At 69.5% G+C, this 111,425-nt stretch carries 112 protein-coding genes and 1 riboswitch (1 of these 113 running past the window's edge); of the genes, 64 read left to right on the top strand and 48 right to left on the bottom strand.

The window, feature by feature from the left end; all coding sequences use genetic code 11:
- A partial coding sequence (locus tag HPY32_RS00005) for a tRNA (cytidine(34)-2'-O)-methyltransferase (protein WP_171982673.1) occupies positions 1-385 on the bottom strand: 385 nt, incomplete at its 3' end.
- A 114-nt stretch (positions 386-499) separates the two neighbouring features.
- Here HPY32_RS00005 and HPY32_RS00010 point away from each other — a divergent pair.
- Positions 500-745, top strand: a complete 246-nt coding sequence (locus HPY32_RS00010; protein ID WP_082871155.1) for a DUF3017 domain-containing protein — start codon at positions 500-502, stop codon at positions 743-745.
- Positions 746-759: 14 nt separating this feature from the next.
- Here the strand turns inward: HPY32_RS00010 and metX are convergent, their stop codons facing one another.
- Together metX and HPY32_RS00020 are read right to left on the bottom strand one after the other, a co-directional pair.
- Positions 760-1,923 (bottom strand): homoserine O-acetyltransferase MetX, encoded by a 1,164-nt coding sequence (gene metX, locus HPY32_RS00015; RefSeq protein WP_082870869.1) that lies wholly within the window; start codon positions 1,921-1,923, stop codon positions 760-762.
- On the bottom strand, positions 1,920-3,254 hold the full coding sequence (locus tag HPY32_RS00020; protein WP_067581708.1) for a bifunctional o-acetylhomoserine/o-acetylserine sulfhydrylase: 1,335 nt from the start codon (positions 3,252-3,254) through the stop codon (positions 1,920-1,922). The genes metX and HPY32_RS00020 overlap by 4 nt, the downstream gene beginning before the upstream one ends.
- Before the next feature lie 94 nt (positions 3,255-3,348).
- Positions 3,349-3,459: riboswitch (SAM riboswitch) on the bottom strand.
- A gap of 723 nt (positions 3,460-4,182) precedes the next feature.
- Here HPY32_RS00020 and HPY32_RS00025 point away from each other — a divergent pair.
- From HPY32_RS00025 to HPY32_RS00035, 3 genes are all read left to right on the top strand, one after another.
- A complete protein-coding gene (locus tag HPY32_RS00025; RefSeq protein ID WP_067581712.1) occupies positions 4,183-5,400 on the top strand; it encodes an NADP-dependent isocitrate dehydrogenase in 1,218 nt (405 codons plus the stop codon).
- A 525-nt stretch (positions 5,401-5,925) separates the two neighbouring features.
- Positions 5,926-7,113 (top strand): MFS transporter, encoded by a 1,188-nt coding sequence (locus HPY32_RS00030; RefSeq protein WP_067585385.1) that lies wholly within the window; start codon positions 5,926-5,928, stop codon positions 7,111-7,113.
- A 59-nt stretch (positions 7,114-7,172) separates the two neighbouring features.
- Complete coding sequence (locus HPY32_RS00035) at positions 7,173-7,817, top strand: TetR/AcrR family transcriptional regulator (RefSeq protein ID WP_067581715.1); 645 nt, start codon at positions 7,173-7,175, stop codon at positions 7,815-7,817.
- A 216-nt stretch (positions 7,818-8,033) separates the two neighbouring features.
- Here HPY32_RS00035 and HPY32_RS45530 read toward each other — a convergent pair whose 3' ends face one another.
- On the bottom strand, positions 8,034-8,159 hold the full coding sequence (locus HPY32_RS45530; protein ID WP_269456477.1) for a hypothetical protein: 126 nt from the start codon (positions 8,157-8,159) through the stop codon (positions 8,034-8,036).
- A gap of 182 nt (positions 8,160-8,341) precedes the next feature.
- On the opposite strand from HPY32_RS45530, the gene HPY32_RS00040 reads away from it, so the two are divergent.
- The 5 genes from HPY32_RS00040 to HPY32_RS00060 all read left to right on the top strand — a co-directional run bounded on the left by HPY32_RS00040 (position 8,342) and on the right by HPY32_RS00060 (position 13,145).
- Positions 8,342-9,547 carry a lipid-transfer protein gene (locus tag HPY32_RS00040; RefSeq protein ID WP_067581718.1) on the top strand — a complete coding sequence of 402 codons (1,206 nt, stop codon included), beginning with the start codon at positions 8,342-8,344 and terminating at the stop codon, positions 9,545-9,547.
- A 101-nt stretch (positions 9,548-9,648) separates the two neighbouring features.
- Positions 9,649-10,083: a type II toxin-antitoxin system Rv0910 family toxin gene (locus tag HPY32_RS00045; protein ID WP_067581721.1), complete on the top strand. Its 435-nt coding sequence runs from the start codon at positions 9,649-9,651 to the stop codon at positions 10,081-10,083.
- Positions 10,080-10,958 carry a MaoC/PaaZ C-terminal domain-containing protein gene (locus HPY32_RS00050; protein ID WP_067581725.1) on the top strand — a complete coding sequence of 293 codons (879 nt, stop codon included), beginning with the start codon at positions 10,080-10,082 and terminating at the stop codon, positions 10,956-10,958. The genes HPY32_RS00045 and HPY32_RS00050 overlap by 4 nt, the downstream gene beginning before the upstream one ends.
- Positions 10,959-10,978: 20 nt before the next feature.
- Positions 10,979-11,848: an SDR family oxidoreductase gene (locus tag HPY32_RS00055; RefSeq protein WP_067581728.1), complete on the top strand. Its 870-nt coding sequence runs from the start codon at positions 10,979-10,981 to the stop codon at positions 11,846-11,848.
- A 16-nt stretch (positions 11,849-11,864) separates the two neighbouring features.
- Positions 11,865-13,145, top strand: a complete 1,281-nt coding sequence (locus HPY32_RS00060) for an acyl-CoA dehydrogenase family protein (protein WP_067581731.1) — start codon at positions 11,865-11,867, stop codon at positions 13,143-13,145.
- 128 nt (positions 13,146-13,273) lie between these two features.
- Here the strand turns inward: HPY32_RS00060 and ephH are convergent, their stop codons facing one another.
- Positions 13,274-14,119 carry an epoxide hydrolase EphH gene (ephH, locus tag HPY32_RS00065; protein WP_067585389.1) on the bottom strand — a complete coding sequence of 282 codons (846 nt, stop codon included), beginning with the start codon at positions 14,117-14,119 and terminating at the stop codon, positions 13,274-13,276.
- Between the two features lie 69 nt (positions 14,120-14,188).
- Between ephH and HPY32_RS00070 the strand changes: the two genes are divergently transcribed.
- The 6 genes from HPY32_RS00070 (at position 14,189) to yhjD (ending at position 19,120) form a co-directional block, all read left to right on the top strand.
- Positions 14,189-14,977, top strand: a complete 789-nt coding sequence (locus HPY32_RS00070; protein ID WP_067581734.1) for an exodeoxyribonuclease III — start codon at positions 14,189-14,191, stop codon at positions 14,975-14,977.
- Positions 14,974-15,444: a guanyl-specific ribonuclease gene (locus HPY32_RS00075; RefSeq protein WP_171982674.1), complete on the top strand. Its 471-nt coding sequence runs from the start codon at positions 14,974-14,976 to the stop codon at positions 15,442-15,444. Before HPY32_RS00070 ends, HPY32_RS00075 begins: the two co-directional genes overlap by 4 nt.
- 675 nt (positions 15,445-16,119) lie before the next feature.
- Complete coding sequence (locus HPY32_RS45535; RefSeq protein ID WP_309247498.1) at positions 16,120-16,509, top strand: barstar family protein; 390 nt, start codon at positions 16,120-16,122, stop codon at positions 16,507-16,509.
- A gap of 62 nt (positions 16,510-16,571) precedes the next feature.
- Positions 16,572-16,889: a ribbon-helix-helix domain-containing protein gene (locus HPY32_RS45540; RefSeq protein WP_156674135.1), complete on the top strand. Its 318-nt coding sequence runs from the start codon at positions 16,572-16,574 to the stop codon at positions 16,887-16,889.
- A 24-nt stretch (positions 16,890-16,913) separates the two neighbouring features.
- Positions 16,914-17,939 carry a tryptophan--tRNA ligase gene (gene trpS, locus HPY32_RS00090; RefSeq protein WP_067581740.1) on the top strand — a complete coding sequence of 342 codons (1,026 nt, stop codon included), beginning with the start codon at positions 16,914-16,916 and terminating at the stop codon, positions 17,937-17,939.
- 170 nt (positions 17,940-18,109) lie between these two features.
- Positions 18,110-19,120, top strand: coding sequence for an inner membrane protein YhjD (yhjD, locus tag HPY32_RS00095; RefSeq protein WP_067581743.1), 1,011 nt, complete (start codon positions 18,110-18,112; stop codon positions 19,118-19,120).
- A 21-nt stretch (positions 19,121-19,141) separates the two neighbouring features.
- On the opposite strand, the gene HPY32_RS00100 is transcribed toward yhjD, so the two are convergent.
- Complete coding sequence (locus tag HPY32_RS00100) at positions 19,142-20,449, bottom strand: D-alanyl-D-alanine carboxypeptidase family protein (protein WP_067581746.1); 1,308 nt, start codon at positions 20,447-20,449, stop codon at positions 19,142-19,144.
- 330 nt (positions 20,450-20,779) lie between these two features.
- Here HPY32_RS00100 and HPY32_RS00105 point away from each other — a divergent pair, with 330 nt between their 5' ends.
- A complete protein-coding gene (locus tag HPY32_RS00105; protein ID WP_082871157.1) occupies positions 20,780-22,234 on the top strand; it encodes an MFS transporter in 1,455 nt (484 codons plus the stop codon).
- Between the two features lie 49 nt (positions 22,235-22,283).
- A complete protein-coding gene (locus tag HPY32_RS00110; protein ID WP_067581749.1) occupies positions 22,284-22,844 on the top strand; it encodes an acyl-CoA-like ligand-binding transcription factor in 561 nt (186 codons plus the stop codon).
- Position 22,845: 1 nt separating this feature from the next.
- On the opposite strand, the gene HPY32_RS00115 is transcribed toward HPY32_RS00110, so the two are convergent.
- From HPY32_RS00115 to sdhC, 5 genes are all read right to left on the bottom strand, one after another.
- Positions 22,846-23,739, bottom strand: a complete 894-nt coding sequence (locus HPY32_RS00115) for a phenylalanine 4-monooxygenase (protein WP_067581752.1) — start codon at positions 23,737-23,739, stop codon at positions 22,846-22,848.
- A gap of 161 nt (positions 23,740-23,900) precedes the next feature.
- Positions 23,901-24,674: a succinate dehydrogenase iron-sulfur subunit gene (locus tag HPY32_RS00120; protein ID WP_067581755.1), complete on the bottom strand. Its 774-nt coding sequence runs from the start codon at positions 24,672-24,674 to the stop codon at positions 23,901-23,903.
- Positions 24,674-26,458 carry a succinate dehydrogenase flavoprotein subunit gene (gene sdhA, locus HPY32_RS00125; RefSeq protein ID WP_067581758.1) on the bottom strand — a complete coding sequence of 595 codons (1,785 nt, stop codon included), beginning with the start codon at positions 26,456-26,458 and terminating at the stop codon, positions 24,674-24,676. The genes HPY32_RS00120 and sdhA overlap by 1 nt, the downstream gene beginning before the upstream one ends.
- A gap of 15 nt (positions 26,459-26,473) precedes the next feature.
- Entirely contained in the window at positions 26,474-26,905 is a 432-nt protein-coding gene (locus tag HPY32_RS00130; protein WP_067581761.1) for a succinate dehydrogenase hydrophobic membrane anchor subunit, read from the bottom strand.
- Position 26,906: 1 nt separating this feature from the next.
- Positions 26,907-27,308: a succinate dehydrogenase, cytochrome b556 subunit gene (gene sdhC, locus HPY32_RS00135; RefSeq protein ID WP_067581764.1), complete on the bottom strand. Its 402-nt coding sequence runs from the start codon at positions 27,306-27,308 to the stop codon at positions 26,907-26,909.
- Positions 27,309-27,609: 301 nt separating this feature from the next.
- Between sdhC and HPY32_RS00140 the strand changes: the two genes are divergently transcribed.
- The 3 genes from HPY32_RS00140 to HPY32_RS00150 all read left to right on the top strand — a co-directional run bounded on the left by HPY32_RS00140 (position 27,610) and on the right by HPY32_RS00150 (position 30,819).
- Positions 27,610-28,011, top strand: a complete 402-nt coding sequence (locus tag HPY32_RS00140) for a cytidine deaminase (RefSeq protein WP_082871158.1) — start codon at positions 27,610-27,612, stop codon at positions 28,009-28,011.
- 107 nt (positions 28,012-28,118) lie between these two features.
- A complete protein-coding gene (locus HPY32_RS00145; RefSeq protein ID WP_156674332.1) occupies positions 28,119-29,402 on the top strand; it encodes a thymidine phosphorylase in 1,284 nt (427 codons plus the stop codon).
- Positions 29,403-29,727: 325 nt separating this feature from the next.
- On the top strand, positions 29,728-30,819 hold the full coding sequence (locus HPY32_RS00150; protein WP_067581767.1) for an adenosine deaminase: 1,092 nt from the start codon (positions 29,728-29,730) through the stop codon (positions 30,817-30,819).
- Between the two features lie 202 nt (positions 30,820-31,021).
- Here HPY32_RS00150 and HPY32_RS00155 read toward each other — a convergent pair whose 3' ends face one another.
- The 5 genes from HPY32_RS00155 to HPY32_RS00175 are packed head-to-tail and all read right to left on the bottom strand — an operon-like array spanning position 31,022 to position 34,438.
- Positions 31,022-32,269, bottom strand: a complete 1,248-nt coding sequence (locus HPY32_RS00155) for a SatS C-terminal domain-containing protein (RefSeq protein ID WP_067581770.1) — start codon at positions 32,267-32,269, stop codon at positions 31,022-31,024.
- 33 nt (positions 32,270-32,302) lie between these two features.
- Positions 32,303-32,635, bottom strand: a complete 333-nt coding sequence (locus tag HPY32_RS00160) for a YbaB/EbfC family nucleoid-associated protein (RefSeq protein ID WP_067581773.1) — start codon at positions 32,633-32,635, stop codon at positions 32,303-32,305.
- Entirely contained in the window at positions 32,632-32,985 is a 354-nt protein-coding gene (locus HPY32_RS00165; protein ID WP_067581776.1) for a hypothetical protein, read from the bottom strand. Before HPY32_RS00165 ends, HPY32_RS00160 begins: the two co-directional genes overlap by 4 nt.
- Positions 32,982-34,121, bottom strand: a complete 1,140-nt coding sequence (locus HPY32_RS00170) for an NlpC/P60 family protein (protein ID WP_067581778.1) — start codon at positions 34,119-34,121, stop codon at positions 32,982-32,984. Before HPY32_RS00170 ends, HPY32_RS00165 begins: the two co-directional genes overlap by 4 nt.
- Positions 34,118-34,438 carry a DUF2563 family protein gene (locus tag HPY32_RS00175; protein ID WP_067581781.1) on the bottom strand — a complete coding sequence of 107 codons (321 nt, stop codon included), beginning with the start codon at positions 34,436-34,438 and terminating at the stop codon, positions 34,118-34,120. Before HPY32_RS00175 ends, HPY32_RS00170 begins: the two co-directional genes overlap by 4 nt.
- Before the next feature lie 144 nt (positions 34,439-34,582).
- Between HPY32_RS00175 and upp the strand changes: the two genes are divergently transcribed.
- Positions 34,583-35,206 (top strand): uracil phosphoribosyltransferase, encoded by a 624-nt coding sequence (gene upp / locus HPY32_RS00180; protein WP_067581784.1) that lies wholly within the window; start codon positions 34,583-34,585, stop codon positions 35,204-35,206.
- Between the two features lie 20 nt (positions 35,207-35,226).
- On the opposite strand, the gene HPY32_RS00185 is transcribed toward upp, so the two are convergent.
- Positions 35,227-36,792 (bottom strand): phospho-sugar mutase, encoded by a 1,566-nt coding sequence (locus HPY32_RS00185; protein WP_067581785.1) that lies wholly within the window; start codon positions 36,790-36,792, stop codon positions 35,227-35,229.
- A gap of 365 nt (positions 36,793-37,157) precedes the next feature.
- Positions 37,158-37,937 (bottom strand): purine-nucleoside phosphorylase, encoded by a 780-nt coding sequence (locus tag HPY32_RS00190; protein WP_067581788.1) that lies wholly within the window; start codon positions 37,935-37,937, stop codon positions 37,158-37,160.
- 63 nt (positions 37,938-38,000) lie between these two features.
- Between HPY32_RS00190 and HPY32_RS00195 the strand changes: the two genes are divergently transcribed.
- From HPY32_RS00195 to HPY32_RS00210, 4 genes are all read left to right on the top strand, one after another.
- On the top strand, positions 38,001-38,909 hold the full coding sequence (locus HPY32_RS00195) for a ribonuclease Z (protein WP_082870872.1): 909 nt from the start codon (positions 38,001-38,003) through the stop codon (positions 38,907-38,909).
- 21 nt (positions 38,910-38,930) lie between these two features.
- Complete coding sequence (locus HPY32_RS00200) at positions 38,931-39,632, top strand: enoyl-CoA hydratase-related protein (RefSeq protein WP_067581791.1); 702 nt, start codon at positions 38,931-38,933, stop codon at positions 39,630-39,632.
- 45 nt (positions 39,633-39,677) lie between these two features.
- Positions 39,678-40,922, top strand: coding sequence for a M20 family metallopeptidase (locus HPY32_RS00205; RefSeq protein WP_171982677.1), 1,245 nt, complete (start codon positions 39,678-39,680; stop codon positions 40,920-40,922).
- Positions 40,923-41,107: 185 nt separating this feature from the next.
- Positions 41,108-42,250, top strand: a complete 1,143-nt coding sequence (locus tag HPY32_RS00210; protein ID WP_067581794.1) for a M20 family metallopeptidase — start codon at positions 41,108-41,110, stop codon at positions 42,248-42,250.
- A gap of 52 nt (positions 42,251-42,302) precedes the next feature.
- Here the strand turns inward: HPY32_RS00210 and HPY32_RS00215 are convergent, their stop codons facing one another.
- Positions 42,303-42,785 (bottom strand): gamma-glutamylcyclotransferase family protein, encoded by a 483-nt coding sequence (locus HPY32_RS00215; protein WP_067581796.1) that lies wholly within the window; start codon positions 42,783-42,785, stop codon positions 42,303-42,305.
- 256 nt (positions 42,786-43,041) lie between these two features.
- Between HPY32_RS00215 and HPY32_RS00220 the strand changes: the two genes are divergently transcribed.
- The 4 genes from HPY32_RS00220 to HPY32_RS00235 all read left to right on the top strand — a co-directional run bounded on the left by HPY32_RS00220 (position 43,042) and on the right by HPY32_RS00235 (position 48,287).
- Positions 43,042-44,445, top strand: coding sequence for an NAD(P)H-quinone dehydrogenase (locus tag HPY32_RS00220; RefSeq protein ID WP_067581799.1), 1,404 nt, complete (start codon positions 43,042-43,044; stop codon positions 44,443-44,445).
- Positions 44,446-44,742: 297 nt separating this feature from the next.
- Positions 44,743-45,942, top strand: coding sequence for a hypothetical protein (locus HPY32_RS00225; RefSeq protein WP_231951451.1), 1,200 nt, complete (start codon positions 44,743-44,745; stop codon positions 45,940-45,942).
- Between the two features lie 69 nt (positions 45,943-46,011).
- Positions 46,012-47,040, top strand: a complete 1,029-nt coding sequence (locus HPY32_RS00230) for a DUF8176 domain-containing protein (RefSeq protein ID WP_216675857.1) — start codon at positions 46,012-46,014, stop codon at positions 47,038-47,040.
- Between the two features lie 68 nt (positions 47,041-47,108).
- Positions 47,109-48,287 carry an aminotransferase-like domain-containing protein gene (locus HPY32_RS00235; protein WP_067585404.1) on the top strand — a complete coding sequence of 393 codons (1,179 nt, stop codon included), beginning with the start codon at positions 47,109-47,111 and terminating at the stop codon, positions 48,285-48,287.
- Positions 48,288-48,308: 21 nt separating this feature from the next.
- On the opposite strand, the gene glpK is transcribed toward HPY32_RS00235, so the two are convergent.
- On the bottom strand, positions 48,309-49,808 hold the full coding sequence (glpK, locus tag HPY32_RS00240; protein WP_067581811.1) for a glycerol kinase GlpK: 1,500 nt from the start codon (positions 49,806-49,808) through the stop codon (positions 48,309-48,311).
- 152 nt (positions 49,809-49,960) lie between these two features.
- On the opposite strand from glpK, the gene glpD reads away from it, so the two are divergent.
- Entirely contained in the window at positions 49,961-51,712 is a 1,752-nt protein-coding gene (gene glpD, locus HPY32_RS00245; protein ID WP_067581814.1) for a glycerol-3-phosphate dehydrogenase, read from the top strand.
- Between the two features lie 381 nt (positions 51,713-52,093).
- Here glpD and HPY32_RS00250 read toward each other — a convergent pair whose 3' ends face one another.
- The 6 genes from HPY32_RS00250 to HPY32_RS00275 all read right to left on the bottom strand — a co-directional run bounded on the left by HPY32_RS00250 (position 52,094) and on the right by HPY32_RS00275 (position 60,246).
- Positions 52,094-52,321, bottom strand: coding sequence for a hypothetical protein (locus HPY32_RS00250; protein WP_067581817.1), 228 nt, complete (start codon positions 52,319-52,321; stop codon positions 52,094-52,096).
- 66 nt (positions 52,322-52,387) lie between these two features.
- On the bottom strand, positions 52,388-52,984 hold the full coding sequence (locus HPY32_RS00255) for a TetR/AcrR family transcriptional regulator (RefSeq protein ID WP_067585407.1): 597 nt from the start codon (positions 52,982-52,984) through the stop codon (positions 52,388-52,390).
- A gap of 26 nt (positions 52,985-53,010) precedes the next feature.
- A complete protein-coding gene (gene hpnE / locus HPY32_RS00260; RefSeq protein ID WP_067581820.1) occupies positions 53,011-54,375 on the bottom strand; it encodes a hydroxysqualene dehydroxylase HpnE in 1,365 nt (454 codons plus the stop codon).
- 85 nt (positions 54,376-54,460) lie between these two features.
- Entirely contained in the window at positions 54,461-54,637 is a 177-nt protein-coding gene (locus HPY32_RS00265) for a hypothetical protein (protein ID WP_156674136.1), read from the bottom strand.
- Positions 54,638-54,738: 101 nt separating this feature from the next.
- Entirely contained in the window at positions 54,739-55,503 is a 765-nt protein-coding gene (locus HPY32_RS00270) for an Fpg/Nei family DNA glycosylase (RefSeq protein WP_067581822.1), read from the bottom strand.
- 12 nt (positions 55,504-55,515) lie between these two features.
- Positions 55,516-60,246 carry an ATP-dependent helicase gene (locus tag HPY32_RS00275; protein WP_082870873.1) on the bottom strand — a complete coding sequence of 1,577 codons (4,731 nt, stop codon included), beginning with the start codon at positions 60,244-60,246 and terminating at the stop codon, positions 55,516-55,518.
- A 233-nt stretch (positions 60,247-60,479) separates the two neighbouring features.
- On the opposite strand from HPY32_RS00275, the gene HPY32_RS00280 reads away from it, so the two are divergent.
- Positions 60,480-60,986, top strand: a complete 507-nt coding sequence (locus HPY32_RS00280) for a histidine phosphatase family protein (RefSeq protein ID WP_156674137.1) — start codon at positions 60,480-60,482, stop codon at positions 60,984-60,986.
- Here the strand turns inward: HPY32_RS00280 and HPY32_RS00285 are convergent.
- The gene (locus HPY32_RS00285; RefSeq protein WP_067581825.1) at positions 60,937-61,602 is read right to left on the bottom strand and encodes a TetR/AcrR family transcriptional regulator; all 666 of its coding nucleotides are present in this window, start codon (positions 61,600-61,602) and stop codon (positions 60,937-60,939) included. The two genes, HPY32_RS00280 and HPY32_RS00285, sit on opposite strands and share 50 nt — an antisense overlap.
- Positions 61,603-61,669: 67 nt before the next feature.
- On the opposite strand from HPY32_RS00285, the gene HPY32_RS00290 reads away from it, so the two are divergent.
- Positions 61,670-62,617, top strand: a complete 948-nt coding sequence (locus tag HPY32_RS00290; RefSeq protein WP_067585416.1) for a patatin-like phospholipase family protein — start codon at positions 61,670-61,672, stop codon at positions 62,615-62,617.
- Positions 62,614-63,450 (top strand): SDR family oxidoreductase, encoded by an 837-nt coding sequence (locus HPY32_RS00295; protein ID WP_067581828.1) that lies wholly within the window; start codon positions 62,614-62,616, stop codon positions 63,448-63,450. The genes HPY32_RS00290 and HPY32_RS00295 overlap by 4 nt, the downstream gene beginning before the upstream one ends.
- An 8-nt stretch (positions 63,451-63,458) precedes the next feature.
- On the opposite strand, the gene amaB is transcribed toward HPY32_RS00295, so the two are convergent.
- Positions 63,459-64,988, bottom strand: a complete 1,530-nt coding sequence (amaB, locus tag HPY32_RS00300; protein ID WP_067581831.1) for an L-piperidine-6-carboxylate dehydrogenase — start codon at positions 64,986-64,988, stop codon at positions 63,459-63,461.
- Positions 64,989-65,048: 60 nt separating this feature from the next.
- On the opposite strand from amaB, the gene HPY32_RS00305 reads away from it, so the two are divergent.
- From HPY32_RS00305 to HPY32_RS00330, 6 genes are all read left to right on the top strand, one after another.
- Complete coding sequence (locus HPY32_RS00305) at positions 65,049-65,501, top strand: Lrp/AsnC family transcriptional regulator (RefSeq protein ID WP_067581834.1); 453 nt, start codon at positions 65,049-65,051, stop codon at positions 65,499-65,501.
- A 67-nt stretch (positions 65,502-65,568) separates the two neighbouring features.
- Positions 65,569-66,915 (top strand): L-lysine 6-transaminase, encoded by a 1,347-nt coding sequence (gene lat / locus HPY32_RS00310; RefSeq protein ID WP_082870874.1) that lies wholly within the window; start codon positions 65,569-65,571, stop codon positions 66,913-66,915.
- 312 nt (positions 66,916-67,227) lie between these two features.
- Positions 67,228-68,280: a YVTN family beta-propeller repeat protein gene (locus HPY32_RS00315; protein ID WP_231951452.1), complete on the top strand. Its 1,053-nt coding sequence runs from the start codon at positions 67,228-67,230 to the stop codon at positions 68,278-68,280.
- A gap of 121 nt (positions 68,281-68,401) precedes the next feature.
- Positions 68,402-70,042: an acyl-CoA carboxylase subunit beta gene (locus HPY32_RS00320; protein WP_067581838.1), complete on the top strand. Its 1,641-nt coding sequence runs from the start codon at positions 68,402-68,404 to the stop codon at positions 70,040-70,042.
- A 175-nt stretch (positions 70,043-70,217) separates the two neighbouring features.
- Positions 70,218-70,535 carry an acyl-CoA carboxylase epsilon subunit gene (locus tag HPY32_RS00325; RefSeq protein ID WP_067581842.1) on the top strand — a complete coding sequence of 106 codons (318 nt, stop codon included), beginning with the start codon at positions 70,218-70,220 and terminating at the stop codon, positions 70,533-70,535.
- Position 70,536: 1 nt separating this feature from the next.
- Entirely contained in the window at positions 70,537-71,202 is a 666-nt protein-coding gene (locus HPY32_RS00330; RefSeq protein WP_067581845.1) for a Maf family nucleotide pyrophosphatase, read from the top strand.
- Here the strand turns inward: HPY32_RS00330 and HPY32_RS00335 are convergent.
- Positions 71,116-71,910: a helix-turn-helix transcriptional regulator gene (locus HPY32_RS00335; protein ID WP_067581848.1), complete on the bottom strand. Its 795-nt coding sequence runs from the start codon at positions 71,908-71,910 to the stop codon at positions 71,116-71,118. The two genes, HPY32_RS00330 and HPY32_RS00335, sit on opposite strands and share 87 nt — an antisense overlap.
- Positions 71,911-72,068: 158 nt before the next feature.
- Here HPY32_RS00335 and HPY32_RS00340 point away from each other — a divergent pair, with 158 nt between their 5' ends.
- Both HPY32_RS00340 and HPY32_RS00345 read left to right on the top strand, forming a co-directional pair.
- Complete coding sequence (locus HPY32_RS00340; RefSeq protein WP_067581851.1) at positions 72,069-72,998, top strand: sulfurtransferase; 930 nt, start codon at positions 72,069-72,071, stop codon at positions 72,996-72,998.
- 120 nt (positions 72,999-73,118) lie between these two features.
- Complete coding sequence (locus HPY32_RS00345) at positions 73,119-74,921, top strand: acetyl/propionyl/methylcrotonyl-CoA carboxylase subunit alpha (RefSeq protein WP_067581854.1); 1,803 nt, start codon at positions 73,119-73,121, stop codon at positions 74,919-74,921.
- A 28-nt stretch (positions 74,922-74,949) separates the two neighbouring features.
- On the opposite strand, the gene HPY32_RS00350 is transcribed toward HPY32_RS00345, so the two are convergent.
- A complete protein-coding gene (locus tag HPY32_RS00350) occupies positions 74,950-76,599 on the bottom strand; it encodes a serine/threonine-protein kinase (RefSeq protein WP_067581856.1) in 1,650 nt (549 codons plus the stop codon).
- Between the two features lie 58 nt (positions 76,600-76,657).
- Between HPY32_RS00350 and HPY32_RS00355 the strand changes: the two genes are divergently transcribed.
- The 3 genes from HPY32_RS00355 to HPY32_RS00365 all read left to right on the top strand — a co-directional run bounded on the left by HPY32_RS00355 (position 76,658) and on the right by HPY32_RS00365 (position 78,638).
- The gene (locus HPY32_RS00355; protein WP_067581859.1) at positions 76,658-77,113 is read left to right on the top strand and encodes a DUF1707 SHOCT-like domain-containing protein; all 456 of its coding nucleotides are present in this window, start codon (positions 76,658-76,660) and stop codon (positions 77,111-77,113) included.
- The gene (locus HPY32_RS00360) at positions 77,113-77,451 is read left to right on the top strand and encodes a hypothetical protein (protein WP_067581862.1); all 339 of its coding nucleotides are present in this window, start codon (positions 77,113-77,115) and stop codon (positions 77,449-77,451) included. Before HPY32_RS00355 ends, HPY32_RS00360 begins: the two co-directional genes overlap by 1 nt.
- Before the next feature lie 389 nt (positions 77,452-77,840).
- Positions 77,841-78,638 carry a biotin--[acetyl-CoA-carboxylase] ligase gene (locus HPY32_RS00365; protein WP_067581865.1) on the top strand — a complete coding sequence of 266 codons (798 nt, stop codon included), beginning with the start codon at positions 77,841-77,843 and terminating at the stop codon, positions 78,636-78,638.
- A gap of 1 nt (position 78,639) precedes the next feature.
- Here HPY32_RS00365 and HPY32_RS00370 read toward each other — a convergent pair whose 3' ends face one another.
- Positions 78,640-79,590: an acyl-ACP desaturase gene (locus tag HPY32_RS00370; protein ID WP_067581868.1), complete on the bottom strand. Its 951-nt coding sequence runs from the start codon at positions 79,588-79,590 to the stop codon at positions 78,640-78,642.
- A 108-nt stretch (positions 79,591-79,698) separates the two neighbouring features.
- Here HPY32_RS00370 and HPY32_RS00375 point away from each other — a divergent pair, with 108 nt between their 5' ends.
- From HPY32_RS00375 to HPY32_RS00385, 3 genes are read left to right on the top strand one after another with little or no spacing between them, the layout of a single operon-like run.
- Positions 79,699-80,232, top strand: coding sequence for a PH domain-containing protein (locus tag HPY32_RS00375; protein ID WP_067581871.1), 534 nt, complete (start codon positions 79,699-79,701; stop codon positions 80,230-80,232).
- A gap of 40 nt (positions 80,233-80,272) precedes the next feature.
- Positions 80,273-80,950, top strand: a complete 678-nt coding sequence (locus HPY32_RS00380; protein WP_067581873.1) for a response regulator transcription factor — start codon at positions 80,273-80,275, stop codon at positions 80,948-80,950.
- A 5-nt stretch (positions 80,951-80,955) separates the two neighbouring features.
- Positions 80,956-82,266 (top strand): sensor histidine kinase, encoded by a 1,311-nt coding sequence (locus HPY32_RS00385; RefSeq protein WP_067581875.1) that lies wholly within the window; start codon positions 80,956-80,958, stop codon positions 82,264-82,266.
- A 130-nt stretch (positions 82,267-82,396) separates the two neighbouring features.
- On the opposite strand, the gene HPY32_RS00390 is transcribed toward HPY32_RS00385, so the two are convergent.
- The gene (locus HPY32_RS00390) at positions 82,397-82,945 is read right to left on the bottom strand and encodes a GtrA family protein (protein ID WP_067581878.1); all 549 of its coding nucleotides are present in this window, start codon (positions 82,943-82,945) and stop codon (positions 82,397-82,399) included.
- Positions 82,946-83,009: 64 nt separating this feature from the next.
- Here HPY32_RS00390 and HPY32_RS00395 point away from each other — a divergent pair, with 64 nt between their 5' ends.
- The 5 genes from HPY32_RS00395 (at position 83,010) to HPY32_RS00415 (ending at position 87,235) form a co-directional block, all read left to right on the top strand.
- Complete coding sequence (locus HPY32_RS00395; RefSeq protein WP_067585422.1) at positions 83,010-84,227, top strand: 5-(carboxyamino)imidazole ribonucleotide synthase; 1,218 nt, start codon at positions 83,010-83,012, stop codon at positions 84,225-84,227.
- A complete protein-coding gene (gene purE / locus HPY32_RS00400) occupies positions 84,220-84,720 on the top strand; it encodes a 5-(carboxyamino)imidazole ribonucleotide mutase (protein ID WP_082870875.1) in 501 nt (166 codons plus the stop codon). The genes HPY32_RS00395 and purE overlap by 8 nt, the downstream gene beginning before the upstream one ends.
- A complete protein-coding gene (locus tag HPY32_RS00405) occupies positions 84,720-85,367 on the top strand; it encodes a TetR family transcriptional regulator (RefSeq protein WP_067581883.1) in 648 nt (215 codons plus the stop codon). Before purE ends, HPY32_RS00405 begins: the two co-directional genes overlap by 1 nt.
- 260 nt (positions 85,368-85,627) lie before the next feature.
- Positions 85,628-86,785 (top strand): acyl-CoA dehydrogenase, encoded by a 1,158-nt coding sequence (locus HPY32_RS00410; RefSeq protein WP_067581886.1) that lies wholly within the window; start codon positions 85,628-85,630, stop codon positions 86,783-86,785.
- A 141-nt stretch (positions 86,786-86,926) separates the two neighbouring features.
- Positions 86,927-87,235, top strand: coding sequence for a hypothetical protein (locus HPY32_RS00415; RefSeq protein WP_067581889.1), 309 nt, complete (start codon positions 86,927-86,929; stop codon positions 87,233-87,235).
- On the opposite strand, the gene HPY32_RS00420 is transcribed toward HPY32_RS00415, so the two are convergent.
- Positions 87,232-87,522, bottom strand: coding sequence for a GNAT family N-acetyltransferase (locus HPY32_RS00420; RefSeq protein WP_067581891.1), 291 nt, complete (start codon positions 87,520-87,522; stop codon positions 87,232-87,234). The genes HPY32_RS00415 and HPY32_RS00420 overlap by 4 nt on opposite strands.
- A gap of 61 nt (positions 87,523-87,583) precedes the next feature.
- Positions 87,584-88,903, bottom strand: a complete 1,320-nt coding sequence (locus HPY32_RS00425) for an FAD-binding oxidoreductase (protein WP_067585425.1) — start codon at positions 88,901-88,903, stop codon at positions 87,584-87,586.
- Between the two features lie 152 nt (positions 88,904-89,055).
- On the opposite strand from HPY32_RS00425, the gene HPY32_RS00430 reads away from it, so the two are divergent.
- Positions 89,056-89,367 carry a hypothetical protein gene (locus tag HPY32_RS00430; protein ID WP_067581895.1) on the top strand — a complete coding sequence of 104 codons (312 nt, stop codon included), beginning with the start codon at positions 89,056-89,058 and terminating at the stop codon, positions 89,365-89,367.
- A 27-nt stretch (positions 89,368-89,394) separates the two neighbouring features.
- A complete protein-coding gene (locus HPY32_RS00435; protein ID WP_067581898.1) occupies positions 89,395-89,724 on the top strand; it encodes a GroES family chaperonin in 330 nt (109 codons plus the stop codon).
- Positions 89,725-89,799: 75 nt separating this feature from the next.
- Here the strand turns inward: HPY32_RS00435 and HPY32_RS00440 are convergent, their stop codons facing one another.
- A complete protein-coding gene (locus HPY32_RS00440; RefSeq protein WP_067585428.1) occupies positions 89,800-91,260 on the bottom strand; it encodes an MFS transporter in 1,461 nt (486 codons plus the stop codon).
- Between the two features lie 128 nt (positions 91,261-91,388).
- On the opposite strand from HPY32_RS00440, the gene HPY32_RS00445 reads away from it, so the two are divergent.
- Positions 91,389-92,015 carry a TetR/AcrR family transcriptional regulator gene (locus HPY32_RS00445; protein WP_067581902.1) on the top strand — a complete coding sequence of 209 codons (627 nt, stop codon included), beginning with the start codon at positions 91,389-91,391 and terminating at the stop codon, positions 92,013-92,015.
- 387 nt (positions 92,016-92,402) lie between these two features.
- Here HPY32_RS00445 and HPY32_RS00450 read toward each other — a convergent pair whose 3' ends face one another.
- From HPY32_RS00450 to HPY32_RS00460, 3 genes are read right to left on the bottom strand one after another with little or no spacing between them, the layout of a single operon-like run.
- Positions 92,403-93,044 carry a Type 1 glutamine amidotransferase-like domain-containing protein gene (locus HPY32_RS00450; RefSeq protein WP_067581914.1) on the bottom strand — a complete coding sequence of 214 codons (642 nt, stop codon included), beginning with the start codon at positions 93,042-93,044 and terminating at the stop codon, positions 92,403-92,405.
- A gap of 6 nt (positions 93,045-93,050) precedes the next feature.
- A complete protein-coding gene (locus HPY32_RS00455; RefSeq protein ID WP_067581916.1) occupies positions 93,051-93,875 on the bottom strand; it encodes a maleylpyruvate isomerase family mycothiol-dependent enzyme in 825 nt (274 codons plus the stop codon).
- Entirely contained in the window at positions 93,872-94,321 is a 450-nt protein-coding gene (locus HPY32_RS00460) for an HIT family protein (protein ID WP_067581920.1), read from the bottom strand. Before HPY32_RS00460 ends, HPY32_RS00455 begins: the two co-directional genes overlap by 4 nt.
- 235 nt (positions 94,322-94,556) lie before the next feature.
- Here HPY32_RS00460 and HPY32_RS00465 point away from each other — a divergent pair, with 235 nt between their 5' ends.
- Genes HPY32_RS00465 through HPY32_RS00475 form a run of 3 tightly spaced genes read left to right on the top strand, consistent with a single transcriptional unit; the run spans position 94,557 to position 97,396 of the window.
- Positions 94,557-95,651: a Re/Si-specific NAD(P)(+) transhydrogenase subunit alpha gene (locus HPY32_RS00465; protein WP_067581924.1), complete on the top strand. Its 1,095-nt coding sequence runs from the start codon at positions 94,557-94,559 to the stop codon at positions 95,649-95,651.
- Positions 95,651-95,983 (top strand): NAD(P) transhydrogenase subunit alpha part 2, encoded by a 333-nt coding sequence (locus HPY32_RS00470; RefSeq protein ID WP_067581926.1) that lies wholly within the window; start codon positions 95,651-95,653, stop codon positions 95,981-95,983. Before HPY32_RS00465 ends, HPY32_RS00470 begins: the two co-directional genes overlap by 1 nt.
- 3 nt (positions 95,984-95,986) lie before the next feature.
- The gene (locus tag HPY32_RS00475) at positions 95,987-97,396 is read left to right on the top strand and encodes an NAD(P)(+) transhydrogenase (Re/Si-specific) subunit beta (RefSeq protein ID WP_067581928.1); all 1,410 of its coding nucleotides are present in this window, start codon (positions 95,987-95,989) and stop codon (positions 97,394-97,396) included.
- Positions 97,397-97,406: 10 nt separating this feature from the next.
- Here HPY32_RS00475 and HPY32_RS00480 read toward each other — a convergent pair whose 3' ends face one another.
- Positions 97,407-98,552 carry a lactonase family protein gene (locus HPY32_RS00480; RefSeq protein WP_197696387.1) on the bottom strand — a complete coding sequence of 382 codons (1,146 nt, stop codon included), beginning with the start codon at positions 98,550-98,552 and terminating at the stop codon, positions 97,407-97,409.
- 153 nt (positions 98,553-98,705) lie between these two features.
- On the opposite strand from HPY32_RS00480, the gene HPY32_RS00485 reads away from it, so the two are divergent.
- Positions 98,706-99,011, top strand: a complete 306-nt coding sequence (locus HPY32_RS00485) for a hypothetical protein (protein WP_067581930.1) — start codon at positions 98,706-98,708, stop codon at positions 99,009-99,011.
- A gap of 9 nt (positions 99,012-99,020) precedes the next feature.
- On the opposite strand, the gene HPY32_RS00490 is transcribed toward HPY32_RS00485, so the two are convergent.
- The 4 genes from HPY32_RS00490 to HPY32_RS00505 all read right to left on the bottom strand — a co-directional run bounded on the left by HPY32_RS00490 (position 99,021) and on the right by HPY32_RS00505 (position 102,224).
- Positions 99,021-99,530 carry a MarR family winged helix-turn-helix transcriptional regulator gene (locus HPY32_RS00490; RefSeq protein ID WP_171982679.1) on the bottom strand — a complete coding sequence of 170 codons (510 nt, stop codon included), beginning with the start codon at positions 99,528-99,530 and terminating at the stop codon, positions 99,021-99,023.
- 124 nt (positions 99,531-99,654) lie between these two features.
- Positions 99,655-100,383, bottom strand: a complete 729-nt coding sequence (locus tag HPY32_RS00495) for an SDR family NAD(P)-dependent oxidoreductase (protein ID WP_067581933.1) — start codon at positions 100,381-100,383, stop codon at positions 99,655-99,657.
- 72 nt (positions 100,384-100,455) lie between these two features.
- Positions 100,456-101,031 carry a TetR/AcrR family transcriptional regulator gene (locus HPY32_RS00500; RefSeq protein ID WP_067581939.1) on the bottom strand — a complete coding sequence of 192 codons (576 nt, stop codon included), beginning with the start codon at positions 101,029-101,031 and terminating at the stop codon, positions 100,456-100,458.
- A 32-nt stretch (positions 101,032-101,063) separates the two neighbouring features.
- Entirely contained in the window at positions 101,064-102,224 is a 1,161-nt protein-coding gene (locus HPY32_RS00505; protein WP_067585437.1) for an MFS transporter, read from the bottom strand.
- 293 nt (positions 102,225-102,517) lie between these two features.
- On the opposite strand from HPY32_RS00505, the gene HPY32_RS00510 reads away from it, so the two are divergent.
- On the top strand, positions 102,518-102,928 hold the full coding sequence (locus tag HPY32_RS00510; RefSeq protein ID WP_067585440.1) for an acyl-CoA thioesterase: 411 nt from the start codon (positions 102,518-102,520) through the stop codon (positions 102,926-102,928).
- 55 nt (positions 102,929-102,983) lie between these two features.
- On the opposite strand, the gene HPY32_RS00515 is transcribed toward HPY32_RS00510, so the two are convergent.
- The 3 genes from HPY32_RS00515 to pdhA are packed head-to-tail and all read right to left on the bottom strand — an operon-like array spanning position 102,984 to position 106,487.
- A complete protein-coding gene (locus HPY32_RS00515; protein WP_067585442.1) occupies positions 102,984-104,405 on the bottom strand; it encodes a dihydrolipoamide acetyltransferase family protein in 1,422 nt (473 codons plus the stop codon).
- 25 nt (positions 104,406-104,430) lie between these two features.
- Positions 104,431-105,411: an alpha-ketoacid dehydrogenase subunit beta gene (locus tag HPY32_RS00520; protein ID WP_067581942.1), complete on the bottom strand. Its 981-nt coding sequence runs from the start codon at positions 105,409-105,411 to the stop codon at positions 104,431-104,433.
- On the bottom strand, positions 105,408-106,487 hold the full coding sequence (gene pdhA / locus HPY32_RS00525; protein ID WP_067585445.1) for a pyruvate dehydrogenase (acetyl-transferring) E1 component subunit alpha: 1,080 nt from the start codon (positions 106,485-106,487) through the stop codon (positions 105,408-105,410). Before pdhA ends, HPY32_RS00520 begins: the two co-directional genes overlap by 4 nt.
- Before the next feature lie 165 nt (positions 106,488-106,652).
- Between pdhA and HPY32_RS00530 the strand changes: the two genes are divergently transcribed.
- The 3 genes from HPY32_RS00530 (at position 106,653) to HPY32_RS00540 (ending at position 109,496) form a co-directional block, all read left to right on the top strand.
- Positions 106,653-107,210, top strand: a complete 558-nt coding sequence (locus tag HPY32_RS00530; protein WP_067581944.1) for an Lrp/AsnC family transcriptional regulator — start codon at positions 106,653-106,655, stop codon at positions 107,208-107,210.
- Positions 107,211-107,428: 218 nt separating this feature from the next.
- Positions 107,429-108,628, top strand: coding sequence for a benzoate/H(+) symporter BenE family transporter (locus tag HPY32_RS00535; protein WP_067581946.1), 1,200 nt, complete (start codon positions 107,429-107,431; stop codon positions 108,626-108,628).
- Positions 108,629-108,686: 58 nt separating this feature from the next.
- The gene (locus HPY32_RS00540; RefSeq protein WP_067585448.1) at positions 108,687-109,496 is read left to right on the top strand and encodes a sulfurtransferase; all 810 of its coding nucleotides are present in this window, start codon (positions 108,687-108,689) and stop codon (positions 109,494-109,496) included.
- An 8-nt stretch (positions 109,497-109,504) separates the two neighbouring features.
- Here HPY32_RS00540 and HPY32_RS00545 read toward each other — a convergent pair whose 3' ends face one another.
- Complete coding sequence (locus HPY32_RS00545; RefSeq protein WP_373686593.1) at positions 109,505-110,206, bottom strand: HNH endonuclease family protein; 702 nt, start codon at positions 110,204-110,206, stop codon at positions 109,505-109,507.
- A 45-nt stretch (positions 110,207-110,251) separates the two neighbouring features.
- Positions 110,252-110,614, bottom strand: a complete 363-nt coding sequence (locus HPY32_RS00550) for a hypothetical protein (RefSeq protein WP_067585455.1) — start codon at positions 110,612-110,614, stop codon at positions 110,252-110,254.
- Positions 110,615-110,865: 251 nt separating this feature from the next.
- Here HPY32_RS00550 and HPY32_RS00555 point away from each other — a divergent pair, with 251 nt between their 5' ends.
- Positions 110,866-111,425, top strand: the 5' portion of a protein-coding gene (locus HPY32_RS00555; protein ID WP_171982680.1) for a DEAD/DEAH box helicase. It continues 2,413 nt past the right edge of the window; 560 of the gene's 2,973 nt are visible here — the first part of the coding sequence; the start codon lies at positions 110,866-110,868; its stop codon lies beyond the right edge, outside the window.

The raw sequence follows: 111,425 nt of genomic DNA on the forward strand, positions 1-111,425 counted from the left end.
GCCGCCCGGGCAGCATCGGAATCCGCAACTGCTCGGTGACCTGCGCATCCGCCAGCACCTCATCGGGCAACCCCGTCGGCTCGGGCCCGAACAGCAGCACATCCCCCTCGCGATAGGCGATATCGGTATTACGCGTGGTCGCCTTCGCGGTGAACGCGAACACGCGCTCCGGCCGCAGCGTTTTCCAAGCGGCAGCAAGGCTTTCGTGCACCGTGACGGATGCCAGATCGTGGTAATCCAACCCCGCCCGCTTCAACTTGGGCTCCGACAGATCGAACCCCAGCGGCTCGATCAAATGCAGCTCACACCCGGTCCCGGCCGCCAGCCGGATGGCATTACCCGTATTGGGTGGGATACGAGGCTCGAAGAACACCAGATGAAGCACGGCCACAAGCATGGCATGGGGTGAGGATGCGAGAATTGGGGCGTGACCGAAGCCTCCGTGACACCCGCGTATCGCACCGGTCCGGTGGGCCGCTTTTTCCGGACGCATCTGCCCATGCTGTTGGTGGTGGCGGTGCTGGTGGTTGCCGTGGTGTTCGTGGCGCAGGACCGGTGGCGGCGCGGGGCGCTCTTTATCGGGGGTGGTGCGCTGCTGGCGTCGGCGCTGCGGCTGTGCTTGCCCACCGCGCGGGTCGGGCTGCTGGCGGTGCGCAGCAAGCCGTTCGATGTCGGCGCGTATGCCGTGCTCGGCGGGGGCATCATCGCGCTGGCGGCGACGATCACGCTCGTCGGCGTGAGCTGAGCCGCGTCGGTCGGTCAGGCGCGCAAGCGGCGCGCCGTTCGCGCCAGGTCCATCGTCTCGCCCAGCAGCTTGCCGACCGCCTCGGTTTCGGTGAGGAATCCGTCGTGCCCGTCGCGGGAGCGCACGACCTCGAGGCCCTTGCAGCCGGGCAGCAGATCGGCCAGCTCCTGCTGGGTACGCAGCGGATACAGCCGATCAGAGTCGACGCCGCCGACGATGCACGGCACCGGCGTCGCCGCCAGTGCCGCCGCCACGCCGCCGCGGCCGCGGCCGATGTCGTGCCGGTTCATGGCCTCGGTCAGCAGCACGTAGGTGGCCGGGTCGAAGCGCGCGACCAGCTTCTCGGCCTGGTACTCCAGGTAGCTCTGCACCGCGTAACGTCCACCGTTCCAAGGGTTCTCCGCGCCCTGGGCGTTGTTCTCGAAACGATGGTCGAGCTCGAACTCGGTGCGGTAGGTCAGGTGCGCGATGCGCCGGGCGATGCCCATGCCGGTCGCCGGGGTCCGGCCGGTGCCGTGATAGTCGCCGCCCTGCCAGTCCGGGTCGGCCTTGATCGCGGCGATCTGCGTGGTCTGGGTGCCGATCTGATCGGCGGTGGCCCGCGCGCCGACGGCCAGTACCAGCGCGGCGTCCATCCGGTCCGGATGGCCGACGATCCATTCCAGCACGCGCATGCCACCCATCGAGCCGCCCACCACGGCGGCCAGCCGGTCGATGCCCAGCAGGTCGAACAGCCGCACCTCGGCGTTCACCTGGTCGCGGATGGAGATCTCGGGAAACCGTGCGCCCCAAGGCTTTCCGTCCGGTGCGAGGGACGCCGGGCCGGTGCTGCCCTTGCAGCCGCCCAGCACGTTGGTGGCGATCACGCACCACTCGTCGGTGTCGAGCGGGGCGCCCGGCCCCACGATGCCGTCCCACCAGCCCGGCAGCGGGTGCAGTTCGTCGGGCGCGCCGACCACGTGCGAATCGCCGGTCAGTGCGTGCTCGACCAGCACGATGTTGTCCAGCTCGGGCGACAGCTCGCCCCAGCGCTGCATGGCCAGCGAGACGTCGGGCAGCACCGCGCCGTTCTCGAGCCGGAGGTCGCCGATGCCGATGGTGTCGAGCCGCCCGTTCGGCGGCGGCAGCAGCGTGGCCGCCGCCGAACGGGAGGTGCTCGATTCGATACTCACTGTCAACGTGCCGCCGCCGCCAGTCCGGCGCGCAGATCGGCCAGGAGGTCGTCGATGCCCTCGATGCCGACGGCCAGGCGGACCAGGCCGGGAGTCACGCCGGAGGCCAGCTGCTCCTCGGGGGTCAGCTGCGAATGCGTGGTCGAGGCCGGGTGGATGACGAGGGAACGCACATCCCCGATGTTAGCCACATGGCTGTGGAGCACTAACGCGTCCACGAACTTCTTGCCCGCGTCCACGCCGCCTGCCAGCTCGAACGACACGATCGCGCTCACGCCCCGGGGCGCCAGCCGCTTGCCGCGCTCGTACCACGGCGAGGTCGGCAGACCGGCGTAGTAGACGGTCTCGACGCCCGGCTGCTCGCTGAGGAACTCGGCGACCTGCTGTGCATTGGACACGTGCCGCTCGACCCGCAGGCTCAGCGTCTCCAGCCCCTGGCTGATCAGCCACGCGTTGAACGGCGAGACCGCCGCGCCCAGATCGCGCAGCAGCTGCACCCGCGCCTTGAGCGCATAGGCAGGTGCACCGAGCTCGGCGAACACCACGCCGTGGTAGCTCGGATCCGGCACGGTGAAGCCCGGATACCGCGACTGTCCGCTCGCATCCCGCACGGTCCAGTCGAAGGTGCCGCCGTCCACGATCACCCCGGCGATGGCCGACCCGTGCCCGCCGAGGTACTTGGTGGCCGAGTGCACCACGATGTCCGCGCCGTGGCGCAGCGGCTGGATGAGATATGGCGTGGCCGCGGTGTTGTCGACGATCAGCGGCAGCCCGGCCGAATGCCCGACCTCGGCGATGCCCGGAATGTCGAGGATGGAGCTGCTCGGGTTGGCGATGGTCTCGCCGTAGAGCGCCTTGGTGTTGGGCCGGATCGCGGCCTTCCACTGCTCCAGATCGTCGGGATCGTCGACGAAGCCGACCTCGATGCCCAGCTTGGGCAGCGTGTAGTGGAACAGGTTGTAGGTGCCGCCGTACAGGTGCGGGCTGGACACGATGTGATCGCCCGCTGCCGCCAGATTGAGGATGGCCAGCGTCTCCGCGGCCTGCCCGGACGCCAGCAGCAGCGCCGCGACGCCGCCCTCCAGCGCGGCGATGCGCTGCTCCACCACGTCCTGGGTGGGGTTCATGATGCGCGTGTAGATATTGCCCGGCTCGGCGAGGCCGAACAGTGCCGCGGCGTGATCGGTGTCGCGGAAGGCATAGGAGGTGGTCTGATAGATCGGCAGCGCCCGGGCGCTGGTGCTGCCGTCGGGGGTCTGGCCCGCGTGGATCTGCTTGGTGTCGAAGCTCCACTCCGCCGGATCGAGGGCGGGTGTGGACGCGGTCGAGTCAGTCATGGGGGTACTCCGGGAGCGTCGCCGAGACTCGGCGTGGGGATGTTATCGGGGTTCGAAAGATGAACAGCAACAACACATGTGGATGACCTCCTGAAAGTCGCGCTTGCCCTCGGCTTTCGAGAGCCCGGTCATCACCCGGAGCACCCCACCGCAACAGGAGGGTTGCCGGCCAGCAAGCCGGGGCTTAGCGCTGGCACTCATGACCTGACGAACATGGTAACGGATGCCCCACGCACAGAGCGAGCGGTTCCCGAGCCAGCCCCCCACCCCACCCACCCGAACGCCGAAAACCGCACGGCCACACAGGAATTAGCCGCAGCCGCCCGGAAGCCCGGTGCAACCTCCCACCCCGATCCGCATTGCACTCCCGCTCAGCTGGCCCAAACGACATCGGGTTCCACTAGGGTCGCCAAGCGATATCCCACCCCTGCCCTGGTACCCAGCGGTATCGCGCTCCCTACTAGGTGGCGAGTGCGTTGCCGACCGCAGCTCGGTCGGTCCGCCGTCGGCCCCTGCGCAATCGGTCCGGCTTGCGGGCGGACAGCTGGGCAGCCGATGCGTTGCCGAATGCCCTTCGGTGGGTCGGCGATCAAGGTCTGCGTGAGCCCGTCGACTATGTCGAGCACCTGGTCGTGGCTGTCTGGTTGCTCACACCCCGATCGCGGTCATATGCGGAGGCGGAGGTCAGGGGCTCGGGCGGTCCGGGCGGGCTGCTATCGGCCCCCGCGCAATCGGTTCGGCCACCCCTGAACAGGACGGTGCCTGGAAGCGGGGAGAGGCGAACCAGTACGCTTGTCTTGTTTAGCACCTCGAGTCTCGCGGACAATGCGGGGCGTATACGTTGTCTGTTGAACAGCTGGGGTCCGCTCACAAGCGTGTTCGCCTGGTTGTGCAATGGGAGCACCTTCCTAGGAGGACACGAAGATCCATGTCCAAGATCAAGGTTGAAGGGACCGTCGTCGAACTCGACGGCGACGAGATGACTCGGATCATCTGGCAGTTCATCAAGGACAAGCTGATCCACCCGTACCTCGACATCGACCTCGAGTACTACGACCTGGGTATCGAATACCGGGACAAGACCGACGACCAGGTGACCGTCGACGCCGCCAACGCCATCAAGAAGCACGGCGTGGGCGTCAAATGCGCCACCATCACCCCCGACGAGGCGCGTGTCGAGGAGTTCGGCCTCAAGAAGATGTGGCGGTCGCCCAACGGCACCATCCGCAACATCCTCGGCGGCACCATCTTCCGCGCCCCGATCATCATCTCCAACGTGCCGCGCCTGGTGCCGGGCTGGACCAAGCCGATCATCATCGGCCGTCACGCCTTCGGTGACCAGTACCGCGCCACCGATTTCAAGGTGCACCAGGCGGGCACCGTCACCCTCACCTTCACCCCCGAGGACGGCAGCGAGCCGATCGTCCACGAGGTCGTGAAGGTTCCCGAGGACGGCGGCGTCGTCATGGGCATGTACAACTTCAAGAAGTCCATCGAGGACTTCGCGCGGGCGTCGATGAACTACGGCCTGCAGCAGAACTACCCGGTCTACCTCTCCACCAAGAACACGATCCTGAAGGCCTACGACGGCATGTTCAAGGACACGTTCCAGGAGATCTACGAGACCGAGTTCAAGGACCAGTTCGACGCCGCGGGCCTCACCTACGAGCACCGCCTCATCGACGACATGGTCGCCTCCGCCCTGAAGTGGGAGGGCGGCTATGTGTGGGCCTGTAAGAACTACGACGGCGACGTGCAGTCCGACACCGTGGCGCAGGGCTTCGGCTCGCTGGGCCTGATGACCTCGGTGCTGCTCACCCCGGACGGCCGGACCTGCGAGGCCGAGGCCGCGCACGGCACCGTGACCCGTCACTTCCGCCAGCACCAGGCGGGCAAGCCGACCTCCACCAACCCGATCGCCTCGATCTTCGCGTGGACCCGCGGCATCGCTCATCGCGGCAAGCTGGACAACACCCCCGAGGTCATCGGCTTCGCGCAGACCCTCGAGGACGTCGTCATCAAGACCGTCGAGAACGGCCAGATGACCAAGGACCTGGCGCTGCTGGTCGGCGGCGATCAGGGTTATCTGACCACCGAGGAATTCCTCGGTGCTCTCGACGCCAACCTGGCGCGCGAGCTGCGCTAGCGCGGCACCCCACATCGTTCCGGGTGTGCAAAGGTCGGAACGACGTGAGAGACGTCCGGGCACCCGCCCCCACCGCTCGAGGTGGTCGCGGGTGCCCGAATTGTTTTACGGATCAGTAGGATTCATCGGCCGGTCGATTCCGGCAAAAAGCGCGCCGGAATGACGGAGAAGCGCGCCGGATGACGGAGAGGCGCGCGCCGGAATGGCGGACGGTGCGCGAAGCGCCCGTGATCTCCGCGACAGCGGCCGATTTTCCGGCGCTCGTGCAGCAACTCGATTCCGGGTGAAAGTAGTTCTCCGCCAACAGTGTTCGGGTATGTGCGGGAGTGGTCCGCAGGCGGGCATCCGACCGGTGAGTGAGATCACGTTTGGTGGGGGTATCGAGGTCCCTACCTGCCGTGTTGCGCTTTAATCGTGGCCTCACCGAATGTGCCCGAAGTGGCCTACCCAGACACCGCGCCCTCCGCCGTGCTCCCGCACGGCCACCCCGACGCGCCCGCGCGAACCAACTGGCACATCCCGGCAATGCTGGCGTTGGCGCTGGGCGGTTTCGGCATCGGCACCACAGAATTCGTCACCATGGGTTTGCTGCCGGATATTGCGCGCGCCCTCCACGTCTCCGAACCCACTGCCGGGCATGCCGTTTCGGCCTATGCCCTTGGCGTGGTCGTCGGCGCCCCGCTGCTCGCCGCGCTGTGTGCGCGCATGCCGCGCAAGCGCCTGCTCATGGCGCTCATGATCGCGTTCACCCTGGGCAATGTGGCCTCGGTGATCGCGCCCAGCTTCGATACCCTGATGCTCGCCCGCTTCGTCTCGGGCCTGCCGCACGGCGCCTACTTCGGCGTCGCCTCGCTGGCCGCCGCGACACTCGCCCCGGTGGGGCAGCGGGCCAAAGCGGTTGCCGCAGTTATGCTGGGCTTGAGCGCCGCCAATGTTGTCGGCGTTCCCGCGGCCACCTGGCTGGGCCAGCATCTCGGCTGGCGGGATGCCTATATCGTGGTCGCCGTCATCGGCCTGGCGACCGTGCTGGCCATCGGCCGCTTCGTGCCGGAACTCACCGGCGTGCGAGTCACCGATCCGCGGACCGAGCTCGGTGCGCTGCGCCGCCCGCAGGTTCTGCTCACGTTGCTGGTGGGCGCGGTCGGCTTCGGCGGCATGTTCGCGGTGTACACCTTCATCGCGACCACCCTCACCGATGTGTCGCACATGTCGATCGGATTGGTGCCGGTGGTGCTGATGCTGTTCGGCCTCGGCATGATCGCCGGGAACATCCTGGGTGGCGTGCTCGCCGACCGCGGCGTCGACCGCGCGATCTACGTCTCGATGATCTCGACGGTGGTCATCCTCGGCGGTTTCGTTGCCGCCGCGCACAACCCGATCACCGCCGCGCTGGGCGCGTTCTTCGTCGGCGCCTGCGGCGCCTCGCTGGGCCCCGGCCTGCAGACCCGCCTGATGGACGTGGCCCACGATGCCCAGAGCCTGGCCGCCGCCCTCAACCACGCCGCGCTGAACATGGCCAACGCCTCGGGCGCGTGGCTGGGCGGCGTGGTGATCGCCGCCGGGCTGGGGTACACCGCTCCGGCTGCCGTGGGCGCGATGCTCGCTGTCGCGGGGGTGGTGTTGTTCACCGTGACGGTGTGGTTCGCCAAGCGCGGCTCGGTATCGACCGAATGCACTCCATTGGAGACCGTTGCCGAAGGGGAGTGCTTCTAGACCTCCGATCGCCCTCGCCATTTCCGTTCAGACCTGCATGAAAGTGTAGAATTCGCGAAATGACCAGGTCCGTCGCACCCAAGCCGCAGCGTCGCACGCAGGAGCAGCGGAGTAGTGAGATGCGGGTGCGGTTGCTGGACGCGACCATCGACTGCCTGGTCGAGTACGGATATGCGGGGACCACGACGCCGCGGGTGGCCGAGCGGGCCGGGGTGACGCGGGGGGCGCAGGTGCATCATTTCGGGTCCAAGACGGATCTGGTGGTGGCGGCGATCAGTCACCTCGCGCAGCGGCGCACCGAGGCGGCCATGCAGGAGCTCGGCCGGGTGCGGGTGGGCGACGACCCGATCGGGCAGGTGCTCGACTCGCTGTGGGCGCTGCATCAGGGCCCGCTGTTCGTCGCCGCGATGGAGCTGTGGGTGGCGGGCCGCACCGATCCCGTGCTCGCCGCGGAGGTGGAGAAGGTCGAGCCGTTCGTCAACAATGCCGTCCTGATGGCCGTGGCCCGATTCGTCCCGGACGAGTTGCGCCGCAAGGAGGCTCGCGACTTCGTCTACACCGCCATGGACGCCCTGCGCGGCATCCTGGTCTCCACCTTCATCTCCTCCGACTCCGACCGCGCCCACCGCCGCTGGGAACGCGCCTCCGCCCACCTCCGCCGCGCCGCCGAGTCGACCCTGCCGGGCCTCGGCATGACGGATTAGCGCGACATCCGGGTCTGACTTACCCGTCCGGCGGGCGCGGGTCGCCCGCCATTCGATACGGCCAGCCCGTCGTTCCGGCGTGGCCTGCACTTTCGCTCCGGAGTGGCCTGTTTCGTTCCGGCGTGGCCTGCACCTTCGTTCCGGCGTGGCTCACTCGTCGTTCCGGCGTGGCTCACTCGTCGTTCCGGCGTGGCTCACTCGTCGTTCCGGCGTGGCTCACTCGTCGCTCCAGCGTGACTCACCCGTCTTTCCGGCGTAGCTCACCGTCGTTCCGGCATGCTTTTGGCCGGAATCGGGAGAGATTCCGGCCAAAAGCATGCCGGAATCTTGGGTGGGAAGCATGCCGGAATCTTGGGTGGGGTCTGGCGTTTTGTGGCCGCCGACCGGGCGGGCGGGCAGGTGCGACAACTCTTCGGAAAACTTCTCTTGCCATGTTACATACAGCTCTGTATGTTTGTTTCTAGTCCGGTTCGGATGGATCGTCCATGTCGTCGCGCGGTCGGCGGCCAGATGTGAGGAGTTCGATGGCGAACAAGGTCTACGTCGTCGGGGTCGGTATGACGAAGTTCGAGAAGCCGGGGCGACGCAAGAACGAGGACGGCAGCGACTGGGACTACCCGAACATGGCGCGGGAGTCGGGGACCAAGGCGCTCGCGGACGCCGGGATCTCCTACGACCGGGTGCAGCAGGCATACGTCGGCTACGTGTACGGCGAGTCCACCTCGGGCCAGCGCGCGGTCTACGAGCTGGGCATGACCGGCATTCCGGTCGTCAACGTCAACAACAACTGTTCCACCGGGTCGACCGCGCTCTACCTTGCGGCGCAGGCGATTCGGGGCGGGCTGGCCGACTGCACGCTGGCGCTGGGCTTCGAGAAGATGCAGCCCGGCTCGCTCGGCACCATGTACGACGACCGCGAGCAGCCGATGGCCAAGCACATGATGGCCCTGGCCGAGATCTCCGAGGTGCTGTTCCCGCCGGCGCCGTGGATGTTCGGCGCGGCCGGCCGCGAGCACATGAAGAAGTACGGCAGCACCGCCGAGCACTTCGCCAAGATCGGCTACAAGAACCACAGGCATTCGGTGAACAACCCGTATTCGCAGTTCCAGGACGAGTATTCGCTGGAGGACATCCTGGCCTCGCGGATGATCTACGACCCGCTCACCAAGCTGCAGTGCTCGCCGACCTCCGACGGCTCCGGCGCGGTGATCCTGGCCTCGGAGGCGTTCGTCGACGAGCACGGCCTGGCGTCGCAGGCGGTCGAGATCGTCGGTCAGGCCATGACCACCGACTTCGCCTCCACCTTCGACGGCACGGCCAAGGGCATCATCGGCTACGACATGAATGTCCAAGCGGCGCGGCAGGTTTACGAGCAGTCCGGCCTGGGCCCGCAGGACTTCCAGGTGATCGAGCTGCACGACTGCTTCTCCGCCAACGAACTGCTGCTCTACGAGGCCCTGGGGCTGTGTGGCGAGGGCGAGGCCCCCGCGCTGATCGACGGGAACCAGACCACCTACGGGGGGAAGTGGGTGGTGAATCCGTCCGGCGGGCTCATCTCCAAGGGGCATCCGCTGGGGGCGACGGGGTTGGCGCAGTGTTCGGAACTTACCTGGCAGTTGCGTGGGAAGGCGGACAAGCGCCAGGTCGACAACGTGAATGCGGCGCTTCAGCACAATATTGGGCTGGGTGGTGCGGCGGTTGTGACGGCTTATCAGCGTGCCGAGCGGTGATCCCGGCCAAAAGCATGCCGGGATCAGGAGATTGGGCTATGCCGGGAACAAGGGGGGACAACCATGTCGGGAACAGGGGATAAGAGAAGAAAGCGGGATTCATGGGTCACATCGAGTACACCAAGAAGATGACTGCCGGTCCGGAGGCGTTGTGGGCGGTGGTGGGGAATCCGCATAGCTGGGGTGACTGGTTCTCTATTCACGAGCGGTGGATGGAGGAGCCGCCTGCCGCGTTGGCCGTGGGTAATAAGCTGGTGGCCAAGGTCGTCATGCTCGGGATGGCCAATAAGTTCGAGTGGAATGTGGCGGCGGTCGAGGCTCCGAATACGCTCACCCTCACCGCCAGCGGAATGGCGGGGGTGAAGGTCGAATTCAGTTTCGATATCGCGGCCGCGGGGGACGGCAGCGAACTGTCGATCAAGGGCGATTTCGAGGGCGCGCTGATCAAGGGCGCGCTGGGCAAGGCCGTGGAGAAGGACGGCCTGAAGCAGCTGGAGAAATCGCTCGAGGCCCTCGACGCGCTGGCGGCGAAATGACCGAGACCACCGGCCGGGTGGTCGAATTCGACGACTCCGGGCTCGGCCAGTGGTCCGACGAGGAGCACTTCGAGGTCACCCGGGCCCGGATCGCCGAATACGCCGCGGCCACCAACGATCCCATCGAGGCACACCGCGACGGCGACGTGGCCTCGCCGATCTTCGCGATCGTCCCGGTGTTCGAGGCCATGCTCGTGCCCGTCATCGATGTCGCGCCGACCGACATCTTCGGCCGAGTGGTGCACGGAGAGCACGACATTCACTTCCACCGCCCGATCCGCCCCGGCGATCGGCTGACCGCGCGGGCACGGGCGATCGGTTACGCGGGCCGACCGAACGGCAGCACCGTCACCATCCACATCGAAACCCGTTCCGACACCGGCGAACTGGTCAACGAGCAGTACCTGACCGCCTTCTTCCGTAAGATCGACGCGGGCCGGACGGTCGGAGAAGCCGCGCCGGAGCACCGATTCGACGAGACCCTGCGCGAGCGCAACCCGGTCGCGATCGTGCCGCAGCACATCGACGACGATCAGACCTACCGCTACGCACCGGCTTCCGGCGATCCGGTCCCGCTGCACCTGGACGAGCAGGTCGCCAGGGATGCCGGGCTGCCCGGCATCATCGCGCACGGCCTGTGCACCATGGCCTTCGCCTCGTGGGCGGTGCTCACCGAGGTCGGCGGCTCGGATGTGGCCCGCCTGAAGCGATTCGCGGTCCGCTTCGCCGACCTGGTCTTCCCCGGCGACGACCTGGAGACCCGGATCTGGAAGGCGAAATCGGAGAACGGCGTCACCGCCTACGCATTCGAGACCGCCCGTGGCGGCGACGTCGTCCTGCGCGACGGCCTCGCCGAGCTCGCAGACCGACCGTAATCTGTTAGGAGACAACGAATATGGGCGCACTGGAAGGTAAGGTCGCCGTCGTTACCGGCGCGGGCCGCGGCATCGGGCGCGAGCACGCGCTGCTGTTCGCGCGCGAGGGCGCGGCGGTCGTGGTCAACGATCTCGGCGGCGACAATGCCGGGGAGGGCGCCGACCGGGGCCCGGCGCAGGAGGTCGTGGACGAGATCGTCGCGGCCGGTGGGCGCGCGGTCGCCAACGGTGACAGCGTCGCCCTGTGGGACGGCGCGAAAAACCTTGTGGAGCAGGCTATTTCGGAGTTCGGCAAGCTCGACGTCGTCGTCAACAATGCGGGCATCCTGCGGGACGGCTTCATTGCCGGGCTGGAGGAGTCGCAGTGGGACGCGGTGCTCGCCGTGCACCTGAAGGGGCATTTCAATCTGCTCCGGCACGCCGCCTCGTACTGGAAAGATCAGGCCAAGGCCGGTAATCGGCCGAGCGCGGCGGTGGTGAATACGGCCTCGGCGTCGGGGACCACGATCCCGAATGCCGGGCAGGCCAATTACGGTGCGGCCAAGGCGGGTATCGCCGCGCTCACCCTGGTCGCGGCCGACGAGCTGGAGCGCTACGGGGTGCGGGTCAATGCGATCGCGCCGATGGCGCGCACCCGGCTCACCCTCGCCACTCCCGGCATGGGCGCGATCTTCGCCGCCGAGGTGCCCGAGGGCGAGTTCGACGCGTTCAGCCCGGCCAATATCTCGCCGCTGGTGGCGTATCTCGCCTCCGACAAGTGCCCGATCACCGGCAAGGTGTTCGCGGTCCAGGGCGGGGCGATCTCCGAGCTCGCCGGTTGGCACGATGTGAAGACGATCGAGACCGAGGGACCCTGGCTGATCGACGATATCGCCGCTCGGCTGCCGTAGGGAAAGGCGGACAACGATGTTCGAATGGTCCGAGACCGATGTGCTGATCCGGGACGCGGTGCGGGGCTTCATCGATAAGGAGGTGCGGCCGCGGCTCGATGCGCTGGAGAGCGGTGAGACGACGCCGTATCCGATCATTCGGAAGCTGTTCGCCGAGTTCGGGATCGATGCGCTCGGCGCGGAAGCGGTCGAGAAGATGTTGGCCAAGCGGCGGGCGCGAGAAGCGGGCGAGACCACCGACAAGTCGGGGCGAAAGTCCGGCGACGGCGGCCCGTTCGGTGGTCAGGAATCGCTGATGGCCGTGCTGATCGGCGAATTGTCCGGCGTCTGCATGGGTTTGGTCACCGCGATGGGTGTCAGCATCGGCCTCGGGGCCACCACCATCATGTCGCGGGGCACGCTGGCGCAGCAGGAGCGTTGGCTCGCCGACATCGTGACCATGAAAAAGATTGCGGCCTGGGCGATTACCGAACCGGATTCGGGATCGGACGCCTTCGGCGGCATGAAGACCTACGTCAGGCGCGACGGTGAGGACTACATTCTCAACGGGCAGAAGACGTTCATCACCAATGGCCCGTATGCGGATACGGCGATCGTGTATGCTAAGTTGGACCCCGGCCAAAAGCATGCCGGGGCAGGTTCGGGTGACGTCGGTGTGGACAGGCGCGACCGAAAAGTACTCACCTTCGTGCTGGACAAGGGCATGGAGGGTTTCACCCAGGGCAAGCCGTTCCGGAAGATGGGCCTGCACGCCTCGCCCACCGGCGAACTGTTCTTCGACAATGTCCGCCTCGGCCGGGACCGGCTGCTCGGCGAGACCGAGGAGCACGGCGGCGGCGACGGACGCGAGAGCGCCCGTTCGAGTTTCACCGCCGAGCGCATCGGTGTGGCCTTCATGGCGCTGGGCATCATCAACGAATGTCACCGGCTCTGTGTGGATTACGCGAAGAGCCGCACGTTGTGGGGTCAGGAGATCGGCCGGTTCCAGCTGGTGCAGCTGAAGCTGGCGAAGATGGAGATCGCCCGGATCAATGTGCAGAACATGGTGTTCAGCGCCATCGAACGCGCCCGCGCGGGCAAGCCGCCGACGCTGGCCGAGGCATCGGCGATGAAGCTGTACTCCTCCGAGGCCGCCACCGATGTGGCCATGGACGCCGTCCAATTGTTCGGCGGCAACGGCTATATGACCGAATACCGGGTGGAACAACTGGCCCGCGACGCGAAATCACTGATGATCTATGCCGGGAGCAATGAGATTCAGGTGACCCACGTGGCCAAGGGGCTGCTGGGGAACTGACGTCCACGTCGTCCTAGCTTCCGTGTTCCCGGCATGCTGGCTTTCGTGTTCCCGGCGTGCTGGCTTTCGTGTTCCGGGCGTGCTGGCTTTCGTGTTCCCGGCATGCTTTTGGCCGGGAACTCGCCGCTTCATACCGCCCGTAAGCGCGTCCGGCTCGCATACACATGCTCGGCAATAAGCGTCGCGATGCGGTCGGGTGCCTCCAGCATCGGGACGTGGCCGACGCCGTGCACCAGGATGCGATCCGCCGAGTCGGGCAGCTCGTCGAGGAAACGCCTGGCGTACAGCCGATTCGGGATCACCCGGTCGTATTCGCACAGCAGCAGGCGCACCGGCGTCGGCAACGTGGACAGATCCTCGAGCGCGGGCGCGCGCAGGCTGCTGGCCAGGAATGGCAGCAGGGCCGGGCACTCCAGGGCCGCCGTGATCGCCTCCTCGACCGCGCGCCGCGATACCGCGCCGGTGTTCTTGCTCAGGATCCGCGCGGTGAATTGCCGTGCGGGGCCGCTCGAGCGGAGGAAGCCGGGCAGCCGCTTGCCGATCTCCACCACCGGCACCAGCGACGCGAACTTCACCGTCGCCCACAGCTGCAGCAGCGACGGGCTGTGCCAGCCGCCGGCGGGTGCGATGGCGGTGAGGGTGCGGGCCCGGCCGCGGCGGGCCAGTTCGAACCCGACCCACGCCCCCAGCGAGTTGCCCGCGATATGGCAGGTGCGCCAGCCCAATTCGTCGAGCTGATCCTCGACGCGGTCGGCGAGCGTGTCCACGTCGAGATACCAGCCGGAGGCCGCGGGCCCGCCCCGGTGCCCGGCGAAGGCCGGAGCGAATACCTCGCAAGTCCCGGCCAGGCGCGCTGCCACCTGATCCCAGCAGTGCGGGGAGAGCATGAATCCGTGCAGCAGGAGCAGCGGATCTCCGGAGCCGGTGTGCAGCGCACGGACCGGCGCGAACGGAGTGGTGGTGCGGGACGTCATCGTCGGCACCCCTTCCCGGACGGCGATGTCCACAGGGAGTGTGTCCGATCAGCATTGTACGGTCGGGAGGTGGCCCAAATCATCAGTACGATCAACGTCAACGGGGTGCGTGCGGCGACCGGGAAGACCGGCAGGGGAATGCTGGAGTGGCTGGCGACGACCGAGGCCGACATCATCTGCCTGCAGGAGACGCGAGCAACCGACGAGCAGACGCGCACGGCACTCGCGCCCGTGCTGGACGCGGGCTGGCATCTGGCGCACGCCGAGCCGGGGTCGAAGGGCCGCGCGGGCGTGGGTATCCTGTCCCGGCGCGAGCCGCGATCGGTGCGGATCGGTTTCGGCAGCGCCGAATTCGACGGCGCGGGCCGGTACGTCGAGGCGGAGTTCGACGACCTGACGGTGGCCAGCGTGTACGTGCACACCGGCGAGGCCGACACGCCGATGCAGGACGAGAAGTACCGATTCCTCGGTGAGCTGGGCGCGCACCTGAAGTCCCAGCGGCGCGACTTCGTGATCTGCGGCGACTGGAACGTCGCGCACACCGAGCTGGACATCAAGAACTGGAAGGGCAACGTCAAGAACGCGGGCTTCCTGCCGGGCGAGCGCGCGTGGATCGACGAGATGCTCGCCGCCGGGTACGTCGACGTGGTGCGCACCCTGCACCCGGGCGTGCCGGGCCCGTACAGCTGGTGGTCCTACCGCGGCCGCGCCTTCGACAACGACGCCGGGTGGCGCATCGACTACCACCTGGCCCGCGGGGCGGTGGCCGGGCGGGCGAAGCAGGCCGTGGTGGAGCGCGCCGCCGAGTACGCGCTGCGCTGGTCCGACCACGCGCCGGTGACGGTGCAGTACCGATGAACCTGTCCGGCAAGCGAATCGGCGGCCTGCTCGCGGCCGCGGGCGTGATCGTGGTGCTCATCGTGGCGACGCTGGTACTACGCAGCCACCCCTCCTCGTCGCCGAGCACCGGCGCGGCGACCTCCCACCCCGCGGCCACAGCCACGCCGAACGGCACCCCGCCCCCGGTGACCGGCCGCGCCCCCGGCGTCCCCGACCGCGCCTACCAGACCCTGCGCGAGATCGACGCGGGCCGCTGGCCCGGCTCGGCCGACGCCCCCGGCACCAAGGGCGGCGACCAGTGGATGAACCGCGGCGGCGACCTCCCCCGAACCGACCCCGCCGGTAAAAAGATCACCTACCGCGAATGGGACGTGAACCCGAAGAAACCAGGCCAGACCCGAGACGCCGAACGCATCATCACCGGCAGCGACAGTTCGGCCTATTACACCGGCGATCATTACCGAACGTTCACCCGCATGCGGTAAGTGTGGGCCCCGGCCAAAAGCACGCCGGGGCCGGATAGATGTGAAACACGCCGGGGCCGGGTCGGTGTGAAGGGCGTCGGGTCGGGTCGGCGTGATGCACGTTGGGTTCGGGCTGACGTAAGCACGTCAGGGCCGGGTCGGCGTGTAGCGCGTTGGGTTCGGGTCGGCGTGAAGCACGCTGAGGTCGGGTCGGCGTGAAGCGCGTCGGGTTCGGGTGGACATGATGCGCGTTGGGTTCGGGCTGGCGTGTAGCGCGTTGGGCCGGGTCGGCGTGTAGCGCGTCGGGTCAGGTCGGCGTGAAGCGCGTTGGGTTCGGGTCGGTGTGAAGGACGCCGAGGCCGGGTCGGCGTGATGCGCGTTGGGTTCGGGCTGGCGTGATGCACGTTGGGTTCGGGTCGCCGTGTAGCGCGTCGGGTCGGGTCGGCGTGATTCACGCTGGGTTCGGGTCGGCGTGAAGCGCGTTGGGGTCCGGTCGGCGGGATGTGTGTCGGGTCGGGCTGATGGGAAGTATGGCGGGTTGGGTTGTTGAGGTCGGGTCTGGTTTTCAATTCGGAAGGGGTTGTGCGGATGGGTACTTCGATGACGGTTACGGAGTTTTTGGGTGGGGGAGATGGGGGTGGGCGGGCTGCTGTGTTGGGGGCTGCGGTGTCGGGGGCGGTGGTTGGGGTGTTGGCTGTGGGGGACGGGGAGTTCAGTGGGGTGCGGTTCAAGGTGCCGGAGGGGTATGTGGCGCGGGAGTTGCGGGGGGTGAAGATGCGCACTGTGGCGGGGGTGTTCGACGAGTTTGCCGCGGCGTTTCAGTTCGCCTACTACTTCGGGGAGAACAAGGATGCCTTCGATGAGTGCCTGCGCGATCTGGACGATTTCGTGGGGCGGGCGCCGGGATATGTGGCGGTGATCCGCGATGGGGCGCAACTGCTCGCCGACGAGCCGGTGGAACTGGACTGGTTCGACGCCGCGGTGACCGACGCCGCGCGGCACTGGGCGGCCCGGGGCGTGGCCTTCCGCGTGGTGCTGCAGGATCGGCCCGCGGGCGTGCAGGCGGCCACCCTCACCCTCGTGTGACATTGGCCATTTTGCCCTGGGGCCGTGCATAACTCGTGCTCATCGGGCGCATCATGGGGCCCATGAGAATGACCGTGACGCTCGACCACGACGTGGCCGAGCTGATCGAGCGGGCCGCTCACAGCCAGCGCCGATCCAAGAAGTCAGTCGTCAACGAGGCACTGCGCCGCGCACTGTCGGAGTCCGCCCCGGCGCCGTCCCGGCCGGACTCCGGTTCCCGGCGTGCCGATGCCGCAAGCATGACGGAGGTCCGCACCGGACGGTCGTTGGCGGGCTGGCAGGTCGATGTCGAGGACTATCGGGCGTTCAGTGAGGCCATGACTCGTTATTTCGGTCTGCCCGCGCCGCCGCCGCATCTCTATCTGGTGCGGGACAGCTGACGGTGGCATGCGAAGATCGGGGGTATGTCGAGTCCTGCTCCATCCGGTGAACGCAAGCAGCGGGTCCTGTCGGGGATCCAGCCGACCAGCGATTCCTTCCACCTCGGCAACTACCTTGGCGCGCTGGCGCAGTGGGTCAGGATGCAGGACGACTTCGAGGCCCTGTACTTCATTCCCGACCTGCACGCCATCACCGTCCCGCAGGAGCCCAAGCAGCTGCGCAACCGCACCAAGCGGGCCGTCGCCCAACTGCTGGCCCTCGGCATCGACCCGAAGAAGTCGACGCTGTTCGTGCAGAGCCAGGTGCCCGAGCACGCCGAGCTGGCCTGGGTGCTGAGCTGCATCACCGGTTTCGGCGAGGCCGGTCGGATGACCCAGTTCAAGGACAAGTCGGCCAAGCAGGGCTCGGACAACGCCACCGTCGGCCTGTTCACCTACCCGGTGCTGATGGCCGCCGACATCCTGCTGTACCGGGCGCACTACGTCCCGGTCGGCGAGGACCAGCGCCAGCACCTGGAGCTGACCCGAAATCTGGCGCAGCGCTTCAACACTCGCTTCAAGAAGACCTTCGTGGTGCCCGACCCCTACATCGTGCCCGGCACCGCGAAGATCTACGACCTGCAGGACCCCACCTCGAAGATGAGCAAGTCCGCCGCCACCGACGCGGGCCTGATCAACCTGCTCGACGATCCGAAGGCGACGGCCAAGAAGATCCGCTCCGCGGTCACCGACACCGAGCGCGAGATCCGCTACGACCCGGAGACCAAGCCGGGCGTGAGCAACCTGCTGGTCATCCTGAGCTCCATCACCGACACCCCCATCGTCACCCTGGAGCAGGACTACGCCGGAAAGGGTTACGGCGACCTGAAATCCGACGTGGCCGACGCCCTCGTCGAATTCGTCACTCCCCTCCAGGCCAAGGTGCAGGAATACCTGGACGACGAGGCCGAACTGGACCGCATCATCGCCTCCGGCGCCACCCGCGCCCGCGAGATCGCGAGCAACACCCTGGCTCAGGTCTACGACCGGGTCGGTTTCCTCGCCCGCTGAACCACCGGCCCCGCCGCGCGACCCGCCCGGCGGTCCCGGGCGATCGACGCGCTGCATGAATCTGTCGCCGCGTAGTAACCAGAGATGCGACAGTAGGTGCGGCCGTGGCGGAGAACCCTCGCGTGGGAGCGGCAGCACCTCGCGGGGCCGAGTGGTTTCCGGGAGGCAGGGTGCTCGACAAGGTCAGGGCGCGGATCGAGCGGGAGGTGCAGGCGCGGCCGTGGCTGGATCACCTGGTGCGCGCGGGCGGCCGATTTCAGCGCCAGCGGGGCGACTACTACGCGGCGGGCATCACGTATTTCACTGTGCTGGCGCTGTTTCCGCTGCTGATGGTCCTGTTCGCGGTGGCCGGTTTCGTGCTGTCGCGCAATCCGCACCTGCTGTCGGAGATGCAGGGCAAGGTGGTGCACAACATTCCGGGCTCGCTCGGCGGGCAGCTCAACGACCTCATCGATCAGGCGATCCGCTCCCGCACCGGGGTCGGTGTGCTCGGCCTGCTGGGCGCCTTCTACGCCGGGCTCGGCTGGATGGCCAACCTGCGCGCCGCCCTCACCGAGCAGTGGGAACAGCAAGCGCCGGAACGTAACTGGTTCGTCACCAAGCTCTCCGATCTGCTCGCCCTGGTGGGTCTGGGCCTGGCCATGGTGATTTCGATCGGCCTGTCGGTGCTGTCGGGCAGCGCCCTGGGCCAGGATCTGCTGCGGCTGGTCCACCTCGAACACGCCCCCGGCGTGAGCGCCCTGCTCACCCTGACCTCGCTGCTGCTGGCCGTGCTGGCGTCGTGGGCGGTGTTCGCCTGGATGATCGCCCGCCTGCCCCGCCAGCCGGTCACGATCGCCAGCGCCGCCAAGGCCGCCCTCATCGCCGCGGTCGCCTTCGAGGTCTGGAAGCAGATCGCGTCCTTCTATCTGAAGAAGGTGCTCACCAGCCCCGCGGGCGTCGCCTTCGGCCCCATCATCGGCCTGATGGTCTTCGCCTACTTCACCGCCCGCATCATCCTTTTCGCCACGGCCTGGGCCGCCACGGCCAGCGAGAACATCCCCGAGGCCGATATCGCTCCGCCCGCCCCGGCCGTCATCCGACCCCGGATCGCCGTGGGCATGTCCGCGCGTACGGGCGCGGCGCTTTTCGGTGCGGGAGCCGCTGTGGCCACCCTGCTCACCACCGCCCGCCGCCGGTAGCCGCGGACCGCGGCGGATCGGCTAGCGGCGCGGCCGTCCGGTCAGCGTCCAGGCGCCGATCAGCAGAACGACGACCAGGACCAGTCCGCCGACGATCAGCACCATGCGCAGATTCTCGTGATGGGTGTCGGCGTGCGTGGCGGCCTCGGGTTCGTGTGGGGGCGGGGAGGCAAGGGCCACATTGGGATTGGACTCGTCCTCCGCGCTGCCGGGCAGGGTGCCGACCGATGCGCCCGCGGGCAGGCCGAAACCGTAGTCGAGCAGGCGGGCGGCCTGCTCCGGCGGCCGGATCGGCAGCACGTCGCCCTTCAGCAAGGTGACGACGAGCCGGTGCCCGTTGCGTTCGGCGGCGGTGACGAAGGTCTGGCGGGCGTCGTCGGTGTAGCCGGTCTTGCCGCCGAGGTCGCCGTCGTAGTCGAACAGCAGGTGGTTGTCGTTGGCGATCGCGAATCCGGGATGGTCCTTGTCGCCGGGAATCTGCGGATTGGCCGGGTAGCCAGGGAAATCGGCGTGTTCGGTGTGCACGATCCGCGCGAAGGTCGGGATGGTCATGGCCTCGCGGAAGATGGTCGCCAGATCGTAGGCCGAGACGCTCATGCCCGGCCCGTCCAGGCCGGACGGGGTGGCGGCGCGGGTGTCCAGGGCGTGCAGGTGCCTGGCCAGATCGTTCATCTTCGCGACGGTCGCCTCCGGACCGCCGAGCTGGGTGGCGATGGCGTGCGCCGCATCGTTGCCCGAGCACATGAGCAGCGCCTGCATCAGCTGCATATTGGTGTACTGCCCACCGGGACCGATGCCCACCCGGGTGCCGTCGGCATTGGCGTCGTCCTGCGTACCGGTCACCACCTTCTGAAGATCGAGGCTGCGCAGCGCGACCGTGGCCAGCAGCGTCTTGATGGTGGAGGCCGGGCGGTAGCGCCCGTGCGGATCCTTCGCGGCCAGCACCCGGCCGGTGTCCAGGTCGGCGACCAGCCAGGCCGTGGCGGAGATGTCGCCCGGCACCGGCGGCGCACCGTCGGGCAGCACCAGCCCGCACGCGCCGAGCCGTTCGCCGCCGATCGGGGGCGACGGGACCGGCAGCGGCGGTGGCGGGGCCTCGCCGGAGGTCGGGACCTCGGAGGTGTCGATGGCCGGCGGCGGATTCGTCTTGTTCGGGCACGCATCGGTATTCGGCGTGGTGAACGTCGTCGACGGCGGCGGGGCGGGCTGGGCCGTGGCGGCGCCGAGCCCGGTCAGTGCGCTGGCACCGACGAGCCCGGCCGCGAGCGCGGCGGCCGCGAGGGAACCGGGTCTACACCGGCGATCGGGCCGGGACATGCGGGTGCTCATCGCTCGAGAGCTTATGCGCACTCGTCCCGGATCGCCCAGGTCGCCCTCCGGATCACAAAAGCATTGACAGCGTCTCCAAAATGAGAGTTACTATCAAAAAGTAGAAACTCTCAACTGATGAGGTGTGTCATGAAGGCGAATGCACGGAGCGGAACTCCGATCGCGGCCGGGACGAGGGGACACGGCCCCGGGGGAGAGGGCCGCGTCCCGGGGGAGACCCGCCCCGACCGCACGGACGGCAGCACGGTTCCGGACGGAGGGCGGGGATCGTCCGGAACCGCCGGGGCGGGCCCGGCCCGCTGGCTGGCCCTCGGCGCGCTGGCGACGGCCATGCTCACCATCGGCCTGGACACCACGGTGCTGGTCGTCGCGCTGCCCACGATGGCGGTCGACCTGCACACGAATACCGCTGCGCTGCAATGGTTCACCACCGCCTACACGCTCACGCTGGCCGCGCTCATGCTGCCCGCCGGGGCGCTGGGCGACCGCTACGGCCGCAAGCGGTTCCTGCTCGCGGCGATGGCGCTGTTCGGCCTCGCCTCGATCTGGTGCACGGTGGCGTCCTCGTCCGGTGAGCTGATCGCGGCCCGGGCGCTGCTGGGCGTGGGCGCGGCGGCCATGATGCCGCTGTCGATGTCGGTGCTCCCGGCCATGTTCCCGGACCGGGCCGAACGGCAACGGGCCCTGACGATCTGGGTCTCCTCGACCGCGCTCGGGCTGCCGCTGGGCCCGATCGTGGGCGGCTGGCTGCTGCAGCACTTCTGGTGGGGCTCGGTGTTCCTGATCAATGTGCCGCTGGTGATCGTCGGACTGGTCGCCATCGCGGTGCTGGTTCCGGAATCGCGCAGCGACAACGTCTTTCGCATCGATCTGCCCGGCGTGGTGCTGTCGGCGGGCGGAATGCTCGGCCTGACCTACGGTTTCATCCGGCTCGGTCAGGGCTGGGGCGACGGCGCGGGCTGGTCGGCCGCGGCGGCGGGCGTGGTCGCGCTGGCGGCCTTCGTCGGATGGCAGCGGCGCGCGGCGCACCCGCTGGTGCACCTGGGCCTGTTCGAAACCGCCGGATTTCGTTGGGGCACCGCATATTCCATTGTCGTCAACTTCGCCATGCTCGGCCTGTTCTTCACCGTGCCGCAGTTCTTCCAGGCGGTGCTGGGTGTCGACTCGCTGGGCAGCGGGCTGCGACTGCTGCCGGTGATCGGCGGCCTGGTGGTCGGCACCCGCGTCGTGGACAAGCTGCTGCCCCGAGCCGGGGTCCGGGTGGTGCTGACCGCCGGGTTCGCGGTGCTGACCGCCAGTCTGGTCATGGGCGCGCTCACCCGCGTGGACAGGGGATACCCCTACACCGCCGTCTGGATGAGCGTGCTCGGCCTCGGCATGGGACTGGTCATGCCCGCGGCCATGGGCATGGCGATGGGCGAGCTCACCGCGGAGCGCTCCGGCTCGGGATCGGCGCTGCTGCAGGCGCTTCGGCAGGCCGCGGGCACCATCGGCGTCGCGGTGCTCGGCACGGTGCTGTCCGCGCAGTACCGCTCGGGCCTCGGGGCCGACAACCGGCCGCCGCTGTCGGACAACGTGAACGCGGGCGTCGCGGTCGCGCACAAGCTCGGCGATCCGGGGCTGCTCGGCCACGTGCAGACGGCGTTCGTGAGCGGCATGGGCGCGATGCTGTGGGTGTGCGCGGGGATCTGCGCGCTCGCGGCCGTGCTCGCGGCGCTGTTCGTGCACGGCCGGTCGGGCGCGGCGCCCGACACCCATGCGGGAGAATCGGTGCATGTCGGCTGACTCCCAGGCACCGCCAGCGCAGGCCCATTCGGGTGCATCGTCGCCCCGGATGGGTCTGCGCGAGCGCAAGAAGGAACGCACCCGTCGCACCATCCGCACCGTGGCCATGCGGTTGTTCCGGGAGCAGGGCTACGCGGAGACCACGGTCGAGCAGATCGCGGAGGCGGCGGACATCTCGCCGAGCACGTTCTTCCGCTACTTCCCGTCCAAGGAGCAGGTGGTCCTGGCCGACGATCTCGATCCGATCCTGATCCGGGCCGTCGAGGCGCAGCCGCCGGAGCTGTCGCCGCTGGAGGCGCTCGAGCGCGGCGTGTTCGAGGTCTTCGACGCGTTGGGCAGCGAGGAATTCGAATTCGAACGCCAGCGCACCCGGCTGGTCTACGGCGTCCCGGAACTGCGCGGGGTCGTCATCCAGGAGACCGAGCGCAATATCGCGATGATCGCCGATCTGGTCGCCCGCCGCACGGGCCACGCGGCGGACTCGCTCGAGGTGCGCGCGTTCGCCGGGGCGATGATCGGCGCCATGATGACGGTCATCGACGACGGCGAACTCGACCTCGACCGGTTGAAGCGGGTCGTGGCCTTCCTGAAGGCCGGAATGCCGCTGTGACTCAGGCGAGTCCGGCGGTGGCCCGCTGCCGCGCGACCACGTCGTCGGTCATGGTGGCGAAGAACCCGCCCACCACGTCCTCGATCTCGGAGATCGATTTCGCGCAGTAGAGCACCGGCTGGTAGTGGGTGATGTCGTAGACGGCGGTGCCCATCTCGGTGATGTTCAGCGGGCGGAGCTCCGCGTCGCGGAACTCCTCGATCTCACCGTAGGACGACAGCAGGCCCGCGCCGTAACATCGCACCTCGCCCCGCTCCCGGACCACGCCGAACTCCATGGAGAACCAGAACACGTCGGCCAGGAACTTCAGTGCCGCATCGGTTTCCAGCCGCGCCACCGCCGCGCCCACCTCGGCGTAGATGGCCGCGAACCGCGGGCTCGCCAATTGGTTCGCGTGCCCGATGATTTCGTGGATGGCATCGGGCTCCGGGGTGTACAGCGGCGCCGAGTGATGCCGAATGTACTGGGTGGAGTGGAAGGTTCGGTCCGCGAACGAGCCGAAGAACTGCCGCAGCGGGACCAGCCCGGCCGCGGGCACATAGCGAAAACCGCTGAGCGGCACCAGCTTCGCCGTCACCTCGTCGAGTTGCGGGATGTGGTCGACCGGCAGGCCCAGACGCTCTTGTCCCGCAAGCACTTCCGCCGAGGCGAGCTTGCGGTGCTTGCGCGCCAGTTCGGCGGAGACGATCCGCCACACCTCTTCTTCCTCGTCGGTGTAGGCGATGCGGGGGAGCGGCCCACCGTCCCGGTAGGACAGCGCCTGGGCGGCGATCCCATTGCGGCGGGCCCGGTACTCCGGGTCGTGCACACCAGGGTGCTCGTCGCTCAGGTGCACCGTCACGCCACCGTCGGTCGTCGTGGTCACCGGCGAGTACAGCTGAGCTTCGTTGAACATGACTCGATGCAAGCACCGCTGGACCGATCCGACAACAACCGTCGAGCCATCTGGACAATTTGCCTAGCTAACCTAGGTTGTCGAGCGGCCTCCGGATTCCGGCCGAAAGCGCGCCGGAATGACGAGAGCGCTCCGTCATCCCGGCGGGTTTTCGGCCGAAATCAGCGGGCGAACAGCAGGGCGCGCTTGACTTCCTGGATGGCCTTGGTGACCTCGATGCCGCGCGGGCACGCGTCGGTGCAGTTGAAGGTGGTGCGGCAGCGCCACACGCCCTCGACGTCGTTGAGGATGTCCAGGCGCTCGCGGGCGCCCTCGTCGCGGCTGTCGAAGATGAAGCGGTGCGCGTTCACGATCGCGGCCGGGCCGAAGTAGCTGCCGTCGTTCCAGTACACCGGGCACGAGGTGGTGCAGCAGGCGCACAGGATGCACTTGGTGGTGTCGTCGAAGCGGGCGCGGTCGGCCTGCGACTGGATGCGCTCGCGGGTGGGCTCGTTGCCGTGCGTGATCAGGTACGGCTTGACCGCGCGGAACGCGTCGAAGAACGGCTCCATGTTCACCACGAGATCCTTCTCCACGGGCAGGCCGCGGATGGGCTCGACGGTGACGGTCAGCGCCTTGCCACCCTTGGGCAGCATGTCGCTCATCAGCACCTTGCACGCCAGCCGGTTGACGCCGTTGATGCGCATGGCGTCCGAACCGCAGACGCCGTGCGCGCACGAGCGCCGGAAGGTGAGCGTGCCGTCCAGGTAGGACTTGATGTAGATGAGCACGTTCAGGAAGCGGTCGGTCGGCAGCACCGGCACCTGGAACGAATCCCAGTGCGCGCCTTTGCCGTCCTCGGGATTGAACCGCGCCACCTTGACGGTGATCATGGTCGCCCCGGCGGGAACGGGGGCGGGCTTCTGTCCTGCGGGAGCTTCGGCTACGGCAGTCATCAGTACTTACGCTCCATCGGCTCGTAACGGGTCTGCACGACCGGCTTGAAGTCCAGCCGGATGTCGGCGAGCAGATTCGCCTGCGCCCCCGGCTCGACGTCCTTGTACGCCATGGTGTGGCGCATGAAGTTGGTGTCGTCGCGGTCCGGGTAGTCCTCGCGGGCGTGCCCGCCGCGCGACTCCTTGCGGTTGAGCGCGCCGACCACCGTGACCTCGGCCAGCTCCAGCAGGAAGCCCAGCTCGACGGCCTCGAGCAGATCGCTGTTGTAGCGCTTTCCCTTGTCCTGCACGGTGATGTGCTCGTAGCGCTCCTTGAGCGCATGGATGTCGGTCAGCGCCTGCTTGAGGGTCTCCTCGGTGCGGAACACCGCGGCGTTGGCGTCCATGGTCGCCTGCAGTTCGGTGCGGATGTCGGCGACGCGCTCGTTGCCGTGCTCCGACAGCAGGCCCGCCAGCCAGCCCTGCACCATGGCGGCCGGATTCTCCGGCATCTCGGCGAACTCGGAGCGCTGGGCGTACTCCGCGGCGGCGATGCCCGCGCGGCGGCCGAACACGTTGATGTCCAGCAGCGAGTTGGTGCCCAGGCGGTTCGCGCCGTGCACCGATACGCACGCGCACTCGCCCGCGGCGTACAGGCCGGGCACCACGTCGGTGTTGTTGCGCAGCACCTCGCCGCGGATGCGGGTCGGGATGCCACCCATCACGTAATGGCAGGTCGGCATGACCGGCACCGGCTCCTTCACCGGGTCCACGCCCAGGTAGGTGCGGGAGAACTCGGTGATGTCGGGCAGCTTCTCCTCGAGCACGTCCTCGCCGAGATGGGTCACGTCGATGTAGACGTAGTCCTTGTTCGGTCCCGCGCCGCGGCCCTCCAGGACCTCCTTGACCATCGAGCGGGCGACGATGTCGCGCGGCGCGAGGTCCTTGATGGTGGGGGCGTAGCGCTCCATGAACCGCTCGCCGTCGGCGTTGCGCAGGATGCCGCCCTCGCCGCGGACGGCCTCGGAGATCAGGATGCCCAGACCCGCCAGGCCCGTCGGATGGAACTGGTGGAACTCCATGTCCTCCAGCGGAAGTCCCTTGCGGAACACGATCGCCATGCCGTCGCCGGTCAGCGTGTGCGCGTTGGAGGTGGTCTTGTACATGCGGCCGGAACCGCCGGTGGCGAACACGATCGACTTTGCGTGGAAGACGTGGATGTCGCCGGTGGCCAGCTCGTAGGCGACCACGCCGGTGGCGACCGGGCCGCGGTCGGTGTTGGTCAGCACCAGGTCCAGCACGTAGAACTCGTTATAGAACTCCACGTCGTGCTTGACGCAGTTCTGGTACAGCGTCTGCAGGATCATGTGGCCGGTGCGGTCGGCGGCGTAGCAGGCGCGGCGGACCGGGGCCTTGCCGTGGTCACGGGTGTGACCGCCGAAGCGGCGCTGGTCGATCTTGCCTTCCGGGGTCCGGTTGAACGGCAGACCCATCTTCTCCAGGTCGAGCACCGCGTCGATGGCCTCCTTGGCCATGATCTCCGCGGCGTCCTGGTCGACGATGTAGTCGCCGCCCTTGACGGTGTCGAAGGTGTGCCACTCCCAGTTGTCTTCTTCGACATTGGCCAGCGCGGCGCACATGCCGCCCTGGGCGGCGCCGGTGTGGCTGCGGGTCGGGTACAGCTTGGTCAGCACGGCGGTGCGGACCCGGGGCCCGGCCTCGATCGCCGCGCGCATCCCCGCGCCACCCGCGCCGACGATGACGACGTCGTAGCGGTGCTCCTGGACAGGACGAGATTCACTCATCGGGGGTGCCTGTTCCTAACTGATGTTGGGGTCGAAGGTGAAGATGACATAGGTGCCCACGCCCATGATCAGGATCATCGAGACGACGAGCAGGGTCTTCAGCCAGAAGCGGGTGGAGTCCTTGCGGGAGTAGTCGTCGATGACCGTGCGCAGGCCGTTGCCGCCGTGCAGCTGCGCCAGCCACAGCATGGTCAGGTCCCACAGCTGCCAGAACGGGCTCGCCCAGCGGCCGGCGACGAAGCCGAAGTTCAGCCGCTTCACACCGCCGTCGAGCATCAGCATGATCGTCATGTGGCCGAGCACCAGCACGACCAGCAGCAGGCCGGAGAAGCGCATGAACAGCCACGCGTACTTCTCGAAGTTGCCGCCCGCGGGACGCCGCGGCGCGCGGGGCGCGTCCAGGCTGGCGGGGCGGTCGTAGGACTTGCCGAGAACAGGTGCGCTCATATCAGTGCTCCGTCAGCAGGTAGAAGAACTGGCGGCCGACGCCCACGCCCGCGACCAGGATCCAGATCGTCAGCACGATCCACAGCATCTGGCGCTGGTACCGGGGGCCCTTGGACCAGAAGTCGACGAGGATGACCCGGATGCCGTTGAGCGCGTGGAACAGCACGCACACCACCAGGCCCATCTCCATGAGAGCCACGATCGGGTTCTTGTACGTCTCGATCGCCCGGTTGTAGGTGTCCGGGCTGACGCGCACCAGCGCGGTATCGAGCACGTGCACGAACAGGAAGAAGAAGATCGTGACGCCGGTGATCCGGTGCAGCGCCCAGGACCACATGCCGGGGTCGCCGCGGTACAGGGTCTTCCGCTTCGGCTGAGCCGGAGCCTCGAGTGTGGTCGTCATAGAGTGCGGTGCCTCCAACGTCGTTGATGGACCCGGTCGTGGTCTCGGCGCGGGCGGGCGGCAAGCTGTTCGACCTGGAAAAACAACCACGGTGCCGACATCCGGAGGGTGGCCGGCCCGCCGCCGGGTACCTGAACCGATCTGTCGAGAACTCTAATCCTCGGCGATTCGCGGAACTAATTCGGCGGGCCGAGCGTTGGATCACGTTTTCGCCGAGTTAGGTTTGCCTATCCTGATGAATTGACGGGCGCGTCCGGACTTTTCTACGGTCGTGTTCGACTGGTTCGAGTGGAGGTCCGATATGTCGGAAACAGACTGGGAAGTATTGCGCCGCAATGCCTTTCAAGTTATGCAGAATGCCTATGCGCCGTACTCGCGGTTCCCGGTCGGCGCGGCGGCGCGCACCGACGACGGCCGAATTGTGAGCGGCTGCAATGTGGAGAATGTCTCATACGGTTTAGGCCTGTGTGCCGAGTGCGTACTCGTCGGTAACTTGTGCGCGTCGGGTGGCGGGCGATTGCTGGCGATCTCCTGCTGCGACTCGCGAGGAGAAATCCTGATGCCGTGCGGTCGCTGCCGACAGGTGCTCCACGAGCACGGAGGTGCGGATTTGCTTATCGATCATCGCGAAGGCCCGCTAGCGCTTTCGCGTTTGCTGCCGAGTGCCTTCGGGCCCGAAGACCTTTCCGCGGGCCAGCGGTAAGTGTGAATTTCGGCACGCATATCCACTGCGGCAACGTTTTCCGATAATCGCCGACCGAGTGCGCGGCGCCGCCCCGCGGATCTGAGAGGCTGTTGGGCATGGTGAGTGTGCATTCGGCAGTGTCGGTGATCGCGGCGAAGCGGGACGGGCGTGAGCTCGACGACGAACAGATCGACTGGGTCATCGATGGATTCACGCGCGGCGTGGTCGCCGACGAACAGATGTCGGCCCTGGCGATGGCGATCTTCTGGCGCGGGATGACGCGGCGCGAACTGGCGCGCTGGACCAGGGCCATGATCGAGTCCGGGCAGCGGATGAACTTCACCGACCTGCCGCGGCCGACCGTGGACAAGCATTCCACCGGCGGCGTCGGCGACAAGATCACGTTGCCGCTGGCGCCGCTGGTCGCCGCGTGCGGGGCGGCCGTGCCGCAGCTGTCGGGCCGCGGCCTCGGCCACACCGGCGGCACCCTGGACAAGCTGGAGTCGATTCCCGGCTGGCGGGCGACTGTGACGGTGCCGCAGATGCGGCAGATGCTGTCGGATCCGAAGGTCGGCGCGGTCGTGTGCGCGGCGGGCGCGGATCTGGCCCCGGCCGACAAGCGGCTGTACGCGCTGCGCGACGTCACCGGCACCGTGGAGTCGATCCCGCTGATCGCCAGCTCGATCATGAGCAAGAAGATCGCCGAGGGCACCGCGGCACTGGTGCTGGACGTGAAGGTGGGCGCGGGCGCGTTCATGAAGAACATCGACGCCGCGCGCGAATTGGCCACGGCCATGGTCGAATTGGGCGCCGACGCCGGCGTGCGCACGGTCGCGCTGCTGACCGCGATGGACACCCCGCTCGGCCGCACCGCCGGAAACGCGCTCGAGGTGGCCGAATCGGTGGAGGTGCTGGCGGGCGGCGGCCCGGCCGACGTGGTCGAACTCACCGTGGCGCTGGCGCGAGAGATGCTGGCGCAGGCCGGAATTCACGATGCCGACCCCGCCGCCGCGCTGGCCGACGGCCGCGCCATGGACCACTGGCGCGCCATGATCGCCGCCCAGGGCGGCGACCCGGCGGCCCGCCTGCCCCGGGCCAAGCACACCGAGGTGCTCGAGGCGGAGCGGTCGGGCACCATGACCCGCCTGGACGCCATGGGCGTCGGCCTGGCCGCCTGGCGCCTGGGCGCGGGCCGAGCCCGCCAGGGCGACCCGGTCCAGTTCGGCGCGGGCGTCGAAATGCACGCCAAGCCGGGCGACCCCATCACCGCCGGCCAACCCCTACTCACCCTGCACACCAACACCCCCGAAGCCATCCCCGGTGCGGTGGAAGCTCTCCGCGGTGCCTACGAGATCGGGGCCGATCCGGTAACCGTCCCCCCGATCGTGCTGGACCGCATCGCCCCCTAGCCCATTCGTAATCCCGGCGTGCAGCCTTGTACACGGCCCATTCGGCCGTGCCGCCCTTATTCATGATTCCGGCGCGCTTTTGGCCGGAATCTCGCAGTGGATCCCGGCCAAAAGCACGCCGGGACCATAGGAATGGTTGCGCCGGGACCATGGGAGTGGTTGTGCCGGGACCATGCGGGGCGGCGCCGGGACCATGAGGATTGTCGTGTCCGGAGCGTGCAAGGTGGTGACGGGAGGGACTCTCCCGGGTGGCGACATGCTGGCGAGAGGATGGACACAGTCGAAGTCGGCTGCGGAACGGGGGCGGGACGGATAGCGTCGTTGCATGACTGGACCGATGCCTTTGACCCTTGCCTCGATCCGCCAAGCCCCCAAGGCCGTCCTGCACGACCACCTCGACGGCGGGTTGCGGCCCGCGACCGTTCTGGAGTTGGCTATCGAGTGCGGATATGACGAGTTGCCGGCCGACAACGCCGAAACACTGGGGAACTGGTTCCGCGATGCCGCCGACAGCGGATCGCTCGAGCGCTACCTGGAAACCTTCGCCCACACCGTCGCGGTGATGCAGACCCCGGAGGGGCTGCGGCGGGTGGCCCGCGAATGTGCGGAAGACCTGGCCGCCGACGGGGTGGTGTACGCCGAGGTGCGGTTCGCCCCCGAACAGCACCTCGAGCGCGGCCTCACCCTGGACGAGGTGGTCGAGCACACGCTCGCCGGCTTCCGCGAGGGCGAGGAGACCGCCGCCGCGGCGGGCAATCCCATCCGGGTGACCTGCCTGCTGACCGCCATGCGGCACGCCGCGCGTTCGCGGGAGATCGCCGAACTGGCCGTGCGTTTCCGCCACCGCGGGGTCGGCGGTTTCGACATCGCCGGCGCCGAGGCCGGTTTCCCTCCCACCCGGCACCTGGACGCGTTCGAGTACGTGCGCGCCAATCTCGGGTTCTTCACCATCCACGCGGGTGAGGCGTTCGGCCTGCCCTCCATCCACGAGGCGCTGGCCTTCTGCGGCTGCGACCGGCTCGGCCACGGCGTGCGCATCACCGACGACATCTTCGACTCCGACACCGAGCCACGGCTCGGCCTCGTGGCGAACTACGTGCGGGACAAGCGGATTCCGCTGGAGCTGTGTCCGTCGTCGAATGTGCAGACCGGCGCGGTGCCCTCGCTCGACAAGCACCCGTTCGACCTGCTGGCCCGACTGCGCTTCCGGGTCACCGTCAACACCGACAACCGGTTGATGAGCGACACCGACATGAGCCGCGAAATGCTGAAACTGGTGGAGACCTTCGGCTACGGCTGGAGCGACCTGGAGCGGTTCACCATCAATGCGATGAAGTCGGCGTTCATTCCGTTCCCGGATCGGTTGCGGCTCATCGATGAAGTCATCAAGCCGGGTTACGCGGTGCTGATCGGCTAGGACGACCATGGTGATTCCGGCGTGCTTTTGGCCGGAATCTTGCGGTAGATCCCGGCCAAACGCACGCCGGGATCATGGAGGTGAGCGCGCCGGGATCATGGAGGGTGGGTGCGCCGGGATCACGGAGGTGGGCGCGCCGGGATCGCTCCTCGCATAACGATGCACCCCGTCCGAATGGGCGGGGTGCATCTGCGCTTGCGACTCAGCCCTTTTGGAGCCTGGCTTCGAATGCCTGCTCCAGCGCGCGCCAGCTCTCGGCCTCGGCGGTGAAGGGCGGGCTGGGGGCCAGGCGGCTGGGGTCGGGCTCGAGGAGGTAGGAGACGTACCAGCCGAGGGGGGTGGATTTGGCCAGGGACTGCTCCACGGTGTCGTCTTCCGCGTAATCGGCGGCGTCGGTAAACAATTCGACCGCCAGGTCGAGCTGTTCGATGTCGACCGACTTCGGGCCCTCGGCCAGGTCGTCGGCCAGGCCGGGCAGCACGTAGACGTTCTCGTCGTCGACCTCGACCTCGAGCGAGCCGTCCACGGCCGCGGTCTGCACGCTGGCGTAGGTGCTGACCCGCGCCAGATCGTGCTCGTGCTCGTCGGCCAGGTAGCGGGCCAGGGCGCGCTCGGAGGTGAACACGGTGATCGTGCCCCCGCTGCCCAGGAAGATCGGCTCGTCGTCGAGATAGCAGCGGAGGGTGAAGAAGGTGCCCTCGGAGGTGACGATCTTGACCGGGTCGATGCCGACCTCGTGCCAGAACGTCTCCTCGACCTCCTCCTCGTCTTCCTCGTCGAGATCGACGGTCTCGAAGTCGTTGTCGTCCTCGGTGTCGGCGGCGTCCTCGGCGTCGACGACATTCTCTTCCGCCGCAAGCAGTTCTGCCTCGGCGACGGCCACCGCGTCGGCGTCGACCTCGGGGCTGTGCACCACCGAGTCGATGGCGTCGACCACCCGGTCCCAGTCCTTGGCGATGGCGTTGCCGATCTGGTCCCATAGTTCCTCGCCCTCGCGCCCGGCGAAGGCGCTCACACCGGCCGGGAGCGCGCCCAGCACCGGGTGCGAGCCGAAGAACTTGGTCACCACGTCGAGCTCGCAGACCTCGCCGATGGTGCGGACCATGCCGAGGGTCTCCTCGAGCTCGGCCAGGGTGTCCGGGTCCGGATCGCCCGCGGCCAGTTCGGGCACGCCGACCAGATCGAACACGTGCTGCTCCTCCGGCTCCAGCTCGGCGGCCGACAGGCCGACCACGACCTTCCAGGCGGGATGGTCCACCAGATCGTTGTCGGTGTCGGTCCGGATGAACGCGGCCAGCTCCGCGACGGACTCGAAACCGTACAGCGCGTCCTCGTGCCCGAGGAATGCCTCCCATTCGTCGTCACCGTCTCGCCAGCGCGGTGCCCACAGGGTGACCAGATCGCCGTCGGTCAGGCCGAGCTCGATCGGGACGATGTCTCCAGAAGCCATGACCGGAAGCCTATCGAGCCGCAGCGTTCGGCACTATTCGGCCCGCCCCCCAACGATTCCCGACGCGGGGTCGACGAACGCGGAGTTCAGCTTCGACACCACCTCCGACCGTTGGGCTCCGGCGTCCTGGGCCGCCTGCTGGCAGGCCCAGATGATGAGCTGCGACACCTCCGACGGTGGCCGCGAGGTGACCGACTCGGCCAGGTCGAGCGCGACCAGGGCGCCGTCGCTGTCCACCTCGACGCGCACCGCGCCGTCCTCGGTGGTGTGCCGGCCGCGCACCTGCTTGAGCCCGTAGAGCGCGGCCTCCAGCGCCTCGAGTTTCTCGGTCGCCGCCGCGACCAGGGCATCCATCTCGCCGCTCATACCGGCCTCATCCAGCTCGTGGGTCCCGTGTCTGCGTCGTCCATGCGGTCGAGTTCGTCCACCGCGGCCTGGCGGGTGGGCAGGCCGAGCTTGTCCAGGATCTCGGTGGGCATGCCGGTCTCGGCCAGCAGTTCGCGGCGGCGCGCCTTGGCAACGATGGCCGACCGCTTGGTCAGGCGCAGGATCTCCGACGCGAGAGCCCGTGCACCGTAACGGTATTCGCTGCGCTCGAACTTGATCTCGATCGGCATGCCCTGGTCGGTGGCGCGCACGCTGATGGTCCCGGCCCGGTTGGTGCTGGCGGCCACCGTGACGCTGGGAAGCTGCTGCCGGGGCTGCGGTTCGCTCATGTGGTCGGCCTGAAGAAGCCGTGGAATGCCATTCCCATGTTCTCCGTTCGAATCGGGTCGATCTGCACAGGATCACCGGCCTCGACCATCTGTCCGTTACCGACGACCATCGCGACGTGGCCGTCCCAGATGGCCAGATCGCCGGGCATGAGGTCGCCGGGGCTCACGGGGGCGGCGCCGGCGCTCTGGTCGGCGGCCAGGCGCGGCAGATCGACACCGGCCTGGCCGTAGGCCCACTTGGTGAGGCCGCTGCAGTCCAGCCCGGCGCCGGGGGTGTTGCCGCCCCACACGTAGGGCGTGCCGACGGCGCTGACGGCCGCCTTCACGGCGGTGGCGGCCTTCGGGTTCGGGGCCTCGACCCGGCTGCCGTCGGGCAGCGTGATCATGACGCCGCCGTGTCGACCCGGCTGGTCACCGGTCGTCGACTGCGGTGCGGTGGGGGCGCCGCCGGTGGTGCCGGGCCGCGAGGAGACCACGGCCGCAGCGGGACTCACCAGGGTGCCCATCATCGAGCCGCCGGTGGACAGGACGCCGCTGAGCAGCGAACCGGCCTGCTGCACCATGCCGCTCGCCACGGGCGCGGCCACGGCGGCGGGGGCCACCGCGGTGGCGGGCGGGGGAGTGGGCGGCGGCGGGGTGAGCTCGCTCATCGACGCGGTGTGGGTGTCGAGGTCGGAGCGGACCCGGCCGACCACGGCCAGCGCCTGGCCGAAATGGTCGATGGCGGAACCGACTACGGTGGCCAGGCCCGGCGGGGTGGTGACGGCCGGGCCGAGCGCGGTCACCGAGTTCACGAACGAGCGCACGATGCCGTCGAGTTCCTGCTGCCCGGTCCGGACGGTGGCGGCGGCCTGGGTGACCACGTCGGCCATGTCGTTGCCGCGGTCGGAGATGGTGGCCGCGGAGGTCTGCACCTTCAACGCCTTGTCCATGGCCGCGTCGCCGCCCTGGCTCTGCCAGGCATTGCTGACCTGGTTGATGCTCGCGCTACCGGCCTGATGGATGCCGTCGAGCGTGGCGGAGGTCCGGCGCAGCGCGTCGGCCGGGCCGTCGCCGGGCAGCACGCCGCTGCCGAAGCTGGTGAGCAGGTCGATCAGCGGCTTGGCGAGGGATTCGAGGTCGATGACGCCCGTCATGCCGACTCACCTCCGGTGGCGCGCAGCGCGGCGGCGGAGCCCTGATCGGTCTCGGTGTAGGCGGTGGCCGCGCCGGTCGCGGCGGCGCCCATGGTGCCCAGTACCGCCGACAGTTCGCCGATGGAGGCGACGTGACCGGCGTGGGCCGCGGCGTACGCGGCGACGAAATCGCCGCCGACGAGTCCGAAGATCGGGCCGAGCAGCAGTGGGTCGGCGGCGGCCGCACCGGCTGCGGCGGTGCCCATTTCACCGGCCAGGGTGTCGGCTGTTGCACCGTAGGCGGCGACGCCCGTGGTGTCGACCGAGATCTTGCCCATCAACAATCCCCCATCGTGCTGGTCTCGTGGCAGATTACGTCATACGGGTACTTCGACGCAGGTGCCACGGGCACGGTTCCACCCACGGGCCGCGAATTCGACCGGCCCGGAGCGCGCACCGGGACAGACCTTATCGTTCCCTGCATGCGCAAGCTCATCGTGGACCACCCGCTCGCCGCCACCCTTCTGACGACCATGCGGGACGCCCGGACGCCGAACGCGGCGTTCCGGGCGGCCCTGCGCGACCTCACCGGCATCCTGCTGTACGAGGCGCTGCGCGACGCGCCCATCGCGACCTTCGATGTCGCCACGCCGGTCGCCACCACGCGGGGCACCCGGCTGGCGCACCCGCCGCTGCTGGTGCCCGTGCTGCGCGCCGGGCTCGGGATGATCGACGCCGCCGGGGAATTGGTCCCGGAGTCGCGCGTCGGCTTCGTCGGCATCGCCCGCGACGAGCGGACCCACCAGCCGGTCCCGTACATGGAGTCGCTGCCGGAGAACCTGGCCGACCTCCCGGTCTTCGTCCTGGACCCGATGCTGGCCACCGGCGGCTCCATGCTGCACACCCTGGAGCTGCTCGCCGCCCGCGGCGCCACCGACATCACCGCCATCTGCGTGGTCGCCGCCCCCGAAGGCGTTGCCACCCTGGAGAACTCGGGCCTGCCCGTCCGCCTGGTGATCGCCGCCATCGATGCGGGCCTGGACGCCGACGCCTACATCGTCCCCGGCTTGGGCGACGCGGGCGACCGCCAGTTCGGCCCGCGCTGAGTAGATCTCCCAGGCAGGCGTCAGAGCTTTTCGCAGTACGCGCGCAATTCCGACAACCGCTGGGCGGCAGTGGATTTCGCCCCGGGAAGCGCTTCGCGCGACGGTACCGGCTCGACCACCTCGAGGTAGCACTTGAGTTTTGGTTCGGTGCCGGAGGGGCGGATCACGATGCGCAGGGACGGGCCCTCGAAAATCAGTGCGTCGGTGCGCATCCGGCCGCGGACGCGGGACATGTCGGTGCAGGTGACCGGGATTCCGGCGATGGTGTCGGGCGGGGTGTCGCGCAGGCGGGCGACCACCTCCGCCGCGGCCGCCTGGTCGGCCAGTCGCAGCGACACCTGCGCTCCGGCGTGCAGGCCGAATTCGAGCGCGTAGTCGTCGAGGACGTCGAGCGGGCCGCGGCCCTGCGCCCGCAGCCGGGCGACCAGGTCGGCGGCGGCCACCGCCGCGGAGATGCCGTCCTTGTCGCGCACCGCGTTCGGGTCGACGCAGTGGCCGATCGCCTCCTCGTACGCGTAGACCAGGCCGTCGCCCGCGCGGGCCAGCCATTTGAAGCCGGTCAGGGTCTCCGCGTAGCGGGCCCCGCGCGCGGCAGCCAGCTCGCCGAACAGGCGCGAGGACACGATCGTGGTGGCCACCAGCGCGTCCGGCGGCGCGGTGCGCAGCACGTAATCGCCCAGCAGCACCCCGGTTTCGTCGCCGCGCAGCATGCGCCAGCCGTCCGGGCCGCGCACCCCCAGCGCGCACCGGTCGGCGTCCGGGTCCAGCGCGATCGCCAGATCGGCGTCGACCTTGTCGGCCAGTGCCAGCAGCAGATCCGAGGCGCCGGGCTCCTCCGGATTGGGGAACGACACCGTCGGGAAGTCCGGGTCCGGCGCGAACTGGTCGATCACCACGTGCACATCGGTGAAGCCCGCGGCGTGCAGGGCGGCCACGGCCGGTTCGCCGCCGACGCCGTGCATCGGGGTCAGCGCGATGCGAAGCGCGTCGCGCCGCACCGGATTCGGGGCCCGGTCCGGCCCGCCCAGCACGGTGGGCAGGGACGCGACGCGCTCCAGATAGCGGCGCGCGATCTCCTCGCCGAGATCGGCGACCGAGGCATCGGCGGGCAGCCCGAGCACGTCGGGCGCGGGCGCCGTCGGCAGCGGATCGGCCCGCAGGATCGGCTCCCGCACGGCCTCGATGCGGGACTCGATCTCGCTGTCGGCGGGCGGAATCAGCTGCGACCCGCCGTCCAGATACACCTTGTAGCCGTTGTCGTTCGGCGGATTGTGCGAGGCGGTGATCTGCACGCCCGCCACCGCGCCCAGCTCCCGCACCGCGAACGCCACCACCGGCGTGGGCAGCGGGCGGGGCAGCGGCAGCACCGAGAAACCGGCCGCGGCAAGGACTTCCGCGGTCGCGGTCGCGAATTCCGCGGAGCCGTGCCGGGCGTCGCGGCCGACGATCACCAGCCCGCCGCCCAAACAGCGCTCACGCAGCCAGTCGGCCAGCCCCGCGGTAGCCCGCGTCACCGTCCCGACATTCATCCCGTCGGGCCCATCCTGAAGCGGCCCCCGCAGCCCGGCCGTTCCGAATCGCAACATCAGCGATACCTCCCTTACAGCAGTTCCCGGCCAAAAGCATGCCGGGGCCTTCGTGGGCTGGGTGTGCCGGGGCCTTCGTGGGCTGGGTGTGCCGGGGTGATCGTGGGCTGGGTGTGCCGGGGTGATCGTGGGCTGGGTGTGCCGGGGTGATCGTGGGCTGGGTGTGCCGGGGTGATCGTGGGCTGGGTGTGCCGGGGTGATCGTGGGCTGGGTGTGCCGGGGTGATCGTGGGCTGGGTGTGCCGGGGTGATCGTGGGCTGGGTGTGCCGGGATGGTCGTGGGCTGGGTGTGCCGGGGCCATCGTGGATTGGATGTGCCGGGGCGATCGTGGATTTGGTGTGCCGGGGCCATTGTGGGTTCGGTGGTTAGGCGCGTTCTAGGATGCCGCGTAGTAGCTTGCCCAGGCGGGGGGCGGCGGCCTTGCCTTCGGCGAGTACTTCGGCGTGCGATAGATGGGCGCCGGTTACTCCGGCGGCCAGGTTGGTGACCAGGGAGATGCCCAGGACGCGTGCGCCGAGGGCGCGGCAGGCGATGGCCTCCAGGACCGTCGACATGCCTACCAGGTCGGCGCCCAGGGTGGCGAACATGCGGATCTCGGCGGGGGTTTCGTATTGCGGGCCGTGCAGGCCTACGTATACGCCCTCGGTCAGGCGGGAGTCGACCTCGTGGGCGAGCTTGCGCAGCTGCGGATCCCACGCGTCGACCAGGTCCACGAAGGTGGCGCCGACCAGGGGCGTGTGCCCGGTCAGGTTGATGTGGTCGCTGATCAGCACCGGCTCGCCGACCTGCAACCCGGCCCGGATACCGCCCGCCGCATTGGTGAGCAGCACCGTGTCGGCGCCGGCCGCGATGGCCGAGCGCACCCCGTGCACCACCTGGGCGGGCTCGTGGCCCTCGTACAGATGCTGGCGGCCCATCATCAACAGCACGGGTGTGTCGTTCACGCGCACCGAGTGCACGGTGCCCTGATGTCCCTGCGCGGTCGGCGCCCCGAACCCCGGCAGCTCCGACATCGGCACCGACACCGACGGCGTGCCGATCTCGGCCGCCGCCTCCTGCCATCCCGATCCGAGCACCACCGCGATGCGGTGACGCGACACTCCGGTACGTTCGGCGATCGCCTGGGCGGCCTGTTCGGCAAGCATGCGGCCCACGATAGTTGGCCGGGCGCGGTGGCGTATCCCACGGGCCGGGGCAGGATAGGGGCCGTGCGTGAACTCGTCGTCCTCGGGACCGCCAGTCAGGTGCCCACCCGTCAGCGCAACCACAACGGTTATCTGCTGCGGTGGGACAACGAAGGATTGCTGTTCGATCCGGGGGAGGGGACGCAGCGGCAGATGCTGTTCGCCGGGGTGTCCGCCACCGGCATCACCCGGATCTGCATCACTCATTTCCACGGCGATCACTGCCTGGGCCTGTCCGGAATCATCGCGCGGCTCAACCTCGATCGGGTGCCGCACGCGGTCGATGTGTGCTTCCCGGCCTCGGGCCGCGTGTTCTACGAGCGGCTGCGCGATGTGGTCCCGTGGTTCCCGGGACTGCGCGAGCGGCCCGTCGCCGAACCGGGGCCGATCCCGCTGGCGGGAGTGCCGTTCACGCTTGAGGCGGTGCCGCTGTCGCATCGCATCGATACCTTCGGCTACCGGCTCGTCGAACCGGACGGGCGGCGGATGCTGCCGGATCGGCTGGCGCACTTCGGGATCGCCGGACGCGATGTCGGAATCCTGCAGCGCGAGGGCGCATTACGGCTCGCCGACGGCCGCACGGTCGCGCTCGCCGAGGTCTCGGCCGTGCGGCGGGGCCAGCGCTTCGCCTTCGTCATGGACACCCGGATGTGTTCCGGCGTCGAGGAATTGGCGCAGGACGCCGACATGCTGGTGATCGAGTCCACCTTCCTCGACGACGACGCCGACCTGGCCCACGAGTTCGGCCATCTCACCGCGGGCCAGGCCGCCCGGGTGGCCGCCGACGCCGGGGTGCGCACGCTGGTGCTCACCCATTTCTCCCAGCGCTATCGCGACCTGGAGGGCCACCGCGTCGAGGCGCGCAAGTATTTCGACGGTGAACTCGTGGTGGCCGAGGATCTCATGCGCGTCCCGGTTCCGACTCGGCGGTAACTTAGGGCATATTCTCTGGCCATGCCGTATTTGGAACGTGACGGGGACGTGTTCGTCCTCTACCTCGGCAACGAGGGCCAGACCGACAACGAGAACCGCTTCCATCCCGACTGGATCGACGCATTCCACGGCCTGCTGGACGAGGTGGAGGGCTCGGAAGGCCCCGCTGCCCTGGTCACCGTGGCGACCGGCAAGTTCTACAGCAACGGCCTCGACACCGACTGGCTGTTCGCCAACTTCGACAAGAACTGCTGGTACCTGGACCGGGTGCACACCCTCTACACCCGGCTGCTGACCTTCCCGATGGCGACCGTCGCGGCCGTCAACGGTCACGCCTTCGGCGCGGGCGCGATGCTCGCCCTCTCCCACGACTTCCGGGTCATGCGGGCCGACCGCGGCTACTGGTGCCTGCCCGAGGTACACCTGGGCATGCCGTTCACCGTCGCGATGAACGCCCTGGTGACCGGGCGGCTCACCAACCAGGTCGCGGTGGAGGCCATGACCACCGGCCGCCGCTACGGCGCCGACGACGCCATCGCCGCGGCCATCGTCGACGACAAGGCCGAGGCCGACCAGGTGCTGGCGGCCGCGGTGGCCCGCGCGGCGGCGCTGGCCGGCAACCGCAAACCCAACCTGCCGGTCATCAAGCGCGCCCTGCATGCCCGCACGCTGGAGGGGCTGGCGGTGGTCACCACCGAGGAGAACCTGGCGTTCGCGCCCTGATAACCCGATACCTGCCGCGGCGCCCGCAGTGCAACACTGTGTGCCATGCCACCCAGCGGCGATGATCGGACGAATGGGCACCAGGGCGCGTTGGCGCCCGCGGATCCGGCGCTGGTCGCCGCCGCCGATCGGGGGATCGGCGCGGCGGCCGGCGAACTACTCGGGCTCGCGCGGTCCATCCACGCCGAGCCCGAACTGGCCTTCGCGGAAACCCGCAGCGTCGCAAAGATTCTGGCCCCGCTTCGGGAGCGCGGCTTCGAGATCCGCACCCCCGTGGCCGATCTGGACACCGCCTTCACCGCCACCTACGGCAGCGGCGAGTTGGTGGTGGGAATCTGCGCCGAGTACGACGCGTTGCCAGAGATCGGGCATGCCTGCGGGCACAACCTGATCGCCGCGTCGGCGGTGGGTGCCGCGCTGGGCCTGGCCGAGGTGGCCGATGCGTGCGGCATCACCGTGACGGTGTTCGGCACGCCGGCCGAGGAAAGCGGGGGTGGCAAGGTATTGATGCTGGAGCGAGGCGTTTTCGACGGCGTCGGCATGGCCATGATGGTGCATCCGGGGCCGGTCGACATCGCCGGCGCGTATTCGCTGGCACTGGCCGACTGGTCGATTCTGTTCCACGGCCGCGAGGCGCATGCCAGCGCCGCGCCCGAACAAGGGCGAAACGCCGCAGATGCCATGACCGTCGCCCAAGTTGCGTTAGGTTTGCTGAGGCAGCATCTCCACCCAGGTCAGCAACTCCACGGTATAGTCAAGACGGGTGGCGTCGCCCCCAACATAGTCCCCGGACGTGCGGAACTGCTGTATTACCTACGGGCAGTCGACTCCGCATCCCTCGACGATCTGATGCGACGGGCATCGGCATGCTTCGAGGCCGGAGCGTTGGCAACCGGATGCACACACGAAATCCGGACGCTGGCGCCCACGTACACCGAGCTCACGCCCGACCCCGCACTCCTGAGTGCGTATCGAGAGCAGATCGTCGGCCTGGGACGGGTGCCGCTCGCGCAGGAGCTGGAAGCAGCCCGCCCGCTGGGCAGCACCGATATGGGCAACGTCACGAATGTCATCCCGGGCATTCACCCGGTGATCGGCATCGAGGCCGGGGGTGCGGTGACGCATCAGCCGGAGTTCGCGGCCGCATGTGTGGGCGAATCCGCGGACCGTGCGGTGAAAGATGGGGCTACAGCCATGGCGCGTACTGCGATACAGATTGCGGGCGACCAATTTCACAGGGACAGGTTGTTGGAGCGCAGCCTGCGACAGCGACAGGAGGACATTCGGTGAGCACAACCGGCCGGTCTCCGCGGACGACGGGCCCGGAGGCGGCAGCTTGCGTCACCACGGAGGGACCCGGGAACGCCGTCTCGAGCGCGGCGCGGACGGGGCCGCGGACCGCGGCGTGCGTCGGCGCCGAGGGCACGGAATCTCCCACGGAGGAGGACCCGGCCTCGAACGCCGCGCGCGCCACCGTGGAGAAGTGGCTGAGCGAGCACGGCGAGGACCTGATCGGGTGGCGGCGGCACATCCACGCCAACCCGGAGCTGTCCCGCGCGGAGTTCGCCACCACCGAATTCATCGAATCCTGGCTGGTCAAAGCCGGATTGGAGCCGCGCAAACTGCCGACCGGCGCCGGCTTGATCTGCGATATCGGCCCGGAGGGGCCGCGCATCGGGCTGCGCGCCGACATGGACGCGCTACCGCTGCAGGAGTACACCGGGCGGCCGTTCGCCTCCACCGTGCCCGGCGTGTCGCACGCCTGCGGGCACGACGCCCACACCGCCATCCTGCTCGGCACCGCCCTGGCGCTGGCCGAGGTGCCGGAGCTGCCGGTGGGGGTGCGGCTGGTGTTCCAGCACGCCGAGGAGGTCATGCCCGGCGGCGCCATCGACATGGTCGCGGCGGGCGCGATGGCGGACGTCTCGCGCATGTTCGCGCTGCACTGCGATCCGCGGCTGGAGGTCGGCCGGGTCGGCGTCCGGGTCGGCCCGATCACCTCGGCCGCCGATACCGTTGAGCTGGTGCTGGATTCGCCCGGCGGGCACACCTCCCGCCCGCACCTGACCAGCGACCTGGTGTACGCCATCGGCACCGTCATCACCGGGCTGCCCGGCATGCTGAGCCGCCGCATCGATCCGCGCACCAGCACCGTGATGGTGTGGGGCGCGGTGTCGGCGGGCAAGGCGCCCAACGCGATTCCGCAGACCGGCATGCTCACCGGCACCGTCCGCACCGGCGACCACGCGACCTGGTCGCTGCTCGAGCCGATGGTGCGCGAGATCGTGGACGGGCTGCTCGCCCCGACCGGCGTGCGATACCAGCTCAACTACAAGCGCGGCGTGCCGCCGGTGGTCAACGAGGAGCAGGCCACCCGCATGCTGGAGAACGCCATCCGCGCACTCGGCCCCGACGCACTGTCGGACACCCCGCAATCCGGTGGCGGCGAAGATTTCTCGTGGTACCTGGAGGAGGTGCCCGGCGCCATGGCCCGCCTCGGTGTGTGGTCGGGCGAGGGCGACCAGCTGGACCTGCACCAGCCGACCTTCGACATCGACGAGCGCGCACTGAGCGTCGGCGTGCGCGTCATGACCAATGTGGTGCTGGGGGCGCGCTAGGCGCGGCGACGAACGCGAGCCCGGGTGCACCGTACGGTGTCCCGGGCTCGTCTCACATCAGCCCGAAGGTTCCCGGCCCCACGTTGCGGCTGTTGCGGGTGCGCAGGGCGTGGACGTAATCGGCCGGGGCGCCGGCCTTTTCGGCCGCGTCCGCGATCACGCCGATGTAGCGGGCCGAGGGCAGGCCGCCCTCGTAGGCGTCGAGCACGTACAGCCACGCCAGCACCGGCTCGGTCGCGGCGCCGGGATTGGCGGTGACGCGCAGCCGGATCTTCTTGTGGATGCCGAAATCGGAGCCCTCCCATCGGTCCAGGCTCTGCTCGTCCTCGGCGGAGACGTCGTAGAGCACGACGAACACCCGCGAGCCGGGTTCCTCCACCACCGTGGCGAGCGGTCCCTCCCACCCGATGTCGTCCCCGGCGAAGGTGAGGCGCCACCCCTCGAGCCAGCCGGTTCCGTACACGGGTGAGTGCGGACAGCGCTTGAGCATCTGCTCGGGATCCATGTTGGACCCATAGGCGGCGTATATCGGCACCAAGAAAGCGTATCGAATGCGGACAGTGTTTGAGGCGTCGCTTCGCTCGGCGGGAGTTCGCGGCCCCCGCGGGCTCGGTGTTCGGCGGCCGCAAACTCCTCTGGTGTGGGCATTCGTCGGACGCGACCGTTTGCCGGTCGGCGCGCGGGCGTGTCGGGGCGCACACCGGCGATGCGACCGACGGCGCCGGGAGCAGGACCGATAACGTTATAACGACCGGAGATCCCGGTTGTGGAGCTCGATAGCGGAGGTACACATGACCCGCATTGCAATCATCGGGGGCGGCCCCGCCGGCTACGAAGCGGCGTTGGTGGCGGCCCAGCACGGCGCGTCGGTCACGGTGATCGACAGCGACGGCATCGGTGGCGCGTGCGTGCTGTGGGATTGTGTGCCGTCGAAGACGTTCATCGCCTCGACCGGCGTGCGCACCGATCTGCGCCGCGCCCGGGATCTGGGGATCACCCTGGATCCGGGCCAGGCGCAGGTGCGGCTGCCCGAGGTGCACGCCCGCGTGAAGGCGCTGGCGCAGGCCCAGTCCTCCGACATCCGCGCCAAACTGCAGGCGGCCGGGGTGAATCTGCTGGCCGGTTCCGGCGAGCTGATCGACCAGACCGCGGGCCTGGCCACCCATCTGGTGCGCGCCCGGCTGCACGACGGCCAGGAGCGGGTGATCGAGGCCGAGGTCGTGCTGATCGCCACCGGCGCCAGCCCGCGCGTGCTCCCCGGCGCCGAGCCCGACGGCGAGCGCGTTCTCAACTGGCGCCAGCTCTACGACCTCGAGGAACTACCCGAGACCCTGGTGGTGGTCGGATCCGGTGTCACCGGCGCCGAATTCGTCTCCGCCTACACCGAAATGGGCGTCCAGGTGAAGCTGGTGTCCAGCCGCGACCGGGTGCTGCCGGGCGAGGACGCCGACGCCGCACTGGTCCTCGAGGACGCGCTGGCCGAGCGCGGCGTGGAACTGGTCAAGCACGCCCGCGCCGACGCGGTGGAGCGCACCGCCGACGGTGTGGTGGTCAAGCTGTCCGACGGCCGCACCGTCACCGGCACGCACGCGCTCATGACCGTCGGTTCCACGCCCAATACCTCCGGCCTGGGCCTGGAGCGGATCGGCATCCAGGTCGACAAGGGCGGCTACCTGCGGGTCGACCGGGTGTCGCGGACCACGGTGCCGGGCATCTACGCGGCCGGCGACTGTACCGGCGTGCTGCCGCTGGCCTCGGTGGCCGCCATGCAGGGCCGCATCGCGATGTATCACGCGCTCGGCGAGGGTGTGCAGCCCATCCGGCTCAAGACGGTGGCCTCCGCGGTATTCACCCGGCCGGAGATCGCGACGGTCGGCGTCAGCCAGACCGCGATCGATAACGGCGAGGTGCCCGCCCGCACGGTGATGCTGCCGCTGAACACCAACCCGCGCGCCAAGATGGGCGGACTGCGGCGCGGCTTCGTGAAGGTCTTCTGCCGCCCCGCCACCGGCGTGGTGATCGGCGGTGTGGTGGTGGCCCCGATCGCCTCCGAACTGATCCTGCCGATCGCCATGGCGGTGCAGAACAATCTGACGGTCAACGATCTGGCACAGACGTTCTCGGTCTACCCGTCGCTGTCCGGTTCGATCACCGAGGCGGCCCGGCAGCTGATGCGCCACGACGATCTGGGCTGAGCATTTCCTGCGCCCTTGACATCACGGGCTTGACACCCGCGTGTTCGGGCCGGACCGGACACGAAGTCCGTGTTGCCTGAATGTTGTTCGTGTGGTTCACTTCCCGCAGAGAGCGTGTGGTGGGCAGTTGGTAGATTCGAGCGCGGGGGGATTTTTCACCTTTCCCCACAACCGGAGATACGCGAACGGCCCCCCGGGGGCCGCTACAGGGCGTGGGCCCCGGTTGTAGATGAGGGAACAGAGAACACGGTCGTTGTCGCCGCGTCGACCGGTCGTGTTCGGGAAAGGGATAGCGCAGTGAAACATCGTAAGCCGAATCGGGTGCAGCGAGCGATGGCCACGACGTCGTTGCCGCTGGCCACGGCGGCCGCGGTCGCGACGCTTCTCTCGGCGCCCGCGGGCGCGGCCCCGGCGGAGGACCCGGCGGCCGTACCGACCACCCCTGCCCAGCCGGGAGCCGCGGCTCAGGACCAGACCGCCGCCCAGGATCAGATCGCGCCGCAGGACAACACCACCACCCCGGCGCCGGCCCCGAATCAGAATCAGACCCCGGCCCAGCCCGGTGTCAACACCCCGCAGCCGGGTGTCACCAACCCGCCGCAAGGGGGCAATACGCCGCAGCCGGGCGTCACCAACCCGCCGCAGGGCGGTAACACGCCGCAGCCGGGTGTGACTCCGCCGCAGCAGAACTCGCCGGATCAGAACCTCGTCGCGCCGACTCAGCCGGGCGTCACCACCCCGCGCGTCGCGCCGCTGCCGGTGCCCGGCCAGTGCAACCCGGACGCCCTCGCGGCCGCGCCGGGCCCGAACCAGTGCGCCCCGAACCAGGTGCAGCCCGCCATCGTTCCGGGCGCCCCGAACAACAGCCAGCCCCAGCAGGTGCAGCCGGGCCAGCAGGCACAGCCCGCGCAGCCGGGCCAGCCGGGCACCGGCAACAACCAGTCGGGTGAGCAGGGCGGCATGGACAACCTGACCGGCAACGGCCGCGGCCAGGGCACCCAGCCGCAGCAGGAGCAGCCGCGGTGGAATTCGCCGAGCCTGCAGGCCGCCCCGGCGGCCCCGGTGGTCCAGATGACGGGCCCGCACACCGAGGTCGGCGCCAACGTCGACGGCGGCTCGATCCTGCCCGGCTTCGTGGCCAACACCCATCACTTCAGCAACCTGCAGGGTTACGTCGGCACCATCGGCTACAACACGCCAACCGGTAAGGGCGACGCCGGTGTGTCGGTGGAGTTCATCGAGGCGAACAAGATCAAGGTCACCTCCTACGTCCACAACACCGGCACCGACGACCAGAAGTCGGAAACCTACGTCGACACCACCCAGGCCAACGCCGCCAAGGCCGCGGTCGAGGGCTGGATTCGGCAGCAGCCGGGTGGTGCGGCCGCGCTCGATGCCGCCGCCCGAATTGGTAGGCTTCCAGAGGGCGACATCGCCCCGCAGACGGTGGACGTCGCGGGCGTCACCGGGCAGTGGGGCGGTTCGGTCCAGTACTGACACTGAATCGACGGGTGGGGCGGTCGTTCGCGACCGCCCCACGCGCGTGTCATGGGGAAGGGACGGGTGATGGCCTCCGACGACGCCAAGCAACATGACGAATCCGGACGGTCGGCTCCGCGGGAGCAAGGTCACGGCGAGCAGCAGCAGCCTGCACAGGACGATTCGGGCTTCGGCCCGCCGCTCGCCGAATTCGGGCCTCCGGTAGACACTTTCGGCGGTTCCGCGTTCGGTCCGCCGACCGCCGATTCCGGGCCGGGCTGGTCCCCGGCCGACGCGCCCGCCCGGCCCACCCTGGGCTGGCAGCCCGCCGACGCCCCCACCTACCGGGCCCCGGACTCGATGCAGCCCCCGAAACCGCCGATGCCCGCGCCCGACCCCGCCCCACCGACGGCGCGCTACACCGACACCCCACCCTCCGACGACGCCACCGAACGCGTCGACCGCGAAACCTGGTGGCGGGCCTCCCCCCAGAGCTTCCCGCCCATCCCACCCCGAGAATCCACCGGATCCCTGTGGGACGACGACGAATTGGCGAAGAAGCTCATGCCTCCCCGCCCCGTCGCCCCACCCGACGAGCCGGAGAAGCCCCGACGAAACAAGGGCATGCTGATCGGGGGCGCCGTCGCCGCGGTGGTGGTGATCGCGGGATTGGTGACCACGGTCGTTATGGTCAGCGGGGGGAACAAGCCCGCCCCGCCCGCCGGTCCGACGACACCGGCACTGATTGCGGTGAATTGCCCGGCCCGTACCGATGGGAATGTGACGACCGGAAATGGACCGGGGGACACGTCCAGCGGTGTGGGGGCGATTCTCGGTCTCCAACACAGCTATTACGCCGATCGGAGCGCCACGAAGGCACACACGTTCGTGACCCCGGATGTGAATCTCCTACCGGCCGACGCTCTACAGAAGACCATCGACCAGATTCCGCCCCGCACGAACTATTGCCTGCGGATCGAGACGACGAGCCCCGATCACTTCAACGTCGCCATCACCGAATACCACCCGGACGGAAGCTCGCAGGTATACCGGCAGAACGTGACGACCGCGACCAGGGACGGCCGCACCCTGGTTCAGGAAATTCTCACATCGTGAGAAACTAATTTCATACTCTGAGTATGCGCGTGCGACAGTGGGTCGAACGCGCATACCCGGAGGTGTCCATGTCGCCGATCACTCCACCGCTGGCCAGCCGCCTCGACGGCCTGCAGAGCTCGGCGATTCGTGACCTCCTCAAGCTCACGGCCCGTCCGGAGGTCATCGGCCTGGCCGGTGGACTGCCCGATGCGCAGCTCATGCCCCGCGACCGAATCGCGCTGGCCGCCGAGTCGGCATTGGCCGACCGCGCCCGCCTGCAATACACCGAGTCGGCCGGATGGGGCCCACTGCGCGAGGTCCTCGCGGTGCGCGAGTCGGCCCGCCTGGGCAGGCCGGTCCCGCTCGAGGAAGTGTTCGTCACCCATGGCTCGCAGCAGGCGCTTTCACTGCTGGCCGAGGTCCTTCTCGACCCCGGCGCACTGGTCGTGGTCGAGGATCCCGCGTATGTCGGTGCGCTGCAAGTCTTCCGAGCCGCCGGAGCCCGAATCGTGTCCGTTCCCCTCGACTCCGAGGGAATGCGGATCGACGCGCTGGCCGAACTGCTCGACCGCGGCGAGCGCCCGGCCGTCGTGCACACCGTGAGCAACTTCCACAACCCGCGCGGCGTCACCCTGAGCCCACCCCGCCGCCGCGCCCTCGCCGAATTGGCCGAGCGCTACGGATTCTGGGTCATCGAAGACGACCCGTACGGCGAACTATGGTTCGACCACCCCGCCCCGGAACCGGTGGCGTCCCACTCGCCCAACGTGATTCGCCTGTCGAGCACCTCGAAAACCCTGGCCCCCACCCTACGAACCGGCTGGATGATCGCCCCGAACACGGTCTGCCGCGCAGTAGAACTACTGAAACAGGGCGCAGACCTGTGCGGCTCGGCCCTCACCCAACAAATAGCCGCCGACCTCCTCGCCGACACCGACTGGTTCACCGCCCACGTCGACAAGATCCGCCGCATCTACGGCGAGCGCGCCCAATCTCTGGTCGCCGCCCTCCGAACCCGCCTCGGCGCCCGAATCATCAGCACCGACGCCACCGGCGGGATGTTCATCTGGGTCGACTTCACCGACAACACCGACACGATCGCCCTCCTCCCCCGGGCCATCGACCACGGCGTCGCCTTCGTCCCCGGCTCCGCCTTCTCCGTGTCCGGTGCGGAAAGAAATTCAATGCGCCTGTGCTTCACCACCTCCGACACCGCCACCCTGACCGAGGCGGTCGACAGGCTGGCCGGTTCGCTCGGTGAATAGACCGAAATTGCGAGCCGGTACCTAATCCACCCAGTTGTAAGTTCGCTCCACGGCCTTGTTCCACTCCGCGAACAACCGATCCCGTTCCTCTCCCGACATCCTCGGCTCCCACATCTTGTCCTCCGCCCAATTGGCTCGGATTTCCTCTGGGCCGGACCAGAATTCGACCGCCAAGCCCGCGGCGTAGGCCGCGCCCAGGGCGGTGGTTTCGGTTACTACGGGTCGGACCACGGGGACGTCGAGGATGTCGGATTGGAATTGCATGAGGAGGTTGTTGCGGACCATGCCGCCGTCCACCTTGAGGGTGGTCAGTTCCAGGTCGAGGTGGTCGGCCTCGGCGTCGGCGCGCATGGCGTCGATGACCTCGCGGGTCTGGTAGGCGGTGGCCTCCAGGACGGCCCGGGCCAGGTGGCCCTTGTGGACGAAGCGGGTGAGGCCCGCGACGACGCCGCGGGCGTCGGGGCGCCAGCGCGGGGCGAACAGGCCGGAGAACGCGGGAACGATGTAGGCGCCGCCGTTGTCGTCGACGGTGCGGGCCAGCGGCTCGATCTCCCCGGCGCTGGCGATGATGCCGAGGTTGTCGCGCAGCCACTGCACCAGGGAGCCGGTGACCGCGATCGAACCCTCCAGCGCGTACACCGCCGGTGCGTCGCCGAGCCGGTAGCAGACGGTGGTGAGCAGCCCGTGCGTGCTGAACACCGGCGTGGTGCCGGTGTTCAGCAGCATGAAATTGCCTGTGCCGTACGTGTTCTTGGCCTCGCCCGGTCGCAGGCACGCCTGCCCGAAGGTGGCCGCCTGCTGGTCGCCCAGGATGCCCGCGACCGGAACCCCGGCCAGCGGTCCGGATGCCACCTCCGCGTACACCTCCGACGAGCTGCGAATCCGCGGCAGCACCCCCTCCGGCACCCCGAATTCCGCGCAGATCTGCGAATCCCATTGCAGCGTACGAAGATCCATCAACATCGTGCGCGAGGCATTGGTGACATCGGTGACGTGCTCGCCGGTGAGGTTCCACAGCAGCCAGCTGTCGATGGTGCCGAAGCACAGCTCCCCGGCCTCGGCGCGCTCGCGCGCACCCGGCACCTCGTCGAGGATCCAGCGCAGCTTCGGCCCGGCGAAATACGTGCTCAGCGGCAGTCCGGTGCGATCGGCGTAGCGCCGCGGACCGATCGACCCGCCCAACTCCTCGCCCAGCGCCGCGGTGCGGGTGTCCTGCCAGACGATCGCGTTGTGGACCGGCTTCCCGGTCGCGCGGTCCCACACCACGGTCGTCTCGCGCTGATTGGTCACCCCGACCGCGGCGATGTCGGCGGCACTCAGCCCCGCACTGTCGAGCACCTTGCGAACGACGGATTCGACGTTGCGCCAAATGATTTCGGGATCGTGTTCGACCCAGCCCCGCCGCGGGAACAACTGCTCGTGCTCGCGCTGTGCGACGTCGACGACGCGTCCGGAATGGTCGAAGACGATGCACCGGCTCGAGGTCGTGCCCTGGTCGATGGCGGCCACAAAGCGTCGCATTCGAGCAGGCTACTAAACTCGACCCGGACGAGTGTGACATAGGACACGCGACACGAACCCCGCCGAACCGGATGTATCGCCCGGTTCCCCTAGCCTGGACGGCGAAGCAACCAGCACGAATGCTGTCACCAACGAGCGAGTCGGAGTCGAGCATGACGAAGAAGTCGCAACCGCAGGGTCGGTCCTCCGGGGAGCTGGGGCCCGCGCAGCGGGACGCCGCCTGGGAGCGGCTGGGGACGAATCATTTCGACATGATCGTGATCGGCGGCGGTGTGGTGGGGGCGGGCATCGCGCTGGACGCGGCCACCCGGGGCCTCGAGGTGGCGTTGGTGGAGGCCCGCGACCTGGCCTCGGGCACCTCGAGCCGCTCGTCGAAGATGTTCCACGGCGGCCTGCGCTATCTCGAGCAGCTGGAGTTCGGGTTGGTCCGCGAGGCGCTGCACGAGCGCGAGCTGAGCCTGAAAACCCTTGCGCCCCATCTGGTCAAGCCGTTGCGCTTCCTCTACCCGCTGACCCACCGGCTCTGGGAGCGGCCGTACGTGGCCGCGGGCCTGGTGCTCTACGACACCATGGGCGGCGCGAAATCCGTTCCGGGACAGCATCATGTCACCCGGTCCGGGGCGCTGCGGCTGTCGCCCGGCCTGCGCCGCGACGCGCTGATCGGCGGAGTCACCTACTACGACACCGTCGTCGACGACGCCCGGCACACCATGACCGTGGCCCGCACCGCCGCCCACTACGGCGCGGTGGTCCGCACCTCGACGCAGGTGGTCGGTTTCCTGCGGGAGGCCGACCGGGTGGTGGGCGTGAAGGTGCGCGACAGCGAGGACGGCCGCACCACCGAGGTGCGCGGGCACGTGGTCGTCAATGCCACCGGCGTGTGGACCGACGAGATCCAGGCGCTGTCGCATCAGCGCGGCCGCTTCCACGTGCGTGCCTCCAAGGGTGTGCACGTGGTGGTGCCGCGCGACCGGATCGCCAGCGATGCCGCGCTCATCCTGCGCACGCCGACCTCGGTGCTGTTCGTGATTCCGTGGGGCAGCAATCACTGGATCGTCGGAACCACCGACACCGATTGGAATCTCGACCTGGCCCACCCCGCCGCGACCAAGGCCGATATCGACTATCTGCTGGAGCGGGTCAACGAGGTGCTGGTCACCCCGCTCACCCACGACGATATCCAGGGTGTGTACGCGGGGCTGCGGCCGCTGCTGGCGGGGGAGAGCGACGAGACCTCGAAGCTGTCGCGCGAGCACGCGGTGGCGCGCATCGCGCCCGGCCTGGTCGCCATCGCGGGCGGCAAGTACACCACCTACCGCGTCATGGCCTACGACGCGGTCGACGCAGCGGCACAGGACATTCCGCAGCGGGTGTCGCCGACCATCACCGAAAAGGTGCCGCTGCTGGGCGCCGACGGCTACTTCGCGCTGCTGAATCAGACGACCCACCTGGCGCAGACCTACGGCGTGCACCCGTACCGCATCGACCATCTGCTGAACCGCTACGGCTCGCTGATCTCCGACGTGCTCGACCTCGCCGAGGGCAAACCCGAACTGCTGCAACCGATTACCGACGCCCCCAGCTACCTGCGGGTGGAGGCGATATACGCGGCCGCCGCCGAGGGCGCCCTGCACCTGGACGACATCCTGGCCCGCCGCACCCGCATCTCCATCGAGTACTCCCACCGCGGCGTGAACTGCTCCCGCGAGGTGGCAGAACTGGTGGCCCCCATCCTCGGCTGGAACAAATCCGCCATCGAACGCGAGGTCACCACCTACAACGCCCGCGTGGACGCCGAGGTCCACTCCCAAACCCAACCCGACGACATCTCCGCCGACGCCCTCCGAGCCGCAGCCCCCGAGCCCCGCCCCGAAATCCTGGAACCCGTCCCCACCGACGGCTGACCGACGGTTCCGGCCAAAAGCACGCCGGAACCACTGGATGTGCCCGCCGGAACCATTGGACGTGCACGCCGGAACCTGCCCGGGTGGCTCGACGCCCCGGCCAACGAGCCACCCGAGCCAGCCCCTACCAGCCCGACTCGCCAGGTCGTGGTCCTGGCGTGCCAATCCTCTGGTCCTGGCGTGCCGACCCTTTGGTCCTGGCGTGCCAATCCTCTGGTCCTGGCGTGCCGACCCTTTGATCCTGGCGTGCCGATCCCTTGGTCCCGGTGTGCCGATCCCTTGGTCCTGGCGTGCCGATCCCTTGGTCCTGGCGTGCCGACCCCCTGATCCCAGCGTGCCAACCCCTGATCCCGGCGTGCTTTTGGCCGGGATCACGCCCGCCTAGTTCGACAGGTACAGGTAGAACAGGCCGTCGCCGCCCTGGCGGCAGTCCCAGTGGGTCCACTTGTCGTTGTCGCGGTCGACCTGGACTTCGGGGCCGTCGGCCTGGCAGGCGGCGAGGGTGGCGTAGTTGCCCTCGACCTGGATCTCGTCGGCGGCGGCCAGGCCGGTGCCGACGGTGAGGACGCCCAGGGCGATGGCGCCGGCGGCGAAAACGGTCTTGATCATCTGGATTTCTCCTCTCGCGATGGCGCGAATGTCCGCGCCGGAGAAAGGAAACCAAGCGCAGTATGACTATTTCGTGACCGTGTGCGGCGCCCGATCGGCACCGGTTTCGACGCCCGCCGCCCACGCGGTCAGCGACCCGAGGTAGCGGCGCACCAGGTCGTCCGGATACCGGTCCGGGTCGTCGAGATGCAGCCGGGCCAATTCCTCCATGGCGGCCAACAGGATTCGCTGCGTCGGGCCGTCGGGATCGATCGGCACGCCGAGCACGCGCGACAGCTGCCGCGCCCCGATCGAGCGGGCGTAGGCCCGGCCGACCTCGATCCGCTCGCGCAACTGCGGCGGCGCCCCGTCCGGCGGGCGCAGGATGATCCGCCAACTGTCCGGGGCCGCATGCAGATACGCCAGGATCCCGGCGCTCATCGCGGCGGGATCGTCGAACTCGGGCCCGGCCACACCGGCCATCCCCGCGGCGGCGACCGCCGATTCGCGATCCAGCAGCGCGGTGATCAGCCCCGCGAGATCGACGAACTGCTGATAGACGACGGTGCGGGTGACCCCCGCGCAGCGCGCCACCCGGTCGATGGTCACGCCGCCGAACCCCTCGGCGGCGACGATCTCGCGCGCCACATCCAGCAGCTGCGTCCTGCGGTCGGCGCCGGACATGCGCCGTCGGCCGGTGGATTGCTCGGTCACGTTCCCGACGGTAGCGCGAGCAGCAGCTCCACCGCGGCGGCCGCGCTCTGCACGGCGCTCTCCATCGTGGCCGACCAGTCGGTGGCGGTCCAGTCTCCGGCCAGCGCCAGCGTCGGCACCGAGGTGCGCTGCGCGGGCCGCAGCCCGTGCGTGCCGACCACCTGGGAGAAGGTGGCCTTCGGCATCCGGACAACCTGCGCCGCAACCACATTCGCCTTCGCCGCGGCCGGGTAGTAGCGGCGCAGCAGGGCCGTCTGCTCGGTCACGATCTCGTCGGTGGTCCGGTGGATCTGGCGGTAGGCCCCGCTGGTGGTCAGGCAGTACAGCCAGCCGCGCTCGGTCGGCCGCCCGTGCATGCGCTGCCGATCGAAGACCTCGTCGATGACGCCGGTGCCGCCGATCAGTGCCTCGCAGGCGTTCTCGGTGCCCAGCGGTCGATCCAGGTACAGATTGGTGCTGACGATCGGCGTGCACCCCAATTTGTCCGCGGCGGAATAGATGTCGGAATGCTCGGGCAGATCGTCGAGCAGCCCGCCGACGGCCGAGTTGGGCACCGCGCAGATCGCCGCGTCGGCCGGGAGCACGGTCCCGTCCGCCAGCGTCACCCCGGTGACCCGGCCGTCGGCGATGTCGATCCGCCGGGCGATGCTGCGGTAGCGCACCTCGACCCCGTGGCGCGCGAACACCTCCAGCGCGCCGGTGACGAACAGGGTGTCGAGATCGACGGTCGGATAGCCGATGGTGACCGGTACCCGATGCCGCAGGCCGAGGCGGATCCCGGTCGCCAGCACATCCGCGAACACCTTCGCCGACTCCTGCTGCACCGGTTCGGCGGCGATGCCGAGAGCCAGCCAGTCCCACAGGGCTTCGCGCGCGGTGGCGGGCATGCCGATCCGCTGGAACCACTGCTCGGTGGTGAGATCCGCCAGATCCGCGGGCTGGCGCAGGCATTCGCGGGCCAGCCGCAGCGTGGCCCGAGCGGCGCGCAGCCGGTCCGGCAGGCCCGCGTCGGGATGCGCGCCGAGCAGGGTCTTCAGCGCCGCCGGGCCCGCGGTCACCAGCGTCGCGGTGCGGCCGCCGGGCCAGCGCAGGGTGCCGCGATTCGGGAAGGCGACGAAGCGCCGGGTACCGACGCTGTCCAGGTAGCGGAACAGCTGGTGGTAGCCGCTGGCGATCACGTGCTGGCCGTTGTCGGGAACATCGCCCAGCGCCGCCACCCGCATCGCGTGGGTGCGCCCGCCGAGCCGCCCGCGGCGTTCGAGCAGGGTGACCTGCTTACCGGCCTCGGCGAGCCAGACGGCGGAGGCGAGCCCGGCCAGGCCACCTCCGATGACCACGTACCGGCGTGGGTCCGCACCCATGGCGGTCCTCCTCACTCAACTTACAATTTGTAAGTTAAGCGCGAGTCGCGGTGCGCGGTCAAGGGATTCGGCGTGCGGATCGTCGTCAGCGCGGCGCGGTGACCGGCGGTCGCGGCGTGGGAACGGGAACCGCACTGCTCGATCCGGTCTGCTGCAGCAGCAGATAGGTGAACACGATGGTGGCCGCGGTGGCCACCGACGCAACGAGCAGTTGCGCGGCAATTCGCGCGCGGCGCCGCGGCCTTGTCGTCGCGATAATCATTTGCCTGGTTTCCTGTCGAGCCGCGAAGGGTGTCGCAGAGATGGTCGCGGTTCATGCTCACGGCGTTAGCAATTGAGTGGCAAATGACACGTTCGGGCCGGTCAGGCGGGTGGCGGCTGGCAGCGCGGGCAGAAGTAGATGCCGCGCTCGGCCCGGGTCGCGGTGTCGTCGGCGAGCAGGTGGACGACGATGCCGTTGCCGCAGCGGCGGCAGGGCTGCCGCTGCCGCCCGTAGGCGAGCGTGCGCCACGGTGGCCGGTAGGCCGCCTGCTCCAGCACGCGATGCGCCTCGTCGACGAGCCCCGACAGATCCTCGATCGCGCCGACGGGCGTGGCCGGATGAACGCGCCGCCGATAGCAGATCTCGCTGCGATAGATATTGCCGATGCCCGCCAGATTGCGCTGGTCGAGCAGGGCCAGGCCGATGGGCTGGTCCGGATGTTCGGCCAGGCGGCGGGTCGCCTCGGCCGCATCCCAATTCGGGCCGAGCAGATCCGGGCCGAGATGATCGATGGCGGTGTGTTCGTCGGCGCGACGCAGCACCTCCACCAGGCCCAGCGAGAATCCGACCGCCTCGGCGTCGGCGGTGGCCAGCACCAGCCGCGCGGTGAAGCCGGGCTTGGACCAGCGCTCGCCGGGCCGGTGCACCCGCCACGAGCCCTCCATCTTCAGGTGGGTGTGGATGCTGACGGCCGGGGTGCGGACGAACAGGTGCTTGCCGTAGGTGCCGACGCTCTCGACCGGTTGCCCGCTCAGATCCAGCGTGGCGTAGCGCGGTACTCGGAAGTCGGTGCGCGTCAACGTCTTCCCGGCCAGGGCCGAGCGCAGCCGGGCGGCGGTCAGATAGACGGAGTCACCCTCGGGCACGGCCGCCTCGCGTCACGGGGTTCTCCGGAGCCGGAAGCCGCGCGGGGTCGGGGCGAAGCCCGCCTCGGTGAGGAAGGCGGCGAAGGTGTTGCCGTGCACCGATTCTCCGTCGACCCGATCGATGACCAGCGAGTCGACGCGCCGGTCGTGGACCAGGGCCGCGAGCGCGGTGGCGGCCCTGGTGCGCGCCTGCGGGTCCTCGGTGAAGGTGAGCAGGGTCTTGCCGCCCCGCTCCAGGTACAGGGTGAGCTCGCCGTCGATCAGCACGACCAGCGCGCCCGCCTTGCGCCCCGGGCGGTGCCCGGCGCCCTCGCCCGCGTTCTTGGGCCACGGCAGCGCCGCGCCGTACGGATTCGCCGGATCGCAGGCGGCCAGCGTGACGGCGGTGCCCGGGGTGCGGTCGGGGCGGTCCGTCTCGAACGACCGCAGCCGGTCCACCACGTCGGTGGTGGAGAACTGCGCGCCGCCCAGCGAGTCCACGAAATAGCCGCGGCGGCACCGCCCGCGATCCTCGAACTCGGTGAGCACCCGGTACATGAGCGCGAACCCGCCCGGCACGCCCTCGCCCTGCACCGAGCCGCGGGTGAGCACGCCGTAGCGCTCCAGCAGCAGATCGGCGGTGGCGTGCGCGCGAATCGTGGTGTCCGACACCCGATCCGGCAGCAGCGACCAGCGCCCGGCGACGGTCGGCGGCCCGCTTCGGGTGGGCATGTTCGGCCGCGGCAGATACATGCGCCCGCGCGGGGTCCGGCGCGGCGTGCGATGCGCGGTGGTGGTGCGGGTGGTGCCGGACAGCAGTGCCCGCACCGGCGCGAAGGTATCCCCGGCGACATGCCCGGCCCACACCAGTTCCCAGAGCGCCGACGCCACCGCCGCATCGTCGAGCAAACCTGTGGCATCGGATAATTGGCGGAAGAAGTAGGCCCCGCCGACGGACGGCACCACGTGCAGCGGAGTCGGCTCGCTTTCGGATGACGACTTCGAATCGGCTTGTGCCGCATGAAGTTCGGTGCCGGATGAGGAACTGAACGGCCCGTCGGCACCGGCTGCATTCGGCGCCGGGGACCGCGCCTCCGAACCGTCGGCGCTGCGGTTCGTCCGGTTCGGTCGCGTGCCTGCGGTCGGATTACCTTCCGGCCCAGTCGATTCCGGCACCAAGGTAGCTCCCAGGGCCAATAACAACTGGATCTGAGTCTCGGTGAAATCGATGTCGTCGGGCGGGGGGAGGGTGAATCCGGCCTGGTCGGCGAGGTGCAGGGCGATCCAGCCGTCCTTGGCGGTGATCGCGCCGTGCCCGGACCAGATGACCTCGCCGGTGGCCATGAGCTCGTCGAGCATGGCGGGGGAGTAGTCGCGCACCCGGGACGGCAGGATGAGCGACTCCCAGGCCGAGGCCGGAATCGGCACGCCCGCAAGCTGTTCCACCACCGCCGCGACCCCGTCCACCCCGCGCAGCTCGCCGGTGCCGACGTGCTGCCAGGCGGGCAGGAAGCGGGCGAAGGCCGCGGTCGCGACCGGTTCGACCTCCTTGCGGGCCGCCGCCAGCGACCGCCGCCGCAGCCGCCGCAACACCTCGGCATCGCACCATTCCGCGCCCGCAGAGCCGGGCGTGAATTCGCCCTCCACCACGCGCTTCTCACCGGCCAGCCGGTGCAGCGCGGTGGCCACCACGGCCGGGCCGAGCCCGAACCGACGCGCCGCGGCATCCAGCGTGAAGGGCCCGTGCGTGCGGGCATAGCGGCCGACGAGGTCGCCCAGCGGGTCGGCCACCGGCTCGATGAAGGCGGCCGGGGTGCCGATCGGCAGCGGCACCCCGAGCGCGTCGCGCAGCCGGGACGCGTCCTCCACGGCCACCCACCACTGCCGCCCGGCGAACGAAACCTCCAGGGCGCGACGGGCCTTCGCCAGCTCGGCGAACCAGGGCGCGGGGTCGCCCTGGCTGCGCAGCGCCGCCTCCTCGGGGGTGAGCGGGCCGAGCAGCCGCAGCAGGTCGGCGAGCGCCTCGGCGTCGCGGGCCTGCCGCTCGGGCGTGAGCCGCTGCAGTTCCCGCCCGGTCTGCGCGATGACCTCGGCGTCCAGCAGCTCGCGCAGCTCCACCCGGCCGAGCAGCTCGGCGAGCAGCCCGGCGTCCAGCGACAGCGCGGCGGCCCGGCGTTCGGCCAGCGGGCTGTCGCCCTCGTAGATGAACTGGCCGATGTAGTCGAACAGCAGCGTGTTCGCGAACGGGGACGGCGCGGCGGTCTCCACCTCGACCAGCCGTAGCTTGCGGCGCGCGACCCCGGACAGCAGCTCCCGCAGCGCGGGCAGGTCGTACACGTCCTGCAGGCATTCGCGCACGGTCTCGAGCAGCATCGGGAAATCGGGGAATTTGCGTGCCACGTCCAGCAATTGGGCCGCGCGCTGACGCTGCTGCCACAGCGGCGCCCGCCGCCCCGGATCGCGGCGGGGCAGCAGCAGCGCCCGCGCCGAGCATTCCCGGAACCGCGACGCGAACAGCGCCGACCCGCCGACCTGCTCGGTGACCACCTCGTCGATCTCGTCGGGTTCGAAGACGAACAGCTCCGCGCCCGGCGGATCGTCGGTGGTGTCGGGCAGGCGCACCACGATGCCGTCGTCGGCGGCGGTGGGCGCGGCGTCCACCCCGAACCGCTCGCGCAGGCGCGCGCCGATGGCCAGCGCCCACGGCGCGTGCACCGGAAGACCGTACGGCGAGTGCAGGATCAGCCGCCAGTCGCCGATCTCGTCGCGGAAACGCTCCACCAGCAGCGTGCGGTCGGTGGGCAGGTGTCCGGTGGCCTGGCGCTGATCGGCCAGCAACGACACCAGGTTCGCGGTCGCGAAGTCGTCCAGGCCCGCCTCGTGCGCCGCCCGCTCGAGATCGGCCGCCGCGCCGCGCTCGACGGCCTGGCCGGTGGTGCGGATGAATTCGCCCAGGGCCGCGCCCAATTCGGCCGGGCGGCCCAGCAGGTCGCCGTGCCAGAAGGGGAGTCGGCCCGGCAGGCCGAAGGCGGGGGTGACCAGGACCCGGTCGTGGGTGATCTCCTCGATGCGCCAGCTGGTGGCGCCGAGCGCGAACACATCGCCGACCCGCGACTCGTAGACCATCTCCTCGTCGAGTTCGCCGACGCGCGAGGCGCGTTCGCCGACCATGTACACCGGGAACAGGCCGCGGTCGGGAATCGCCCCGCCGGAGGTGACCGCGAGCCGCTGCGCGCCCGGCCGCCCGGTGAGCGTGCCCGCGTCGCGGTCCCACACCACGCGCGGGCGCAGCTCGGAGAACTCGTCGGAGGGGTAGCGGCCCGACAGCAGGTCCAGCACGGACTCGTAGGCCGAGCGCGGCAGCGACGCGTAACTGCCGGTGGTGCGGACGATGTCGAACCAGGCGTCGACATCGATCGGCTCCAGCGCGCAGGCGGCCACGGTCTGCTGGGCCAGGATGTCTAGCGGATGCGCGGGGATCTTCAGCTCCTCGATGCGGCCCTCCGTCATCCGCCGGGAGGCGACCGCGCAGTGGATGACGTCGGTGCGATGCTTGGGAAAGATGACCCCGCGCGAGATCTCACCCACCTGATGCCCGGCCCGGCCGATGCGCTGCAGCCCGCTGGCCACCGACGGCGGCGCCTCCACCTGCACCACCAGATCGACCGCGCCCATATCGATGCCGAGCTCCAGGCTGCTGGTCGCCACCACGCAGCGCAACCGGCCGCTCTTGAGGTCGTCCTCGATGACGGCGCGCTGCTCCTTGCTCACCGAGCCGTGATGGGCGCGCGCCAACAGCGATGAGCCGCCGTGCGATACGTCGTGCGGCAGGCCCAGCTGGGTCGGATTCTCGTGCCGGATCTCCTGCGGGTCGCCGAGCCGGGCGGCGTACGCCTCGTTCAGCCGGGCGGTGAGGCGCTCGGACAGGCGGCGGGAATTGGCGAACACGATGGAGGATCGGTGGCCCAGCACCAGGTCCACGATCGCCTCGTCGACGTGCGGCCAGATGGAGCCGGGCCGGTCGTCGGAATCCGATGGCAGCTCGGTCATGTCGGCCACCGGCACCCGCACCGACAGGTCGAAGGTCTTGGGCGCGGGCGGGGACACGATGGTGATGGGGGCCGCGCCCACCAGGAACCGGCCCACCTCCTCCGGCGGCCGCACCGTGGCCGACAACCCGATGCGCTGCGCGGGCCGCTCGGTGAACAGGTCCAGCCGGGCCAGCGAAAGCGCCAGGTGGGCACCGCGTTTGGACCCGGCGATGGCGTGCACCTCGTCGACGATGACGGTGCCGACCTCGCTCAGCGTCTCGCGGGCGCCGGAAGTCAGCATGAGATACAGCGATTCGGGCGTGGTGATGAGGATGTCGGGCGGCGTGCGCTGCAGGGCCCGCCGCCCGGCCGCGCTGGTGTCGCCCGACCGCACCCCGACGCTGATCTCCGGCGCGGGCAGCCCGAGCCGCTTCGCCGTCTGCGTGACACCGACCAGCGGGGCCCGCAGATTGCGCTCCACATCCACCGCGAGCGCCTTCAGCGGCGAAATATAGAGCACCGCAGTTTTGCGCGGCGCCTGCGACGGTTCCCGCGCGGCCAGCCGATCGATCGCCCAGAGGAAGGCAGACAGCGTCTTTCCCGAACCGGTCGGCGCGACGACCAGCGTGTGCTGCCCATCGGCGATCGCCTTCCACGCGCCCAGCTGAGCGGCCGTCGGCGCGGGAAACGCACCGTCGAACCACTCGCGGGTGGGGCGGGAGAACTGATCCACGACCCCCAGTCTGCACCCGCCCACCGACAGGTTCACCGCCGCCGCGATCCGGGCGGACGGCGGGCGCGATGCTACGCCGCGGCAACCGCGCGGGGAGCGAGCCTCGGGGCCGCGAACGACCGAGCGGAGCGAGGCCATCAAACACCGCGCAATCGCGGCACGGTATGCCGCGCATCGCCGTAGGCTTCCATACCGTGCACAAGGTGCTCCGACTCGACTTGGTCAGTCATGGCATGACCGAGGCGATGCGCAAAGCACGATTCCCCGTGGACGAGCCCCTCACCGAGGCCGGTCGGCTCGCGGTCGCCGCCTCCGGACGACTGCATGCCGCCCGGGTGCTCACCGCGCCCGAGCGCCGCGCGATCGAGACCGCGGCGCTGCTCGGGCTGCTGGGTGAGGAGGACGACCGGCTGCGCGACCTGGATGCGGGCGCGTGGCGCGGCGGCGAGCTGATGTCGGTGCCGCAGGACGAGCTCTACGCCTGGCTCACCGATCCGAAGTTCCGCGGCCACGGCGGCGAGGCCGTGATCGACGTGATCGCGCGCACCCGGGAATGGCTCACCGACATGGCCGGGCAGGGCCTGCCGACCATCGCCGTGACCCACCCCGCGGTCATCCGCGCGGCCCTGCTGATCACCCTGGACGCCCCCGCAAAATCGTTCTGGCGCATCGACATCCCACCGGTCAGCATCACTCGCCTGCATTACCGAGGGGAGTGGACGCTGCACTTCCGAACCTGACACGGTCGTCGCCCGTCGTGTTCGGGAGGGCCGACCGCATGAGCAGGCGGATGGCGTCGGAGACGAGGCGGGCCGACAACGTGGGATCGATGGCGCGCTGAATGCCCAGGCCGAGGCCGAGACTCAGGACCGAGGTGGCGGCGTCCTCGGCGGGGAGGGGGAGGGTGACGCCCATATCGTGCGCGAGCAGTTGCAGCTGGGCCGCGATCGTGCCGCGGACCAGGGCCAGGTTGGACACCAACGCGGCCTGCAGGTCCGGGTCGTCGCGGGCGACGATGGCGAATTCGAATTCCAGCATGGTCCAGCCGACGTCGCCGAGCGTGCGTTCGGCCCACCGCTGGAAGCGCCCCAGGCGCTCATCCAGCGTGCCGCCCGCGGCGAGCAGCGCGGTGACCTCCGCGAACTTGCTCTCGTGGATATCGGCGAGCACCTGCAGGCACAGCTCGGACTTGGTGCGGAAGTTCGAATACACCGCGCCCTTGGAATATCCGGCCGCCTCGGCGACCCGCTCCAGGCCGGTCCGGGCATACCCCTCGGCCAGGAACAGCTCGCGGGCCGTGGCGAGCAGGTCGGCGCGGGTGCGGGCCTGGGTCTCGGTGCGGGTCAGTCGTGCCATGCCGCGATTCTAAGTTCCACGGGATTTCGAATACCGCCGGTATTTACATTCTGATATGTTCGCAACTATGAGTAACGGTAACCGGTCTCTCCGTCGTGGCCTGGCCCTCGGATGCGGCGGCACGCTCGGCGCGGCCTGGATCGTCGCCGCGCTGGCCGCGGTGCGCGACGCGCTGGACTGGGACCCGTGCGCGGCGGACGTGCTGATCGGTACCTCGGCGGGCGCGGAACTGGTCACCATGCTCGGCAGCGGCATCGGCGTGGACGAGCTGATCGCCCTGCAGCGCGGCACCACGACGCATCCGGTGCTCGCCCGCCACCTGCGCGACCAACCCGCCCGCTTCCCGCCGCCGCCCCGGCCGCGGCTCGGTGCGCCCCGAAACGCCCTGCGCGGCCTGCGATCTCCGCAGGGCCTGCTGACCGCCGGGAGCGCGCTGCTACCCGTCGGCGGCGGCGACGCGGGCTGGCTGGAACGCCTGGCGACCGGATTGAATCCGGGCCGCGACTGGGTGGCGCACCCCGCCACCTGGCTCGTCGCCATGGATTACGGCAGCGGCGCGCGGGTCGCCTTCGGGTCCCCCGCCGCCCCGGCCGCTCCGCTGGGCGCGGCCCTGCGCGCCTCCTGGGCGGTGCCCGGCTGGTTCCCGCCCGTGGTCATCGGCGGCCGCCGCTACATCGACGGCGGCGCCGCCTCCACCGCGTCGGTGGATCTGCTCGAGCATCAGGGCCTGGACGAGCTGGTGGTGCTGGCGCCGATGGCCTCGACCGGCCGCATTCCGGCCACCGGGCCGGGACATCTGCTGGAACGGCAGCTGCGAAATCGGATGAGCGCCACCCTCGATGCCGAAATCGCCGCGGTCCGGGCGGCCGGTACCAAGGTGTTGCGGGTCGATGTCACCGCCGCCGATCTCGCGGTGACGGGCCCCAATTTCATGGACGGCCGCCGCCGTCTCGACACCTTCGAACACAGCCTGCGCAGCACCCGCCGCGCACTCGAGCAGGGAGTCTTCGCATGACCAACGACTATCCGGCCCTCCCGCTCACCGGCGCCCGGGTGCTGATCACCGGCGCGGGCCGCGGCATCGGGGCGGCCACCGCGGAACTGTTCGCGCGCAACGGATCCGAGGTGGCGATAGCCGATCTCGATCTCGCCGCCGCCGAGTCGACCGCCGCCCGGCTGGGCGCGCGCGCCTACGAACTGGACGTGCGCGACCGGGAGCGGTGGGACAAGGTGGTCGCCGAGCTGGGCCGCATCGACATCCTGGTGAACAATGCCGGGGTGATGCCCGCCGGATCGTTCCTCGACCAGCCGGAGTCGGTGGCGCACACCACCATCGACGTCAATGTGTGGGGCCTGATCCACGGCATGCGGGCGGTGGTACCCGGCATGATCGAGCGCGGGCGCGGGCACGTGGTCAACGTCGCCTCGCTGGCGGGCAAGATCCCGCTGCCCGGGCTCGCCGTGTACAACGCGAGCAAGTATGCGGCCGTGGGGCTTTCGGCCGCCACCCGGCTGGAGTTCGCCGTGCACGGGGTGAGCGTCAGCGCCGTGCTGCCCTCGGCGGTGCGCACCCGCCTGTCCTCCGGCTTCACCCTCGGCCGCGGCCTGCCGACCGTCGACCCCGCCGACGTCGCCGCCGCCGTCGTGAAGACCTGCCGCACCCGCCGCGCCGAGATCGCGGTCCCCGGCTACCTGACCCCGCTCGATCTCGCCTTCACCGCCGCCCCCGAGGGCCTCGTCCGCCTGATCCGCCGTGTCGTCGACGGCGACCGCGCCCTGCACCCCTCCGACGAGAAGGCCCGCACCGCCTACGAAGACGCGGTGCGGGCCATCGGCGCACAGGACTAGCCCAGCCGCTATCCGAACTTGATGCCCTGCGCCAGTGGCAGATCGTCGGAGTAGTTGACGGTGTTGGTCGCCCGGCGCATGTACGCCTTCCAGGAGTCCGAACCGGATTCGCGGCCCCCGCCGGTCTGCTTCTCGCCGCCGAAGGCGCCGCCGATCTCCGCGCCGGAGGTGCCGATATTGACGTTGGCGATGCCGCAGTCGGAGCCGTCGGCGGCCAGGAAGCGCTCGGCCTCGCGCTGGTCGCCGGTGAAGATCGCCGACGAAAGTCCCTGCGGCACTTCGTTGTGCAGCTCGATCGCGGCATCGAAGTCGGAGTAGGTGAGCACGTAGAGGATGGGCGCGAAGGTCTCCTCGCGAACCACCGCGGTCTGCGCGGGCATGCGCACGATCGCGGGCCGCACATAGTAGGAGTCCTCGCCGCCGATCTCGACTCGCTCGCCGCCGCAGACCAGTTCGCCACCATCGGCGACGGCGCGCTCGATCGCCTTCCGCATCGCCTCGTAGGCACGCCCGTTGATCAGCGGCCCCACCAGCACGTCGTCGTCGAGCGGACTGCCCACGGGCAGTTGGCGATACGCCTTCTCCAGCCGATCCACCAGTGCGCCCGCCACATCGGCGTGCGCGATCACCCGGCGCAGCGTGGTGCAGCGCTGACCGGCGGTGCCCGCCGCGCTGAAAACCACCGCGCGGGTGGCCAGTTCCAGATCGGCCGAGGACGTCACCACGGCCGCGTTGTTGCCGCCCAGCTCCAGCAGGCAGCGGCCGAACCGGGCCGCCACCCGCGGCGCGACGATCTGGCCCATGCGCACCGACCCGGTCGCGCTGACCAGCGCCACCCGCTCATCGTCGACCAGCCGCTGCCCGACGTCGGCCGCGCCCTGGACGAGCTGGTGGATCTCCGGGTCGATGCCGACCTCGGCGGCCGCGCGGCGCAGCAGGGTGTGGCAGGCCAGCGCCGTCAAAGGCGTTGTCTCCGAGGGCTTCCACACCACGGTGTCGCCACAGACCAGCGCGACCGCGGTGTTCCACGACCACACCGCCACCGGGAAGTTGAACGCCGACAGCACCCCGACCACGCCCAGCGGATGCCAGGTTTCCATGAGCCGGTGCCCCGGCCGCTCCGACGGCATGGTGTGCCCGTACAGCTGCCTGGACAACCCCACCGCGAACTCGCAGATGTCGATCATCTCCTGGACCTCGCCGCGGGCCTCGGGGCCGATCTTGCCGGCCTCCAGCGTGACCAGCTCGCCGAGCGCGTCCAGATGTTCGGTGAGCAGCTGCCCCAGCCGCCGCACCACGGCGGCGCGGCGCGGCGCGGGCACGGTGCGCCACTGCCGAAATGCGCTGGCCGCCTTGCCGATCGCCGCGTCGACCTCGGCCTCGGTGCTGGGCGCCAGCGTCGCCAGCTCACCGCCGGTGATGGGCGTGCGCGCCGACAGCGGGCCCGCCTCGGGCAGATCCGCGCCCAGCTCACGCAGCAATTCCGCGGCGCGGGCGCGCAGCTCGGCGGTGACGGGGGCGGTGCGTGCAGATGTCATACGTTTGCTCCAGGAGTCCGTTCGTACCACGACTTCGATTCGCTGAGTTAGCCTTCGCTGATGGCTGATGCACCAGCGAAACCTGCTATGGACGATATTGATCGACTACTGATCCGCGAACTCATGGCCGACGGACGGGCCACGCTCTCCAATCTCGCGGAGAAGGCCAACCTTTCGGTGTCCGCGGTGCAGTCGAGGGTGCGACGGCTCGAGGCGCGCGGGGTGATCCGCGGGTATACCGCCAAGGTCGACCCGGAGGCGCTGGGGCAGCTGCTGTCCGCGTTCGTCGCCATCACTCCTCTCGACCCGTCGTTACCCGATGATGCCCCCGCTCGCCTGCGGCACATCCCCGGCATCGAGGAATGCCATTCGGTAGCGGGGGAGGAAAGCTACGTCCTGCTCGTCCGAGTGGCATCGCCGCGGCATCTGGAGCAGCTGCTCCAGGAGATCAGGGCGACCGCCAACGTCAGGACTCGAAGCACCATCATTCTGCAGACATTCTATGACAGATGATGCGCGAACGTAACTTTTTCCTCCAAAACCGTAGCCATAGCGTAAAAATTTACGTAGCCTGGTTTGTGTGACCCTCGAACTGGAGCGCCCCGGGGTGGTTGCCGACGCGACACTGGTCACCGCCTCTCGGGTACACGAAATCCTGTCCGCCAACATCCTGGCCGATGGCTTCGATCTGGTGCTGGACGTGCGGAGATCCCGCGGCCGGCGGCTGATCGACGCGCGTGACGACACCTCCTATCTGGACATGTTCGGCTACTTCGCCTCGTCGGCGCTGGGTATGAACCATCCGGCGCTGGCCGATGACGAGCAGTTCCGCGAGGAGCTCACGGCAGCGGCCCTGAACAAGCCCAGCAACTCCGATATCTACACCGTCGAAATGGCCCGCTTCGTCGACACGTTCGCGCGGGTGCTCGGCGATCCCCATCTGCCGCACCTGTTCTTCATCGACGGCGGTGCGCTGGCCGTCGAGAACGCCCTCAAGGTGGCCTTCGACTGGAAGAGCCGGCACAACGAAATGCACGGCCGCCCCGCCGAACTCGGCACCAAGGTGCTGCACCTGACCGGTGCGTTCCACGGCCGCAGCGGGTACACCATGTCGCTGACCAACACCGATCCGGTGAAGGTCGCGCGCTTCCCGAAGTTCGACTGGCCGCGCATCGACACCCCCTACCTCGCCGAGGGCGTCGACATCGAGGCCGCCGAGGCGAACGCGCTGGCCCAGGCCCGCGCCGCCTTCGCCGAAAACCCGCACGACATAGCGTGTTTCATCGCCGAGCCGATTCAGGGCGAGGGCGGCGACCGGCACATGCGCCCGCAGTTCCTGCTGGCCATGCAGCAGCTGTGTCACGACAACGACGCCCTGTTCGTCCTCGACGAGGTGCAGACCGGCGTCGCCGCCACCGGCAGCATGTGGGTGTTCCAGCAGTTCGGCCTGCGGCCCGACGTGGTGGCCTTCGGCAAGAAGACCCAGGTGTGCGGCATCATGGCCGGCGGGCGCGTCGACGAGGTGCCCGACAACGTCTTCCGGGTCGGCTCGCGGCTCAACTCCACCTGGGGCGGCAACCTCACCGACATGGTTCGGTCGCGGCGCATCCTCGAGGTGATCGAGAGCGAGGATCTGGCCGAGCGCGCCGCCCACCTCGGCGGCTACCTGCTCGACCAGCTCCAGCAGCTCGCCGACAAGCACGAGGCGGTCACCGACCCGCGCGGCCGCGGCCTGATCTGCGCCATCACGCTGGCGTCGGCGGAGCTGCGCGACGCGGTCGTCACCGAGCTGCGCGAGCGTGAGCGGGTGCTCATGCTCGGCACCGGCGAGCGCGGGCTGCGCTTCCGGCCGCCGCTCACCGTGACCGCCGACGAACTGGACGAGGCGGTCGAAGCGCTCGATCGCGTGCTGAGCGCGCAGAGCTGACTCTCGGTCCGATTCTCCCCGCGTGTCCGGGTGGCGATTCGTCACTCGGGCCGCGGTGGTGGAGGAGCCGTCCGCCACCCCACGTGACTTCGCCGTGTGGTAACTGCCGAAGCCGGTGCGGGGCCCTACTATTCGCGGCATGCGCACTTGCCACCATGACCGCACGGCACGGTGCACCGCGTGACGGCACGCGGTGTTCGTCTCGGAATCATTGTCGCAGTTGTTGTTCTCGCCGGTTGCTCGTCGACCGCATCCGAAAGAAAAGTCCAGCCAGCAAGTTCCGCTGACGGTTCGCCGGAAGCACCGTCGCCGGTGGCGGCGAACCTGCTTCCCGGCATGCCGCCGCCGCTGTCGGCCACCGACGTCTACGCGGGCGCCCGGGAGCTCGCCCCGGCGGTCGCCGATCATTTGCCGCGGGTTTATGTGCCCAACAGCGAATCGAACACCGTCACGGTGATCGACCCGGCCACCTTCCAGGTGATCGACACCTTCCCGTCCCAGGGAGCCGAGCCGCAGCATGTGGTGCCCGCCTACGACATGCAGACGCTCTACGCGACCAACGACCTACCGCTGGGCAGTGGCAGCCTCTTACCCATCGATCCGCGCACCGGCAGGCCGGGCGAACCATTACCGGTGCGCGATCCCTACAACATGTACTTCACCCCCGACGGGCGGTACGCGATCGTCGTCGCCGAGGCGGACCGCTCGCTGGACCTCTACGACCCGCACAGCTGGCAGCGGGTCGACGCGATCCCGGTGCCCGACTGCGCGGGCGTCGATCACCTGGACTTCACCGCCGACGGCCGCTTCGCGCTGGCCAGTTGCGAGTTCGCGGGCCGGATGGCGGTGATCGACGTCGCCGCGCGGAAGGTGCCGCGGATGGTCGACCTGCCGGGCGGGGGCGGCGGCATGCCGCAGGACGTGAAGCTGTCGCCGGACGGGTCGACGTTCTTCGTCGCCGACATGATGGCCGACGGGATGTACACCATCGACGCCAAGACCTTCGACACCACCGGCTTCGTCGCGACCGGCAAGGGCACCCACGGGCTCTACGTCACCCGCGACGCCAAGCAGATGATCATCACCAATCGCGGCGAGGGCAGCCTGTCGGTCTGGGATTTCGCGGCGCGCAAGCTGGTCCGCACCTGGAACATCCCGGGCGGCGGCAGTCCCGATATGGGCAATATCTCCGCCGACGGCCGCGTGTTCTGGGTGAGCGGACGCTACAGCGGCGAGGTGTACGCGATCGACATCGCGGACTGGAAACTGTTGGCGCGCATACCCGTCGGCCGCGGTCCGCACGGCCTCACCGTCTGGCCGCAACCGGGCCGCTACTCCACCGGGCACACCGGCGTGATGCGGTGAAATCCTTGCCCCTCACCGCATTTCACCTGGCCTTTTCTACTGGCGGGTAGTCAACAGCGGTACTCGCCGGTAGGCCCCACTCGAATTCCCCGCCGCTCGCGCACTGGCTAAACTCCGGGGCATGACGAGTGTCCAGCAGCAGTCCTCCCCGGGGTCGGCGGGCGCCCCCGATATTCACACCACCGCTGGCAAGCTGGCTGATCTGCGCAATCGGCTGGACGAGGCCAAGCACCCGATGGGCGAGGCCGCGGTCGACAAGGTGCACGCCAAGGGCAAGATGACCGCCCGCGAGCGCATCCTTGCCCTGCTGGACGAGGGCTCGTTCGTCGAACTGGACGCGCTGGCGCGGCATCGCAGCGTCAACTTCGGACTGGAGAACAACCGCCCGCTCGGCGACGGCGTGGTGACCGGCTACGGCACCATCGACGGCCGGGACGTGTGCATCTTCTCCCAGGACGTCACCGTCTTCGGCGGCAGCCTCGGCGAGGTGTACGGCGAGAAGATCGTCAAGGTCATGGATCTGGCGCTCAAGACCGGCCGCCCGCTGATCGGCATCAACGAGGGCGCCGGCGCCCGCATCCAGGAGGGCGTGGTCTCGCTCGGCCTCTATGGCGAGATCTTCCACCGCAATATCCGGGCCTCCGGCGTGATCCCGCAGATCTCGCTCATCATGGGCCCGGCCGCGGGCGGGCACGTGTACTCCCCGGCGCTGACCGACTTCGTCGTCATGGTCGATCAGACCAGCCAGATGTTCGTCACCGGCCCCGATGTCATCAAGACCGTGACCGGTGAAGAGGTCACCATGGAGGAGTTGGGCGGCGCCCACACCCACATGGTGAAGTCGGGCGTGGCGCACTATGTCGCCTCCGGCGAGCAGGACGCGCTGGACTACGTGAAGGACCTGCTCGGCTACCTGCCCAGCAACAATCGCGCCGAGCCGCCGCGCTTCGCGCCCACCGATCCCATCGAGGGCGCGATCGAGGACTCGCTGACCGAGGAGGACCTCGAGCTCGACAGCATCGTCCCGGACTCGCCGAACCAGCCCTACGACATGCACGAGGTCATCCGCCGACTGCTCGACGACGACGAATTCCTCGAGGTGCAGGCCGAGCGCGCGATGAACATCATCGTCGGCTTCGGCCGCATCGACGGCCGCAGCGTGGGCATCGTGGCCAACCAGCCCACCCAGTTCGCCGGATGCCTGGACATCGACGCCTCGGAGAAGGCCGCGCGCTTCGTGCGCACCTGCGACGCGTTCAACATCCCGATCATCACCCTGGTCGATGTGCCGGGCTTCCTGCCGGGGACGGGCCAGGAGTACAACGGCATCATTCGCCGCGGCGCCAAGCTGCTCTACGCCTACGGCGAGGCCACTGTGGGCAAAATCACCATCATCACCCGCAAGGCGTACGGCGGCGCGTACGACGTGATGGGTTCCAAGCACATGGGCGCCGACGTGAACCTGGCGTGGCCGACCGCGCAGATCGCGGTGATGGGCGCCTCGGGCGCCGTCGGCTTCGTCTACCGTAAGCAGTTGCAGCAGGCCGCGACCGAGGGCGCCGACGTCGACGCGCTGCGCCTGGAACTGCAGAACGAGTACGAGGACACCCTGGTCAACCCGTATGTGGCGGCCGAGCGCGGGTACGTCGACGCGGTCGTTCCGCCGTCGCACACCCGCGGTCAGATCGTCTCGGCGCTGCGTCTGCTGGAACGCAAGATGGTGAGCTTGCCGCCCAAGAAGCACGGCAACATTCCACTCTGATCCGACGATATGGGCACTGCCCGGCGCACACTGGCGAACAGAGTCGATCGACCGCTTCACCGCGCGCACCGGGCACCACCCGAGTAAAGATGGTCAGTGAGGGCTCTCAGCGATGGGGGCCTGCGACACGCCGAGCCCCGGGCGGCCCGGCAACAGGACAGGAGGAGCTGGCGCTGTGACGGCTGTGGCTGATGAAGAAATACTGCGCGCCGCCGACCTGGCGTTGTCGGTCGACGACCTGGACACCACCGAGCCGGTCGCGACCGAGCCCGAGGCGCACGCGGGCCCCGTCATCCGAATCCTGAAGGGCGCGCCGACCGACGACGAGGTCGCCGCCCTGGTGTGCGTGCTGGCCGCCGCCGCCGCGAACTCCGGCGCCGCGCCGGTGGCGCAGGGCCCGGCCGACCTCTGGGGCCGACCGACCCTGCTGCACCGCGGCACGTCGCCGTTCTCGCCGTACTCGTTCCCGCACCTGTCGCACCTGCGCGACTGACGTGACGGATTTCGTTCTCGGGTCGGCCTCGCCCGCCCGGCTCCAGGTGCTGCGCGCGGCCGGACTTTCCCCACTCGTGCGCGTGTCGGCGGTGGACGAGGACGCGGTGGCCGCGGCGCTGCCCGCGGGCACACCGCCCGAGCAGGTGGTCGTCGCCCTGGCCCGCGCCAAGGCCCGGGCCGTCGCCGCCGCGCTGATCGCCGACCGCGCCGCACTGATCGCCGATTGCGTTGTCGTCGGCTGTGATTCGATGCTGCTGGTCGACGGCGAGTTGCAGGGTAAGCCGCTGACCCCCGAGCTGGCGCGGGCGCGCTGGGCCGAGATGGCCGGGCGCAGCGCCGATCTGCTCACCGGGCACTGCGTGCTGCGGCTGATCGACGGGCGGATCGTCGCCGACGCCGACGACTGCAGTTGCACCACCGTGCATTTCGCCGACCCCGCGCCCGCGGAACTGGACGCCTACATCGCCACCGGCGAACCGCTGCGGGTGGCGGGCGCCTTCACCCTCGACGGCCGGGGCGGCTGGTTCGTCGATCGCATCGACGGCGACCCGTCCAGCGTGATCGGCATCGGCCTGCCGCTACTGCGTCGACTGCTGGGCGACGTGGGCGTCGGTGTTGCGCAGCTGTGGGTCGCTGCGGAGCTGCGGCGCGATCCGACTGCCTGACGGCGCGGACAGCCGCGGTTCGGCCGCCTCGGGGGGCGCGTCCGGCATCGTGTTCGGATCGGGCACCAGCGTGCTTCTCAGCGCCTCCAACCGCGCCACGCACAGTTCGGGTTCCACGAACGGATGCAGCCGGACGTTGACCGCGTCGCGGGCGCCGTTGCGGTCCAGCAGTTCTCGCATCAGGCCCAGGTGCACGCCGCACACCACCTCGGAGTGGGTGCGGGCCAGATCCCGCAGCGGGCAGGCGGTCAGCCGGATCAGCGCCTGCTCCTCGGTCTCGGAGGACGGCTCGCGCTCGGGGGCGAAACCCAGCTCGGACATCACCGTGACGGTGACCTCCTTGGCCTCGTCGAGCGAGGAGATCGGCTTGTCGACCGTGTCGAGCTTGGCGCCCCACGCCCGCCCGGCGGCCACCGCCGCGTCCGAGCGCCGGCGCGGGTCGCTGCCGAGCTGGTCGGCCAGCACCTGCGCCAGATCCTGATAGCCGACCGATCGCTGCACCGCCGTGTAACCGATGCGCGGACGCCCGCGCCCGCGCGGTGGTTGCTGGAATTGCCGCACCAGCGATTCGCGCGTGAGAACATCGAGATGAAATCGGACAGTGGTGACGTGCTGTCCGGTTACTCTCGCCAGTTCCTGGGCATCGAGAGGCTCGCTGGCGCCACGTAGGATCGCGAGCAGGCGCCGTCGTGGCCAAGAATCGGACATAGCTCACCCCTCCTCCCGGGAGACTTTATCGGATGGGGCTGCGACTTATTCGCTCTTCACCCGATTCGTGATGTGAAACCAGTTGCTGTAACGCTCCACACCTACGATCGGTGTGGAACCGCTGCCCACCGTCTACCACGCATGAAGGACCAAACACCGTGCCCGTCGCCCCGGACCCTCATCCATCCTTCGGCCGCCACGCACATCCTCACCGACTAGTAACCACAGAGTGGCTGTCGGCAAACATCGGCGCGTCGGGGCTCAAGATCGTCGAGTCCAACGAGGACATTCTGCTGTACGACATCGGCCACGTGCCCGGTGCCATCAAGATCGACTGGCGCGCTGAGCTTACCGACCCGGCGACCCGGGACGTGGTCGACGGCGCCCGTTTCGCCGAATTGATGCGCGCCAAGGGCATCGAGCGCGACGACACCGTGGTGATCTACGGCGACAAGGCCAATGGCACCGCCGCCGCGACACTCTGGGTGTTCACCCTTTTCGGCCATCCCGATGTGCGCCTGCTCGACGGCGGGCGGGAGGCGTGGATCTCCGAGGGGCGCGACACCACCTTCGAGGTTCCCGATGTGGGGCTGGGCGAATATCCGGTGGTCGAGCGCGACGACACGCGGGCGCGGGCGTTTCTGGACCAGGTGCGGGCACATCTCGACGGCACCGACGAGCGGGCGGTACTCATCGATGTTCGTGCGGCCGAGGAATATTCGGGCGAATTGGACCGGATCACCGATCGCCCCGAGGAACAGGCGTTACGAGCCGGGCACATTCCGGCGGCGGTGAACATTCCGTGGACCACCGCGGTGGGCGGCGACGGTCGATTCCGGCCGCACGCGGAATTGGCTCGAATCTACGCGGGCTGCCTGGATTCCACCGGCGTCCTCGTCTACTGCCGCATCGGGGAACGGTCGGCGCACACCTGGTTCGTATTGACCTCGCTGCTGGGCGTGGAAAATGTTCGCAATTACGACGGTTCGTGGACGGAATGGGGTAACGCGGTGCGAACTCCCATCGTTAAAGGGAGTGAACCGGGAGACGTCGCGGGGGCCGCGCGACCTGCCGTGAGCACCGGCTAGGGTATAGGTCACAGTGCTCCCCGGGCCTACTGTTCGGTAGCCCCTATCCTGGTTCGGCGTCTGTTGGCACACTGCCTACACTCGCTCGAGACGAAACTTGTCCACAGCACAGGAGGCTCAGTGCCCAGCCATGCCAGCGCGCAGATCACGAAGGTCCTGATTGCGAATCGGGGCGAGATCGCGGTGCGTGTGATCCGGGCCGCCAAGGATGCCGGTATCGCGAGTGTCGCGGTGTATGCGGAACCGGACGCGGATGCCCCGTTCGTCAAGCTCGCCGATGAGGCCTTCGCGCTCGGTGGCCAGACCTCGGCCGAGTCGTATCTGGTGTTCGACAAGATTTTGGACGCGGCCCGTAAGGCGGGCGCCGACGCCATTCACCCCGGATACGGATTCCTTTCCGAGAACGCCGATTTCGCGCAGGCGGTGCTGGACGCGGGGTTGATCTGGATCGGCCCGTCGCCGCGCTCGATTCGGGATCTGGGTGACAAGGTCACCGCGCGGCATATCGCCGAGCGGGCGCAGGCGCCGATGGCGGCGGGCACCAAGGATCCGGTGCAGAACGCGGCCGAGGTGGTCGAGTTCGCGAAGACCTACGGCGTCCCGGTGGCGATCAAGGCGGCGTTCGGTGGCGGTGGCCGCGGCATGAAGGTCGCCCACACCGTCGAGGAGATCCCGGAGCTGTTCGAGTCGGCCACCCGGGAGGCGACGGCGGCGTTCGGGCGGGGCGAGTGCTTCGTCGAGCAGTATCTGGACAAGGCTCGCCATGTCGAGGCGCAGGTGCTGGCCGATCAGCACGGCAACGTCATCGTCGCGGGCACCCGCGACTGCTCGCTGCAGCGCCGGTTCCAGAAGCTGGTGGAGGAGGCGCCCGCGCCGTTCCTGTCCGACGAGGTGCGCGCCAAGATCCACGAGTCGGCCAAGCGGATCTGCCGGGAGGCCGGGTATTACGGCGCGGGCACCGTCGAGTATCTGGTGCAGGGCGAGACGGTGTCGTTCCTCGAGGTGAACACCCGCCTGCAGGTCGAGCACCCGGTGACGGAGGAGACCTCGGGAATCGACCTGGTGCGCTGGCAGTTCCGCATCGCCAACGGCGAGGAGCTGACGATCACCGAGGACCCGACGCCGCGTGGTCACGCGATCGAGTTCCGCATCAACGGTGAGGACGCGGGCCGCAACTTCCTGCCCGCCCCCGGCCCGGTCACGGTCTACAAGGAGCCGACGGGTCCGGGCGTGCGCGTGGATTCGGGTGTGGTCGCGGGCAGCGTGATCGGCGGGCAGTTCGACTCGATGCTGGCCAAGCTGATCGTGACCGGCGAGACCCGCACCCAGGCGCTGGAGCGGGCGCGCCGCGCGCTGGCCGAGTACGAGATCGAGGGCCTGGCCACGGTGCTGCCGTTCCACCGGCACATCGTCACCAACCCCGCGTTCATCGGTGACGGCACCAAGTTCGATGTCTACACCAAGTGGATCGAAACCGATTGGGACAACCCGATCGAGCCCTACACCGGTGGCCAGCCCATCGAGGAGGACGAGGACGGCGGTCGGCAGACCGTGGTCGTCGAGGTCGGCGGCCGTCGCCTGGAGGTGTCGCTGCCCAGCCAGTTCACCGTCGGCGCGGGTGCCGCGGGCGCGGCCGGTAACGGCGCGGGCGTGATCCGCAAGAAGCCCAAGCCCCGCAAGCGCGGTGGCTCGGCCGCGGGCGCCGCGTCCGGCGACGCGGTCACCGCGCCCATGCAGGGCACGGTCGTGAAGGTCGCGGTCGAGGAGGGCCAGTCGGTCGAGGCCGGTGACCTGATCGTGGTGCTCGAGGCCATGAAGATGGAGAACCCGGTCAATGCCCACAAGGCCGGTGTCGTCACCGGTCTGTCGGTGCAGGCGGGCGCGGCCATCACCCAGGGCACCGTGCTGGCGGAGATCAAGTAGCACAAGGCTTTTCGGTAGCCTGCGCAGGCTACTGCTCGCTGTGTTTTGCCTCGTGCGGCTTGCGCCCGTGCCCGTGGGCGGCCGGTGCCGGGATCTGCATTCCGCCCGTGGGGATCTGGAACGGCGCGGTGTTGTCGAAGCCGGGCGGGACCGGGATGGTCAGCGGGTTCTGCGGCGGGGCGGTGGTGTGCTGCGCGGGAGCCGGACTGTCCCGGGTGGGCGCCACCGTCACGGAGGGCGTGCGTGCCGGATTCCGCTGCCCGCCACCACCGCTGGTCACCAGGGCCACCACCATCGCGATCACGGCGAACACCGCGATCGCGGCGGCCACGGCGACTGCCACCACTCGCGTCGGAAACGCCCGACCGGCCGAATCCGGTTCCGCCACCGCCGCTTCGACCCGACCGGCACCGGCGAGGCGCGTCGCCACCAGCGTCGGGCGGGGCTGCGCCGCAGACGCTCGGCTCGGCGTGACCGCTGGCTGTCCCGAGACACGCTTGGTCGGCGACGGATACTCCGCCGAGAGTTGTCGTGTCGGCACACGTGGTTCCGCCGCCTGCCGGTGGACGGGCGGAACCGATGCCGCTGCCTGCGGTGGTAGTTGGCGTGTGGGAGAAGGTGGTTCCGCGGACCGTATCCGGGAGGGTAGTAATGACTCCGGTGCCTGCGGTGGTAGTTGGCGTGTGGGAGAAGGTGGTTCCGCGGATCGTGTCTGGGAGGGTAGTAACGACTCCGGTGCGTGCGGCGGTAGTTGCCTTGTCGGAGCGGGTGATTCCGCCGAGAGTGCTCGGGTCGGCCGGGTGCCGGAGCCGTCCAGAATCGGTGGGGTGCGCGGAATCGGCTGTGTCATACCGACCGCCGCCAGGGCCGCGGCGGCCAGCGCGCCCGCGCTCGGGTAGCGGTCCTCGGGGTTCTTGGCCATGCCGCGGGCGATCACCGCGTCGAGGGCCGCGGGTACCGCCGGGTCGATGGCGTGCGCGCTCGGCGGGGCCTCGTTCAGGTGGGCGTGCAGCTGGCGCACCGGGTCGGTGTCGCCGAAAGGCCGCAGCGCGGTGAGGCATTCGTACAGGACGCAGGCCAGCGCGTAGATGTCGGAGCGGGCGTCGCCGTGGCCGGTGAACCGTTCCGGCGCCATGTACGCCAGCGTGCCCACCGTGAAACCCGTTGCGGTGATGGTGGTTTGGTTCGGCGCCCGGGCGATGCCGAAATCGATCAGATACGCGAAGCCGCTGGGGTGCAGGATGATGTTGCCGGGCTTCACATCCCGGTGGATCAGCCCGGCCGCGTGCGCGGCATCCAGCGCCCGCGCCACCTGCGCCACCAGGTCGACCGCCGCGGGCACGCCCAGCGGGCCGACCCGCAGCCGCGTCGACACGTCCACCCCCGGAATATGCGCCATGTCCAGGAACAGGCGCCCGTCCTGTTCGCCGAAGCCGTGGATCGGCACGATGTGCGGATCGTCCAGGTCCGCCCCGATCCGGGCCTCCCGCTCGAACCGCCGCCGGTAGTCCGGATCCTCGGCCGCGGTGACGGACAGGATCTTCAGGGCCACCGTGCGATCGGCGGCGGTGTCGTGCGCCAGCCACACCTCGCCCACCGAGCCGCGCCCGATGAGCCGGTCCAGGCGGTAGGCGCCGAACCGCCGCGCGGCGGTGCGGGGGCCGTGCGGCGGAAACATATCCCGACCCTAATCCCGCTCCCAGCGCGCCGCCCAGCGCACACGCTAATCTCGTCGTATGGCTGAAACACCCGACGTCCGCATCGGCACCGCGGAGCGCGAGGAGGCCATGCGCCGATTGTCCGATCATTTCACCGCCGGTCGACTCTCGGTCGCCGAATTCGACGAGCGCAGCGGCTTCATCGCGGCCGCCGTCACCCGCGGCGATCTGGCCAAGATCTTCGCCGACCTGCCCGAGCCGGTGGCGTCGCCCAAGGTCGCCTCGACCGCCTCGCAGGCCCCGGCGCGGCCGGACCAGCAGGGCCGCCCCGAGCTACGCGGCGCCATGATGGGCCTGACCGTCCTCGGCGCGCTCGTCCTGTTCTTCACCCTGCACAGCTGGCTGTGGCTGCTGCTCATCCCCGCCGTCGGCATTCTGGTGGGCGCGATCCAGCCGGGCCAGCACGGCGGCGGCCCGGCCCATCGCCGCCACCAGCGCATGCAGCGCCGCCGCGAGCGGCGCGGGCGATACTGATGGAACCGATCGAGATCAACGCGGGCAGCTGGTATCTGCGGGCGCTGCGCGCCGACGACCGCGTCGACGACCGCCCCGCCCTGGCCGCGGGCGGCATCACCGACCCCGACTACGTCGCCCGCCGCGCCCGGGGCTGGGCGGAGCACACCGACTATTCCTGGGCGGTCTGCGAACCGACCACCGCCGAACTGGTCGCCGAGATCGTGGTCACGCCGAATCCCGATGGCACCGCGCGGGTTTCGGGCTGGGCGCGCGCGGGACACGACGCCGCGCTGGAAACCGGTGAGCTCGCGGTTCGCCGATTCGTTGCCGGAGCGCTCGGACTGCAACCGCTCTGATCTTCCCGCGGTCGCCGCGACGGCCGCCCGGCCCCGCCGAACTTTCCGTGCGGAAGAAAAATCGCTGTCCCGCACGGCCGGACCGGCGGTACCGTGGGCTCCCCGGAATCGAGCGCAGGGGAGGCGCGTCATGTGGGAATGGAGTAGAACCGTCGCGGAACGCGCAGCGGCGGCAGCGTGGACCAGTTGGCGGACAAGAGAACCCCGTCCGACCGTGCTCGACCCCGAGTACTGGGAGGACTCCGGCGTTCGCGGCGAGAGGCGGGACGGCGAGACATCGTCGCCCCGCATGGGCGTCGCCGATCTCTGCCTCGCCCGCTGAGCTCCGGCGACCGACGGAGACCGGACGGTATGCCGGGCACCGTCGGTCGCTGGAGTAACCTGCGGATGTGCAGAGGCCAGCCTTGGATGCCGAACTGTTGCGGCGCAGCGTCGCCGAATCCCCGGAGCTGTCGTTCTTCTCCCGCGTCGACGTGGTGGAGTCCACCGGTTCCACCAATGCCGATCTGATCGCGCACGCGGGCGATCCGGACGCCGATCGCCGCGTGCTGATCGCCGAGGCCCAGGAGCGCGGCCGCGGCCGCCACGAGCGCAGCTGGGTGAGCCCGCCGCGGGCGCAGATCGCGATGTCGATCCTGGTGCGGCTGCGCGGCATCGACCCCGCGGCGCTGGGCTGGCTGCCGCTGCTGACCGGTGTCGCCGTGGTGGACGCGGTGCGCGCGACCACCGGCCTGGACGCGAACCTCAAGTGGCCCAACGACGTTCTCATCGACGGCCGCAAGGTGGCGGGCATCCTGGCCGAGGTGGCCTCCGGCGCGGGCTCGCCCGCCGTGGTGATCGGCGTCGGGCTCAATGTCGACCTGACCGCCGACGAACTGCCGGTGCCGCACGCGACCTCGCTGGCCCTGGCCGGTGCGACCGAGGTCGACCGCACCGCCCTGGCGCAGTCCATGCTGCGCGAATTCGCCCGCTACTTCACCGAATGGCACACGGCGAACTGGGATGTCGCGGGCTTGGCCGCGCAGTACCGCGCGCGCTGCGCCACCATCGGCACCGAGGTGCGCGCCGAGTTACCGGGTGGCGAGGTCCTGACCGGCGTCGCCACCGGCGTGGACGAGAACGGCCGCCTGCTGATCGGCGACCGCGCCGTCTCCGCCGGTGACGTGACGCATTTGCGCGCCGGGTAGTTCAGACCGACGCCATGGCCCGGGCGGCCTCCCGGGCGAGCATGCGGTCGCGCTGCTCCTCGAATTTGACGACGTCGCGTTCCATCTTCTCCAGGAACCGGCCCAGTTCCTCGCGGGCCTGCTCCCCGCGCGGACCGAAATCGTTGCGGTCGAAGATGTTCCAGTTCTCGAGCACCGGCTCGACCACCTGCTCCAGGTGCTGGCGCAGGTCGTAGATGCCGTGCTTGGCCATGGTGACGCCGTTGCGCCGCCAGTTGGGCATGCCGGTGCCGGGCATCACGAAGTGGGTGAGCACCTTGACGATCGCCTCGATCGCCTGGTCGGGCACGAGGTCCAGCCCGGCGCCGCACAGCGACCGGTAGAAGATCATGTGCAGGTTCTCGTCGGCCGCGACGCGCTGCAGCATGCGGTCGGCGATCGGGTCGTCGCACACCTTGCCGGTGTTGCGGTGGCTGACCCGGGTCGCGAGCTCCTGGAACGTCACGTACGCGACGTTCTGCAGGAATCCGCCCCATTCCGCCGGCGCCGCAACGCCGTTGGTCATATGGATCATGCGGGCCCGCTCCAGCGCGACCGGGTCCACGCCGCGGGTCACCACCAGGTAGTCCCGGATGACGATGGAATGCCGGTTCTCCTCCGCGGTCCAGCGGCCCACCCAGGTGCCCCAGGCGCCCTCCTGGGAGAAGTTCTCGGAGATCTCCCGGTGATACGAGGGCAGATTGTCCTCGGTCAGCAGGTTGGTGATCATCGCGATCTTGGCGACCTCGCTCAGCCTGGACTGCGACGGATCCCAGGCCACACCACCGAGATCGGCGAAGTTGCGGCCCTCGTCCCACGGCACGTAGTCGTGGGGATGCCAGTCCTTGGCCATCGACAGATGGCGGTTCAGGTTCTGCTCCGCGACGGGTTCGAGTTCGGTGAGGATTTCCAGTTGGGTAAGTTCCCTGGTCACACATGCCTCCGCTATCGCATATCGACGAACACGGGTGGTCGAACTTCGGAAGAGCAAGAGACGTTCGCTGCGGGACATTGTCGCATCTCGGCGCGGTAGGGTTCGCGTATGGGTTATCCGGAGGAGCTGCTGGCACCCGACGAACGGTTGCTGCTGCATCGTCATCCGCACTGGAAGATGCTGTTCTGGCCCGCGGTCACCTTCATCGTGGCCACCGCGCTCGCCGGATTCGCCGGGGGATTCGCGTGGCGGCATCTGGACGGCACCGGTCACGACGCGGCCCTCATCGCCATCGCCGCGGCCTGGGCGGCCCTGGTGCTGTGGCGCGGCGCCGCGCCCGTACTGCGTTGGAAAACAACGCATTTCATTGTCACCGACCGCCGGGTGCTGATCCGCGAGGGCGTGCTCACCCACACCGGCATCGACATCCCGATGAACCGCATCTCCAGTGTGCAGTTCCGGCACGGCGTGTTCGACCGCATGCTCGGCACCGGCACCCTGATCATCGACGCCGCCTCGGGCGACCCCCTCGAATACGACGACATCCCGGACGTCCAGAAGGTGCACGCCCTGCTGTATCACGAGGTCTTCGACAACCAGCCCTACGACCGCCGCGGCACCGGCGCCCCGGACTACCGATGAAGGAACACAGACAATTGCCGCAACTGCGTAATCTTGGATCGTGACCGCAGTACTGCTGGCCGAAGACGACGAGGCCATCGCCGCGCCGCTCTCTCGGGCCCTGGGCCGTGAGGGTTACTCGGTGACCGTGGAGAACTTCGGTCCCGCCGTGCTGCAGCGGGCCCTGGAGGGCGACCACGACCTGCTGATACTCGATCTCGGCCTACCGGGCATGGACGGGCTGGAGGTCTGCCGTCAGGTGCGGGCGCGCGGCGCCGATCTGGCGGTGCTGATGCTCACCGCCCGCACCGACGAGGTCGACTTCGTGGTCGGGCTGGACGCGGGCGCCGACGACTACGTGGGTAAGCCGTTCCGGCTCGCCGAGCTGCTGGCGCGGGTGCGAGCCCTGTTGCGGCGCAGCGGGATCGGGGACGAGGCGGTCGAGATCGGCGGCGTGCGGCTGGAGCCGCAGGCGCGCCGGGTGCTGGTCAACGGGCACGAGGTGAACCTGGCCAACAAGGAATACGAGCTGCTCAAGGTGCTCATCGACCGGGCCGGGCAGGTGGTGCCGCGGGAGATCATCCTGCGCGAGGTGTGGGGCGACGCCGACCTACGCGGGTCCAAGACGCTGGACATGCACATGTCCTGGCTGCGGCGCAAGATCGGTGACGAGGGACCGGTCGCCGAGAGGCGCATCGTCACGGTCCGGGGGGTCGGCTTCCGGTTCAACACCGACTGAGGCTCATGCGGCGCCGAATACTGCTGTCGATGCTGGCCGCGCTGACCCTGACCACGGTCGTGCTCGGGATACCGCTGGCCTACACCGCCTGGCAGTGGGTGGCCGATATCACCCGCAACGATCTGCGGGTCCGGCTGGACCGGATGTCGGTCGAGATCGTCGCCCAGGAGCGCGACGACGGCCTGGTGCACGGCACCCTCGACCTGCGCTCGGTGCGGCCGCTGATTCCGCCGGGCGGGCGGCTGACCATCATCTATCCCACCCCCGAGGACGCCGCCCTGCGCGTGGACGCCGGGGTCTCGCAGGTCGAGGATCCGGTGGTGGAGTCGCTGACGATGGGCACCTCCGGTTCGCTGCGCCTCGAGGTCCCGGCCGCGCCGATGCGCTCCCAGCAGCGGCAGGCCGTCGGCGCGGTGGCGTTGGTGGCGTTGGCGTCGCTGGCGGCCGGTGCGGCGGTGGCGGTGGTGACCGCGCGGCGGGTGGCCGACCCGCTGCGGGACGTGGCCGCGCGCGCCGCCCGGCTGGCGATGGGCGACTTCCGGCCCGATCCGCGCCGGCACGGCATCACCGAACTCGACCGCGTCTCGGACGTGCTGGACTCGGCGACCGTCGAGATCGCGGGTCGGCTGCAGCGCGAGCACGCGCTGGTGGCCGACGTCTCCCATCAGCTGCGCAGCCGTCTGACCGCGGTGCGGCTGCGCCTGGACGAGCTGTCCGCGCACACCGACCCGGCGGTGGTGCACGAGGCCGAGGAGGCGATGGCCCAGGTCGACCGGCTGACCGCCGCCATCGACGAACTGGTGCGGGCCTCGCGGGACGAGGGCGCGGCCGACCGGGATCCGGTTCCCGTCGTCGACGAGCTGCGCGCGATCGTGGCCGAGTGGCGGCACCCGTTCTCCGACTCCGGGCGGCGGCTGGTGCTGTCGGGCGACCCGATGCTGCGCGCCCCGGTGACCGGATCGCGGCTGCGCGAGGCGGTGGCGGTGCTGGTCGACAACGCGCTCACGCACGGCGGCGGCGACTGCACGGTGTCGGTGCGCACGGTCTACGGCGGCCCGGATCGCGAGCCGCTGGTGTGCGTGGAGGTGGCCGACGAGGGCATCGGGGTCAGCGACGAACTCGCGCCGCACATCTTCGATCGCGGATTCTCCGGCGCCGGGTCGACCGGTGTGGGCCTGGCGCTGGCCCGGGCCCTCATCGAGGCCGACGGCGGCCGCCTGGAGCTGCAGCGCCGCCGCCCCGCCCTCTTCGCGATCTTCCTCGGCAAGCCCTCGGCGGGCCGGGTGATGAACGGCGTCCTCACCGAGCCGCGATGAACACCACCGCACCGCCACGGTTTGCGGCCGCCCCGTCGTTCAGCGTCCGCTGCGATGCGACGAAGGAGCAAGCAGCGGGCGCTGAACGACGGGGTCACGAGGCCGCAAACCCGCGACGCCGGAGGCGGCGCTATTCGACAGAGCCCAACTGTTCTTCCTCTTCGTACAATTCCTCGAATTCCTCGACCAGCGCGTCGATTTCGTTGGGGAAGACGAAGCGGCGCATGGCCCAGAATCGGAACACCATCTGCAGAATGTTTCCGATGATGAAGGCGCTGAGGAAGTCGGTGATGTTCTCCACCGTCAGGCTCACGTGCGGCACCTCGAGGTGGAACACGTAGCGCGACGCCCACAGCGGCAGGAAGCTCAGGATCACGCCGCCGCCGCTGACCACGAAGAACAGCAGCGCCTCGTGATGGCGCTCGCGGCCGCCGCGGCCCTTGAACGACCACTCCCGATTGAGGATGTAGGACGCGATGACCGCGATGACACCGGAAATGATCTTGGCGGTGACCGGTTTCGGCGACAGCACCGTCAATTTCAGGATGTAGAAGATGCCGCTGTCGATGACGAACGTGGTCGCGCCGACAATCGCGAACTTGATCAGTTCGTGATGGCGATACGCCAGGTCCCGAAGCGATGTGGGGAAGACGTTGACCACGTCGTCGACGAATGACACGAAACGAGTCTACGGCCCCCGTTCGGGGCGCAACCAACCCGCACGCGCCGTAGTGAGCCGCGTCATGACAATATGGTGCGACGTGAGCGCACGTTCCTTCGATTCGGCGGGCATGCCGACCGTGACGATGATCGGCGGCGGCCAGCTGGCGCGGATGACGCATCAGGCGGCGGTCGCCCTGGGGCAGCGGCTGCGGGTGCTGGCCGAGCGCCCCGACGACCCGGCCGCGCAGGTGACCCCCGAGGTGGTGCTGGGATCGCACACCGATCTGGCCGCGCTGCGCAAGGCGGCCGTCGGATCGCACGCGGTCACCTTCGACCACGAGCACGTCCCGACCGAACACCTGGCGGCACTCGTCGCCGAGGGGGTCAATGTGCAGCCGCCGCCGGGCGCGCTGATCTACGCCCAGGACAAACTGGCCATGCGCCGCAAGCTGTCCGAGCTGGGCGTGCCGGTGCCCGCGTTCGCTCCGGTCGAATCGCCCGCCGACGCGGCGGCCTTCGCCGCCGAGCATGGCCCGTTCGTACTGAAGGCGGTGCGCGGCGGCTACGACGGCCGCGGCGTCTGGATGCTCGACGGTCCGGCCGAGGCCGAGCGCGTGGCGCGCGATCAGCTGGCGCACGGCGTGACGCTGCTGGCCGAGCAGCGGGTGGACCTGAGGCGCGAGCTGTCGGCGATGGTGGCGCGCTCCCCGTTCGGTCAGGCCGCGACCTGGCCGGTGGTCGAGACGGTGCAGCGCGACGGCCAGTGCGCGGTCGTGCTCGCGCCCGCCCCCGATCTGCCCGCCGCGCTGGCGGCCGAGGCGGAGACGCTGGCGCTGCGGCTGGCGCAGGAGCTGGGCGTCACCGGCGCGATGGCGGTGGAGCTGTTCGAAACCCGCGACGGCGCCATCCTGGTGAACGAGCTGGCGATGCGCCCGCACAACTCCGGTCACTGGGGCATGGACGGCGCGGTCACCGGCCAGTTCGAACAGCATCTGCGCGCGGTGCTGGACTATCCGCTCGGCGACACCAGCCCGCTGGCCCCGGTGACCGTGATGGCCAACATCCTCGGCGCCGCGCAGGCCCCGGCCATGTCGATGGACGAGCGGCTGCACCACCTGTTCGCCCGCCTGCCGGAGGCGAAGGTGCACCTGTACGGCAAGGGCGAGCGCCCGAATCGCAAGATCGGGCACATCAACATCCTCGGCGACGACGTGGCCGAGGTGCGCGAGAAGGCGGAGCGGGCGGCGCACTGGATGTCGCACGCGGTATGGACCGACGGATGGGATCCCCATGAGTGAACCGGTAGTTGGCCTGATCATGGGCAGCGACTCCGACTGGCCGACGATGGAGGCCGCGGCGGAGGCGCTGGCGGAGTTCGGGATTCGCTTCGAGGTCGGCGTCGTCTCCGCGCACCGCACCCCGCAGCGCATGCTCGACTACGCGCGCGCCGCCGCGGGCCGCGGCATCAAGGTGATCATCGCCGGTGCGGGCGGCGCCGCTCACCTGCCCGGCATGGTGGCCTCGGCGACCGCGCTGCCCGTCATCGGCGTCCCGGTCCCGCTGAAGTACCTCGACGGCATGGATTCGCTGCTGTCGATCGTCCAGATGCCCGCCGGCGTGCCCGTCGCCACCGTCTCCATCGGCGGTGCCCGCAACGCCGGTCTGCTGGCCGTGCGCATTCTGGCCGCCGCCGACCCCGAATTGCGTTCCCGCATGGAGCAATTCCAGGCCGACCTGGAAAAGCTGGTGCTGGACAAGGACGACGCGCTCCGGGCCCGACTGCTCGGGTGATGGACGAGTCGTCGGCGTTCAAGTTGGCGGTGGTCGACCACGCGCTGCGGTTGTTCGCCGAAAAGGGCTACGAGGCAACGACCGTCGACGAGATCGCGGAGGCGGCGGGGATCTCGCGGCGGACGTTCTTCCGGCAGTTCCGGTCGAAGGAGGACGTGATCTTCGCCGACCACGAGTCGCAGCTGGAGCTGGCCCGCGCGTATCTCGAGGGCGCACAGGGGGATCCGTGGGACGCGGTCTGCGAGGCCGTGGTCGAGGTGTTCGAGAGGTTCACGCAGACAAGGGAACTGGCGGCGCGGCGGTACCGGGTGGTGCGCGGGGTGCCCGCGCTGCGCGACCGCGAGATCGTCACGGTGTTCCGGTACGAGCGGCTGTTCACCGACTATTTGCGAACCCGGCTGCCGGACGCCTCCGATCTGGCGCTGATCCAGTTCACCGCCGCGGTCACGGCGACGCACAACTATCTGCTCCGGCGGATGGTGCGCGGTCGGTCCGAGGCCGGTGCCGCCGACCTGCGGGCGGCGCTGGCCGACATTCCGCGCGGCGGGCGCAGTGCCTCGGGAGACCTGGTGGTCGCGGTGTTCCCGCGGGATATGCCGCCGCGGCAGGTCGCCGATCTGCTCTCGCATCGACTCGGTAATCTGTGATCTAGAACACGATTCACATCGTGACACTCAGTGCCACGTGAAGTGCGGAACATCTAGGCATTCAGTGGTATTGCTGCGGCGTATACTCGCAATCGACTGGCACTGAGTGCCGAACGCTGGAGATTCGCTCCCGGCCAAAAGCGTGCCGGGACCATGACGGGTTCCGCGTGCCGGGACCATGAAGGTTTCGCGTGCCGGGACCATGACGGTTCCGCGTGCCGGGACCATGACGATGTGAACCACGACCAGGAGTGATACCCATGGCGGGCAATCCCGACTTCGATCTGTTCAAGCTGGACGACATCCACAACGAGCTGCGCGAGGCCATTCGCGGCCTGGCGGAGAAGGAGATCGCCCCGCACGCGAAGGATGTGGACGAGCACTCCCGGTTCCCGCAGGAGGCGCTGGACGCGCTGAACGCCGCCGGGTTCAATGCCGTGCACGTGCCCGACGAGTTCGGCGGGCAGGGCGCGGACTCGGTCGCCACCTGCATCGTGATCGAGGAGGTCGCGCGCGTGTGCGGCTCGTCCTCGCTGATCCCGGCCGTGAACAAGCTCGGCACCATGGGCCTGATCCTGCAGGGCTCCACGGAGCTCAAGCAGAAGGTGCTGCCGGACATCGTGAACGGCAAGATGGCCTCCTACGCGCTGTCCGAGCGCGAGGCCGGATCCGACGCGGCCTCGATGCGCACCCGCGCCCGCCGCGACGGCGACGACTGGATCATCAACGGCTCCAAGTGCTGGATCACCAACGGCGGCAAGTCCAGCTGGTACACCGTCATGGCCGTGACCGACCCGGACAAGGGCGCCAACGGCATCTCCGCGTTCATGGTGCACGCCGACGACGAGGGCTTCGTGGTGGGCCCGCTGGAGCACAAGCTGGGCATCAAGGGCTCGCCGACCGCCGAGCTGTACTTCGAGAACTGCCGCGTCCCGGGCGACCGCATCATCGGCGCCGAGGGCACCGGCTTCAAGACCGCGTTGCAGACCCTCGACCACACCCGCCCGACCATCGGCGCGCAGGCCGTCGGCATCGCGCAGGGCGCGCTGGACGCCGCGATCGCCTACACCAAGGACCGCAAGCAGTTCGGCAAGGCCATCTCCGACTTCCAGAACACCCAGTTCATGCTCGCCGACATGGCGATGAAGGTGGAGGCCGCGCGGCTGATGGTCTACACCTCCGCCGCCCGCGCCGAGCGCGGCGAGAAGAACCTCGGCTTCATCTCCGCCGCCTCCAAGTGCTTCGCCTCCGACGTGGCCATGGAGGTCACCACCAACGCCGTGCAGCTGTTCGGCGGCGCCGGCTACACCACCGACTTCCCGGTCGAGCGGATGATGCGCGACGCCAAGATCACCCAGATCTACGAGGGCACCAACCAGATCCAGCGGCTCGTCATGAGCCGCGCCATCTTGCGCTGAACCCCGACCCGTCGGCGTTTTCACAGCGTGCGGCCGGTGCGAACACGACCGACCGGGACATGTTCTTACAGCTGTGCGCTCAGTCGCAATCGGGCGAATTCAGGTCTGTCGGACAACGCTCCGGTGGAGCACTATTGAGGCATGGCCGGAGTCGAGATCAACGACAGGTTCGTCCGGCGAACGTTGGACAACGGTCGAGTCGAAGAGGTTTTGTGGCAAGAACTTTCGGAGGTTCGCATCATCACAACGGCCGACGGTCCGTTCGCCGACGATGTGTTCTTCGTGCTGATCGGCGCCCGGGGAAACGGCTGCGTCGTCCCGCATTCCGCGGCCGACACCGCATTCCTCATGCGCCTGCAGCAACTTCCGGGTTTCGATCATGCCAAGGTGATCGAGGCCATGGGCACCGTGACGGACCGGCAGTTCCTGGTCTGGCGCCGCCGTAATTAGGCGACGAGATCGGCGTATTCGCGATGCGCCGCGATGAACTCCTCCACGTACCAGCACGTGGGTATGATGCGAAAACCCGCGGTGCGTGAGTCCTCGAGGGCGAATTCGACCAGTGCTGCCGCCACACCGCGACCCCGGAATTCCGGAAACGTGAGCGTGTGCTGGAAATCCCGAACCTTTCCGGTACCGTCGGTGCGCTCGCTGTAGTCGGCATAGCCGGCAAGCGTGCCGTCGAGATGGATCTCGTATCGGCTGGCCGCAGTATTGTGTTCGAGCCGGGTCGTCATATTTTGTGAAACTCCTCGGTTGCCGGGATTGTTCCGGACCTCGACCGCGACCGGTGCCGCACTACAGCACCGCGCCGGGATTGAGAATTCCTTGCGGATCGAGCGCGTCCTTGATGCGCCGGGTCAGCGCCATGGCGTCCGGGCCGAGTTGGTCGGGCAGCCATGCCTTCTTGAGTCGGCCCACGCCGTGTTCGCCGGTGATGGTGCCGCCGAGGGCGATCGCCAGGTCCATGATCTCGCCGAACGCCTGCTGCGCGCGGGCGCTCTCGGCCACGTCGGCGGGGTTGTAGACGATCAGCGGGTGGGTGTTGCCGTCGCCGGCGTGCGCGATCACCGAGACCAGCACCTGCCGCCGGGCCGCGATGGCGGCGATGCCGTCGATCAGTTCGCCGAGCCGCGGCAGCGGCACCCCGACGTCCTCGAGCAGCAGCGGCCCCTTGCGTTCCAGCGCGGGAATGGCGAATCGGCGTGCGGCGCAGAACGCCTCGCCCTCGTCGGGGTCCTCGGTGCTGAAAACCTCGGCGGCGCCGGACTTCTCGCAGAGCTCGAGGATGGTCGCGGCCTCGCGGGCGGCGTATTCGCCGGGGGCGTCCGAGCGCGCCACCAGCATGCCCGCCGCGGAACGATCCAGGCCCATGCGCATTTCGTCCTCGACGGCGTTGATCGCGACCGAGTCCATGAACTCCAGCATCGACGGCCGCAGCCGCCCGGTGATCTCCAGAATCGCGGCGGTGGCGGCGGTGAGCGTGGAAAACGTTGCGACGACGGTGCTCTGGGGCGATTGCGCGGGCAGCAGGCGCAGCGTCAGCTCGGTGATGACGCCCAGGGTGCCCTCGCTGCCGACGAACAGCTTGGTCAGCGACAGCCCGGCGGAATCCTTCAGCCGCGGCCCGCCCAGCCGCATCGCGGTGCCGTCGGCCAGCACCACCTCCATGCCGAGCACGTAATCGGTGGTCACGCCGTATTTCACGCAGCACAGCCCGCCCGCGTTGGTGGCGGCGTTCCCGCCGATGGAGCAGATCTCGAACGACGACGGGTCCGGGGGATACCACAGGCCGTGCTCGGCGACAGCCCGCTTGACGTCCGCATTGAGCAGGCCGGGCTGCACCACGGCGGTGCGGATGACCGGATCGACGGTGATCGCGCGCATGCGCTCGGTGCTCAGCAGCAGCGCCCCGTCCTGGGCCGTGGCCCCGCCGGACAGCCCGGTACCGGCCCCGCGCGGGATCACCGGGACCCGATGCTCGCTCGCCCAGCGCAGGACCGTGGCGACCTGCTCGGTGGTGGTGGGCCGCACCAGCGCGAGCGGGGTCCCGGCATCGGGATCCAGCGCGCGATCCTGCCGATAGCCCGCCAGGATGTCCGGATCGGTGACCAGCATGCCGCCGGGGAGCAGGGCGGCGAGGGTGTTCACGTCCACACCCCGAAACTACCGCCCACCCGCCGTACCGTACGGGCGGTAGGGGTGGTGCGCGCCGCCGCGACGCGGCAGAATCCCTGCCACGCCGACAGTTTCGACGGCCGGGGAAGGCCATGCGAAGGGAAGTCGTCATGCAGGGGGAGTCGCCCGGTGTCCGGGCCGTGATCGCCGCCTTGTTCGCCGCCGAGCCGATCACGGAGGACGCCGTGCGGCGCCTACACCGCGGTGAGATCGGCGACTGGCTCACCGCCCTGAATCTGTCCGGCCTGTTCGCCCCCGCCGAGGCCGCCGCCCTCGGACAGCGGTGGGCCGCCGACCCCCGCGCCCTGTTGCACATCCTGCTCACCGAGGCCGACGACATCACCCGCCACCGCTGGCTGACCCTCTGGGACACCCTCGACTCCGCCGACCGGCGAATTTCCTGAACGTCGCATCGCGGGCCGGGCAGTACAATGCCGCGGGTGTCCGATCCCCAGCTAGAGATTCAGATGTTGCACGACCGGGTCATGGTGCGCGTGTCCCAGGAGACGGGAGAGCGGCGCAGCAGCGGCGGCATCCTGATTCCGGCCACCGCGCAGGTAGCCAAGCGCCTGATCTGGGGCGACGTCTGCGGCGCCGGCTCCCACGTGCGTAGCGTCGGCGTCGGCGACCGCGTGCTGTTCAGCGCCGAGGACCAGTTCGAGGTCGAGGTGAAGGGCCAGGCATACCTGGTCCTGCGCGAACGCGACCTGCACGCGGTGGCCAGCGAACGCCCGGAACACGGCACCGGCCTGTACCTGTAGTCCCTACCGAATCTCGTGGTCCCGGCATGCCTGAATCCCGTGGTCCCGGCATGCTTTTGGCCGGGACCGAAGACGTCAGCGTGCCGACCGCCGCGGCAGCGCGAGCGCGGCGACCAGCACCACCGCCAGCACCGCGATCGCGGCCACGGCCGTCATCTCCATCGCGGTCACATACGAGCCGGTGCCGTGCGAGGCGCCCAGGGCCGAGAAGAAGATCACCCCGAGAACCGTTGCGCCGATGGCGTTTCCGAACTGCTGGGAGGTGGTGAGCACGCCCGCGGCCATACCGGCCTGCTGCGGTGGGATGCCCGAGGACAGCACCGCCCCGACCACCGACGGAATGGTGAGGCCGTTCCCCGTGCCGACGATCATCATGCCCGGGATCAGCTCCAGCGCGGTGACATTCGGTCCGCCGGTCGCCAGCGCGAGCAGCGTCACCGCGAGACCGGTCAGGCTGACCAGCGTGCCGACCACCATGACCCGGTTGCCGATCCGATCGGCCACCCGCCGCGCCAGGAAGAACGAACTGCCCGCGAAGCAGACGCCCAGCGGCGCGAACGCCAATCCCGCACGCAGCGGCGACAATCCGAGCCCGTTCTGCAACAGCAGCGTCAGGCACAGCATGAAGCCCGCGAAGAAGGTGAGATACCCACCGGCGATCACCAGGCCCAGACTGAAGCCGCGCTCGCGCACCATCGCGGTGTCGAGCACCGGCTCCCCGCCGCGCCGCGCCAACCGGCCCTCGTAGCGCAGGGTGAGCAGCAGCACCGGCACCGCGGCGAGCATCGAGAGCCAGGTCCACACCGGCCAGCCCTCGGGACGGCCCAGCGTGATCGGCACCAGCAGCAGCGCCAGCGCGGCCGCGATGCCCAGCGCGCCGACGGGATCCAGCCGCGGACGCCGGGTGCGCTCGTGCCGGGGCAGCCAGCGCGCGGCCAGCGCCGCCGCGGCCAGGCCGATCGGCACATTGATGTAGAAGATGGTCCGCCAGCCCCAGCCGAACAGGTCGATGTTCAGCAGCACGCCGCCGAGCACCTGACCGGCGACCGAGCCGATGCCGATGGTCGCGCCGAACGCCGCCATGGCGCGCGCCCGCTCCCGGACCGGGAACATGGTGTTGATCAGCGCCAGCATCTGCGGCACCATCAGCGCCGCGGTGCCGCCCTGCAGCACCCGGAACGCCACGAGCGCCCAGGCATTGGGCGCCAGCCCGCACAGCAGCGAGGCGGCGGTGAAGGCCAGCATGCCGATGACGAACAGGCGGCGGTGACCGTGCAGGTCGCCGAGGCGGCCGCCGGTGATCAGCCCGGAGGCGTAGGCGAAGCCGTAGCCGCCCACGATCAGTTCCAGCGCCGACTCACCGGCATGCAGGTCGTGCTGCAGCGAGGAGGCCGCGACATTGACCACGAACCAGTCGAACATCGCCATGAACATGGCGCTCAGCACCACCGGCAACACCCGCCAGCGGGCCGGATAAGGCGTCGGATCGGCATCGGAGGCAACGGTAGGGGTTGGGGCGGAACGGGTTTCGAGCATGGACACGTCGTGCTCCCGAACTTCGGTGGGGATGAGGCGGCTCACGAGAGCTGTAACTAACCGGTTGGTTGCGAATATTCCAGTCGGCCCGACGTCTTGTCAACTGATTAGTTGGTTACTATCGAGGGATGACGTCGAGGGATCCCGAGGCGACCAAGGCCCGCATCTTCGCCGCCGCGACCGAGGAGTTCGCGGCGCACGGCATCGCGGGGGCGCGGGTCGATCGGATCGCTCGCAACGCCAAGGCCAACAAGCAGTTGATCTACGCCTACTTCGGCGACAAGCAACAGCTGTTCCAGCAGGTGCTGGAGAAGGCCATGCTGGATGTGGCGGCGGCCGTCTCCACCGACATCGACGATATCGATGCCTGGGTCGACGCGCATCTGGAGTACCACCTCCGGCACCCGGAGTTCCTGCGCCTGCAGATGTGGGAGGCGCTGGAACTGCTGCCGGACCGGATCACCGCGGGCGAGATGCGCGCGAACCGCTACCGGGACAAGGTATCCAAGATCGACGCGGCCCAGCAGCGCGGCCTACTCCGCACCGACGTCCCCCCGGAATACCTGCTGCTCCTACTCACCGGCCTGATCAATTACCGCCAAGCCCTCCCCCAGTCCGCCCGCTTCGCCCTCGGCGGCACCGACGACCCGGAACAGTGGCGAGCCTGGCTGAAGAATGCCGTGCGCCGGGTTACCGCCCCGGAAGGCAGTGCCGCCGAAGGGATTCCGGCCAAAAGCACGCCGGAATCACGGTAATACCTCCCCCTGATCCCGCCGTGCCCATCCCTCATCCCCGCGTGCCCATCGCCTGTTTCCGGCGTGCTCATCATCTGGACCCGGCGCGCTCATCGCCTGTTTCCGGCGTGCTCATCATCTGGACCCGGCGTGCCCATCGCCTGTTTCCGGCGTGCTCATCATCTGGACCCGGCGTGCCCATCGCCTGTTTCCGGCGTGCTCATCATCTGGACCCGGCGTGCCCATCGCCTGTTTCCGGCGTGCTCATCATCTGGACCCGGCGTGCCCATCGCCTGTTTCCGGCGTGCTCATCATCTGGACCCGACGCGCTCAACGCCTGTTTCCGGCGTGCTCATCACCTGATCCCGGCGTGCCTACTACCTGATCCCGGCGTGCTTTTGGCCGGGATCAATTCAGTACATCCACCCGATCCCCGTCCACCACCACGACATCATCATCCGTCAGCGCCCAGTGCGCGATACCTTCGGCGCGGTAGCGGGCCGCGATTCGCGCCCCGATTCCGTCCGGGTCGGTCCCCGGCGAGTCGACGTGCGGGACGATGCGGTGGTTCACCAGACCCAGTCCGTCCCAGCGGGTTTCGATGCCGCAGGTGGGTGGGACGTCGGCGGGGTCGTCCGCCGCCTCCAGCCCGTGCAGGTCGGGGGCGAGCAGGCAGGCCCCGGCGCTGTAACCGGCGTAGGCCAGCGCGTCGGCGGCGAGCAGCCGGGGCAGGACGAGATCGGCTCCGCTGCGGGCGAATTGGGCGCGCAGCACGAAGGTATTGCCGCCGCGCACCCACACCAGCGGGAATCCGGCGAGCGCGCGCTCCAGTTCGTCGGTGCGGCCGAGGTATTCCCGCAGATCCAGCACCTCCGGCCGAAAGCCGCGCTGCCGCAGGGGAATCAGATCGCTGGTCACCGCGCCCTGCCACACGGAGGGCCAGCAGTCCATGGCATTGGGGATCACCGCCACCCGGCCCGGCTCGCCCACCAGCGCGGCGAACCGGTCGTAGTGGGCGCCGAAACGGTAGCTGGACAGGAACAGTCGCATCGGCGCTCAGATGGTGAAGCCGAGGTGGTCGACCAGTCGCCGCCCGAGCTCCGCGTCGCCGGACAGCTCGATCGCGTCGGCATGGTCGGCGGCCCGGACGCGACCGCCGCACAGCCGCGCGAACAGGCCCGAACCCAGCCGGATCAGCACATCCGCCGGACGGTCCAGCGCCGCAACGAGTTCCGCCCGCTCCTCGACCCGGACGTGCAGCGTGCGGGTCACCGGTCCGGTGAGCTCGACGGTGATGCGGGAACCCGCGGGCGCCCCGCCGCGCTTGACCAGTGTGCGGCCCAGATACGGCACGATCTCGTCGAGCGCGAGTTCGGCCCGGGCGCCGCCCTCGTCGACCGACACGCCCAGGGCGTCGGCGATATCGAGTTCGTGCATCCAGCAGTCGAACAGCCGGGTGCGCATGAACCGCCCGTAGGGCACCACGCCGACCGGGGACGGCGTGGGCTGCTGCCAGTCCGCCTCGCTCATCGCCGCCAGCGCCTTGCGGCGGCGCTCGGCGACCTCGACGAACCGCTCCCGCAGCCGCTCACCGGTCAGCGGCCGCAACGACTCCACCCAGGTCTCGTTCAGCTCGCCCACCTGGTTGCGCACGTGGCCGAACGCCGTCACCTCGGCCTCGACCGTCGGCGTCGGCTCGCCCAGCAGGATCGATTCGATGCCGATCACGTGCGCGAGCACATCGAACGCCGTCCACCCGGGCAGCGGTGACGGGGTGCGCCAGCGCTGCTCGGTGAGCCCGGCGGTCAACCGCGCCAGCGCATTCCACTGTTCGGACAGCCCGGCGGCCAGTTCGGCGCGATCGAACGTCGGTGTCGTCATGCGCGAGATTCCTTCTCCTCGAGGGCGAGTCGGTCCAGACCGGCGCGGACGGCGGCGGCGGTGGCCTCGGGTTCGTGCGGGCGGCGCAGCAGAAATCCCTTGGCGAAGGTGAGCGTGTCGCCGCGCCGCCGCGGCACCACGTGCAGATGGACATGATGCACCGTCTGGAACGCCGACCTGCCGTCGTTGAGCACCAGATTCGCACCGTCCGCCCCGAGGTCGCTGCAGCGCAACGCCTTTGCCAGCCGCTGCCCGAGCGTGAAGATCCGCGCGCCGATCCCGGGATCGAGATCCTCGAGATTCGTCGCGTGCGACCTCGGGATCACCAGCAGGTGCCCCCGGGTGATCGGCCGGATATCGAGAAAGGCATACAGCAGGTCGTCCTCGTGGACCGGCGTGGCGGGCGCGTCGCCCGCGACGATCCGGCAGAAGATGCAGCCACTCACCCCGTGCACATTACGGCGTACGAGTGGCACAGAACACTCCCCGGCAGCCGCTATATAGGGACAATTCGGCGGAATTTCATCCAGGATTGTGACGTTGATCTCAGCTACGCTCACCGCGGGCCGGGTACAGTTTGCGAAACCTACTTGCAAGTAAGTTCTCGAACTCTGGACCGTACCGCACCGGTCCGCTCCGGACCGTGGGGCCAGCTACCGTGACGAGTTAGGAAGTTGACCATTGGAGACAACGCACGGCACACGGATCGGTGTCGTCCGGGAGACCACCCCGGAGGAGCGCCGCGTCGCGTTGGTGCCGAAGATCGTTCCCAGCCTGTCCAAGCAGGGCGTCCAGGTCGTCGTCGAGGCCGGCGCCGGAGCGGGCGCGCTCATCCCGGACGATGCCTACGTGGACGCCGGCGCGACGATCGGCGACCCGTGGTCGGCCGACGTGGTGGTGAAGGTCGTCCCGCCCAACGACGCCGAGATCGCGAAGTTATCCGCGGGGCAGACGCTCATCGGCTTCCTGGCGCCGCGCAACGCGGACAACAAGATCGGCGCGCTGAAGGCCGCGGGCGTGCAAGCCTTTGCGGTGGAGGCGATTCCGCGCATCTCCCGGGCGCAGGTGATGGACGCGCTGTCCTCACAGGCCAATGTCGCCGGGTACAAGGCGGTGCTGCTGGCCGCCCAGGAATCCACCCGCTTCTTCCCGATGCTGACCACCGCGGCCGGAACCGTGAAACCGGCCACCGTGCTGGTGCTCGGCGTCGGCGTCGCGGGCCTGCAGGCGCTGGCCACCGCCAAGCGGCTCGGCGGCCGCACCACCGGCTACGACGTGCGGCCCGAGGTGGCCGATCAGGTGCGCTCGGTGGGCGCGCAGTGGCTGGATCTGGGCATCGACGCCGCCGGTGAGGGCGGCTACGCGCGCGAGCTCACCGACGACGAGAAGGCCCGCCAGCAACAGGCTCTGGAGGATGCCATCAAGGGCTTCGACGTGGTGATCACCACCGCGCTGGTGCCGGGCCGCCCGGCGCCGCGCCTGGTGACCGCCGCGGCGGTGGAGGGCATGCGGCCCGGCAGCGTGATCGTGGACCTGGCCGGTGAGACGGGCGGCAACTGCGAACTGACCGAGCCCGGCAAGGTCGTGGTGCGCCACGACGTCACCATCGCCTCGCCGCTCAACCTGCCCGCCACCATGCCCGAGCACGCCAGCGAGCTGTACTCGAAAAACATTGCGGCCCTGCTGGAATTGATGCTCGTCGACGGCAAGCTCGAGCCGGACTTCGACGATCAGGTGCTGGCCGATTCCTGCGTCACCCGTGAGGAGCAGAGCTGATGTACACCGAACTGCTGGCCAATATCGCGATTCTGGTGCTGTCCGGGTTCGTCGGCTTCGCCGTCATCTCCAAGGTGCCCAACACCCTGCACACGCCGCTGATGTCGGGCACCAACGCCATTCACGGCATCGTGGTGCTCGGCGCGCTGGTGGTGCTGGGCCGGGTGCAGCATCCGTCCGTCGCGATCCAGATCATCCTGTTCGTCGCCGTGGTGTTCGGAACCCTCAATGTCATCGGCGGATTCGTGGTGACCGACCGGATGCTCGGCATGTTCAAGACCAAGAAGCCCACCGGAGCAGCCGCCGCCGACTCGGAGAAGGCGGGTAAGTGAGCCATGGACAATCTCGTCAACGTTCTCTATGTCGTCGCGTTCGCGCTGTTCATCTACGGTCTGATGGGCCTGACCGGGCCGAAGACGGCGGTGCGCGGCAACCAGATCGCCGCGGTCGGCATGGCCATCGCGGTCGTCGCGACCTTCATCTCCGTCCGGCACACATCCAACTGGATTCTGATCGTCGCCGGTCTGATCGTCGGTGTGGCGCTGGGCATTCCGCCCGCCCGCTTCACCAAGATGACGGCGATGCCGCAGCTGGTGGCGGCGTTCAACGGCGTGGGCGGCGGCACGGTCGCGCTCATCTCGTGGTCGGAATTCCTGAATACGCAAGGGTTTTCGCGGATCACCGAGCAGCCGTCGGTGCATATCGTGGTCGGGTCGCTGTTCGCGGCGATCATCGGCTCGGTGTCGTTCTGGGGTTCGCTGATCGCGTTCGGCAAGTTGCAGGAGATCCTGCCCGGCCGCCCGATCGGCGTCGGTAGGTTGCAGCAGCCGCTGAATCTGCTGCTGTTCGCGGGCGCGGTCGCGGCGGCCGTGGTGATCGGCATCGGCGCCACGAAAGACGGTGCGCCGCACTGGTGGATGCTCCTGCTGCTGGTGCTCGCCGGTGTGCTCGGCCTGATGGTGGTGCTGCCCATCGGCGGCGCCGATATGCCGGTGGTCATCTCGCTGCTGAACGCGCTCACCGGATTGTCCGCCGCCGCAGCGGGTCTCGCGCTGAACAACACCGCCATGATCGTGGCCGGCATGATCGTCGGCGCGTCCGGCACCATCCTGACCAACCTGATGGCCAAGGCGATGAACCGCTCCATCCCGGCCATCGTCGCCGGTGGCTTCGGCGGTGGCGGGGCGATCGCCGCGGGCAGCGGTGAGCAGAAGCAGGCCAAGGCCACCAGCGCCGCCGACGCCGCCATCCAGATGGCCTACGCCAACCAGGTCATCGTCGTGCCCGGCTACGGCATGGCCGTCGCCCAGGCCCAGCACGCGGTCAAGGAGATGGCGAGCCTGCTCGAGGCCAAGGGTGTCGAGGTCAAATACGCCATCCACCCGGTGGCCGGACGCATGCCCGGTCACATGAACGTGCTGCTGGCCGAGGCCGAGGTCTCCTACGACGCGCTCAAGGAGATGGACGACATCAACGGCGAATTCGCCCGCACCGATGTCGCCCTGGTGATCGGCGCCAACGACGTCACCAACCCGGCGGCCCGCGAGGACTCGTCGAGCCCGATCTACGGCATGCCGGTGCTCAATGTCGATCAGGCGAGATCGGTGATCGTGCTGAAGCGCTCGATGAACTCCGGTTTCGCGGGCATCGACAATCCGCTGTTCTACGCCGACCACACCTCCATGCTGTTCGGCGACGCGAAGAAGTCGGTCGGCGCGGTGACCGAGGAGCTCAAGGCGCTCTAGGCCGTCGCGTCTACCCGAACAGCACGCAGCTGGCGGCGGGGAAATCCAACGGCGGCGACGCCGCGCCCGGCAATCCGGTCATCGGGTCGAGATCCAGCCGGGTCACCGAGTTCGATTTCTGGTTCGCGGCGTAGAGCCGCGTGCCCTCGGGATCGAGGGTGAGATCGCGCGGGAACACCCCGCCGCACGGGGTGGTGGCCAGGGGCACCAGCAGGTTGTCGAACAGGCCGAAGGTGGCGATATTGTCGTGCCCGCGGTTGGCCACGTACAGGATCCGGCCGTCGCGGGAGACGACCGGTTCGGACGGATAATTGCGGGACCCACCGGTATTCGAGTCCGCCGCCACCGCCTGCACGGGCCGCAGGATGCCGTCGTCGGCGAACCACTCGCAGACGGTGATCGTCGAATCCAGCTCGTTGGCGACGTAGGCGCGGCGGTCGTCGGGATGGAAGCACAGGTGCCGCGGCCCGCTGCCCGCCGCCATCCGGACCTGGTCGTGCGGGATCAGCTTCCCGTCGGCGAGCCGGTACACGTACACGGAGTCGACGCCCAGGTCCACCGCCAGGATCCACCGGCCCGAGGGATCGACGAGGACCTGGTGGGCGTGCGGTCCGGCCTGCCGATCGGGATCGGGTCCGGAGCCGTTGTGCCGGGCCACATCGGTGACCTCACCGAGCGATCCGTCCGCGGCGATGCGCAGCACGCTGACGCTGCCCGAGTCGTAGTTGGCGGTCAGCGCCCAGCGGCCGTCCGGCGTCACGCACAGGTGGGTGGGGGCATTGCCTTGCACCGCAACGGTATTGAGCACCTTCGGCGGGTCCTGGCGCAGATCCACGGCGGTCACGCTGCCCGGCCCGGAGCCCTCGTCGACCGCGTACAGGAAGCGGCCGTCGGGGGAGGGCGCGAGGAAGGACGGATCGGTCACGTCGATCGTGCTCGTCACGGTCAGCGCGCCGGTGCGCGGATCCCGCACGGCGACACCGATTCCGCGCCCACCGGCGCCGTCGGAGGTGTAGCAGCCCAGATAGGCGCGGGGGCCGACCGCCGCCCGCGCCACCGCGGGCAGTGGCACGCCGACCGTCACCGCGACACCCGCTCCGAGAGCGCCGCCGAGCACCCCGAGAAATTGCCGCCGGTCCAGCTCACCGTTTCGCACCGGATTCTCCTGCCTGTCCGATCACGGCCCCTGTCCGTGGTCCCCGCGACAGAATGACGTACCCCACACCCAATTCACAAGGGGCGCAATTTATATTGCGAATAGCGCAACAGTGGGTAGGGGTTTCCGCGCGGGTGTGTTCTACGCTGAGGCATGACAATTCGTGAGCGCTTCGCTCTCCCCGTGCCCGCGGGTGATGCGATGATCTACGGTGCGCCGCACGAGACGGCCGACGGGTCCACGATCATCACCGTCTCCCGGCCCGGGGGCCTGTTGCGGCCCGGCGGGCAGCCGCTGGGCATCTTCGTCGTCCGCGACGGCGCCGCGATGTGGCAGCCCGCGTTCGACGCCACCCGCATCGCCACGCTGGGCGTGCTGACGGGCCTGCTCTCGGCGGTCATCGCGACGCTGGCGGTGCTGCGCCGCCCGCCGTGGCCGGACGTGTCCATCCGGATGTGAGGCGGGCGGTCAGTCCTCGCACTGCGCGCGTTCGGCGTGCTCGCAGAAGTCGTCGACCATCCGGTGATTGAGCGTGGCCAGCAGCCGCAGGTCCTCGGATGTCCACTCCGCCAGCGCTTCTCGCATCGACTCGTGGATGACCTCGCGAATGGCGTCCACGACGTCGTATCCGGCGGGTGTCAGGCGCACCCGCTGCGCGCGCCGATCGTCCGGATCGGGTACGCGCGCAACGAATCCGGTGCGCTCCAGCCGCTGCACCTGCCGGGTGACGTGCGGGGCCTCCACATCGAGCCGCGCCGCGAGCTCGCCGAGCCGCAGCGGCTCGTCGGTATCGGCGAGCACGCGCAGCAGCGACACGTTGGCCCGATCCACATTCACCCCCGCCGCGGTGATCGTCCGATCGTGCCGCCGCACCCGCGTCAGCAGGTGCGCGAGCCGATTGATGGCCCGCTCCAGCTCCACGATATGACGCTCGTCCCCCTCGGGATCGGCAGCGGTGGTCAGACGAGGATGCGGCATGCACCCATTCTACAAGCCAAGTTACTTACCGTAGGTAAACGTAGAAGTTCTCCACTTGTTGGGATCAGACCGTCTTCAGCGTGCCTCCGTCGATGACGAAGTCCGAGCCGTTGATGTTGGCCGCCTAAGCCGACACCAGGAAGGCGATCAGCGCGGCGACCTCTTCGGGTTCGGAGATGCGGCCGGTGGCGACGGCGAACTGTTCGGGGAGGGCGGCCATCAGTTGGTCGTGCGAGATGCCCTGCGCGGCGGCGACCTTGCCGCCGAAGCGCTGCGGATCGCGCCAGAGCGGAGTGCCGACGACGCCGGGGGAGACCGTATTGGTCCGGACGCCCTGCGGGCCGAACTCCTCGCTGAGCCGCTTGCCGAACAGGGTGAGCGCCGCCTTGGACTCGCTGTAGGCGGCCGTCCCCGGGGAGGGCCAGCGCGAATTGATGGAGGAGACGTTCACGATCGCGCCGCGGCGTTCGATCAGGCTCGGCAGCGCCGCCCGGCTGGTCCGGACCGCGCTGAACAGGTTGAGGTCGAAGATCTGTTGCCACTGCTCGTCGGTGACGTCGAGGACGGAGCCGACGCTCAGCTTCTCGACGTCGCCGCCGCCCACATTGTTGATCAGGATGTCGAGCCCGCCGAGCTCGGCCAGGGCGGCCTCCACTGCGGCGTTGGCGCCCGCGGCGGTGCTGAGGTCGGCGGAAACGGTTGCGGCGGTGACCTTCTCGAGTTCGGGTGAGCCGGTGCGGGCCGCGCCGACCACGCGCACCCCCTCCTCGTGCAGCAGCTGTGCGACGGCGAGGCCGATGCCGCGGCTGGCGCCGGTGACGAGCGCGGTCTTGCCGGACAGTCCGAGATCCATGGGTATCCCTTTCTTGAACTACGGGTCAAAAATGTGGGCACGAAAAACGACCGCGGGGTGCGGTCGTCGGGGTCAGAGGATGGTCAGGGTGGTGTCGATGATGCGGTGCAGGGTGGCGGCGTCCTGGGTGCGGGCCAGGACGCGCAGGCCCGCAATGGTGTTGGTCAGGAACTCGGCCGTGGCGCGCGGGTCGATGTCGGCGCGCACGTCGCCGTCGCGGCGGCCGCGCTCGATGCGTTCCCGCAGGACCTCGATGGTGTGCTCCTCCGCCCGCCCGAGCGCGCGCATCAGCTCGGCGTCGTGCCCGGCGAGTTCGGTGGCCGCATTGACGACCAGGCAGCCGCGCCGGATGGGCTGGGCCAGATCGGCATCCACCAGGGCGCGCAACAGTGCGCCGATGCGCTCGCGGGTGGTGCCGGGCTGGGCGAGGGCCTCCGTGAACAGCTCGCGCCCGAGCCGGTCGTAGCGGGCGAGCGCGCGCTCGAACAGTTCGCGCTTGCTGCCGAAGGCGTTGTACAGGCTGCCCTTGGCCAGCCCGGTGGCCTCGACAAGCTGGGCGGGAGAGGTGTTGCCGTAGCCGTAGGTCCAGAACACCTCCATGGCAGAGTCGACCACCTCGTCGGTGTCGAAGCTGCGCGGCCGTCCCATGGGCGTCACGGTAATCGTTATGGACCTACGGGTCAAGAATCGGCGACGACCCTGGCGAAGTACGCGCACAGCAGCACCGCGGCGAGGGGGACGACCAGCGCCACGGTGAGCGAGGTGGGCTTGGACAGCCAGCCGATCACCGACGGCCCGGCCAGCAGCCCGAAGTAGCCGAGACCGAAGACCCGGGACATGTCGGTGGCCGCGGTCGCGGACCCCAGATTGCCTGCGACGGTGAAGATCTGCGGTACGCCCCCGGCCAGGCCGATGCCCATGAGCGCCCATCCGGCCAGGGTCAGCGGCACCCACGGCGAGGCCATGATCGTCAGCAGTCCGGCCGCGGCGAGCAGGCAACCCCAGCGCACGACCGCGACCCGCCCGAAGCGGGCGCTCACCCGATCGGCGCCGAACCGGCCGATGGTCATGGTGGTGGAGAAGGCGCCGAAGGCGAGCGCCGCGGTGGCATCGGCGACACCCAGGTGTTCGCGCACCTGCAGCGCGCTCCAGTCGTTGGCGACGCCCTCGGCCATCAGCAGCGCGAACGCGACGGCGGCGAGCCCCAGCACCCGGCGCGATCTCGAGGTCGGCGGTGATTCGACAGTCGTTGTCGCCGTGCGGGATTCGGTGCGCGGCAGTAATCGCGGCGCGCACACGACGACCACCACACCGCCGAGCGCGGCGGCGCAGCCGAGCGTTATCCGAATGTCGAAGCCCGCCCGCATCGCCGCGGCGCCCGCCAGCGACCCCACCAGTCCGCCGCAGGAGAACAGCGCGTGGAAGGCCGACATGATCGGCCTGCCGTACTGCCGTTCGACCTGCACTGCCTGGGCGTTCATGGAGACGTCCAGCGCGCCGTTGCCGAAACCGAAGGCCGCCAACGCCACCGCGAGCGCCACGGGCCCACCGGCGAGCCCGGGGCCCAGGACCGCCAGCGAACCCCAGCACAGCGCCGCCGTGACCAACGTGCGGCTGCCCCAGCGGTCGGCCAGCGGCCCGGCCGCGCGCATGCCCACGATGCTGCCGCCCGCCATGAGCAGGATCAGCATGCCCAGCGTCGCGTGCGAAACCCCCGTGTGCTCCGTGACCACCGGGATGTGCACGACCCACATGGCCAGGAGAAATCCATTGAATCCGAAGACTGCGAATACTGCCACGCGTGCGATCCGGAGCGGGGGAGCAAGCGTCGAAACATCCATTGGTTCGACGGTACCGACCACGCAGGACGGCAGCCCCCCGTTTTTCCGATAGGCCACGACAGCATCGGCGAGACCTGACCGGGTACCGAATCGGCTGTGATACAGCCCGCTTTCGGGCTCCCACCCCCTTTCCCTTCACATTTTAGGCCGGTCCACCGACAAGTGCCGCCCCTTAAAACGGGGGTTGAGAACGTAGGGGTCCGCTGCGGGTGCTGTCCGATTCCGGGGTGCCGCGGCGCCTGATTATTGTCGGGCGGGTGACGACGCAGCAGGACTATCCGGTGCTCTGGCCGATGCCGACGCGGTGGGCCGACAACGACCACTACGGTCACGTCAACAACGTGACCTACTACTCGTACTTCGACACGGCGGTGAACGGCTGGCTGATGGACGCCACCGGAACCGATATCCGCGACCTGCCCGCCATCGGCGTGGTCGCGCAGACCTCCTGCCGGTTCCTCGGGTCGCTGAGTTTCCCCGACCGGCTGCGGGTGGGCCTGCGCATCGCCCGGCTCGGCCGCTCCAGCATCACCTACGACCTGGCGGTGTTCCGGGAGGACGGTGCGGGGCTGGAGCTGGCCGCCACGGGCAGCTTCGTGCATGTGTATGTCGATCAGATCACGCGGAAGCCGGTGGATATTCCGGCGGTGATTCGTACGGCGGCACTGGGGTTGGTGACGGACGAGACTGTGCAGTCGGCGTAGGTCCCGGCCAAAAGCATGCCGGGACCTTGGAGTGCCGCGTGCGTGGAGGGCGAAACTAGACGCGCCCGAGCAGGGTCAGCGGGTCCTCCAGTAGCGCGGCGATGGTGGAGAGGAAGCGCGCGCCGAGTTCGCCGTCGATCATGCGGTGGTCGAAGCTGATGCCGAGGGTGGTGACCCAGCGGACGGCCAGTTCGTCGCGATACACCCACGGGCGCTTGCGGATCGAGCCCAGGCACAGGATCGCGCCCTCGCCCGGATTCACCAGCGGCACACCGGTATCCACGCCGAAGACGCCCACATTGCTGATGGTGAATGTGCCACCGCGCAGATCGGCCGGGGTGGCGGTGCCGGCGCGTGCGACGTCGGCCAGCCAGACGATCTCCCGGCACAGATCGCGCAGGCTCAGCGACTGCGCCTCCTTGATATTGGGTACCAGCAGGCCGCGGTCGGTGGCGACGGCGATGCCCAGATTCACGTAGTGCTTGGTGACGATCTCGCGCCGCTCGTCGTCCCAGAACGAGTTCAGGTCCGCGAATTCGGCCAGCGCCACCAGCGTCGCCTTGGCCACCAGCGCCAGCGGGGTCAGCGTGAGGCCCGCGAAGGTGTCGGTGCTGCGTAGATGGTCGAGTAATTCCATCGACGCGGTGAAGTCGGTGGTGACGAACGTGCTGGCCTGCGGGATGCCGCGGGCGCTGGCGACCATGGCCGCGGCCGTGCGCTTGCGCACCCCGCCGATCGGCGTCCGGGTCTCCCGCTCGGTGGGCCGCGGTCGGATGACGCCGCCGTCCGGGCGCATGACCGGCACCGGCGGCGGGGTCTGCCGCGGCGCCTCGTCGTCCTCGCTGTCGGGGCGAATCCGGTTGGGCGGCTGGGACACCGGGACGGCGTGCCGCACGTCGTCGACGGTCACCGCGCCGCCCGGCCCGGAACCGGCGACGTAGGCGATATTGATGCCCAGCTCGCGGGCGAGCTTGCGGGCCGCCGGGGTGGCCGGTGGCCGGGCCGGGATGGTCGGATAGGCCGGTGTGCTCGACGAATCGTTCTGCGGCTCATCGTCTTTCGGGACGGCGCGGATGCGGCGCGAGGTCGGCTCACGATCGGGCCCGTACCCGACGAGCACCGACCGGCGCTCGGTGGTTTCCGTGCCGTCGTCCTCGGATTGCGGTGCGGCCGTGACGGATTGCGCGGGCTCGGGGTGCCCCGCGGCGGCGGTGGTCTGCACCCGGATGAGCGGCGCGCCCACCAGCACCGTGTCCCCCGGCTGGGCCAGCAGCTCGATCACCCGTCCGGCGAACGGGCACGGCAGCGCGACCTGCGCCTTGGCCGTCTCCACCTCGGCGATGGTCTGATTCAGTTCGACGGTGTCGCCGACGGCCACCTCCCACGAGACGAGTTCGGCATCGGTCAGGCCCTCGCCGAGATCGGGGAGCCGGAACTCCAGCACCTGCTTGTCGTTGTCCACAACCTGGTCTTCCACGAGCACCTCTGTCTGCAGCTGACGGTCAGGCGGCGAGCGTTCGATCGACCGCGTCGAGGATGCGGTCCGGGTCGGGCAGGTGGTGCCGTTCGAGCTTAGCCGGGGGATAGGGAATGTCGAAGCCCCCGACGCGCAGGACCGGGGCCTCGAGGTGGTAGAAGCAGCGCTCGGTGATGCGGGCGGCGATCTCGGCGCCCAGCCCGGCGAAGACCGGCGCCTCGTGGGCCACGATCAGCCGACCGGTGCGGCGCACCGACTCCTCGATGGTGTCGAAGTCGATCGGCGACAGGCTGCGCAGATCGATGACCTCCAGCGAATGTCCTTCGCCCGCGGCGATTTCCGCCGCCGTGAGCGCGGTGCGGACCACGCCGCCGTAGGCCACCACGGTGGCGTCCTCGCCCGGTCGGCGGACCCGGGCGCGGTGCAGCGGGAACGGATCATCGTCCAGCGCATCGAAATCGACGTCGGCCTTGTCCCAGTAGCGGCGCTTGGGCTCGAAGAAGATGACCGGGTCGTCGAGCGCGATCGCCTGCCGGAGCATGAGATACGCGTCCTCCGGCGTGCTCGGCGAGACCAGCCGCAGCCCCGCGGTGTGCGCGAAATACGCCTCCGGCGATTCGGAATGATGTTCCACCGAGCCGATGCCGCCGCCGAACGGGATGCGAATCGTGATGGGCGCGACCACCTTTCCCTGCGTGCGGTAGTGGATCTTGGCGACCTGCGACACGATCTGATCGAACGCCGGATAGACGAACCCGTCGAACTGGATCTCGCAGACCGGCCGGTAACCGCGCAGCGCCATGCCGAGAGCCGTTCCGACGATGCCGGATTCGGCCAGCGGGGTGTCCACGACCCGGTTGTCGCCGAAGTCCTTCTGCAGGGTGTCGGTGACGCGGAAGACGCCGCCGAGGCGGCCGATGTCCTCGCCCATCAGCAGGACCCGCGGATCGTCGTCCAGGGCGCGCCGCAGACCGGTATTGATCGCGCCCGCGAAGGTGGTGATCATGCCCGGACTCCTTCCAGGTAGGCCGCGTACTCCCGGCGCTCCGCCTCGATCAGGGGGTGCGGCGCGGCGTAGACGTGGTCGAACAGTTGCATCGGGTCCGGGTCGGGCATGGCGATGGTGGCGCTGCGCAGCGCGCCGCCCACCTCGTCGGAGCGGGCCGCAACCCGCCGCTCGAAATCGCCGTCCCACAGGTCTTCCCGCTCCAGCAGCCGCCGCATCCGCTCGAGGGGATCGCGGCGCTGCCACATCTCGAGCTCGGCGGCCGAGCGGTAGCGGGTGGGGTCGTCGGCGGTGGTGTGCGGGCCCATCCGGTAGGTGATGGCCTCGATGAACGACGGTCCGCCGCCCGAGCGGGCCCGGGCCACCGCCTGCCGGGTGACCGCCAGCACCGCGAGCGCGTCGTTGCCGTCGACCTGCACGCCCGGGATGCCGTACCCGTAGGCCCGGCGGGCGATAGGGGTTGCGCTCTGCACCCGCACCGGTTCGCTGATGGCCCAGTGGTTGTTCTGGCAGAAGAACACCACCGGCGCGCTCCAGGACGCCGCGAAGCCGAGCGCCTCGGCGATATCGCCCTGGCTGGTCGCGCCGTCGCCGAAGTAGGTGATGACCGCGATCTCCGCGCCGTCGAGATGGGCGGCGTAGGCATAGCCGGTGGCGTGCAGGCCCTGCGTGCCGACCACGATGGCCGGGTTGGTCATGTTGATATCGGCCGGGTCCCAGCACGAGTGCGCCACGCCGCGCCACAGCCGGGTGATGAGCCCGGGGTCGACGCCACGGCAGTACGCCACGGCGGCCTCGCGGTAACTGCAGAACACGTAGTCGTCCGGGTGCAGAGCGTGCGCCGAGCCGATCTGCGCCGCCTCCTGCCCGAGCAGGGGCGGCCACAGGCCCAGTTGGCCCTGGCGTTGCAGGGCGGTCGCCTCCACGTCGATGCGGCGGGCTACCACCATGTCTTCGTACAGTTTTCGCAGCCGGTCGGGTCCGACATCGGATATCAGCGCCGCGTGCTCGCGATCGAATACGCGGCGGCCGTCGGGTTGGACCAACTGCACCGGGTAGGTGGTTTCGTCGGCCATCACCATCGCCTCCTGGGCGTCGCTTCGCGGGGTCTCCGTTCGTCGCGACGAGTTATTGTGCTGTAACTCACAGCATCCACGGCTGGGCGACTTGCGCAAGTATTGACACGCCAACTGCGCAGAATGCGCGTTCTGATCGGTGTGTTTGCTGTCATACTGCGTTACATGTCCAGTGGAGAACCCGTCGGTGCCGCAGTAGACGCGACGGATGCGCGCCTGTTACTGGAACTGGTCGCCAATCCCCGTGCCACCGGTGTAGAACTGGCCACCCGGCTGGGGCTGTCCCGCAATACCGTCCAGGCCCGGCTGGCCCGCTGGGAGGCGGGCGGCGTGCTCGGCAGCTTCGAACGCCGCGTCGATCCCCGCGCCCTCGGCTACCCGCTCGCGGCGTTCGTCGCGGTGGTGGTCGACCAGCACAAGCTCGACTCGGTCGTGGACGAGCTGGCCGAGGTGCCCGAGGTGACCGAGGTGTGCGGCATGACCGGCTCGACCGACCTGACCGTGCGGGTGGTCGCCCGCGACGCCGACGACCTGTACCGCATCGCGGGCCGCATCCTGAAGATTCCGGGCGTGGAGCGCACGAACATGGCCCTGGTGATGCGGCAGCTGGTCGGCCCCCGCACCGCCCCGCTGCTCAAACGCCTGGCCGGTCTGAACGGCACCCGCCCGGAATCCTCCCGCTACGACCGTCCCCGCATCGCGCCTTCGGCTCGCCCGCGCTGAGGGAGGTCCCGGCCAAAAGCATGCCGGGACCAACGGGGAGAGCATGCCGGGACCATTGGGGAGAGCGTGCCGGGACCAACGGGGAGAGCATGCCGGGACCATTGGGGAGAGCGTGCCGGGACCATCGGGGGCACCGGGACCGTCGAGTGGATGAAATTCAGTCCAGTTTCTGGGAATTGGCCGGTGACTGGACTGGCTGGGTTCGCGAGGATAGCGCGATGACCGCTACCGCCGAGTCCGAGAAATCGACGATCGCCCCGGAGGTCGGGCTCGCCCAGCCGATCGGGGCCGGGGTCGTCGCGGCGTTGGTCGGGTTCACGAGTTCGTTCGCGGTCGTGCTCGCGGGGCTCGGCAAGGTGGGTGCCACACCGGCGCAGGCGGCCTCGGGATTGCTGGCGGTGTGCCTCACCCTGGGGCTGGGGACCGTGCTGCTGAGCTACCGGTATCGGATGCCGATCACGCTGGCGTGGTCGACGCCGGGCGCGGCGCTGCTGGCGGGGACCGGCGCGCTCACCGGCGGCTGGCCCGCGGCGGTGGGGGCGTTCGCGGTGACCGGCGGGCTGATCGTGCTCACCGGATTCTGGCAGCGGCTGGGGCGGTTGATCGCCGCGATTCCGGTCGAGATCGCGCAGGCCATGCTGGCGGGGGTGCTGGTGCCGCTGTGCCTGGCGCCCGCGCACGCGGTCACCACCAGTCCGGCGGTGGTGGTGCCGGTGCTGGTGGTGTGGCTGGCGCTGCAGCGGTTCGCACCGCGCTGGTCGATCCTGGCGGCCTTCGCGACCGCGGCGATCGGCGCGGGGATCGACATCGCGGTCACGCATCGGCGGGTGGACGCGGCGGCCATGCTGCCCCGCGTGGAACTGACGGTGCCGCACTGGAGTTGGCAGGCGCTGATCGGCATCGCGGTGCCGCTGTACATCGTCACGATGGCGGCGCAGAACATTCCGGGCACGGCGGTGATGAGCTCGTTCGGCTATCGGGTGCCGTGGCGGGCGGCGATGGTCACCACCGGGCTGGGCACCGTGATCGGCGCCCCGGCGGGCGGTCACGCCATCAATCTGGCGGCGATCAGCGCCGCGCTGTCGGCCGCCCCGGCCGCGCATCCCGAGCCGCGGCGGCGCTGGGTGGCCGCGTTCACCGTCGGCGGCGCCTACCTGCTGCTGGCGCTGGCCTCCGGCGCGCTGGTGACCCTGGTGGCGGCCGCGCCCCAGGGCGTGCTGGAAACCGTTGCCGGACTTGCCCTGATCGCGACGCTCGCGGCCGCGCTCACCGCGGCCCTGGGCCCGGCCGAGCACCGCCTCGCGGGCGCGGTCACCTTCCTGGTCTCGGCCTCCGGCATCGCGATCGCGGGCGTCGGCGCGGCGTTCTGGGCCTTGGTCGCGGGCCTGCTGGTGCGGTCGATTTCCAAGCCTGCGTAGGGTGGGAGTGTTCACGTCACGGTACCGACCCGGCAGAGGAGCTGGCTTGACCGCGGTATTGATCTCGGCAGACGATCTTCGGAAGATGCTGTCCGACAGCGAGTCCCGCGTGCACCTACTGGATGTGCGCTGGGTGCTGGGCGATCCGGACGGTCCGCAGCATTATCTGGACGGTCACATCCCGGGCGCCGTATTCGTGGACATGGAGACGGAATTGGCCGCGCCGGGGTCCCCGGCCCGCGGCCGCCATCCGCTGCCGGAGCCGTCGCACCTGCAGAAATGTGCCCGCAGCTGGGGCCTGCGCACCGGCGAGCCGGTGGTGATCTACGACGCCAACGGCGGCCTGGCCGCCGCGCGGGCCTGGTGGCTGCTGCGCTGGGCGGGCCACACGGACGTGCGCATCCTCGACGGCGGCCTGCCCGCGTGGGAGCGGGCGGGCGGCGCGCTGGCCACCGGCAACGAGCCCGATCCCGAGCCCGGCGACGTGGTCGTCACCCCGGGCGGCATGCCGGTCATCGACGCCGACGAGGCCGCCGCGTGGGACGGCCTGCTGCTGGATGCCCGTGCGGGCGAGCGCTACCGCGGCGAGGTGGAGCCGATCGACCCGCGTGCCGGGCACATTCCCGGCGCGGTCAGCGCCCCCACGGCCGAAAACCTCACGGCCGACGGCACTTTCAAGAGCGCCGCGGACCTGTCGGCGCGCTTCGCGGGCCTCGGCTCCGGCCCGGTCGCGGTGTACTGCGGCTCGGGCGTGACGGCGGCTCACCAGATCGCGGCGCTGGCCGTCGCGGGCGTGGACGCGGCGCTGTATCCGGGGTCGTGGTCGCAGTGGTCGAACGATCCCGATCGTCCGGTCGCGACCGCCTGAGGTCCGGTTTACGGGCAGCGGCGGGCGACCCGGGCGAGGGCGTCGCGGTCGGCGCGGGTGACGGGCAGGTCGTAACGCGTTGCGGTGGTGAGATATTTGCCCGCGTAGAAGCAGCGGTAGGGCCGCGCGGGCGGTAGCCAGTCGGCGGGCGTGCGGTCGCGCTTGTCCTCGTTGGTGGCGCCGTCGACGGCGAGCAGGTTCAGCTCGACGTCGTTGGCGAACCGAACGCGTTGCGGCAGCGGCCAGTTCGAGGCGCCCATATCCCACGCGGCGGCCAGCGGATACACGTGGTCGATCTGCACCTCCCGCGCCTGCGCCCGGCGGAACTCGATGCGCCTGCCGGTGTACGGGTCGCGCAGCACCCCGGCCACCACCACGCAGCCGCCGGTGTCGGGCCGCACCCGCACCTCGGCCAGCTGCCGGGCGAGCACGCTGTTGCGGGCGTCGCAGCCGGAGCGGGTGACATCGGTCCAGGCCGGGCCGAAGACACAGCCCTGATCGGCGCCGCAGCCGCGCTCGTAGCCGCCCGGATGCGGCCGGGAATCGACGATGCGCACCGCGGCCAGTAGCCGTTCCAACTCGGCCCGGGAGGGGCTGCCCGGCGCGGGCGGGCCGCCGGGGCCGAGCGAACATCCCGCCGCCAGCAGCACAGCGACCAGCACCACCGCGGCCAGTGCCGCCCGACCCCATCCGCGCTTCCCCCGTTGCACGCCCTCAGGTGTACACGCGGGCACCGACAGATTCCGGCGGAGCGCCTACAGCCAGGCGCGGGCCAGCAGGTCGTCGGCGGGCAGTTCGGCCGTGGCGGGCGGGAATCGGGTCGCCGCGATGGATTCGATCCGCGCCCCGTCGTGCCCGATCAGCCAGCAGCCGCCGCGTTCCTCGCATTCGGCGATCTTGGCGAAGGTGGTGAGCAGGAAGATGATGGCCTGCCGCGGGTCGAACGTGCGCGCGAGTCGCTGCGATTCCCCGGGGCGCGACAGATCCAGCCAGACACCGGATTGTCCGTCCAAGCGCATGCCGACGATCTTCGTGGTGTCGACGAAGGCGAATTTGCGCCGTTCCCACGGCGTCGTCGGCGTGAAGCTCTGCTCGAGGACCTGAAGCAGAATCGTCATGTTCACTGCCCTCCTGGAGGTGCGCCGCACGGACGGCGCCCGGTTCCGGCTCGCCGGATGCGCGAGCCGAACCGTCATCGGTTGCGCGAATGGAGTGGTTGTACCGCCGCCGGATGCCCGGCCGGTTCCGTGCCTCGGCCGTGATCGGCGATCTCTCCCATCATACCGTCGTGACCTGCGCAAACACAGAGTTCACCGAGGTCGGATCCGCCCGCTTCCGCGCTGTCGGTGCCGACTGCTTGGATGGACGGATGCTGCACGGATTGTGGACGCCCGGCTCGGGATTGGCGCTGTGGCGCCACCCGGCCGCCGAGACGCCCCCGCGCAGCGTCCCCACCGCGTCCGACCGCAGCGGCGGCGAGGATGACGCCGTACCGCGCCGCGAATCTGGTGTCGCACATCGTGGCGCTGTGCGCGGGCGAGAGGGTGCTGTGGCGGGCACCGTCGGCTCGACTCTGGCCGGGCCGCTCGGGGATGTGTTGCGGGCGGCGCGTTTTCGGCATCGGGCCGAGGTTCTGATCCCCGGGGCGGACGGGCCGGAGCGTGTGGTGGTCCCGGCGCACGCGCTGGCGCCGGTGCAGGCCGCGGAGGTGCTGTTGTCGCCGCTGCCGGATGCCGAGGTGGCGGCCGATCTGCGCTATCTCGGGCATGTGGCGCGGTGGGTGGCGCGGTGGGTGCGGGCGGGGCGGGTGGTGCCGGAGGTGCGGCGCGAGGACGGGGCCTGGTGGGTGCGGTGGCGGCTGGTCGGCGGGCAGCGGCAGCGGGCCTGGCTGGCGGAGCTCGCCGCCGCGATGCCGCCCGCGCTGCGGAT

The organism is Nocardia terpenica (assembly GCF_013186535.1).
Lineage (GTDB): Bacteria > Actinomycetota > Actinomycetes > Mycobacteriales > Mycobacteriaceae > Nocardia > Nocardia terpenica.

Bases quoted from the DNA above. Each gene is read 5' to 3' on its own strand.
- HPY32_RS00055 (WP_067581728.1), top strand. From the start codon at position 10,979: ATGGGCGCACTGGAAGGTAAGGTCGCCGTCGTTACCGGCGCGGGCCGC.
- HPY32_RS00130 (WP_067581761.1), bottom strand. From the start codon at position 26,905: ATGAGCGCACCTGTTCTCGGCAAGTCCTACGACCGCCCCGCCAGCCTG.
- HPY32_RS00405 (WP_067581883.1), top strand. From the start codon at position 84,720: ATGGACGAGTCGTCGGCGTTCAAGTTGGCGGTGGTCGACCACGCGCTG.
- HPY32_RS00255 (WP_067585407.1), bottom strand. From the start codon at position 52,984: ATGTCCGGCGCCGACCGCAGGACGCAGCTGCTGGATGTGGCGCGCGAG.
- HPY32_RS00050 (WP_067581725.1), top strand. From the start codon at position 10,080: ATGACCGAGACCACCGGCCGGGTGGTCGAATTCGACGACTCCGGGCTC.
- HPY32_RS00230 (WP_216675857.1), top strand. From the start codon at position 46,012: ATGGCCTCCGACGACGCCAAGCAACATGACGAATCCGGACGGTCGGCT.
- HPY32_RS00205 (WP_171982677.1), top strand. From the start codon at position 39,678: ATGCCACCCAGCGGCGATGATCGGACGAATGGGCACCAGGGCGCGTTG.
- HPY32_RS00425 (WP_067585425.1), bottom strand. From the start codon at position 88,903: ATGCTGGTCACCGATCCGGACATCCTGGCGGGCTATCGGCAGGATCGC.
- HPY32_RS00305 (WP_067581834.1), top strand. From the start codon at position 65,049: ATGGCTGATGCACCAGCGAAACCTGCTATGGACGATATTGATCGACTA.
- HPY32_RS00040 (WP_067581718.1), top strand. From the start codon at position 8,342: ATGGCGAACAAGGTCTACGTCGTCGGGGTCGGTATGACGAAGTTCGAG.
- HPY32_RS00290 (WP_067585416.1), top strand. From the start codon at position 61,670: ATGAGTAACGGTAACCGGTCTCTCCGTCGTGGCCTGGCCCTCGGATGC.
- HPY32_RS00360 (WP_067581862.1), top strand. From the start codon at position 77,113: ATGGAACCGATCGAGATCAACGCGGGCAGCTGGTATCTGCGGGCGCTG.
- HPY32_RS45530 (WP_269456477.1), bottom strand. From the start codon at position 8,159: ATGCTTCCCACCCAAGATTCCGGCATGCTTTTGGCCGGAATCTCTCCC.
- HPY32_RS00200 (WP_067581791.1), top strand. From the start codon at position 38,931: ATGCCGTATTTGGAACGTGACGGGGACGTGTTCGTCCTCTACCTCGGC.
- pdhA (WP_067585445.1), bottom strand. From the start codon at position 106,487: ATGGCCGACGAAACCACCTACCCGGTGCAGTTGGTCCAACCCGACGGC.
- HPY32_RS00440 (WP_067585428.1), bottom strand. From the start codon at position 91,260: ATGCTCGAAACCCGTTCCGCCCCAACCCCTACCGTTGCCTCCGATGCC.
- glpD (WP_067581814.1), top strand. From the start codon at position 49,961: ATGACGAAGAAGTCGCAACCGCAGGGTCGGTCCTCCGGGGAGCTGGGG.
- HPY32_RS00010 (WP_082871155.1), top strand. From the start codon at position 500: ATGCTGTTGGTGGTGGCGGTGCTGGTGGTTGCCGTGGTGTTCGTGGCG.
- HPY32_RS00295 (WP_067581828.1), top strand. From the start codon at position 62,614: ATGACCAACGACTATCCGGCCCTCCCGCTCACCGGCGCCCGGGTGCTG.
- HPY32_RS00355 (WP_067581859.1), top strand. From the start codon at position 76,658: ATGGCTGAAACACCCGACGTCCGCATCGGCACCGCGGAGCGCGAGGAG.
- HPY32_RS00170 (WP_067581778.1), bottom strand. From the start codon at position 34,121: ATGACGGGCGTCATCGACCTCGAATCCCTCGCCAAGCCGCTGATCGAC.
- HPY32_RS00485 (WP_067581930.1), top strand. From the start codon at position 98,706: ATGACAATTCGTGAGCGCTTCGCTCTCCCCGTGCCCGCGGGTGATGCG.
- HPY32_RS00175 (WP_067581781.1), bottom strand. From the start codon at position 34,438: ATGGGCAAGATCTCGGTCGACACCACGGGCGTCGCCGCCTACGGTGCA.
- purE (WP_082870875.1), top strand. From the start codon at position 84,220: ATGAGTGAACCGGTAGTTGGCCTGATCATGGGCAGCGACTCCGACTGG.
- amaB (WP_067581831.1), bottom strand. From the start codon at position 64,988: ATGACATCTGCACGCACCGCCCCCGTCACCGCCGAGCTGCGCGCCCGC.
- HPY32_RS00025 (WP_067581712.1), top strand. From the start codon at position 4,183: ATGTCCAAGATCAAGGTTGAAGGGACCGTCGTCGAACTCGACGGCGAC.
- HPY32_RS00495 (WP_067581933.1), bottom strand. From the start codon at position 100,383: ATGGATCTCGGACTGTCCGGCAAGACCGCGCTCGTCACCGGCGCCAGC.
- HPY32_RS00385 (WP_067581875.1), top strand. From the start codon at position 80,956: ATGCGGCGCCGAATACTGCTGTCGATGCTGGCCGCGCTGACCCTGACC.
- HPY32_RS00100 (WP_067581746.1), bottom strand. From the start codon at position 20,449: ATGAGCACCCGCATGTCCCGGCCCGATCGCCGGTGTAGACCCGGTTCC.
- HPY32_RS00510 (WP_067585440.1), top strand. From the start codon at position 102,518: ATGCCGACGCGGTGGGCCGACAACGACCACTACGGTCACGTCAACAAC.
- HPY32_RS00550 (WP_067585455.1), bottom strand. From the start codon at position 110,614: ATGACGATTCTGCTTCAGGTCCTCGAGCAGAGCTTCACGCCGACGACG.
- sdhC (WP_067581764.1), bottom strand. From the start codon at position 27,308: ATGACGACCACACTCGAGGCTCCGGCTCAGCCGAAGCGGAAGACCCTG.
- HPY32_RS00110 (WP_067581749.1), top strand. From the start codon at position 22,284: ATGGGTCTGCGCGAGCGCAAGAAGGAACGCACCCGTCGCACCATCCGC.
- HPY32_RS00060 (WP_067581731.1), top strand. From the start codon at position 11,865: ATGTTCGAATGGTCCGAGACCGATGTGCTGATCCGGGACGCGGTGCGG.
- HPY32_RS00155 (WP_067581770.1), bottom strand. From the start codon at position 32,269: ATGGCTTCTGGAGACATCGTCCCGATCGAGCTCGGCCTGACCGACGGC.
- HPY32_RS00265 (WP_156674136.1), bottom strand. From the start codon at position 54,637: ATGATTATCGCGACGACAAGGCCGCGGCGCCGCGCGCGAATTGCCGCG.
- trpS (WP_067581740.1), top strand. From the start codon at position 16,914: ATGTCGAGTCCTGCTCCATCCGGTGAACGCAAGCAGCGGGTCCTGTCG.
- HPY32_RS00420 (WP_067581891.1), bottom strand. From the start codon at position 87,522: ATGACGACCCGGCTCGAACACAATACTGCGGCCAGCCGATACGAGATC.
- HPY32_RS00030 (WP_067585385.1), top strand. From the start codon at position 5,926: ATGCTGGCGTTGGCGCTGGGCGGTTTCGGCATCGGCACCACAGAATTC.
- HPY32_RS45540 (WP_156674135.1), top strand. From the start codon at position 16,572: ATGAGAATGACCGTGACGCTCGACCACGACGTGGCCGAGCTGATCGAG.
- HPY32_RS00320 (WP_067581838.1), top strand. From the start codon at position 68,402: ATGACGAGTGTCCAGCAGCAGTCCTCCCCGGGGTCGGCGGGCGCCCCC.
- HPY32_RS00035 (WP_067581715.1), top strand. From the start codon at position 7,173: ATGACCAGGTCCGTCGCACCCAAGCCGCAGCGTCGCACGCAGGAGCAG.
- HPY32_RS00350 (WP_067581856.1), bottom strand. From the start codon at position 76,599: ATGTTTCCGCCGCACGGCCCCCGCACCGCCGCGCGGCGGTTCGGCGCC.
- HPY32_RS00165 (WP_067581776.1), bottom strand. From the start codon at position 32,985: ATGAGCGAACCGCAGCCCCGGCAGCAGCTTCCCAGCGTCACGGTGGCC.
- HPY32_RS00150 (WP_067581767.1), top strand. From the start codon at position 29,728: ATGACTGGACCGATGCCTTTGACCCTTGCCTCGATCCGCCAAGCCCCC.
- HPY32_RS00335 (WP_067581848.1), bottom strand. From the start codon at position 71,910: ATGTCCGATTCTTGGCCACGACGGCGCCTGCTCGCGATCCTACGTGGC.
- HPY32_RS00105 (WP_082871157.1), top strand. From the start codon at position 20,780: ATGCTCACCATCGGCCTGGACACCACGGTGCTGGTCGTCGCGCTGCCC.
- HPY32_RS00535 (WP_067581946.1), top strand. From the start codon at position 107,429: ATGACCGCTACCGCCGAGTCCGAGAAATCGACGATCGCCCCGGAGGTC.
- HPY32_RS00120 (WP_067581755.1), bottom strand. From the start codon at position 24,674: ATGACTGCCGTAGCCGAAGCTCCCGCAGGACAGAAGCCCGCCCCCGTT.
- HPY32_RS00075 (WP_171982674.1), top strand. From the start codon at position 14,974: ATGAACCTGTCCGGCAAGCGAATCGGCGGCCTGCTCGCGGCCGCGGGC.
- HPY32_RS00250 (WP_067581817.1), bottom strand. From the start codon at position 52,321: ATGATCAAGACCGTTTTCGCCGCCGGCGCCATCGCCCTGGGCGTCCTC.
- hpnE (WP_067581820.1), bottom strand. From the start codon at position 54,375: ATGGGTGCGGACCCACGCCGGTACGTGGTCATCGGAGGTGGCCTGGCC.
- HPY32_RS00475 (WP_067581928.1), top strand. From the start codon at position 95,987: ATGGACAATCTCGTCAACGTTCTCTATGTCGTCGCGTTCGCGCTGTTC.
- HPY32_RS00185 (WP_067581785.1), bottom strand. From the start codon at position 36,792: ATGTTGCGATTCGGAACGGCCGGGCTGCGGGGGCCGCTTCAGGATGGG.
- HPY32_RS00045 (WP_067581721.1), top strand. From the start codon at position 9,649: ATGGGTCACATCGAGTACACCAAGAAGATGACTGCCGGTCCGGAGGCG.
- glpK (WP_067581811.1), bottom strand. From the start codon at position 49,808: ATGCGACGCTTTGTGGCCGCCATCGACCAGGGCACGACCTCGAGCCGG.
- HPY32_RS00140 (WP_082871158.1), top strand. From the start codon at position 27,610: ATGTCGGAAACAGACTGGGAAGTATTGCGCCGCAATGCCTTTCAAGTT.
- HPY32_RS00530 (WP_067581944.1), top strand. From the start codon at position 106,653: ATGTCCAGTGGAGAACCCGTCGGTGCCGCAGTAGACGCGACGGATGCG.
- HPY32_RS00415 (WP_067581889.1), top strand. From the start codon at position 86,927: ATGGCCGGAGTCGAGATCAACGACAGGTTCGTCCGGCGAACGTTGGAC.
- HPY32_RS00220 (WP_067581799.1), top strand. From the start codon at position 43,042: ATGACCCGCATTGCAATCATCGGGGGCGGCCCCGCCGGCTACGAAGCG.
- sdhA (WP_067581758.1), bottom strand. From the start codon at position 26,458: ATGAGTGAATCTCGTCCTGTCCAGGAGCACCGCTACGACGTCGTCATC.
- ephH (WP_067585389.1), bottom strand. From the start codon at position 14,119: ATGACGTCCCGCACCACCACTCCGTTCGCGCCGGTCCGTGCGCTGCAC.
- HPY32_RS00445 (WP_067581902.1), top strand. From the start codon at position 91,389: ATGACGTCGAGGGATCCCGAGGCGACCAAGGCCCGCATCTTCGCCGCC.
- HPY32_RS00395 (WP_067585422.1), top strand. From the start codon at position 83,010: ATGACAATATGGTGCGACGTGAGCGCACGTTCCTTCGATTCGGCGGGC.
- HPY32_RS00470 (WP_067581926.1), top strand. From the start codon at position 95,651: ATGTACACCGAACTGCTGGCCAATATCGCGATTCTGGTGCTGTCCGGG.
- HPY32_RS00190 (WP_067581788.1), bottom strand. From the start codon at position 37,937: ATGCTTGCCGAACAGGCCGCCCAGGCGATCGCCGAACGTACCGGAGTG.
- HPY32_RS00020 (WP_067581708.1), bottom strand. From the start codon at position 3,254: ATGACTGACTCGACCGCGTCCACACCCGCCCTCGATCCGGCGGAGTGG.
- HPY32_RS00435 (WP_067581898.1), top strand. From the start codon at position 89,395: ATGCCGCGGGTGTCCGATCCCCAGCTAGAGATTCAGATGTTGCACGAC.
- HPY32_RS00285 (WP_067581825.1), bottom strand. From the start codon at position 61,602: ATGGCACGACTGACCCGCACCGAGACCCAGGCCCGCACCCGCGCCGAC.
- HPY32_RS00115 (WP_067581752.1), bottom strand. From the start codon at position 23,739: ATGTTCAACGAAGCTCAGCTGTACTCGCCGGTGACCACGACGACCGAC.
- HPY32_RS00450 (WP_067581914.1), bottom strand. From the start codon at position 93,044: ATGCGACTGTTCCTGTCCAGCTACCGTTTCGGCGCCCACTACGACCGG.
- upp (WP_067581784.1), top strand. From the start codon at position 34,583: ATGCGCAAGCTCATCGTGGACCACCCGCTCGCCGCCACCCTTCTGACG.
- HPY32_RS00375 (WP_067581871.1), top strand. From the start codon at position 79,699: ATGGGTTATCCGGAGGAGCTGCTGGCACCCGACGAACGGTTGCTGCTG.
- HPY32_RS00490 (WP_171982679.1), bottom strand. From the start codon at position 99,530: ATGCCGCATCCTCGTCTGACCACCGCTGCCGATCCCGAGGGGGACGAG.
- HPY32_RS00160 (WP_067581773.1), bottom strand. From the start codon at position 32,635: ATGAGCGGCGAGATGGATGCCCTGGTCGCGGCGGCGACCGAGAAACTC.
- HPY32_RS00410 (WP_067581886.1), top strand. From the start codon at position 85,628: ATGGCGGGCAATCCCGACTTCGATCTGTTCAAGCTGGACGACATCCAC.
- HPY32_RS00455 (WP_067581916.1), bottom strand. From the start codon at position 93,875: ATGACGACACCGACGTTCGATCGCGCCGAACTGGCCGCCGGGCTGTCC.
- HPY32_RS00280 (WP_156674137.1), top strand. From the start codon at position 60,480: ATGACCGAGGCGATGCGCAAAGCACGATTCCCCGTGGACGAGCCCCTC.
- HPY32_RS00520 (WP_067581942.1), bottom strand. From the start codon at position 105,411: ATGATCACCACCTTCGCGGGCGCGATCAATACCGGTCTGCGGCGCGCC.
- HPY32_RS00430 (WP_067581895.1), top strand. From the start codon at position 89,056: ATGCGAAGGGAAGTCGTCATGCAGGGGGAGTCGCCCGGTGTCCGGGCC.
- HPY32_RS00505 (WP_067585437.1), bottom strand. From the start codon at position 102,224: ATGGATGTTTCGACGCTTGCTCCCCCGCTCCGGATCGCACGCGTGGCA.
- HPY32_RS00235 (WP_067585404.1), top strand. From the start codon at position 47,109: ATGTCGCCGATCACTCCACCGCTGGCCAGCCGCCTCGACGGCCTGCAG.
- HPY32_RS00500 (WP_067581939.1), bottom strand. From the start codon at position 101,031: ATGGGACGGCCGCGCAGCTTCGACACCGACGAGGTGGTCGACTCTGCC.